Annotated in this window: 104 protein-coding genes; 54 read left to right on the forward strand and 50 right to left on the reverse strand. The window is 67.7% G+C overall.

Annotated features, from left to right (window positions below; translation table 11 throughout):
• Positions 1-211 precede the first annotated feature (211 nt).
• A complete protein-coding gene (locus tag Q0C57_RS03960) occupies positions 212-904 on the reverse strand; it encodes a hypothetical protein (protein ID WP_296572375.1) in 693 nt (230 codons plus the stop codon).
• Between the two features lie 122 nt (positions 905-1,026).
• Here Q0C57_RS03960 and Q0C57_RS03965 point away from each other — a divergent pair, with 122 nt between their 5' ends.
• The 8 genes from Q0C57_RS03965 to Q0C57_RS04000 all read left to right on the forward strand — a co-directional run bounded on the left by Q0C57_RS03965 (position 1,027) and on the right by Q0C57_RS04000 (position 9,617).
• Positions 1,027-2,121, forward strand: a complete 1,095-nt coding sequence (locus Q0C57_RS03965) for a microcin C ABC transporter permease YejB (RefSeq protein WP_296572377.1) — start codon at positions 1,027-1,029, stop codon at positions 2,119-2,121.
• A gap of 3 nt (positions 2,122-2,124) precedes the next feature.
• A complete protein-coding gene (locus tag Q0C57_RS03970) occupies positions 2,125-3,291 on the forward strand; it encodes an ABC transporter permease (protein WP_296572380.1) in 1,167 nt (388 codons plus the stop codon).
• 20 nt (positions 3,292-3,311) lie between these two features.
• Entirely contained in the window at positions 3,312-3,572 is a 261-nt protein-coding gene (locus Q0C57_RS03975; RefSeq protein ID WP_296572383.1) for a hypothetical protein, read from the forward strand.
• A complete protein-coding gene (locus tag Q0C57_RS03980) occupies positions 3,572-4,033 on the forward strand; it encodes a PIN domain-containing protein (RefSeq protein ID WP_296572384.1) in 462 nt (153 codons plus the stop codon). Before Q0C57_RS03975 ends, Q0C57_RS03980 begins: the two co-directional genes overlap by 1 nt.
• Positions 4,030-5,664 carry an ABC transporter ATP-binding protein gene (locus Q0C57_RS03985; RefSeq protein WP_296572388.1) on the forward strand — a complete coding sequence of 545 codons (1,635 nt, stop codon included), beginning with the start codon at positions 4,030-4,032 and terminating at the stop codon, positions 5,662-5,664. Before Q0C57_RS03980 ends, Q0C57_RS03985 begins: the two co-directional genes overlap by 4 nt.
• Positions 5,661-6,611, forward strand: coding sequence for a glyoxylate/hydroxypyruvate reductase A (locus tag Q0C57_RS03990; RefSeq protein ID WP_296572391.1), 951 nt, complete (start codon positions 5,661-5,663; stop codon positions 6,609-6,611). Before Q0C57_RS03985 ends, Q0C57_RS03990 begins: the two co-directional genes overlap by 4 nt.
• A 137-nt stretch (positions 6,612-6,748) precedes the next feature.
• The gene (locus Q0C57_RS03995; RefSeq protein WP_296572394.1) at positions 6,749-8,842 is read left to right on the forward strand and encodes a methyl-accepting chemotaxis protein; all 2,094 of its coding nucleotides are present in this window, start codon (positions 6,749-6,751) and stop codon (positions 8,840-8,842) included.
• Between the two features lie 82 nt (positions 8,843-8,924).
• Positions 8,925-9,617: a thioredoxin domain-containing protein gene (locus Q0C57_RS04000; RefSeq protein WP_296572397.1), complete on the forward strand. Its 693-nt coding sequence runs from the start codon at positions 8,925-8,927 to the stop codon at positions 9,615-9,617.
• On the opposite strand, the gene Q0C57_RS04005 is transcribed toward Q0C57_RS04000, so the two are convergent.
• Both Q0C57_RS04005 and Q0C57_RS04010 read right to left on the reverse strand, forming a co-directional pair.
• On the reverse strand, positions 9,614-10,486 hold the full coding sequence (locus tag Q0C57_RS04005; protein ID WP_296572400.1) for an NlpC/P60 family protein: 873 nt from the start codon (positions 10,484-10,486) through the stop codon (positions 9,614-9,616). The genes Q0C57_RS04000 and Q0C57_RS04005 overlap by 4 nt on opposite strands.
• Positions 10,487-10,519: 33 nt before the next feature.
• Positions 10,520-10,870 carry a MarR family transcriptional regulator gene (locus Q0C57_RS04010; RefSeq protein WP_296572403.1) on the reverse strand — a complete coding sequence of 117 codons (351 nt, stop codon included), beginning with the start codon at positions 10,868-10,870 and terminating at the stop codon, positions 10,520-10,522.
• Positions 10,871-10,992: 122 nt separating this feature from the next.
• Between Q0C57_RS04010 and Q0C57_RS04015 the strand changes: the two genes are divergently transcribed.
• Both Q0C57_RS04015 and Q0C57_RS04020 read left to right on the forward strand, forming a co-directional pair.
• Positions 10,993-11,466: a VTT domain-containing protein gene (locus tag Q0C57_RS04015; protein WP_296572405.1), complete on the forward strand. Its 474-nt coding sequence runs from the start codon at positions 10,993-10,995 to the stop codon at positions 11,464-11,466.
• A gap of 94 nt (positions 11,467-11,560) precedes the next feature.
• Complete coding sequence (locus tag Q0C57_RS04020; RefSeq protein ID WP_296572408.1) at positions 11,561-12,523, forward strand: complex I NDUFA9 subunit family protein; 963 nt, start codon at positions 11,561-11,563, stop codon at positions 12,521-12,523.
• A 6-nt stretch (positions 12,524-12,529) separates the two neighbouring features.
• Here Q0C57_RS04020 and Q0C57_RS04025 read toward each other — a convergent pair whose 3' ends face one another.
• Positions 12,530-13,333 carry an undecaprenyl-diphosphate phosphatase gene (locus Q0C57_RS04025; protein ID WP_296572411.1) on the reverse strand — a complete coding sequence of 268 codons (804 nt, stop codon included), beginning with the start codon at positions 13,331-13,333 and terminating at the stop codon, positions 12,530-12,532.
• Positions 13,334-13,614: 281 nt separating this feature from the next.
• Here Q0C57_RS04025 and Q0C57_RS04030 point away from each other — a divergent pair, with 281 nt between their 5' ends.
• From Q0C57_RS04030 to Q0C57_RS04045, 4 genes are all read left to right on the forward strand, one after another.
• The gene (locus Q0C57_RS04030; protein WP_296572414.1) at positions 13,615-14,307 is read left to right on the forward strand and encodes a glutathione S-transferase family protein; all 693 of its coding nucleotides are present in this window, start codon (positions 13,615-13,617) and stop codon (positions 14,305-14,307) included.
• A gap of 14 nt (positions 14,308-14,321) precedes the next feature.
• Entirely contained in the window at positions 14,322-15,416 is a 1,095-nt protein-coding gene (gene queG / locus Q0C57_RS04035; RefSeq protein ID WP_296572678.1) for a tRNA epoxyqueuosine(34) reductase QueG, read from the forward strand.
• Positions 15,417-15,450: 34 nt separating this feature from the next.
• Positions 15,451-16,338, forward strand: coding sequence for an NAD-dependent epimerase/dehydratase family protein (locus tag Q0C57_RS04040; RefSeq protein ID WP_296572417.1), 888 nt, complete (start codon positions 15,451-15,453; stop codon positions 16,336-16,338).
• A gap of 162 nt (positions 16,339-16,500) precedes the next feature.
• Positions 16,501-16,623 carry a hypothetical protein gene (locus Q0C57_RS04045; RefSeq protein ID WP_296572420.1) on the forward strand — a complete coding sequence of 41 codons (123 nt, stop codon included), beginning with the start codon at positions 16,501-16,503 and terminating at the stop codon, positions 16,621-16,623.
• Positions 16,624-16,632: 9 nt separating this feature from the next.
• Here Q0C57_RS04045 and rlmJ read toward each other — a convergent pair whose 3' ends face one another.
• From rlmJ to Q0C57_RS04065, 4 genes are all read right to left on the reverse strand, one after another.
• The gene (rlmJ, locus tag Q0C57_RS04050; protein ID WP_296572423.1) at positions 16,633-17,472 is read right to left on the reverse strand and encodes a 23S rRNA (adenine(2030)-N(6))-methyltransferase RlmJ; all 840 of its coding nucleotides are present in this window, start codon (positions 17,470-17,472) and stop codon (positions 16,633-16,635) included.
• 41 nt (positions 17,473-17,513) lie between these two features.
• Positions 17,514-18,443, reverse strand: coding sequence for a methyltransferase domain-containing protein (locus Q0C57_RS04055; protein WP_296572426.1), 930 nt, complete (start codon positions 18,441-18,443; stop codon positions 17,514-17,516).
• Positions 18,443-19,828 carry an MFS transporter gene (locus Q0C57_RS04060; protein WP_296572428.1) on the reverse strand — a complete coding sequence of 462 codons (1,386 nt, stop codon included), beginning with the start codon at positions 19,826-19,828 and terminating at the stop codon, positions 18,443-18,445. Before Q0C57_RS04060 ends, Q0C57_RS04055 begins: the two co-directional genes overlap by 1 nt.
• Before the next feature lie 75 nt (positions 19,829-19,903).
• Entirely contained in the window at positions 19,904-20,977 is a 1,074-nt protein-coding gene (locus Q0C57_RS04065; protein ID WP_296572430.1) for an acyltransferase family protein, read from the reverse strand.
• A gap of 385 nt (positions 20,978-21,362) precedes the next feature.
• Between Q0C57_RS04065 and urtA the strand changes: the two genes are divergently transcribed.
• From urtA to Q0C57_RS04110, 9 genes are all read left to right on the forward strand, one after another.
• The gene (urtA, locus tag Q0C57_RS04070) at positions 21,363-22,607 is read left to right on the forward strand and encodes an urea ABC transporter substrate-binding protein (protein ID WP_296572681.1); all 1,245 of its coding nucleotides are present in this window, start codon (positions 21,363-21,365) and stop codon (positions 22,605-22,607) included.
• 225 nt (positions 22,608-22,832) lie between these two features.
• On the forward strand, positions 22,833-24,383 hold the full coding sequence (gene urtB / locus Q0C57_RS04075) for an urea ABC transporter permease subunit UrtB (protein ID WP_296572684.1): 1,551 nt from the start codon (positions 22,833-22,835) through the stop codon (positions 24,381-24,383).
• Positions 24,383-25,525, forward strand: a complete 1,143-nt coding sequence (gene urtC, locus Q0C57_RS04080; RefSeq protein ID WP_296572686.1) for an urea ABC transporter permease subunit UrtC — start codon at positions 24,383-24,385, stop codon at positions 25,523-25,525. Before urtB ends, urtC begins: the two co-directional genes overlap by 1 nt.
• A gap of 10 nt (positions 25,526-25,535) precedes the next feature.
• On the forward strand, positions 25,536-26,345 hold the full coding sequence (gene urtD, locus Q0C57_RS04085; protein WP_296572433.1) for an urea ABC transporter ATP-binding protein UrtD: 810 nt from the start codon (positions 25,536-25,538) through the stop codon (positions 26,343-26,345).
• 2 nt (positions 26,346-26,347) lie between these two features.
• Positions 26,348-27,043 (forward strand): urea ABC transporter ATP-binding subunit UrtE, encoded by a 696-nt coding sequence (gene urtE / locus Q0C57_RS04090; RefSeq protein ID WP_296572435.1) that lies wholly within the window; start codon positions 26,348-26,350, stop codon positions 27,041-27,043.
• An 88-nt stretch (positions 27,044-27,131) separates the two neighbouring features.
• Complete coding sequence (locus Q0C57_RS04095; protein ID WP_296572437.1) at positions 27,132-28,733, forward strand: gamma-glutamyltransferase; 1,602 nt, start codon at positions 27,132-27,134, stop codon at positions 28,731-28,733.
• 94 nt (positions 28,734-28,827) lie between these two features.
• Positions 28,828-31,641 carry a [protein-PII] uridylyltransferase gene (locus Q0C57_RS04100; RefSeq protein ID WP_296572438.1) on the forward strand — a complete coding sequence of 938 codons (2,814 nt, stop codon included), beginning with the start codon at positions 28,828-28,830 and terminating at the stop codon, positions 31,639-31,641.
• A 186-nt stretch (positions 31,642-31,827) separates the two neighbouring features.
• The gene (locus Q0C57_RS04105; RefSeq protein WP_296572440.1) at positions 31,828-34,026 is read left to right on the forward strand and encodes a transglycosylase domain-containing protein; all 2,199 of its coding nucleotides are present in this window, start codon (positions 31,828-31,830) and stop codon (positions 34,024-34,026) included.
• Positions 34,027-34,109: 83 nt separating this feature from the next.
• Entirely contained in the window at positions 34,110-34,481 is a 372-nt protein-coding gene (locus Q0C57_RS04110) for a hypothetical protein (protein WP_296572442.1), read from the forward strand.
• A 9-nt stretch (positions 34,482-34,490) separates the two neighbouring features.
• On the opposite strand, the gene Q0C57_RS04115 is transcribed toward Q0C57_RS04110, so the two are convergent.
• Positions 34,491-35,183, reverse strand: coding sequence for a GntR family transcriptional regulator (locus Q0C57_RS04115; protein ID WP_296572443.1), 693 nt, complete (start codon positions 35,181-35,183; stop codon positions 34,491-34,493).
• 148 nt (positions 35,184-35,331) lie between these two features.
• Between Q0C57_RS04115 and Q0C57_RS04120 the strand changes: the two genes are divergently transcribed.
• The 6 genes from Q0C57_RS04120 (at position 35,332) to Q0C57_RS04145 (ending at position 40,410) form a co-directional block, all read left to right on the forward strand.
• A complete protein-coding gene (locus Q0C57_RS04120; protein ID WP_296572446.1) occupies positions 35,332-36,324 on the forward strand; it encodes a TRAP transporter substrate-binding protein in 993 nt (330 codons plus the stop codon).
• 79 nt (positions 36,325-36,403) lie between these two features.
• Positions 36,404-36,931 carry a TRAP transporter small permease gene (locus Q0C57_RS04125; protein ID WP_296572449.1) on the forward strand — a complete coding sequence of 176 codons (528 nt, stop codon included), beginning with the start codon at positions 36,404-36,406 and terminating at the stop codon, positions 36,929-36,931.
• 10 nt (positions 36,932-36,941) lie between these two features.
• The gene (locus Q0C57_RS04130; protein ID WP_296572451.1) at positions 36,942-38,222 is read left to right on the forward strand and encodes a TRAP transporter large permease; all 1,281 of its coding nucleotides are present in this window, start codon (positions 36,942-36,944) and stop codon (positions 38,220-38,222) included.
• A 21-nt stretch (positions 38,223-38,243) separates the two neighbouring features.
• Complete coding sequence (kduI, locus tag Q0C57_RS04135) at positions 38,244-39,080, forward strand: 5-dehydro-4-deoxy-D-glucuronate isomerase (protein WP_296572453.1); 837 nt, start codon at positions 38,244-38,246, stop codon at positions 39,078-39,080.
• The gene (locus Q0C57_RS04140) at positions 39,077-39,415 is read left to right on the forward strand and encodes a cupin domain-containing protein (RefSeq protein ID WP_296572456.1); all 339 of its coding nucleotides are present in this window, start codon (positions 39,077-39,079) and stop codon (positions 39,413-39,415) included. The genes kduI and Q0C57_RS04140 overlap by 4 nt, the downstream gene beginning before the upstream one ends.
• A 101-nt stretch (positions 39,416-39,516) precedes the next feature.
• Positions 39,517-40,410 carry a sugar kinase gene (locus tag Q0C57_RS04145; protein WP_296572459.1) on the forward strand — a complete coding sequence of 298 codons (894 nt, stop codon included), beginning with the start codon at positions 39,517-39,519 and terminating at the stop codon, positions 40,408-40,410.
• 6 nt (positions 40,411-40,416) lie between these two features.
• Here the strand turns inward: Q0C57_RS04145 and Q0C57_RS04150 are convergent, their stop codons facing one another.
• The 8 genes from Q0C57_RS04150 to Q0C57_RS04185 form a co-directional block, all read right to left on the reverse strand.
• Positions 40,417-43,608: an efflux RND transporter permease subunit gene (locus tag Q0C57_RS04150; RefSeq protein WP_296572689.1), complete on the reverse strand. Its 3,192-nt coding sequence runs from the start codon at positions 43,606-43,608 to the stop codon at positions 40,417-40,419.
• Between the two features lie 87 nt (positions 43,609-43,695).
• The gene (locus Q0C57_RS04155; RefSeq protein ID WP_296572462.1) at positions 43,696-44,805 is read right to left on the reverse strand and encodes an efflux RND transporter periplasmic adaptor subunit; all 1,110 of its coding nucleotides are present in this window, start codon (positions 44,803-44,805) and stop codon (positions 43,696-43,698) included.
• 11 nt (positions 44,806-44,816) lie between these two features.
• Positions 44,817-45,419, reverse strand: coding sequence for a TetR/AcrR family transcriptional regulator (locus Q0C57_RS04160; protein ID WP_296572464.1), 603 nt, complete (start codon positions 45,417-45,419; stop codon positions 44,817-44,819).
• Between the two features lie 222 nt (positions 45,420-45,641).
• The gene (locus tag Q0C57_RS04165; protein ID WP_296572467.1) at positions 45,642-46,703 is read right to left on the reverse strand and encodes a branched-chain amino acid ABC transporter permease; all 1,062 of its coding nucleotides are present in this window, start codon (positions 46,701-46,703) and stop codon (positions 45,642-45,644) included.
• 4 nt (positions 46,704-46,707) lie between these two features.
• Positions 46,708-47,730, reverse strand: a complete 1,023-nt coding sequence (locus tag Q0C57_RS04170) for a branched-chain amino acid ABC transporter permease (RefSeq protein ID WP_296572471.1) — start codon at positions 47,728-47,730, stop codon at positions 46,708-46,710.
• Positions 47,731-47,739: 9 nt separating this feature from the next.
• Positions 47,740-48,462: an ABC transporter ATP-binding protein gene (locus Q0C57_RS04175; protein ID WP_296572474.1), complete on the reverse strand. Its 723-nt coding sequence runs from the start codon at positions 48,460-48,462 to the stop codon at positions 47,740-47,742.
• Entirely contained in the window at positions 48,455-49,231 is a 777-nt protein-coding gene (locus Q0C57_RS04180) for an ABC transporter ATP-binding protein (protein WP_296572477.1), read from the reverse strand. Before Q0C57_RS04180 ends, Q0C57_RS04175 begins: the two co-directional genes overlap by 8 nt.
• A 129-nt stretch (positions 49,232-49,360) precedes the next feature.
• Entirely contained in the window at positions 49,361-50,563 is a 1,203-nt protein-coding gene (locus Q0C57_RS04185) for a substrate-binding domain-containing protein (RefSeq protein WP_296572691.1), read from the reverse strand.
• Between the two features lie 148 nt (positions 50,564-50,711).
• Between Q0C57_RS04185 and Q0C57_RS04190 the strand changes: the two genes are divergently transcribed.
• From Q0C57_RS04190 to Q0C57_RS04200, 3 genes are read left to right on the forward strand one after another with little or no spacing between them, the layout of a single operon-like run.
• Entirely contained in the window at positions 50,712-51,347 is a 636-nt protein-coding gene (locus Q0C57_RS04190; RefSeq protein WP_296572480.1) for a TetR/AcrR family transcriptional regulator, read from the forward strand.
• Between the two features lie 38 nt (positions 51,348-51,385).
• Positions 51,386-52,882 (forward strand): long-chain fatty acid--CoA ligase, encoded by a 1,497-nt coding sequence (locus Q0C57_RS04195; protein ID WP_296572483.1) that lies wholly within the window; start codon positions 51,386-51,388, stop codon positions 52,880-52,882.
• Positions 52,883-52,887: 5 nt separating this feature from the next.
• The gene (locus Q0C57_RS04200) at positions 52,888-53,688 is read left to right on the forward strand and encodes an alpha/beta hydrolase (RefSeq protein WP_296572486.1); all 801 of its coding nucleotides are present in this window, start codon (positions 52,888-52,890) and stop codon (positions 53,686-53,688) included.
• A gap of 12 nt (positions 53,689-53,700) precedes the next feature.
• Here the strand turns inward: Q0C57_RS04200 and Q0C57_RS04205 are convergent, their stop codons facing one another.
• Entirely contained in the window at positions 53,701-54,180 is a 480-nt protein-coding gene (locus Q0C57_RS04205) for a MarR family transcriptional regulator (protein ID WP_296572490.1), read from the reverse strand.
• A 265-nt stretch (positions 54,181-54,445) separates the two neighbouring features.
• Here Q0C57_RS04205 and Q0C57_RS04210 point away from each other — a divergent pair, with 265 nt between their 5' ends.
• Together Q0C57_RS04210 and Q0C57_RS04215 are read left to right on the forward strand one after the other, a co-directional pair.
• Complete coding sequence (locus Q0C57_RS04210; protein WP_296572493.1) at positions 54,446-55,459, forward strand: fumarylacetoacetate hydrolase family protein; 1,014 nt, start codon at positions 54,446-54,448, stop codon at positions 55,457-55,459.
• 41 nt (positions 55,460-55,500) lie between these two features.
• Positions 55,501-56,454 (forward strand): MBL fold metallo-hydrolase, encoded by a 954-nt coding sequence (locus Q0C57_RS04215; protein ID WP_296572495.1) that lies wholly within the window; start codon positions 55,501-55,503, stop codon positions 56,452-56,454.
• On the opposite strand, the gene Q0C57_RS04220 is transcribed toward Q0C57_RS04215, so the two are convergent.
• Positions 56,451-57,944, reverse strand: coding sequence for a hypothetical protein (locus Q0C57_RS04220; RefSeq protein ID WP_296572496.1), 1,494 nt, complete (start codon positions 57,942-57,944; stop codon positions 56,451-56,453). The genes Q0C57_RS04215 and Q0C57_RS04220 overlap by 4 nt on opposite strands.
• Positions 57,945-58,193: 249 nt before the next feature.
• On the opposite strand from Q0C57_RS04220, the gene Q0C57_RS04225 reads away from it, so the two are divergent.
• On the forward strand, positions 58,194-59,579 hold the full coding sequence (locus tag Q0C57_RS04225) for a class II 3-deoxy-7-phosphoheptulonate synthase (RefSeq protein WP_296572499.1): 1,386 nt from the start codon (positions 58,194-58,196) through the stop codon (positions 59,577-59,579).
• Between the two features lie 82 nt (positions 59,580-59,661).
• Here Q0C57_RS04225 and Q0C57_RS04230 read toward each other — a convergent pair whose 3' ends face one another.
• Positions 59,662-60,525, reverse strand: a complete 864-nt coding sequence (locus Q0C57_RS04230) for an outer membrane beta-barrel protein (RefSeq protein ID WP_296572502.1) — start codon at positions 60,523-60,525, stop codon at positions 59,662-59,664.
• A gap of 148 nt (positions 60,526-60,673) precedes the next feature.
• Here Q0C57_RS04230 and Q0C57_RS04235 point away from each other — a divergent pair, with 148 nt between their 5' ends.
• On the forward strand, positions 60,674-62,413 hold the full coding sequence (locus Q0C57_RS04235; protein WP_296572505.1) for an NAD+ synthase: 1,740 nt from the start codon (positions 60,674-60,676) through the stop codon (positions 62,411-62,413).
• A 33-nt stretch (positions 62,414-62,446) separates the two neighbouring features.
• Here the strand turns inward: Q0C57_RS04235 and Q0C57_RS04240 are convergent, their stop codons facing one another.
• Positions 62,447-63,244: a MipA/OmpV family protein gene (locus tag Q0C57_RS04240; RefSeq protein WP_296572508.1), complete on the reverse strand. Its 798-nt coding sequence runs from the start codon at positions 63,242-63,244 to the stop codon at positions 62,447-62,449.
• 175 nt (positions 63,245-63,419) lie between these two features.
• Between Q0C57_RS04240 and rpiA the strand changes: the two genes are divergently transcribed.
• The 4 genes from rpiA (at position 63,420) to gor (ending at position 67,029) form a co-directional block, all read left to right on the forward strand.
• Positions 63,420-64,121: a ribose-5-phosphate isomerase RpiA gene (gene rpiA / locus Q0C57_RS04245; RefSeq protein WP_296572510.1), complete on the forward strand. Its 702-nt coding sequence runs from the start codon at positions 63,420-63,422 to the stop codon at positions 64,119-64,121.
• Between the two features lie 55 nt (positions 64,122-64,176).
• Positions 64,177-64,728, forward strand: coding sequence for a DUF2059 domain-containing protein (locus Q0C57_RS04250; protein ID WP_296572513.1), 552 nt, complete (start codon positions 64,177-64,179; stop codon positions 64,726-64,728).
• A 221-nt stretch (positions 64,729-64,949) separates the two neighbouring features.
• Positions 64,950-65,408 (forward strand): hypothetical protein, encoded by a 459-nt coding sequence (locus Q0C57_RS04255; protein ID WP_296572515.1) that lies wholly within the window; start codon positions 64,950-64,952, stop codon positions 65,406-65,408.
• A gap of 247 nt (positions 65,409-65,655) precedes the next feature.
• On the forward strand, positions 65,656-67,029 hold the full coding sequence (gor, locus tag Q0C57_RS04260; RefSeq protein WP_296572517.1) for a glutathione-disulfide reductase: 1,374 nt from the start codon (positions 65,656-65,658) through the stop codon (positions 67,027-67,029).
• A 14-nt stretch (positions 67,030-67,043) separates the two neighbouring features.
• Here gor and Q0C57_RS04265 read toward each other — a convergent pair whose 3' ends face one another.
• Together Q0C57_RS04265 and Q0C57_RS04270 are read right to left on the reverse strand one after the other, a co-directional pair.
• Positions 67,044-67,388, reverse strand: coding sequence for an SH3 domain-containing protein (locus tag Q0C57_RS04265; protein WP_296572520.1), 345 nt, complete (start codon positions 67,386-67,388; stop codon positions 67,044-67,046).
• A gap of 111 nt (positions 67,389-67,499) precedes the next feature.
• Entirely contained in the window at positions 67,500-69,956 is a 2,457-nt protein-coding gene (locus Q0C57_RS04270; RefSeq protein ID WP_296572524.1) for a penicillin acylase family protein, read from the reverse strand.
• A gap of 110 nt (positions 69,957-70,066) precedes the next feature.
• Here Q0C57_RS04270 and Q0C57_RS04275 point away from each other — a divergent pair, with 110 nt between their 5' ends.
• On the forward strand, positions 70,067-70,231 hold the full coding sequence (locus Q0C57_RS04275; protein ID WP_296572527.1) for a hypothetical protein: 165 nt from the start codon (positions 70,067-70,069) through the stop codon (positions 70,229-70,231).
• Between the two features lie 5 nt (positions 70,232-70,236).
• Here the strand turns inward: Q0C57_RS04275 and Q0C57_RS04280 are convergent, their stop codons facing one another.
• Positions 70,237-71,139, reverse strand: coding sequence for a 50S ribosomal protein L11 methyltransferase (locus Q0C57_RS04280; protein WP_296572529.1), 903 nt, complete (start codon positions 71,137-71,139; stop codon positions 70,237-70,239).
• Between the two features lie 227 nt (positions 71,140-71,366).
• Between Q0C57_RS04280 and Q0C57_RS04285 the strand changes: the two genes are divergently transcribed.
• Entirely contained in the window at positions 71,367-72,422 is a 1,056-nt protein-coding gene (locus Q0C57_RS04285; RefSeq protein ID WP_296572532.1) for a methyl-accepting chemotaxis protein, read from the forward strand.
• Between the two features lie 6 nt (positions 72,423-72,428).
• Here the strand turns inward: Q0C57_RS04285 and Q0C57_RS04290 are convergent, their stop codons facing one another.
• The 4 genes from Q0C57_RS04290 to Q0C57_RS04305 all read right to left on the reverse strand — a co-directional run bounded on the left by Q0C57_RS04290 (position 72,429) and on the right by Q0C57_RS04305 (position 76,289).
• Positions 72,429-72,725: a type II toxin-antitoxin system HicB family antitoxin gene (locus tag Q0C57_RS04290; protein WP_296572535.1), complete on the reverse strand. Its 297-nt coding sequence runs from the start codon at positions 72,723-72,725 to the stop codon at positions 72,429-72,431.
• 20 nt (positions 72,726-72,745) lie between these two features.
• Positions 72,746-72,943 (reverse strand): type II toxin-antitoxin system HicA family toxin, encoded by a 198-nt coding sequence (locus Q0C57_RS04295; protein WP_296572538.1) that lies wholly within the window; start codon positions 72,941-72,943, stop codon positions 72,746-72,748.
• A 120-nt stretch (positions 72,944-73,063) separates the two neighbouring features.
• Positions 73,064-75,499: an ATP-dependent helicase gene (locus tag Q0C57_RS04300; RefSeq protein WP_296572541.1), complete on the reverse strand. Its 2,436-nt coding sequence runs from the start codon at positions 75,497-75,499 to the stop codon at positions 73,064-73,066.
• Between the two features lie 172 nt (positions 75,500-75,671).
• A complete protein-coding gene (locus tag Q0C57_RS04305) occupies positions 75,672-76,289 on the reverse strand; it encodes a L,D-transpeptidase (protein ID WP_296572543.1) in 618 nt (205 codons plus the stop codon).
• Positions 76,290-76,613: 324 nt separating this feature from the next.
• Here Q0C57_RS04305 and Q0C57_RS04310 point away from each other — a divergent pair, with 324 nt between their 5' ends.
• Complete coding sequence (locus tag Q0C57_RS04310; protein WP_296572546.1) at positions 76,614-77,582, forward strand: Hsp33 family molecular chaperone; 969 nt, start codon at positions 76,614-76,616, stop codon at positions 77,580-77,582.
• Between the two features lie 3 nt (positions 77,583-77,585).
• Here the strand turns inward: Q0C57_RS04310 and Q0C57_RS04315 are convergent, their stop codons facing one another.
• Positions 77,586-78,020, reverse strand: coding sequence for a PaaI family thioesterase (locus Q0C57_RS04315; RefSeq protein WP_296572548.1), 435 nt, complete (start codon positions 78,018-78,020; stop codon positions 77,586-77,588).
• Between the two features lie 106 nt (positions 78,021-78,126).
• Positions 78,127-80,109 carry a glycosyltransferase gene (locus Q0C57_RS04320; RefSeq protein WP_296572553.1) on the reverse strand — a complete coding sequence of 661 codons (1,983 nt, stop codon included), beginning with the start codon at positions 80,107-80,109 and terminating at the stop codon, positions 78,127-78,129.
• A gap of 251 nt (positions 80,110-80,360) precedes the next feature.
• Between Q0C57_RS04320 and Q0C57_RS04325 the strand changes: the two genes are divergently transcribed.
• Positions 80,361-81,197 carry a transporter substrate-binding domain-containing protein gene (locus Q0C57_RS04325; protein ID WP_296572555.1) on the forward strand — a complete coding sequence of 279 codons (837 nt, stop codon included), beginning with the start codon at positions 80,361-80,363 and terminating at the stop codon, positions 81,195-81,197.
• A 6-nt stretch (positions 81,198-81,203) separates the two neighbouring features.
• Here the strand turns inward: Q0C57_RS04325 and Q0C57_RS04330 are convergent, their stop codons facing one another.
• Positions 81,204-81,863, reverse strand: a complete 660-nt coding sequence (locus Q0C57_RS04330; protein ID WP_296572558.1) for an MSMEG_1061 family FMN-dependent PPOX-type flavoprotein — start codon at positions 81,861-81,863, stop codon at positions 81,204-81,206.
• A gap of 31 nt (positions 81,864-81,894) precedes the next feature.
• Positions 81,895-82,983, reverse strand: coding sequence for a TRAP transporter substrate-binding protein (locus Q0C57_RS04335; RefSeq protein ID WP_296572560.1), 1,089 nt, complete (start codon positions 82,981-82,983; stop codon positions 81,895-81,897).
• A 150-nt stretch (positions 82,984-83,133) separates the two neighbouring features.
• On the opposite strand from Q0C57_RS04335, the gene Q0C57_RS04340 reads away from it, so the two are divergent.
• The gene (locus Q0C57_RS04340) at positions 83,134-83,781 is read left to right on the forward strand and encodes a DJ-1/PfpI family protein (protein WP_296572562.1); all 648 of its coding nucleotides are present in this window, start codon (positions 83,134-83,136) and stop codon (positions 83,779-83,781) included.
• A gap of 2 nt (positions 83,782-83,783) precedes the next feature.
• On the opposite strand, the gene Q0C57_RS04345 is transcribed toward Q0C57_RS04340, so the two are convergent.
• Complete coding sequence (locus tag Q0C57_RS04345) at positions 83,784-84,362, reverse strand: methylated-DNA--[protein]-cysteine S-methyltransferase (RefSeq protein WP_296572565.1); 579 nt, start codon at positions 84,360-84,362, stop codon at positions 83,784-83,786.
• 118 nt (positions 84,363-84,480) lie between these two features.
• Here Q0C57_RS04345 and Q0C57_RS04350 point away from each other — a divergent pair, with 118 nt between their 5' ends.
• Positions 84,481-86,133 carry a lysine--tRNA ligase gene (locus Q0C57_RS04350; protein WP_296572566.1) on the forward strand — a complete coding sequence of 551 codons (1,653 nt, stop codon included), beginning with the start codon at positions 84,481-84,483 and terminating at the stop codon, positions 86,131-86,133.
• A gap of 358 nt (positions 86,134-86,491) precedes the next feature.
• Here the strand turns inward: Q0C57_RS04350 and Q0C57_RS04355 are convergent, their stop codons facing one another.
• Positions 86,492-87,118: a helix-turn-helix transcriptional regulator gene (locus Q0C57_RS04355; RefSeq protein ID WP_296572569.1), complete on the reverse strand. Its 627-nt coding sequence runs from the start codon at positions 87,116-87,118 to the stop codon at positions 86,492-86,494.
• Between the two features lie 141 nt (positions 87,119-87,259).
• Here Q0C57_RS04355 and Q0C57_RS04360 point away from each other — a divergent pair, with 141 nt between their 5' ends.
• The gene (locus Q0C57_RS04360) at positions 87,260-87,607 is read left to right on the forward strand and encodes a DUF952 domain-containing protein (protein ID WP_296572571.1); all 348 of its coding nucleotides are present in this window, start codon (positions 87,260-87,262) and stop codon (positions 87,605-87,607) included.
• Between the two features lie 62 nt (positions 87,608-87,669).
• Positions 87,670-88,062, forward strand: coding sequence for a Co2+/Mg2+ efflux protein ApaG (apaG, locus tag Q0C57_RS04365; protein ID WP_296572573.1), 393 nt, complete (start codon positions 87,670-87,672; stop codon positions 88,060-88,062).
• 6 nt (positions 88,063-88,068) lie between these two features.
• Here the strand turns inward: apaG and Q0C57_RS04370 are convergent, their stop codons facing one another.
• The 8 genes from Q0C57_RS04370 to Q0C57_RS04405 form a co-directional block, all read right to left on the reverse strand.
• Positions 88,069-88,815, reverse strand: a complete 747-nt coding sequence (locus Q0C57_RS04370; RefSeq protein ID WP_296572574.1) for a sulfite exporter TauE/SafE family protein — start codon at positions 88,813-88,815, stop codon at positions 88,069-88,071.
• 72 nt (positions 88,816-88,887) lie between these two features.
• Positions 88,888-89,667 carry an SDR family NAD(P)-dependent oxidoreductase gene (locus tag Q0C57_RS04375; RefSeq protein ID WP_296572576.1) on the reverse strand — a complete coding sequence of 260 codons (780 nt, stop codon included), beginning with the start codon at positions 89,665-89,667 and terminating at the stop codon, positions 88,888-88,890.
• A complete protein-coding gene (locus Q0C57_RS04380) occupies positions 89,667-90,686 on the reverse strand; it encodes a phosphotransferase (RefSeq protein WP_296572695.1) in 1,020 nt (339 codons plus the stop codon). The genes Q0C57_RS04375 and Q0C57_RS04380 overlap by 1 nt, the downstream gene beginning before the upstream one ends.
• Before the next feature lie 162 nt (positions 90,687-90,848).
• Positions 90,849-92,039 carry an acetyl-CoA C-acyltransferase gene (locus tag Q0C57_RS04385; protein WP_296572578.1) on the reverse strand — a complete coding sequence of 397 codons (1,191 nt, stop codon included), beginning with the start codon at positions 92,037-92,039 and terminating at the stop codon, positions 90,849-90,851.
• A gap of 36 nt (positions 92,040-92,075) precedes the next feature.
• Complete coding sequence (locus Q0C57_RS04390; protein WP_296572581.1) at positions 92,076-93,005, reverse strand: SDR family NAD(P)-dependent oxidoreductase; 930 nt, start codon at positions 93,003-93,005, stop codon at positions 92,076-92,078.
• Between the two features lie 10 nt (positions 93,006-93,015).
• The gene (locus Q0C57_RS04395; protein WP_296572584.1) at positions 93,016-93,477 is read right to left on the reverse strand and encodes a MaoC family dehydratase; all 462 of its coding nucleotides are present in this window, start codon (positions 93,475-93,477) and stop codon (positions 93,016-93,018) included.
• Between the two features lie 23 nt (positions 93,478-93,500).
• Complete coding sequence (locus Q0C57_RS04400; protein ID WP_296572586.1) at positions 93,501-94,637, reverse strand: acyl-CoA dehydrogenase family protein; 1,137 nt, start codon at positions 94,635-94,637, stop codon at positions 93,501-93,503.
• Between the two features lie 7 nt (positions 94,638-94,644).
• Entirely contained in the window at positions 94,645-95,835 is a 1,191-nt protein-coding gene (locus Q0C57_RS04405; RefSeq protein WP_296572590.1) for an acyl-CoA dehydrogenase family protein, read from the reverse strand.
• 242 nt (positions 95,836-96,077) lie between these two features.
• On the opposite strand from Q0C57_RS04405, the gene Q0C57_RS04410 reads away from it, so the two are divergent.
• Positions 96,078-96,707, forward strand: a complete 630-nt coding sequence (locus Q0C57_RS04410) for a TetR/AcrR family transcriptional regulator (RefSeq protein WP_296572592.1) — start codon at positions 96,078-96,080, stop codon at positions 96,705-96,707.
• 231 nt (positions 96,708-96,938) lie between these two features.
• Here Q0C57_RS04410 and Q0C57_RS04415 read toward each other — a convergent pair whose 3' ends face one another.
• On the reverse strand, positions 96,939-97,730 hold the full coding sequence (locus tag Q0C57_RS04415; protein ID WP_296572595.1) for a DUF2470 domain-containing protein: 792 nt from the start codon (positions 97,728-97,730) through the stop codon (positions 96,939-96,941).
• 155 nt (positions 97,731-97,885) lie between these two features.
• On the opposite strand from Q0C57_RS04415, the gene hisD reads away from it, so the two are divergent.
• From hisD to Q0C57_RS04430, 3 genes are read left to right on the forward strand one after another with little or no spacing between them, the layout of a single operon-like run.
• Positions 97,886-99,190, forward strand: coding sequence for a histidinol dehydrogenase (gene hisD, locus Q0C57_RS04420; protein ID WP_296572598.1), 1,305 nt, complete (start codon positions 97,886-97,888; stop codon positions 99,188-99,190).
• A gap of 24 nt (positions 99,191-99,214) precedes the next feature.
• Positions 99,215-99,724 carry a UPF0262 family protein gene (locus Q0C57_RS04425; protein WP_296572601.1) on the forward strand — a complete coding sequence of 170 codons (510 nt, stop codon included), beginning with the start codon at positions 99,215-99,217 and terminating at the stop codon, positions 99,722-99,724.
• A 1-nt stretch (position 99,725) separates the two neighbouring features.
• Positions 99,726-100,190: an arsenate reductase ArsC gene (locus Q0C57_RS04430; RefSeq protein ID WP_296572604.1), complete on the forward strand. Its 465-nt coding sequence runs from the start codon at positions 99,726-99,728 to the stop codon at positions 100,188-100,190.
• A gap of 4 nt (positions 100,191-100,194) precedes the next feature.
• Here Q0C57_RS04430 and Q0C57_RS04435 read toward each other — a convergent pair whose 3' ends face one another.
• From Q0C57_RS04435 to Q0C57_RS04465, 7 genes are all read right to left on the reverse strand, one after another.
• Complete coding sequence (locus Q0C57_RS04435) at positions 100,195-101,265, reverse strand: nitronate monooxygenase family protein (protein ID WP_296572607.1); 1,071 nt, start codon at positions 101,263-101,265, stop codon at positions 100,195-100,197.
• A 149-nt stretch (positions 101,266-101,414) separates the two neighbouring features.
• Complete coding sequence (obgE, locus tag Q0C57_RS04440; protein ID WP_296572610.1) at positions 101,415-102,470, reverse strand: GTPase ObgE; 1,056 nt, start codon at positions 102,468-102,470, stop codon at positions 101,415-101,417.
• Between the two features lie 222 nt (positions 102,471-102,692).
• Positions 102,693-103,853: an acetylornithine deacetylase gene (gene argE, locus Q0C57_RS04445; RefSeq protein ID WP_296572614.1), complete on the reverse strand. Its 1,161-nt coding sequence runs from the start codon at positions 103,851-103,853 to the stop codon at positions 102,693-102,695.
• 3 nt (positions 103,854-103,856) lie between these two features.
• Positions 103,857-105,539 (reverse strand): thiamine pyrophosphate-binding protein, encoded by a 1,683-nt coding sequence (locus tag Q0C57_RS04450; RefSeq protein WP_296572617.1) that lies wholly within the window; start codon positions 105,537-105,539, stop codon positions 103,857-103,859.
• Positions 105,540-105,682: 143 nt separating this feature from the next.
• A complete protein-coding gene (locus Q0C57_RS04455) occupies positions 105,683-107,605 on the reverse strand; it encodes a P-loop NTPase fold protein (protein WP_296572621.1) in 1,923 nt (640 codons plus the stop codon).
• A 72-nt stretch (positions 107,606-107,677) separates the two neighbouring features.
• Positions 107,678-108,295, reverse strand: a complete 618-nt coding sequence (locus Q0C57_RS04460; protein ID WP_296572624.1) for a glutathione S-transferase family protein — start codon at positions 108,293-108,295, stop codon at positions 107,678-107,680.
• 8 nt (positions 108,296-108,303) lie between these two features.
• Positions 108,304-109,455 carry an acyl-CoA dehydrogenase family protein gene (locus tag Q0C57_RS04465; RefSeq protein WP_296572627.1) on the reverse strand — a complete coding sequence of 384 codons (1,152 nt, stop codon included), beginning with the start codon at positions 109,453-109,455 and terminating at the stop codon, positions 108,304-108,306.
• Between the two features lie 337 nt (positions 109,456-109,792).
• On the opposite strand from Q0C57_RS04465, the gene Q0C57_RS04470 reads away from it, so the two are divergent.
• On the forward strand, positions 109,793-111,085 hold the full coding sequence (locus Q0C57_RS04470) for a glycerate kinase (RefSeq protein ID WP_296572630.1): 1,293 nt from the start codon (positions 109,793-109,795) through the stop codon (positions 111,083-111,085).
• Positions 111,086-111,116: 31 nt separating this feature from the next.
• Positions 111,117-112,166 carry a putative 2-aminoethylphosphonate ABC transporter substrate-binding protein gene (locus tag Q0C57_RS04475; RefSeq protein ID WP_296572633.1) on the forward strand — a complete coding sequence of 350 codons (1,050 nt, stop codon included), beginning with the start codon at positions 111,117-111,119 and terminating at the stop codon, positions 112,164-112,166.
• Positions 112,167-112,173 lie beyond the last annotated feature (7 nt).

Below are 112,173 nucleotides of genomic sequence, written 5' to 3' on the forward strand. Positions count from 1 at the left end.
CGGGATCAGCCCCCTCACCCGGCCTGCGGCCGACCTCTCCCCGCCGGGGAGAGGTGAAGGGGACGCCTCACCCGGATCGTTTCCGCCTTGATGCCAGTCGCCACCCCGGCTCACTCTGAGGTGCGGGTGAGCCTATCGGCGAACGAGCCTCAGAATACGGACTTGCGTCATGCAGCGGGGTTCGCGGCATGGGGATGCCTTCCCCGCCCCCTCAGACGAGGAAATCGGTCTTCTGGTCGGCCAGCCAGGCTGCGAGTTCCTTGCCTTCCGCGGGCGGATCGGACAGCGACTGCGCATAGACGACGGCCGCCGATATCAACCGGCCGTCCGTCAGCGTCATCGAGCCGGATGCGGTGTGGATCGCCACCGCGCGGCCTGAATAGCGATCGTCGGCGGCGCGCTTCTCTCCCGGATTGCGCGCCGCCTTCAGCTCTTCGGCATGGAGGCGGAGGGCTTCGGCGACCGCCCGCGCGGCATTGAGGGACGCGACCGTGCGGAACTCCCGTGCGAGTTCCGGGTCTTCCCGCATCAGCTTCTCGATCTTCTTCTTCTGGGGGCCGTCCGCCTCTATGGTCCCGTATCGGTCGACCCGCAGGGCCAGCGGCTCGTCGGTCCGGATCTGGGACGCCTCGAAGGCCGAGGTCAGGCGCTTGGCGAGCGCCTCGGTGCGGCTTTGGACCAACTCGTCGATATCCTGCGAAAGGCCGATGCCGCCTCCACCGCCTACAAAGGCCGCGGCGGCTTCCGACAGGACGGTGATGGTGGCAGCGGAGGTGGAGGTCCGCTGCGTGCTGGACGTTCCATTCGATGCGTACGTCGACGTGCGTCCATCCTGCGGACCGGCGTCGCGGGCCGGTGGTGTCGACGAGGCGGGCGAACCCGCCGAGGTTGGCGCGGCGACCATGCTGTCTGCCTTGCTGTTACGTTCCCCGGCCGACAGAACCCGATCATGGTTGACGATTGCTTAACGTTGCGACGGCGCCGCCACCTATTGACGGCGGACTCCGCACACACGAGTCTGCCGCCATGCTGACCTACATCATCCGGCGCACCCTGCTCATGATCCCGACCATCCTCGGGATCATGCTGATCTCCTTCCTGGTGGTGCAGTTCGCGCCGGGGGGGCCGGTGGAGCGCGTCATTGCCCAGCTCACCGGCAACGACGTCTCGGCGACGCAGCGCGTCTCCGGCGGCGGGGCGGACGCCGCCCAGGCGACCGCAGCGGAGGCCACCAACAGCACCTATCGCGGCGCGCAGGGGCTCGACCCGCAGTTCATCGCTCAGCTCGAGAAGCAGTTCGGGTTCGACAAGCCGGCCCACGAGCGCTTCCTCCTGATGATCTGGAACTATGCCCGCTTCGATTTCGGCAAGAGCTATTTCCGCGACGTCTCGGTGCTGCAGCTCATCGGCGAGAAGCTCCCCGTCTCCATCTCGCTCGGGCTCTGGCTGACGCTGCTGACCTATCTCGTCTCCATCCCGCTCGGCATCCGCAAGGCGATGAAGGACGGCTCGCGCTTCGACGTCTGGACCTCGGCGGTGATCATCATCGGCTATGCGATCCCCGGCTTCCTCTTCGCCATCCTCTTGATCGTGCTCTTCGCCGGCGGGTCCTTCCTCGACTGGTTCCCGCTGCGCGGCCTGTGGTCGGACAACTGGGCGGAGCTGAGCCTCGGCCAGAAGATCCTCGACTATCTCTGGCACCTCGCCCTGCCGCTCACCGCCATGGCGCTCGGCGCCTTCGCCACCATGACGCTGCTGACCAAGAACTCGTTCCTCGACGAGATCCGCAAGCAATATGTCATGACCGCCCGCGCCAAGGGCCTCGACGAGCACCAGGTGCTCTACGGCCACGTCTTCCGCAACGCCATGCTCATCGTCATCGCCGGCTTTCCCGGCGCCTTCGTCCACGCCTTCTTCACCGGGTCGCTGCTGATCGAGACCATCTTCTCCCTCGACGGGCTCGGCCTCCTCGGCTTCGAGAGCGTGCTGAACCGCGACTATCCCGTGGTCTTCGCCACGCTCTTCATCTTCTCCCTCGTCGGCCTCGTGGTGAACCTCATCTCGGACCTCATGTACACCTGGGTCGATCCGCGCATCGACTTCGAGGCGCGGGAGGTCTGAGCCATGAGCACCGCCGTCCTGCGCGAGGCCGACGCCGCCCCGCCGCGCCCCTTCCTGTCACCGCTCAACCAGCGCCGCCTCGCCAATTTCCGCGCCAATGGCCGCGGCCTGTGGAGCCTCAGGATCTTCATGGTCCTCTTCGTCGTGACGCTCTTCGCCGAGCTCATCGCCAATGACCGGCCGCTCTTCATCCGCCTCGAAGGGCAGAATTTCTTCCCCGCCCTGGTGAACTATTCGGAGAAGCAGCTCGGCGGCGAGTTCGAGACGCCGGCCGATTACAAGGACCCTTTCCTGCTCGACCATTTCGACGCGAAAGGGGCTTTCCTCGTCTGGCCGCTGATCCGGCACAACTACGCCTCCACCGTGAAGGACCCCGTGACGCCCTTCCCCTCGGCCCCGACATGGGCGCAGCGCGAGCGGCTGCCGGACTGCACCACCGCGCAGGCGAAACCCCGCGGCGAGCGGCCCCAGGGTGCGAGCTATTGCGAGATCGGCAACTGGAACTGGCTCGGCACCGACGACCAGGGCCGCGACGTGCTCGCCCGCGTCATCTACGGCTTCCGCATCTCCGTGCTCTTCGGCCTCGCCCTGACCATCATCTCCTCGCTCGTCGGCATCGCGGCGGGGGCGGTCCAGGGCTATTTCGGCGGCTGGACGGACCTCCTGTTCCAGCGCTTCATCGAGATCTGGACCGCCATCCCCTCGCTCTATCTGCTGCTCATCATCTCCTCGGTGCTGGCGCCGAGCTTCTTCGTGCTCCTCGGCATCCTCCTGCTCTTCTCCTGGGTGACGCTGGTCGCCGTCGTGCGCGCCGAATTCCTGCGCGCCCGCAACTTCGAATATGTCAACGCGGCCCGGGCGCTCGGCATCGCCTCCTCCACCATCATGGTCCGCCACCTCCTGCCCAATGCCATGGTGGCGACCATCACCTTCATGCCCTTCGTCCTGTCGGGCAGCGTGATGACGCTGACCGCCCTTGATTTCCTCGGCTTCGGCCTGCCGGTGGGATCGCCCTCGCTCGGCGAACTCCTGCAGCAGGGCAAATCCAACCTGCAGGCGCCCTGGCTGGCCCTGACGGGCTTCTGCACCCTGGCGCTGATGCTCTCGCTGCTCATCTTCGTCGGCGAGGCGGTGCGCGATGCTTTCGACCCCCGCAAGACCTTCGCGTGAGGCTGTGATAGGCTCTGCCCATGAACGAGATCGTCAAGCCGCACTATCCGGTGGAGCGGTTGCCGGAGGACCTCCGCCGGGAGATCGGCGACGCCAGTCACGTCACCCTGCGCATCGAGACGGAACCGTCGGCACGGCGCGAACGCCTTGCCGACCTGCGCGCCCGCATCCTGGCACAGCCCGGCTTCCACCCCTACGAGAGCACGCAGGAGGTGGTCGACATGGTGCGCTGGATCCGCGACGCCGACGGCGACCCGCCCGAACGGTGGTCGCGCCGCTGATGGCCGGTCGCTTCTATTGCGACGCCAACGTCTTCATCATGGCCGTCGAGGGTCGCGCTGACAGCATCGGAGCGGCGGGCGCCCTACTCGATGCCGCGATGGACGAGCGCTGCACCGCCGTCACGAGCCTTCTGACGCTTAGCGAAACGCTGGTCGTGCCCCTGCGCTTCGGCCAGGAGGAAACGATCCGCAGCTACCGCCATCTGCTGGGCGGCGGCTTTCCCGGCATCGTGGTCAAGGGCATCGATGCTGAAACGCTGGAAGCGGCAGCCCGCCTGCGCGCCCGGCATCCGCGCCTCAAATTGCCCGACGCCATCCATCTGGCTACCGCACAGCTGGCGAATGTGGGCTGGCTGGTCACCAACGACACCCGCCTGCCGCCGGTAACCGGGCTTCGGATCGTGACGCCCTTCGACGACCAGCTCACCGATCTCGTCGATCGCCTGTCCGAGGCTCCATGACCGCCGACACCCCTCTCCTCTCCGTCCAGGACCTCTCGGTCGCCTTCACCCAGGGCGGCAAGGTGTCGCTCGCCGTCGACCGCATCTCCTTCGATGTCCGGCGCGGCGAGACCGTCGCGATCGTCGGGGAATCCGGGTCCGGCAAGTCGGTCTCGGCCCTGTCGGTGATGAAGCTGCTGCCCTATCCGGCGGCCTCCCACCCCTCGGGTCGCATCCTGTTCAAGGGCGAGGACCTGCTGGCCGCCGACGAGGCCGCCATGCGGCGGGTGCGCGGCAATGCCGTCACCATCATCTTCCAGGAGCCGATGACCTCGCTCAATCCGCTGCACACGATCGGACAGCAGGTCGCCGAGACGCTGATCCTCCACCGGGGCATGGCGACGGAGGCCGCCCGCACCCGCACCATCGAACTGCTCGGCAAGGTCGGCATTCCCGATCCGGCCGGCCGGCTCGACGCCTATCCGCACCAATTGTCCGGCGGCCAGCGCCAGCGCGTCATGATCGCCATGGCGCTCGCCAACGAGCCGGACCTCCTCATCGCCGACGAGCCGACCACCGCCCTTGACGTTACCGTCCAGGCGCAGATCCTCGCTCTGCTGAAGGATCTGCAGCGCGAGCTCGGCATGGCGATCCTCTTCATCACCCATGACCTCGGCATCGTGAAGCGGCTCGCCGACCGGGTCTGCGTCATGAAGAACGGCCGCATCGTCGAGCAGGGTCCGGTGACCGAGATCTTCGAGAGACCCCGGGACCCCTACACCATCGACCTCATGGCGGCCGAGCCGCAGCGGCGGGTGCGCACGACCCGCGCCGATGCCGGCACCATCATGAAGGCCGACGACCTCAGGGTCTGGTTCCCGGTCAAGCGCGGCCTGCTTCGTCGCACCGTCGGCCACATCAAGGCGGTGGACGGCATTTCCGTCACCGTGCGCGAGGGCCACACGCTCGGCATCGTCGGGGAATCGGGGTCCGGTAAGACGACGCTCGGCCTCGCCCTTCTGCGCCTCATCGCCTCCGAGGGGCCCATCGTCTTCATGGGCAGGCCGATCCAGGGCCTCGGCTTCAAGGCCATGCGGCCCAACCGGCGCTTCATGCAGGTGGTCTTCCAGGACCCCTATGGCTCCCTGTCGCCGCGCATGTCGGTGGCCGAGATCGTCGCCGAGGGCCTGGCCATCCATCATCCCGGCCTGGATGCGGGACAGCGCGACGCGCGGGTCGTCGCCGCCCTCCGCGACGTCGGAATCGATCCCGAGACGCGGCACCGCTACCCGCACGAATTCTCCGGCGGCCAGCGCCAGCGCATCGCCATCGCCCGCGCCATGGTGCTGGAGCCGACCTTCGTCCTGCTCGACGAGCCGACCTCGGCCCTCGACCGGATCGTCCAGGCCCAGATCGTCGACCTCCTGCGCGACCTCCAGGCGAAACGGAACCTGACCTATCTCTTCATCTCGCACGACCTGAAGGTGGTGTCCGCCCTGGCCGACGACATCATCGTCATGAAGGGCGGCAAGGTGGTGGAGAGCGGTGCAGCCGAGCGGGTGTTCAAGGCGCCGGAGAACGATTACACCAAGGCACTTTTCGCGGCCGCCTTCGATCTCGCGGCCTCAACGCATGAGAGACCGTCGACGTGAACATCCTGCTTCTCGGTATCGGCGCCTGGGACCCGGAACCCTGGCGCACCCGTTTCCAGACGGCCCTGCCCGGCTGGCGGGTGGTCCTTCCCGGCGAGATCTTCGACCGCCGGGCGGTGCGCTATGCGGCGGCCTGGAAACAGCCCGAGGGCACTTTCGCCGACCTGCCGATGCTCGAGGCGATCTTCTCGCTCGGTGCCGGCGTCGACCACCTGTTCAAGGACAGGCGTCTGCCAGCCGGCGTGCCGGTGGTCCGCGTCGTCGACCCGGACCTGACCACCCGCATGTCGGAATATGTCGTCATGCACTGCCTTTTGGCGCTGCGCCGGGTGCGCGTCTATGACGGCTTCCAGCGCGAGCGCCAATGGATCGACCTGCGCGACCAGCCGCAGGCGAGCGACATCCGGGTCGGCATTCTCGGCATGGGTGTCCTCGGCCAGGATTCCGCCGCCAAGCTGAAGGCCATGGGCTTCCAGGTGGCCGGCTGGAGCCGTCGGCCCAAGGTGGTCGAGGGCGTCGCCATGCATCACGGGGCCGAGGGCCTCGACACCCTCGTCGGCGCCTCTGACATTCTGGTGGCGATGATGCCGCTCACCGCGGAGACGACCGGCATTCTGAATGCAACCCTCTTCGCCAAGCTGCCGAGTGCCGAGGCCATTGGCGGCCCGGTGCTGATCAATGTCGGCCGCGGTGGATTGCAGAACGAGGCGGACATCCTCGCCGCGCTCGCGTCGGGCAAGCTCGGCACTGCCATCCTCGACGTGTTCCAGACCGAACCGCTCCCCGAGGACAGTCCGCTCTGGTCGCATCCGCGTGTGACGGTGACACCGCACAATTCGGCGATCTCCTCGCCGCCGGCCATCGCCGCCTATGTCGCCGGTCAGATCAGGGCCCACATGGATGGCGCGCCCCTGCAGAACGTCGTCGATCCCGCGCACGGCTACTGAACAAACCTTCCGCTGCGGAAGTATAGGACAGTCCTCGGTCACACTTTTTTCGTGACGGAGGGCGTTTGACTTAGCGGTTCGTTTACGCGAGGCGGCGATGGTGTTTCGCACCTGCGAAGACGTTCCGGAGATCACCCGTGTTGAACCGCCTCACCGTCAGCGGCCTCGTCAAGACCGTTGTGTCCATTCTCGCCTTGGTGACGGTCGCCCAGTTGGCGATGGGGGCATGGACCTCCTGGACCCAGTATCAGAAGTCCAACCGGATCGCCGCAGTCGTCGATTCGACGACGCATATGTTCACGGCCCTGCACAATCTGCGCGTCGACCGAGCGTCCTCGCGCCGGGCCCTGATCCTCGACGAGGTCCATGCGACACTGCCCCGCTCGATCGCCCCGCATCGCGAGGCCGCCATGCCGGCCTTGCGGGCAGCGCTGGTCAACCTGCGCACGGTCGACTACCCGGGCGCCGCCGCGGCCGCAAGCCAACTGGAATCAGCGATCACCCGCCTGGACGCGATGATGGCGGAAACGGCACGCGCCATAGCGGTTCCGCGGGCCCAGCGCCGGGCCGGCATCGCGGAAGACTATTTCAACCTGACGGACCAGACGATCACGATGCTGGACCGTCTGTCCAGCGACCTGACGAGACTGATTGTCCTGGACGATCCCTTCGTCGACCAGCTGATGGCCATCAAGCAGCACGCCTGGAACGCCCGGCAGGCGGCCGGCGATGTGTCGGTCTTCATCTCCAACCCGCTTGCCGGCATGCCGCTGCCGGAAAATCCCCTGGTCGCCTACACGATCCTCATGACCCGGACGGAGACGTCCTGGGCTGCGGTCGAGCAGCTCGCCGCAAGCCTGTCCCTGCCTGCGAGCTTCGCGGAAGCCATGCAGAAGGCGCGCAGCGGCTTCTTCGACCCGGAGTTCGCGAAGGTCCGCATGGCGACCCTGAACGCGCTGATCGCCAATCAGCCGCCGGGCTTCACCCCCAGCCAGTGGACGCAGGTCGCCGTGCCCAGGCTCGGGATGATCCTGTCTGCGGCTGATGCGGCACTCAATGTGGCCGGCGATCATTCGGAAGCCGCCCGGGCGGCCGCCTTCCGGAGCCTTGTGGTTCAGCTCTCCGCCCTCACCCTGGCCCTCGCCTTCGCCATCGCTGCGCTCGTCCTGATGGCGCGGCGGGTGATCGGTCCGCTGACCGAGATCAAGGACTCCATGCTGCGCCTCGCCAATGGCGACACCTCGGTGGAAAGCCGGTTCACCGCCCGCAAGGACGAGATCGGCGCCCTCGCCAGTGCCATGCAGACCTTCAAGGACAACATGCTGGAAGCCGAGCGCCTTCGTTCCGAACAGGGCGCCGTCGCCGCCCGCAACGCCGCGGAACGGCGGGAGGCCATGCTGCAACTCGCCGACGCCTTCCAGGGCACGGTGGGCGGCATCGTCCAGACGGTCTCGCGCGCTTCCGCCGAACTGGAGGCCGCTGCCACCAGCCTGTCGAAGACGGCGGAGAATACCCAGGGCCTCGCCACCGTCGTCGCCTCGGCCTCGGACGAGGCTTCCGCCAATGTCCAGTCCGTCGCCGGCGCCGCCGAGGAAATGGCGAGTTCGGTCAGCGAGATCGGCCGCCAGGTCGAGGAATCGAGCCGCATGTCAGGCGAGGCTGTCAAGCAGGCTGAGAAGGCCGACCAGCGCATCGCCGCGCTGTCGCAGGCGGCCGGGCGCATCGGCGACGTGGTGAAGCTGATCACCGCCATCGCCGAGCAGACCAACCTCCTCGCCCTCAACGCCACCATCGAGGCAGCCCGCGCCGGTGAGGCCGGCAAGGGCTTCGCGGTGGTCGCCTCGGAGGTCAAGCAGCTTGCCACGCAGACGGCCAAGGCCACCGAGGAGATCGGTGCCCAGATCGCCATGATGCAGGCGGCCACGCAGGATTCCGTCGCCGCGATCAAGGAGATCGGCGCGACCATCGACCATCTCGCCGGCATCGCCACGGCCATCGCCGCCGCGGTGGAGGAACAGGGCGCAGCGACCCAGGAGATCTCGCGCAACGTCCAGGAGGCCGCACAGGGCACCGCCGAGGTCGCCAGCAACATCGCCAGCGTCAACAGCGGCGCCGCCGAGACCGGCTCGGCCTCGACCCAGGTGCTGAGCTCGGCCCAGTCCCTGTCCCGCGAGAGCGAGGTCCTGCAGCGGGAGGTGGCGCGCTTCATCGAGACGGTGAAGGCCGCCTGACCCCTGCCCTCACGCAGGCTTGATTGTCCATGCGACGGCCGCTCCGTGATGGTGCGGCCGTTCGCCTTCGAGAGTCCCCGCCATGCGCCTGACCCGCCGGCTCGCAGCCCTGTCCAGCCTCGCCGCCGTTGCCGGGCTCGCCGCCCCCCAGGCGCTCCGGGCGCAGGAGGGCTGGTATCCGCTGAAGGACGCGACCGGCCGTCCCATCCAGAATTTCCGCCTGCCGATCGAGCTCCAGACGGAGATCATGGCCCTCGAGAATGCCGTCACCTTTGGCGCGCGCCTGGCCGACGTCACGATCATCGAGGTCTTCGATTCGAACTGTCCCTATTGCCGGGTCGCCGCCCGCGACGTGACCCAGATGCTGGCGCGCGACCGCGAACTCGCCGTCACCATCATCAATGCACCGAGCCTCGGGCTGCCGTCCGTTCTGGCGGCGCGGGTGGAATATGCCGTCAAGGTCCTCGGCGGTGTCGACAAGGCCCGCGCCTTCCATGAGGCCTCGATGCGCGCGCGCGGCCTCTTCGACGGGCTGCGGGCCCTTGATCTCGCCACCGATCTCGGGCTCGACCGCAAGGCTGTCGAGGACCTCGCGGACCGGCCCGAATCCGGCCGGGTCGTCGCCCAGGCGGTGCGCCTCGCCAATGCCAGCAACCTCGCCGCGACCCCGTCCTGGTTGATTGCCGGGACCGCGGTGATCGGCTGGCCGGGCCGCCCGGCGATGGAGGCCATCGTGGGATCGATCCGCGATTGCGACAAGCCGGTCTGCACCTAGGCGGGCAGCCGCCTGACGCTGGTGACCTCGCCATAGGATTTGTCGCGGATGCGGGCAATGGCGCCGCTGAGCGGCTCCCCCACCACCATCATGTGATGGCCGTTGGCATGGAGCAGCGTGTCGGGGCCGGCGACGATGCCCACATGGCCCTTCCAGAAGACCAGATCGCCGCGCCTGAGGGCCGTCACGTCGCCATCGAAGGCGATGGCTGCGCCGACGGCCTTTTCCTGCATGTCGGTATCCCGCGGCACGGCGATTCCACAGGCCTCCAGCGCCGTCTGCACCAGGCCGGAGCAATCGATGCCGAGGCTGGTGCGGCCGGCCCACAGGTAGGGCGTTCCGAGATAGCTCTCCGCCACAGTGACGAAGTCGCTGGCGACCCGGTCGAGCGGTTCAAGATGGGCCGCGATGACATGTGCCCCGGTATCCGTCACCGCGAATTCGCTGGTCTCCCGTTCGACGGTCAGGCGGCTGTTGCGGTGGATCAGCCAGTTGGGCGGCAGCTTGATGCTGGGCCCGGGATAGAGATGGGTGCGGGAGACGGCGACCCGGTGCGTGGCCGGCGCCCGGCGCGGCCTGAAGGCCGGCGAGACGGCATAGCCGACATAGCCGTCGCGGACCGACTGCACATAGGCGAAGCCCGCCTCGTCCTCGTAGAGCACCGCCTCCTCGCCGTAGAGCAGCTCGCTGTCGCGGGCGGCATTGACGACGCGCGAGGGCGCGAGCGGCACCACGGGCAGTTCGACGCGGACGGCACGGCCCTCGACGAAGCGGGCGCTCGCCACCTGGCCTTCGAGATGGGCGGCGGCGAGATCGGCACGAGCGGGGGTGAGACGGCGGTCGAAGCCGGGCGGCAGGGCGTAGGTCATGGCGATCAGGCTAGCACGGGTGCGGTTAACGGGTCAGGGCGGCAGCAGGCCGGCATGTTCGGCGACCAGATCGCCGAGCCTTTCGACCGCGAGCGCGCCCTTCACCGTCCGCTGGATGACCACGTCCCGCCGGTCGTTCTCGTCGCGGCGGCGCGAGACGAGCTCGAGCTTGCCCATGCTGTCGAGGGCACGGGTGATGACCGGCTTGGTGACGCCGAGCTTGCGGGCGAGATCGCGGACATGATGGGGCGGCGGCTCGAGATAGATGGTGAGCAGGATGGCAAGCTGGCGCGACGAGAGATCCGGTTCGCCGTCGCGCACCAGGGCCAGCGACACGTCGTGCATCAGCTTCATCGCCTGGGACGGGCGCAACACGACGGCCATGGGACACGCTACCGGAAGACGCTCGGGACAACTCGTTTCGGACCCGTATTAAAAGGCCCGGCTGCCCCCTGTGCAAGGGTCATGCGCCATGGCATGAGGCAAGGGTTAACCCGGAGCGCCCAGTGGTCGCCGACCTCGCCTCGCTGACCACCATGGCCCTCGCGGCCTTCACCGCCGCCACCCTCCTGCCCGGAGGATCGGAGGCGGTCTTCGTCGCGCTCCTCGCCGCCGGCACGGCCAGCCCCTGGGCGCTGTTCCTCGCCGCGGCCATCGCCAATACGGCCGGGGGCATGACGAGCTGGTGGATCGGCACACAGATCGCCCGTGGCGCCGACAGCGAGCGCGGCCATGCCTGGATGCGGCGGTTCCGTCTGCCACCCGAGAGCTTCGCCCGCGCCACGCGGCTGTTCGCCCGCTGGGGCTGGGCGACCCTGCTGCTATGCTGGCTGCCGGTCATCGGCGACCCCATCACCCTCGTCGCCGGCATGGCGCGCTATCCCGCCCTGCCGACGGCGCTGATCACCGGCTTCGCCCGCACCCTGCGCTATGCCGCGGTCTGGGCGGCAGCCGCCGGGGTCATCGCCTGGTGGACGTGACAGGGCCCGCCCTGTCGGCGCCGCCGCCCCTGTACCTCCCCGGTGAAATGCACTAATCACGGCCCGTTCCCCGTGACTGCGAGAGGCTATCGCGATGCAGACCTACGACAGGCTCGTCACCGTCTTTGGCGGTTCGGGATTCGTCGGGCGACATGTCGTGCGGGCCCTCGCCAAACGCGGCTTCCGGGTCCGCGTCGCCGTCCGCCGTCCCGATCTCGCCGGCCATCTGCAACCGCTCGGCGCCGTGGGGCAGATCCATGCCGTCCAGGCCAATCTGCGCTACCCCGATTCGGTCCGCCAGGCCGTGGCCGGCGCGGAAATCGTCATCAACTGCGTCGGCATCCTGTTCGAGAGCGGCCGCCAGAAATTCGATTCCGTCCAGGCCCGCGGCGCCGCGACCGTCGCCAGGGCTGCGGCCGAGGCCGGCGCCCGCCTCATCCACGTCTCGGCCATCGGCGCCGACGCCGACAGCGCCGCGCTCTATGCGCGCACCAAGGCGGCGGGCGAGGCGGCCGTGCTGCAGGAAGTCCCCGACGCGGTGATCCTGCGGCCCTCCATCGTGTTCGGCCCGGAGGACGGCTTCTTCAACCGTTTCGCCGGCATGGCGCAGATGGCCCCGGCCCTGCCGCTGGTCGGCGGCGGCGGGACGAAGTTCCAGCCGGTCTTCGTCGGCGACGTGGCGCAGGCCGTCATGGCCGCCGTGGACGGGCAGACGAAGCCCGGCACCGTCTATGAGCTCGGCGGCCCCGCCGTGAAGAGTTTCCGCGAGCTCCTGGAATTCGTGCTGGCGACGATCCAGCGCAAGCGCCTGCTGGTATCCCTGCCCTTCGGCCTTGCCCGCCTGCAGGCCAAGGTCCTGCAGCTGCTGCCCAAGCCGTTGCTGACCGAGGACCAGGTGGAACTGCTGCGCAGCGACAATGTCGTGAGCGCCGCCGCCAAAGCCGAGGGACGGACCCTCGAGGGCCTTGGCATCCAGCCCCAGTCGGTGGAGGCGGTCGTCCCCACCTATCTCTGGCGGTTCCGCCGGCAGGGGCAGTTCACTGAATCGACGCGCTGACCGGCCTCAGCCCATCAGATAGAGCCCCAGGAGCCCGGCCGAGCCGACCACGATCCGCCACACGGCAAAGAGCTTGAACCCATAGCGGCTGACATAGTCGAGCAGGAAGCGGACTACGAAGAGGCCGGAAATGAAGGCGGCGACGAAGCCGACGCCGATGGTCGTGACGTCGGAGAAGTCGAGCAGCTTGTGATTCTTGTAGAGGTCATAGGCGAAGGCCCCGGCCATGGTCGGCATGGCGAGGAAGAACGAGAACTCCGCGGCGGCCCGCTTCGACGTGCCCATCAGCAGGGCCCCGACGATGGTGGCTCCCGACCGCGAGACCCCGGGAAACAGCGCGGCGCACTGGCACAGTCCGATCTTCAGCGCCAGCAAGGGCGAGAAACGGAACGCATTGTCCTCGCGGACCTCGAGCTTCATCCGGTCGACGACCAGCAGGACGATGCCACCGAGGATCAGCGCCACGCAGACCAGATCGGGCCGCTCGAACAGGGCCTTGATCTGGCCATGCAGCAGCGCGCCGAGGGCCGCTGCCGGCAGGAAGGCGACGACGACAGACACGACGAAGCGCCGGGCCCAGGCATCGGTCGGAAGGCACAGGACGACGCCGAGCAGGCGGGAGAAATAGACCAGCAGGAGGGCGAGAATCGCGCCGAGCTGGATCAGGACCTCGAAGGTCCTGCCCGTCGATTTGAAGCCGAGGAAATGGCCGATCAGGATCAGATGGCCCGTCGACGAGACCGGGATGAACTCGGTCGCCCCCTCCACCACGCCAAGGAACAGCGCCTTGGCCAAGTTCACGATGTCCATACCGACCCCGGTCCTATAGCAACCGCCGGAACGCCGGCGCCGGGCCTGTCTTAGGCTCCACTGTCTTCATGTCCGGTTAAGCATGCGGCGGCGTGACAATGCGGATGCGCGCATCGACGCGCCGTTCACCACTGGTCAACCATGACGGATCGTGAAGGCCGATCGGCAAATCCTGCGGTTGTTTCCCTGCCGTCATGGCGCTATGCACCCGCCTCCACCCGCATTGTCATCGAAAAACCATATCGAGACCCTCGATTGCGGGTCGTTCAGGTCTGGGGCGCATGGGACTCACTCTCCACCATCGTTTTTTCTGCCCGCATTCCCGCTTTGTGCGCCTCGTGCTTGCCGAACGTGGTCTCGATGCGGATCTGGTCGAGGAGAAGCCCTGGGAGCGCCGGACCGAGTTCCTGCGGATCAATCCCGAGGGGACGACGCCGGTTCTGGAACTGTCGGAAGGCGTCGCCGTCCCGGGTCCCGAGGGCGTCGCCGGGTGGCTCGACGACACCGACACCCTGCCCTTCGATCGCCGCCTGATGCCCGAGGCGATCCTGCACCGCATCGAGGTGCGCCGCCTGATGCGCTGGTTCCACGGCAAGTTCTTCGAGGAAGTGTCGGGTCCTCTGGTGGAAGAGAAGATCGACAAGCGGTTCATCCCGGCCGAATATGGCGGCGGCGCGCCGAACACGACGGCGCTGCGCGCCGCACGCGCCAATATCCGCTATCATCTGGCCTATGTGGGCTGGCTGGCCGCGCGCAGCGACTGGCTCGCCGGCCCCCAGATGAGCTACGCCGATCTGGCGGCTGCCGCGCATCTGTCGGTGGTGGACTATCTGGGTGAGGTTCCGTGGAACGACGACGCGACAGCGAGGGACTGGTATGCGCGGGTGAAATCGCGCCCGTCCTTCCGCACCCTGCTGAACGACCGCGTGGTCGGCATGCAGCCGAGCGCGAGCTACGCCGATCTCGACTTCTGAGCGACCCGGTCGCGCTGCGCGCCGCCATCGCGGCGCAGGCCCGCGCCGAAGGGTTCGACGCCATCGGCTTCACCCGGCCCGACGCCATCCCCAAGGCCGGCGAGCGCCTGGCCGCGGCCGTCGCGGCCGGCCATCACGGGTCGATGCACTGGATGGCGGAGACGCTTGCGCGGCGTTCCCACCCCAATGCCATGTGGCCCGAGGGCCGTTCCCTCGTCATGCTCGGCGTCAATTACGGGCCGGACGAGGACCCTCTCGACGGCCTGAACGACCATGACAGGGGCCTGATCTCCGTCTATGCCCGCGGCGACGACTATCACGAGGTCGTCAAGGCGCGGCTCAAGGCGCTGGCCCGCTGGCTGGTGGAGGAGACGGGCTGCGAGCTCAAGGTCTTCGTCGATACCGCCCCTTTGATGGAAAAGCCCCTGGCGGCCGCCGCCGGTCTCGGCTGGCAGGGCAAGCACACCAACCTCGTCTCCCGCGACTTCGGCTCCTGGCTCTTCCTCGGCGCCGTCATGACGACCCTGGACATCCCGCCCGACGCGCCGGAGCGCGATCATTGCGGCTCGTGCCGCGCCTGCCTCGCCATCTGCCCGACCGACGCCTTTCCGCGTCCCTATGCCCTCGATGCCCGGCGCTGCATCAGCTACCTCACCATCGAGCACAAGGGCCCGATCCCGCACGAATTCCGCAAGCCCATGGGCAACCGGGTCTATGGCTGCGACGATTGCCTTGCCGCCTGCCCCTGGAACAAGTTCGCCGAGACCGGGCGCAACCTGAAACTGGCGGCGCGCGACCATCTCAGGCGGCCGGCCCTCGCCGATCTGGCGCGGCTCGACGACGCCGCGTTCCGGGCGCTCTTCGCCAAGAGCCCGGTCAAGCGGATCGGCCGCGACCGCTTCGTCCGCAACGTCCTCGTCGCCCTCGGCAACAGCGGCGAGACCGCGCTGGCCGAAGTCGCCCTCGACCTCCTCGCAGATCCCGCCCCGGTCGTGCGCGGCGCGGCCGTCTGGGCCCTGCGGCAGCTCGCACCGGAACGCCTGCCGGCGCGGCCGCCAGCCAGTGAGGACCATCCCGACGTGCTCGCCGAGTGGACGCTCATCCCCTAAGCTCCCCCCCGATCGCCAACCGTAAGCTCATCACATGACGCATCTCCTCGTCTTCGGCCTCGGCTATTCATCCCGCGCCGTCCTGCGCGCCGCACCGGCCACCACCAGCCGGATCACCGCGACCGTTCGCTCGGCCGAACGGGCCGTCGCCCTGTCAGCGGCGCCCGTCGAGGGGCGCGCCGTCACCGTGCTGCCTTTCGACGGCACGGCCCTGTCGCCGGACCTCGCCGCGGCCATCGGCACGGCCGATCACATCCTGGTCTCCGCCCCGCCGGACGAAGCCGGCGATCCCGTCCTCAGGGCCTGCGCCGCAGCTCTTGCGGCCCATCCGGCCAAGGCCATCGCCTATCTCTCGACCGTCGGCGTCTATGGCGACCACGGCGGCGGCTGGGTGGACGAGACGACGGAACCGAAGCCTGCCAGCGCGCGCAGCTTCGAAAGGCTCGAGGCCGAGCGCGCCTGGCAGGCCCTTGGACAGGCCCATGACATCCCCGTCGCCATCCTGCGTCTCTCGGGTATCTACGGGCCGGGGCAGAACGCGCTGGTGAACATGGCCCGCGGCACGGCCCGGCGCATCATCAAGCCCGGGCAGGTCTTCAACCGCATCCATGTCGACGACATCGCTCAGGCGGTCCTGGCCTGCTTCGCCAAGGGCTATGCGGGCATCGTCAATGTCACCGACGACGAGCCCTCACCCCCGCAGGACGTCATCGCCTATGCGGCGGAGCTTCTGGAGATGCCACCACCGCCGGAGATCCCCTTCGAAGAGAGCGGCCTCTCTCCCATGGGGCGGAGCTTCTATGCCGAGTGCAAAAGGGTCAGCAACATGAAGCTGAAGGGTGAACTCTTCGTTAAGCTGTTGCATCCAAACTTCAAGGCGGCGCTCCGGGCATTGGCCGCCGGGGGCGACGGCAGGCGCTAGGGAGTTCCGCAGAGTCATCTTGTTATTGCATTGCAGCATAGCCGTGACAGCATTGCTGCGACGCACAAATCACGGAACCATACCCCTCGTTCGTCAGCCGCAGGCCTCCCCGACGGCCGGTGCAGCGGATGACGACCGTCACCCGAGCCTTAGGGGTATGTCATGATGATCGACATCGGCATTGCAGACCTGGCCATCATTCTCATCGGCATCGGCGTCGGCGCGGCTCTCGCGCTCTTCGTCGTCGACACCGCCAGGCAGATGAATCTGCGCACCGACCCGTAAGTTCCGGGCTCAGGACGCGTCGCCGGACACGAGAAGCCGGCCCGCGGGAACGTTCAGGGCGTTCCACAGTGACTGACCGGCCGCGCGGATGGCAGGCGCGAGCGTGTAGGGGGCATTGACGGTCACCAGACCGGCCCCCGACAGGCGCTGACCGTCCACGACACGCCAGGTCGCCTCGATGGTGAGGCATTTCGGAATCGCCAGCTCGGCGATCATCCGGTGGAAGCGCTTCACCTCGACCGGGTCCTTCACCGGATACCAGAGCACGAAGACGCCGGTGGCGAAGCGGCGCACCCCATGGGCCAGCGCCTCGGCGAGGCGGTCATAGTCACCGCGCCGCTCGAAGGGCGGATCGATCAGGACGAGGCCGCGGGTCTCCTTCGGCGGCAGGAAGGCCTTGGGCGCCAGCCAGCCATCCAGGGCGATGACCTTGGCGCGCTTCTCCCGCGCATAGAGGGCAGCGAGGGTGCGCGAATCCTCCGGGTGGAGTTCGCAGAAGGTGAGCCCGTCGACGGGGCGGGTCATCAGCCGCGCGATCTCGGGACTGCCGGGATAATGGGTCAGACGCCCGTCCGGATTGAGCCGCGCGACGACGTCGAGATAGGGATCGAGGAAAGCCGCCAGCGGTTCGGGCAAATCCTTGCCCCACAGGCGGCCGATGCCCTCCACCCATTCCCCCGTCCGCTCGGCGGGGTCGGAGGTCAGGTCATAGCGGCCGATGCCGGCATGGGTATCCACCACGCGGATCGGCTGCTCCTTCTGCATCATATGCGCGAGGATGTAGGCGAGTACGGCGTGCTTGACGACGTCGGCCGGGTTTCCGGCGTGGAAGGCGTAGCGGTAGTTCATGGATGAAGGCTGTGACGGGCATTGCCGCCGCGGTCAATGTCTCAGCCCCGGATGGCGACGACCAGCCAGCCGGGAACGGGCTGTCCAGCCTCGCGGCGCGTGGTCGCCGGCTCGAAGACGAGGGGACGCAGGCCGCCGGCCGCCAGCGCCGCCCGCAGCACCGGTGCGGCATGGGCATAGCGGAGCCCGGCACCGAGGATGACACCGTCGCCGTCATGGGTCTCGACGGTGAAGGCACAGAGACCGTCTGGCGACAGGACCCGGCCGGCCTCGGCGAGGATCGGTGCGAGATCGGCGCAGTAGATGAACACGTCGGCCGCCACCACAAGATCGGCAGAGGCATCGGGCAGGGCCGCCAGATGCAGCGCGAGATCGCCGACGGCGAGGCGCCCATAGATCCCCTTGCGCCGGGCGATCTCGACCATCCGTTCCGAGAGGTCGACACCTTCGATGGTGCCGGCGACCGGTGCGAAGACCTCGCCGGCCAGTCCGGTGCCGCAACCCAGATCAAGCATGCTGTCGAAGCGCAGGGGAGCGCCGGAAGCCGCGCAGGCGCGCGTCACCGCCTCGAGGAGGATTTCCGGACCGCGATAGGCCAGCCCCTCGCGCAGCGCCTGCTCGAAGCGCGGCGCATAATCCTCGTAGAGAGCCGTCACATAGGCGGGTGTCATCGCCCCGGCGGCGCCGACCTCGCCGAGGCGGGCGAGCATCAGCTGCGCCCCCAGTGTGTCGGTCGGATCGCGGTCGAGCGCCTGGCGGAACGCCGCCGCAGCGGCATTGCGCTCCCCGCGCGCCACCTCGACCTCGCCGAGCGCAAACCATCCGGCGGCCCAGTGCGGCGCAATCTCCAGCGCCTGGACCAGGAGATCCGCGGCCGCCGTCAGGTCGCCGTCAGCCTTGGCCGCCATGGCGTAGTCGTAGCGGCGATCCGCGAGGAGATCGCCGGAGGAGCGCAGGGCTGGAGGCCGCATCAGTCGTCGGCCGAAAGCTTGCCCGTCGGCCGGGTCAGGAAGGCGAAATGTCCGCGCCTCTGCAGCCACCAGAGGAGGATGAGGCTGGGGATCGCCGTCAGGCAGGACAGGACGAAGAACCAGAACCAGCCCGTCTGGGCCGCGACAAAGCCGGCGGGTGCGGAGATATAGGTTCGCCCGACGGCCGAAAGCGCCGACAGCAGCGCATATTGCGTCGCCGTGTGCAGCGGCGACTGGCAGAGCGAGGAGAGATAGGCGACGAAGATCACCGTGCCGATGGCGCCGGTGAAATTCTCCGCCACGATGACAAAGGCGAGCATGGCATAGCTGGCGGGCATCACCGCCTGCAGGGCAAAGACGAGGTTGGAGCCCATCTGCAGGAAGGCAGCGAGCCACAGGCAGGTCCGCAGGTCGAGACCACGCGCGATGAAGCCGCCGGCAAAGCCCCCGGCCAGCGTCGCCGCCAGGCCGAGCCCCTTGACGATGGCCGCATATTCCTCGCGCGAATAGCCCATGCCGCGGATGACGAAGGGCCCGGTCATCGCCCCGACGAAGGCGTCGCAGAGCTTGAACAGGATGACGAATGCGAGGACGGCGAGGGCCGCATCGCGGGTCAGGAATTCGGAGAAGGCGCCGATCGCTGCCTTCCAGACCCGCGCCAGCTGGTTCTCGCCGGCAAGGCCCCGGGCCGCTTCCGCCGAACGGCCAGGCTCGCGCGCCAGCAGCGTCGTCACCATGCCGACGGCGACGAAACCCGCCATCACCACATAGCCGAAGGTCCAGGCCGTCGCCTTGTCGAACCCCTGCACCTTCTCGAAATAGGAGACGATGAAGAGGGCGCCGGCGGTGGAGACGAGCATCCCGATCCGGTAGGCCGCGACATAGGCACCGACGCCAGCGGCCTGTTCCGACACATCGAGCTTCTCGACCCTGTAGGTATCGATGACGATATCCTGCGTCGCCGAGGCGAGCGCCACCAGCACCGCCCCCAGCGCGATCATGAAGGGCGACACGTCGGGATTCTGGAAACCGAGGAAAACGATCGCCGCCATCAGCATGATCTGGCTGAAGATCAGCCAGCCGCGGCGGCGTCCGAACAGGCGGCACAGGACGGGAATGTCGAGCGCATCGACGATGGGCGCCCACAGGAACTTGATCGTATAGGGGGTGCCGACCAGGGCGAAGAGGCCGATCGTGGAAAGATTGACCGAGCTTTCGGCCATCCAGACCAGCAGGGTCGACCCGGACAGGGCCAGCGGCAGGCCGGCGGAAAAGCCGAGGAACAGGACGACCAGCACGTCGCGCCGGAAATAGACCGCCGCCGCCTCGCTCCAGCTGCGCCGCGCCGCCGCCTCCGGCTCCACGGCGGCCTGACCCGTGCTCATATCGTCCTCCGCATCCGTGCCGTCGGATGAGGTGACGCGATCATGGTTAATGAAAGCTCAACGCCGCCGCGCACCTCACGTGATATAGCGCGCCAGCGGCGGTGTCAGGCGCTCGACCACCAGGCGGATCAGCACCGGCAGGAACAGGCCCGCGAGGGTCAGCACGACGACATAGACGTAGAAGGCGTTGCCGTCCCATTTGACCACGAGGAAGCCGAAGCCCTTCACCAGGCCGATGCAGATCGTGTTGAACAGATAGATGGCCATGGTGTAGCGGCCGAAGAACAGAAAGACCGGATCGTTCGCGGCCGCCAGCCGTGCCGCGGCGAAATGCAGCGCCGGGATCGCAGCGAGCGCCACGGCGAGGCCTATCAGCGGGTTCGCCAGCCACTGGGCGGCGGTGAGCAGGACGGCGAAGAGCGCGACGGCGAGCCATCCCCGCCGTTCCAGAAGCTCTGCCATGAGGCCGCGACGCTGCCCCAGCCAGATGCCGATGAAGAAGAAGGCGGCATGGCGCAGCACGCGGTCGGCATAAAGGAGGCTCTCGACCTCGATCTGCGTCAGGACCAGGCCGAGCACGATGAGGGCGGGCAAGATGCGCGGGAACGGTACCACGACGAAGCGGAAGACCAGCGCATAGACGAAGGCCGCGTAGAGATACCAGACGGAGGTCGCGGGGCTGCGGCTCGTATGGACGAAGAGACCGTCGAGATAGGCGAGGAGGCTGTCCTGCGTGTTGTCGACGTGGATGATCTGGGAGAAGACCATCTTGCCGGCGATGATGATCAGCCCGAAGGCGAAGAAGGGCAGCAGCAGCCGGTCCGCCCGCCGGGCGATGAAACGCACCGCGCCCTCGCTGCGGTCGCTGCGGTCGCTGCGGTCGCTGCGGTCGCTGCCGGCATAGCCCAGCACATAGCCGCTGAGATACATGAAGAACGGCATGTGGAAGAGATAGATCGCCGTCTTGAGATACTGGTACCAGTCATGGCCGGCAGGAACCTGCTGGGACACGACGTGCCCGACCACCACCAGGACGATGCCGATGCCCTTCGCGGTGTCGATGTCGAGCAGGCGCGCGCGGGCCCCGGCCGCAGGGACGGCAGCTGCGGCGGGACGGCGCTCCTCGGCGGCGATGGCTGGCGGACTCATGGCGAAACCCCCGCGCGGCCACCGCCGCGCTCTGGAGAACCAGACTAGCTCGGCAACCCTTCACAAAGCCTAAGCCGACCATCGACGCGCGCACCGCGCTGCTGCTGCAATCACAGGCAATAGCATATGCCTAAAAAAAAGGCGTATTGCATAGCGGGCCATGCAGCCGCAGCGCGCACCCCCAGCCGCAGGGACAGGACAAGAGATAATTCAAAAACAGAGTCAAAGGATTGGCCGACAAATCCGGTGCTGGCACGCCCGTTGCGAAGCGACATCGGCCATCGGGCAAGGGTCTGGCTGCCGAAGCCCGGGGCGGAACCACTAACGGGAACTCTCCATGTTGAACCTCAAATCAAAAGTGCTCGGCCTCGTCGCCGGCGCCGCCATGGCAGCCGGCGTTCTCGCCGCGCCGGCCAAGGCGCAGGAGACGATCAAGATCGGTATCCTGCACTCGCTGTCGGGGACGATGGCCATCAGCGAGACCACGCTGAAGGACGTCATGCTCATGCTCATCGAGGAGCAGAACAAGCGTGGCGGCGTGCTCGGCAAGAAGCTTGAACCCGTCGTCGTCGATCCCGCTTCGAACTGGCCGCTCTTCGCCGAGAAGGCCCGCGAATTGATCGCCCAGCACAAGGTCGCCGTGACCTTCGGCTGCTGGACCTCGGTGTCCCGCAAGTCGGTCCTGCCGGTCTTCGAGGAACTGAACTCGATCCTGTTCTATCCCGTGCAGTACGAGGGCGAGGAATCCTCGCCGAACATCTTCTACACCGGCGCCGCCCCGAACCAGCAGGCGATCCCGGCCATCGACTATCTCCTTTCCGAGGGCGTGAAGCGTTTCGTCCTCGAAGGCACGGACTACGTCTATCCGCGCACCACCAACCGCATTCTCGAGGCCTACCTTCTTTCCAAGGGCATCAAGGCCGAGGACATCTCCACCAATTATACACCCTTCGGCCATTCCGACTGGCAGACGCGCGTCGCGACCATCAAGCGCTTCGGCTCGACCGGCGTGAAGACCGCGGTCGTCTCCACGATCAACGGCGACGCCAACGTCCCCTTCTACAAGGAGCTCGGCAACCAGGGCGTCAAGGCGACCGACATTCCCGTCATCGCCTTCTCGGTCGGTGAAGAGGAACTGGCCGGCATCGACACCAAGCCGCTGGTCGGCCACCTCGCCGCCTGGAATTACTTCCAGTCGGTCGATACCCCCGCCAACCGCGACTTCATCGCCCGCTGGCGGGCCTTCAAGAAGAACGAGCGGGCCGTCACCAACGATCCGATGGAGGCCCATGTCATCGGCTTCGCCATGTGGGTGAAGGCGGTCGAAGCCGCCGGCACCACCGACGCGACCGCGGTGCGTCGCGCCATGATCGGCATCGCCGTGCCGAACCTGACCGGCGGCATCTCGACCATGATGCCGAACCATCACATCACCAAGCCGGTGCTGATCGGCGAGATCCAGGAGAACGGCCAGATCCAGACGGTCTGGCAGACTCCCGGCACCGTCGTGGCGCAGGAATGGTCACCGCATCTGGAAGGCTCGCGCGACCTGATCGCCGACCACCGTCCGCCGATGAACTGCGGCAATTTCAACGTCCGCACCGGACGCTGCGGCGGCGCCCAGCGCTGAACTCGATCCGACGACAGGGGGCGCGCCGGCAGCGGCGCGCCCCCCTTCTTCCCCTGCACTGCTGCGCAACGAGGGCCGAGCTTGAACGCGTCAACACGATCCGGTCTCGACTCCGGTTCCGGGACCTTGCGCCCCTGCTCCCCTCCGCCTGCTGCGCGGGACAAGGACATCGGCCCGATCCGCGCCCTGTCGGCATTCCTTGTGGCCGCCCTCGCCGCCTTCGTCCTGATCCTCGCCGGTCCCGCCCGGGCACAGGACCATGCCGCCCTCGTCCAGCGCTTCGCCACCGAGAGCTTCAACGACATCGCCGGCGCCGTGAACGGCCTCGCCACGTCCGGCTCGCCGCGCGCCGCCCCCGTCATCGAGGCGCTGCGCGACGGCCGCCTCGTCTACCGCGCCGGCGACCGCCAGGTCTTCATCCGCCGCCCCGACAATTCCTTCGTCAACGCCCTCACCGGCGAGCCGGCGGCCGATGTCGGCACGACACGCCCGGTGCGCCTCAACAACAATGTCCGCCGCGCCATCGATGCCGCCGTCGGTGCGCTGTCGCTGCTCCACCCCGACCCCGCCCGCCGCACCAGCGCCGCGGAAGCCGTTTTCAAGTCGCGCGACAGCGCGGCGCTGGCCGCCCTGGACGCGGCCATCGGCCAGGAGCGTGACCCCCGCATCAGGAAGCTGATGGAGGAGGCGCGCGCCGCCGTGGTCGTCGCCAACCCGCAGGCCGCCGAGGCCGACCGCATCGCCGCCATCGGCATCATCCAGCGCCGCGGTGATCAGGACGCCCTCGCCATGCTCGGCTCGCTGCCAGCGACGACACCGCCGCTGGTGCGCGAGGCGGCCGAGAGCGCCGCGGTCGGCATCCGCCGCACCCTGGCCGTCTGGGAGGCCGGCCAGAACGTCTGGCACGGCATTTCCCTCGGCTCGGTCCTGCTGCTCGCCGCCATCGGCCTCGCCATCACCTTCGGGGTCATGGGCGTGATCAACATGGCCCATGGCGAGATGGTGATGATCGGCGCCTACACGACCTTCGTGGTGCAGCAGACCATCCGCACCGTCGCCCCCGGCCTCATGGACGTCTCGCTCTTCATCGCCCTGCCCATGGCCTTCCTCGTCGCCGGTGCCATCGGCGTCGCCATCGAGCGGCTCATCATCCGCCATCTCTATGGCCGGGCGCTGGAGACGCTGCTCGCCACCTGGGGCGTCAGCCTCGTGCTGCAGCAGGCGGTGCGCACCTGGTTCGGCCCCACCAACCGGGAGGTGACGACGCCGTCCTGGATGTCCGGCTCCATCGAGATCGGCCATCTCGCCATCACCGCCAACCGGCTCGCCATCATCGTTTTCGCTATCATCGTCTTCGCCGCCCTGCTGCTGTTCCTCAAGCGCACGCCCTTCGGACTGCAGACGCGGGCGGTGACCCAGAACCGGCGGATGGCAGGGGCCATGGGCATCCGCACCAACTGGGTCGACGCCTTCACCTTCGGGCTCGGCTCGGGGATCGCGGGGCTCGCCGGCGTGGCGCTGAGCCAGATCGACAATGTCTCGCCCAATCTCGGCCAGGCCTACATCATCGACAGTTTCATGGTCGTGGTCTTCGGCGGCGTCGGCAATCTCTGGGGCACGCTGGTCGCCGCCATGACGCTCGGCATCGCCAACAAGTTCCTCGAACCCTATGCCGGCGCGGTGCTGGGCAAGATCCTGCTCCTCGTTTTCATCATCCTGTTCATCCAGAAGCGTCCCCGGGGCCTGTTCGCCCTCAAGGGCCGGGCGGTGGAATGATGCTTACCCGGTTTCTCTTCGAAAGGATCGACCGCGGCGGCTGGGTTTTTCTGGTGCTCCTCGGCCTCGCCGCCGTCCTCGTGCCGGTGCTGAACCTTGCCGTGCCGCCGGGATCGATGTTCCACGTGTCGAACACGGCCGTAGGGCTCTGGGGCAAGTACATGACCTATGCCCTGCTCGCCATCGCGGTCGATCTGGTCTGGGGCTATTGCGGCATCCTCTCCCTCGGCCACGGCGCCTTCTTCGCCCTCGGCGGCTATGCCATGGGCATGTATCTGATGCTGCAGATCGGTCCGCGCGGCGTCTATGCTCATCCGACCCTGCCGGATTTCATGGTCTTCCTGAACTGGACGGAATTGCCTGTCGCCTGGTGGGGCTTCTCCTCCTTCCCCTATGCCATGCTGATGGTGGCCCTGGTTCCGGGCCTCCTCGCCTTCGTCTTCGGCTGGTTCGCCTTCCGCTCCCGCGTCACCGGCGTCTATCTGTCGATCATCACCCAGGCGCTCACCTATGCGCTGATGCTCGCCTTCTTCCGCAACGACATGGGCTTCGGCGGCAATAACGGCCTCACCGACTTCAAGGACATTCTCGGCTTCAACATCCAGAGCCAGACGACCCGGGCGGTGCTTTTCTCGCTATCGGTCCTGGCATTGATGGCCGGCTATCTCGTCGCCCGCGCCATCGTCACCTCGAAGGCCGGCAAGATCATCATCGCCATCCGCGACGCCGAGCCGCGCACCCGCTTCCTCGGCTACCGGGTGGAGAACTTCAAGCTCTTCGTCTGGACGGTCTCGGCGGTCATGGCCGGCATTGCCGGCGCGCTCTACGTGCCCCAGGTCGGCATCATCAATCCGAGCGAATTCTCCCCCGCCAATTCCATCGAGGCCATCGTCTGGGTGGCGGTCGGTGGCCGCGGCACGCTGGTCGGCGCGGCCCTCGGCGCCGGCCTCGTCAACTTCGCCAAGAGCTGGTTCACCGGCGCCTTCCCGCAGGGCTGGCTCTTCGCCCTCGGCGGTCTGTTCATCTTCGTCACACTGTTCCTGCCGAAGGGCATCCTCGGCACCTTCACCGATTGGTGGAAGCGCCGCGGCGAGAGCCGCAAGCCGCCAACCGCCTCGCCGGCGAGCCAGCCGGCGGAATGAGGACGGAGCCATGCTGATCGACCCGATGGAAACCCAGCTGCCCGCCGATCCCGTCAAAGCGATCGAGCGCCCGCAGGTGGTCACCCAGTCGCTGCTCTATCTCGACGGCGTCTCGGTGAGCTTCGACGGCTTCCGCGCCATCAATAATCTCTCGCTGATCATCGCCCCCGGCGAGATGCGCGCCATCATCGGCCCCAACGGCGCCGGCAAGACGACGATGATGGACATCATCACCGGCAAGACCAAGCCGGATGCCGGCGACGTCATCTTCGACGGCCAGGTCGACCTCACCCAGCTCGACGAGACGGCCATCGCCAATCTCGGCATCGGTCGCAAGTTCCAGAAGCCCACCGTCTTCGAGATGCACACGGTGGAGGACAATATCGAGATGGCGGTGAAGGCCGACCGCACCGTCTTCGGCACGCTGTTCTCGCGCCACTCGGCCGAGATCTGGCGGCGCGTCGACGAGCTCCTCGGCATCGTCCGGCTCGGCGATCACCGCAAGCGCCTCGCCGGAGACCTCTCCCACGGCCAGAAGCAGTGGCTGGAGATCGGCATGCTGCTGGCGCAGGACCCCAAGCTCCTGCTCGTCGATGAGCCGGCCGCCGGCATGACCGACGTGGAGACCGGCGCGACGGCCGAGCTCCTGAAGGACATCGCACGGACCCATTCCGTCGTCGTGGTCGAGCACGACATGGGCTTCATTCGCGAACTCGGGGTCAAGGTCACCTGCCTGCACGAGGGTTCGGTCCTTGCCGAGGGCAGCCTCGACCAGGTCAGCGCCGACGAGCGGGTGATCGAGGTCTATCTGGGGCGGTGACCATGCTGGAAGTGAAGAACGTCGACCTCCATTACGGCGCGGCCCAGGCCCTGCGCGACGTCTCCGTCGTGGTCGAGCCGGGCAAGGTCACCTGCGTCCTCGGCCGCAACGGCGTCGGCAAGACATCGCTGATGCGGGCCATTATCGGCCACCAGCCGATCTCCGGTGGCGAGATCCTCTGGGAGGGCCGCGACATCACCCGCATGCCGCCCTTCGAGCGGGCGCGCCGCGGCATCGCCTATGTGCCGCAGGGCCGCGAGATCTTTCCGCTCCTCACCGTGAAGGAAAATCTCGAAACCGGCTTCGCGCCGCTCAAGCGCGCCGACCGCACCATCCCCGACGACATCTTCTCCCTCTTCCCCGTGCTCAAGGACATGCTGGGCCGCCGCGGCGGCGACCTGTCGGGCGGCCAGCAGCAGCAGCTCGCCATCGGCCGGGCCCTGGTCACCCGGCCGCGGCTCATCGTGCTCGACGAACCGACGGAAGGAATCCAGCCCTCGATCATCAAGGATATCGGCCGCTCCATCGATTATCTGCGCAGCAAGGGCGATATCGGCATCCTCCTTGTGGAACAATATCTCGACTTCGCGGAGGAACTGGGCGACCGGTTCTATGTGATGGAGCGCGGCCGCGTGGTGGTCCAGGGCCTCAAGGGCGAGGTCGACCGTGGCGCCCTGCACCGGAGCATGGCCATCTGAGGGCCGACGCGCCGACAGCTGACCAGCCCCTTTGCCGATTCAATGTCCGGCGCGCTTCGTCTATCGTGCCGCACCGGAGAGCACATGCATGTCTGAAGGCCCCTTCTCGCGCGGCGTCGTCGCCGCCCCCCACGCGGCGGCGGCGGAAGCCGGTCGGCAGATCCTCGCCGAGGGCGGCAACGCCATCGAGGCCATGATCGCCGCGGCGGCCACCATCGCCGCCGTCTACCCGCACATGACCCATCTCGGCGGCGATGGCTTCTGGCTCATCCACCAGCCGAGCCGACGGATTCACGGCATCGAGGCCTGCGGCTTTGCCGGCGAGAGGGCGACCCTCAAGTCCTATCTCGACAAGGGCCATGACGAGATTCCGACGCGCGGGCCCCTGGCGGCCCTGACCGTTCCCGGCGCCGTCGGCGGCTGGCGTCTGGCCAATGCCATGGCCAAGGCTTCAGGCGGCACCCTGCCGCGCACGGTCATGATGGAGCCGGCGATCCGCGCCGCACGCGAGGGCTACAAGGTCAGCCGGTCGCAGGCGAGCCTCACCGTCGACAAGCTTTTTGAGCTGAAGGACTGTCCCGGCTTCGCCGAGACCTTCCTCCTCGGCGGCAAGCCGCCGGCCGAAGGGGCGGTGATGAAGCAGCCCGCCCTCGCCGACTCGCTCGAACATCTGGCCCGCGCGGGCTTCCAGGACGCCTATCGCGGCGACGTCTCGCGCGAGCTCGCGCGCGACCTTGAGGAGATGGGCTCGCCCGTCACCCGCGCCGACCTGCAGGCCTATTACGCCGTCGAGCGCACGCCACTGACCCTGGCCCACAGCTTCGGCGACATCCACAACATGCCGCCGCCGACGCAGGGGCTCGCCTCGCTGATGATCCTCGGCATCGTCGACCAACTGGAGGCGATGCACGGGGGGGTGCGGCCCGACACGGTCGCCTTCGTCCACCGCATCGTCGAGGCGACGAAGCGCGCCTTTCTCGTGCGCGACCGCTTCGTCACCGATTTCGACCGGCTTGACGGCGTGCCCCTCGACCACCTGCGCAACGAGGCGCTGCGGGCCGAGGCCGGCGCCATCGCCCTCGACCGCGCCCTGCCCTGGCCGCACAGGGCCGCTCCCGGCGACACGATCTGGATGGGCGCCGCGGATTCGGAAGGGTGCGTCGTCTCCTATATCCAGTCGATCTACTGGGAGTTCGGCTCGGGCTGCGTGTCGAAATCGACCGGCTTCCTGATGCAGAACCGCGGCGCGAGCTTCGTCCTCGACCCCAAGGCGCTCAATCCGCTGGAGCCGGGCCGTCGCCCCTTCCACACGCTGAACCCGGCCATGGCGCAACTGAAGGACGGACGCGTCCTCGCCTATGGCACGATGGGAGGCGAAGGCCAGCCGCAGACACAGGCGCAGCTCTTCGAGCGCCATATCCGCCACGGCCAGCCGCTGGAGGAAGCCCTCGACGCCCCCCGCTGGCTGCTCGGCCGCACCTGGGGCTCCTCCGTCACCAGCCTGCGCTTCGAGAGCCGCTTCGACGAGAGCCTCGTGCGCCAGCTCGGCGCCATGGGCCACCAGACCGCGATCCTCGACGAAGCCTATTCCGACACGATGGGCCATGCCGGCGGCGTCACGTTGCACAGGGACATGTCTCTGTCGGGGGCCCACGATCCGCGCGCCGACGGCGGCGCGGCTGGCCTCTAGCCGGGACGTCCGGGTGGGCTGCCCGGCCGCGACCTCGCATCGGCGAAGCAGAGCGCGTATGGTCTGCGCTCCCGAGCGTCAGTGAAGTCCCGACATGGATTCGTCTCTCACCGAAAGCCGCGGCAAGCGGCAGGCCGTCAGCCGAGGCCCTCTGGTCGAGGCCTCGATCCTCGCCGCCGACCTCGCGGCGATCACGGTCACGGCCGGCCAGACCCAGGATGCGCGGGCGGAGGTGGTCCAGGCGCTGAAGCGCCGGTTGGCAGAGGCCCGTCGCACCGCGGAGGAGCGCCTGATCGAAACCCCCGACGGTCGCGGCTGCGCCGAGGCCCTGTCGCATTTCCAGGACGATGTGATCCGCGCTCTCTACCGCTGGATCATGGACCAGCTCTACCCCTCCGAGAATCCCTCCTCGGGAGAGCGCATGGCCATCGTCGCCACCGGTGGCTACGGCCGCGGCATGCTGGCTCCCGGCTCGGACATCGACCTGTTGTTCCTCCTCCCCTACAAGCAGACGGCCTGGGGCGAGAGTGTCGCCGAGGCCATGCTCTATTGTCTCTGGGACATGGGTCTGAAAGTCGGCCACGCCACCCGTTCGGTCGATGAGTGCATCCGCCAGGCGCGGACCGACTTCACCATTCGTACCGCGCTGCTGGAGGCGCGCTACATCCTCGGCGATGCGCAGCTCTTCGGCGAGCTGGAGCGGCGCTTCGACGCCGAGGTCGTCCGTGACACCGTCCCCGAATTCGTCGCTGCCAAGCTTGCCGAGCGCGATGAGCGCCATCGCAAGACCGGCCAGTCGCGCTATCTGGTCGAACCCAATGTCAAGGACGGCAAGGGCGGCCTGCGCGACCTTCATACGCTGTTCTGGATCGCCCGCTACGCCTACCGTGTGAAGACCGACGAGGAACTCGCCAAGAAGGGTGTCTTCACCCGCCGCGAGGCGCAGATGTTCCGCCGCTGCGAGACCTTCCTGTGGACCGTGCGATGCCACCTGCACTTCCTCACCGGCCGGTCCGAGGAGCGCCTGTCCTTCGACCTGCAGCGGGAATTGGCGCCCCGCCTCGGCTATCGCGGCCATAACGGCCTCGTCGATGTCGAGCGCTTCATGAAGCACTACTTCCTCATCGCCAAGGATGTCGGCGATCTCACCGCCATCCTCTGCGCCGAACTGGAGGAACGGCACGAGAAGCCCGCCCCGGTCCTCGACCGCTTCATCGCCCGCCTCCGGCCGAAATCGCGCCGCGGCTTCAAGGAGAGCCCGGATTTCCAGATCGACCATGACCGCATCACGGTGGCCGACGATCAGGCCTTCGCCCGCGATCCCGTCAACCTCATCCGCATGTTCTGGCTGGCCGACCGCTACAACCTCGCCTTCCACCCCGACGCCATCCGGTTGCTCACCAAGTCGCTGAAGCTGGTCGACGACAGGCTGCGCAACGACCCGGCGGCAAACCAGCTGTTCCTGTCCATCCTGACCTCCGCCAACACGCCGGAGATCGTGCTGCGGCGCATGAACGAGGCGGGCCTGCTGGGCCGTTTCGTACCGGATTTCGGCCGGGTGGTCGCGATGATGCAGTTCAACATGTACCACCACTACACGGTGGACGAGCATCTGCTGCGCTGCATCGGCATCCTCCAGCAGATCGAACGCGGCGGCGATGCGAGCCTCGGCCTGGCCGCCGATCTCGTCAAGACGATCCAGCCGCGCAACCGCGACCTGCTCTTTGTCGCGCTCTTCCTGCACGACATCGCCAAGGGGCGCCCCGAGGACCATTCGACGGCCGGCGCGAAGATCGCCCGCAAGCTCTGCCCGCGCTTCGGCCTCAATGCGCTGGAGACGGAGACGGTCGCCTGGCTGGTCGAGCAGCATCTGGTCATGTCGACCATCGCCCAGTCGCGCGACCTCGCCGAGCGCAAGACCATCGAGACCTTCGCCAATGTCGTCCAGTCGCTGGAGCGGATGAAGCTGATGCTGATCCTCACCACCGCCGACATCATGGCGGTGGGGCCTGGCGTCTGGAACGGCTGGAAGAGCCAGCTCCTGCGCACGCTCTATTACGAGACCGAGCCGGTCGTGACCGGCGGCTTCTCCGAAGTCAACCGCTCCCGCCGCGTCGAGATCGCCCAGGAGGAGTTCCGGCGTGCCGTGCCGGCCCGGCTGCCCGTGCTCTCCGGCGACGCGCTGGAGACCTATATCGGCCGGCACTATGCCGCCTACTGGCTCAAGGTCGACCTCGCCACCAAGATCGAACATGCCCGCTTCCTCAAGCAGGCCGAGGACGAGGGACGTTCCCTCGCCACCCGCATCGAACTCGTCGCCGGCCAGGGCGTCATCCACCTCACCGTCCTCGCGCCGGACCATCCGCGGCTGCTGTCGATCATCGCCGGGGCCTGCGCCGCAACGGGCGCCAACATCGTCGGCGCGCAGATCTACACCACCACGGACGGCCTCGCCCTCGACACCATCTCGATCACCCGCGCCTTCGACCGTGACGAGGATGAGGAACGCCGGGCCGGACGCATCGCCGACGCCATCGAGAAGGCCCTGCGCGGCGAGATGAAGGTCGGCGAGGCGGTGGCCGCCGCCGCCAAGAAATCGGCCGCGCGCCATCGCTCGCGGACGTTCCGGATCGCCCCGGACGTCGCCATCAACAACACCTGGTCGACCCGCTACACGGTGATCGAGGTCTCCGGCCTCGACCGTCCGGGCCTGCTCCACGACCTCACCTCGGCCCTGTCGCGCCACAGCCTGAACATCGCGTCCGCCTATGTCGCGACCTTCGGCGAACGCGCCGTCGACGTCTTCTACGTCACCGACCTGATGGGTGCGAAGATCCAGTCGGCGCAGCGCCAGACGGCGATCCGCAAGGTGCTGACCAACGTGCTGGAGGATGAGGGCGCGCGCTGACTGTCCCAGGAGCCGCGAAGGACGCGTTTCGGTCGTTCAGGCGCGGAGTGCATCGCTTCATGCCGCTCCGTTAACCCTGCCGAACGATGAAGGCCCTCCGCAAAATCGCCTTAACCGCCCCTTCATGGCGCCGGCTTTACCCGTGAAGAGCGGCATCAGGATGGAAAAGGGGCGGACCAGGCGGGCATGGCGCGGCGCGGTGGCAAGGGCGAGCGGATCGAACCGAGCTTCGGCACGGGGCGCGGCGGGGCGGACCTGAGGGCCACCCGCGACGACCGGCCGTGGGTGCGCGTCAGCGAGCCGGCGAAACCGCCGAAACCCCCGCGGCCTCGCCGCCACGAAGCCGAGGAGGATGATGCGCCTGCGCCCTCCCGCGGCCGCCGGAACGACCGGGCCGAGAAGCCGCGCCGCCGCAAGCGCCGGGGCATCCTCGGCACGCTGGTGATCTGGGGTGCGACCCTCTCCATCTGGGGGTTGATCGTTGTCGCCGGCATTGTCGCCTGGTATGCCGCCCATCTGCCGCCGACCCATACGCTGGAAGTGCCGCCGCGGCCGCCGAACATCGCCATCCTGGCCGCCGACGGCGCCGAACTGGCCAATCGCGGCGATACCGGCGGCGCCGCGGTCCAGCTCAGGAGCCTGCCCAAACACGTCCCCCAGGCATTGATCGCCATCGAGGACCGGCGCTTCTACTCGCACTTCGGCCTCGACCTCATCGGCCTCGCCCGCGCCGTCGTCACCAATGTCACCAATCGCGGCGTCCATCAGGGTGGATCGACGCTGAGCCAGCAATTGGCCAAGAACCTCTTCCTGACTCCGGACCGCACCCTCGGCCGCAAGGTCCAGGAGGCGCTGCTGGCCCTCTGGCTGGAGCACAACTACTCCAAGGACCAGATTCTCGAACTGTACCTGAACCGCGTCTATTTCGGCGCCGGCGCCTATGGCATCGAAGCCGCCGCCCGCCGCTACTATGACAAGCCGGCGACGGCGCTGACCCTGCAGGAGGCCGCGGTTATCGCCGGCCTCGTCAAGGCACCCTCGCGGCTGGCTCCGACCCGCAATCCCGGTGGTGCCCAGGCCCGCGCCCAGCTCGTTCTCGCCGCGATGGCCGACCAGGGCTATATCACGGAGGCCCAGGCTCAGACCGCCCGCAGCAACCCCGCCCAGGCCAGCCGCGCCATTCCCGGCGGCTCCATCAACTATGTCGCCGACTGGATCATGGACCTCATCGACGACTATGTCGGCAAGGTCGAGACCGATCTGACGGTCGAGACGACCATTGTCGGCCCGGTGCAGCAGGCGGCCGAGGCGGCCCTCGTCGAGACACTCGCCCGCGGCGGCCAGCGCTATAATGTCGGCCAGGGCGCCGTGGTCGTGCTCGACCGCGACGGCGCCATTCGCGCCCTCGTCGGCGGCCGCGACTATGCCCAGAGCCAGTTCAACCGGGCAGTCGCGGCGCGCCGCCAGCCGGGCTCTGCCTTCAAGGCCTTCGTCTATCTCGCCGCCCTTGAGCGCGGCCTGACCCCGGACACGATGCGCAACGACGCCCCGGTCGCCATCGCCGGCTGGCGCCCCGAGAACTACACCCGCGACTATCGCGGCGAGGTCAGCCTGACCACCGCGCTCGCCGCCTCGCTCAACACGATCGCGGTGCGCCTCGGCCAGGAGGTCGGCCCGCGCGCCGTCGTGCGCACGGCCCAGAAGCTCGGCATCGGCTCGGCCCTCGCCGCCAACCCCTCCATCGCGCTCGGGACATCCGAGGTGAATGTGCTGGAACTCGTCGGCGCCTATGCTCCCTTCGCCAATGGCGGCACCGGCGTCGTCCCCCATGTGATCACGCGCATCCGCACCGCCAATGGCCGCGTGCTCTTCCAGCGCCAGCCGATGACCACCGGTCAGGTCGTCGAGCCGCGCCATGTCGCCATGATGAACGCCATGATGAACCAGACCACCGTGTCAGGCACGGCGCGCACCGTCCGCCTGCCCGGCTGGATCGTCGCCGGCAAGACCGGCACCAGCCAGGAATTCCGTGACGCCTGGTTCGTCGGCTATACGGGACGCTTCGTCGCAGGCGTCTGGCTCGGCAACGACGACGGCACGCCGACGCGGCGCCTGACCGGCGGCGGGCTGCCGGTCGACATCTGGAACAGGGTCATGGCCGAGGCCCACCGCGGCCAGACCATCGTCGATCTCCCTGGAAACTGGCGCTCTTTTGACGTTCCGGGCCGGATCCTGCCGGGTGAAGCCCTCGACCAACCCATGACGATGTCCCGTGTCGAACCCGGCGGCCAGCGCCGTCCCCCGCGTCCCGCCGAACCCGAAGATCGCAGCGCCGTGGTGCGCCCGCAGCAGGAGGGGGGCTTCCTCGATCGCCTGTTCCGCTAGCCCCGTGGTCTTGCAGGTCCCGGTCCGAACCCCACATGCAGGGTGTCCGGAGGAACCCGGGCGCGCGAGGGAGGAACGGTGCGATGATGAAGATCGTCTGGTGGGGAGCCTTCGTCGGCGCCGCCTTCTGGTCGGTCTTCGCCTGGATCGCCTATGCCGTGGTCGACACGGTGGGCACCGGGGCCGCAAGCGTCGGCACCGTTCCGGGCTTCCCCGCCGAACCCTTCACCTTCGCCTGGATCGCCGCCCTCGTGCATGGCCTCGGCGTATCGGCGGTCACCGTCACCTGGCTCTTCGGGCTCGCCTTCATCTTCGGCGTGCCCCTCGTCCTGCAGCGCTTCTTCGGTCGCCGGCGCGCGAAGCCGGCGCTGCCGGCCCGCCATTCCTGGGGCTCCTCGATCCCCAGCGGCCAACCGGTCCCTTCCCCCCAGCGCGACCGCACCGCGGGACGCTGACGCCAAGCGTCATTCGAACAGTTCGGCAAATGTCAGGTCCAGACCGGCGACACCCCTGAGGATCTCTGACAGGTGGTGCCTCATCGCCGCCACGGCCCGTTCGGCGTCGCCGTCCTCGATGGCATTCAGGATCGCCTGGTGCTGCGCGACCAGCGGGTCCATCGACCCCGGTGAATGCAGCGTCAGGGCGCAGACGCGGTCCATATGCGCCTTCTGCATCTCCACGGCCGTCCAGGCCTCCATGCAGTCGGCCCCCTCCGCCAGGGCGATATGGAACAGACTGTCGAGCCGCTGGAAACCGGCATGATCGCCCGCCCGCGCCGCCGCCTCCTGAGCGGCGATCAGCGAGGCCGCGCGGTCGCGATAATGCGCGTCGAACCGCTCGCAGGCGCGCCTGACGATGGCGACCTCGATCGCCTCGCGGATGAAGCGGGCATCGAGCATGCGGCGGACGGAGAGTTTCACCACGACGGTCCCGCGCTGCGGCTGGACGTCGAGGAGACCCTGCCGCATCAGCGCGATGAAAGCTTCGCGCACGGGCTGCCGCGACACCTGGAACCGCTCGGCGATCTCCGATTCCGACAGGCGCTCGCCCGGCCGGATCGTCAGGTCGATGATGCCGGCGCGCAATTCGCGCTCGACCCGCGCCGCGGCGCTTTCCTGCAGGCGCGGCAGGGACTGGATCGGGAGTACGATCGTCATCGGTCCATCATCCCCATTTTAGGCTCTTGAACTTCCATACAAGTGCATACTAGACTTGCCGCGGATCAGGAAGTCCGCATTTCGCAAGGCTCCGATCGCCACGTTCCCCGCCCCAAGAAGGGAACATCGTTTCCACCGGGAGGATCCCATGCTGACACGCCGCATCTTCGTGTCCACCGCCGGCGCCATCGTCGCCAGCCCCGCCATCATCGGACGGCCTGCCGCCGCCCAGACCACCGTCACCCTGCGCTCCACTGACATTCATCCCGATGGTTATCCGACCATCGATGCGGTCAAGTTCATGGGCCAGCTCCTTGAGCAACGCACCAGCGGTCGCATCAAGATCAATGTCTTCCACTCGGCCCAGCTCGGCCAGGAGCGTGACACGATCGACCAGACCCGTTTCGGGGTCATCGACATGAACCGCATCAACATGGCGCCGTTCAACAACCTGATCGCCTCGACCAACATTCCCTCACTGCCGTTCATCTTCCGATCGGTCGCGCATATGCGCAAGGTGATGGACGGGGCGATCGGCGACTCGATCCTCAACGACTTTACCGCCCATGGCCTTGTCGGCCTCGCCTTCTACGATTCGGGCTCGCGGTCCTTCTACAATTCCAAGCGCCCCATCACGACCCCTGCCGACATGCGGGGCATGAAGATCCGCGTCCAGCAATCGGACATGTTCGTCGCCCTGGTGCAGGCTCTCGGTGCCAATGCGACCCCGATGCCCTTCGGCGAGGTCTTCACCAGCCTGCAGACCGGCGTCATCGACGGGGCCGAGAACAACTGGCCGAGCTACGAATCGACGCGCCACTTCGAGGTCGCCAAGTTCTATTCGCTCTCCGAACACTCGCTCAGCCCCGAGGTTCTGGTCATGTCGAAGCGCTCCTTCGACAGGTTCAACGCCGCCGACCAGGCCCTCGTCCGCGCCGCCGCGAAGGAATCGGTGGCCAAGATGCGCGAGCTCTGGGATGCCCGCGAGAAAGCCTCCGAAGCCAAGGTCCGCGCCGGCGGTGCGGTCATCAACACGGTGGAGAAACAGCCCTTCATCGACGCCATGAAGCCGGTCTACGACCGCTTCGTCACCGACGCGAAGATGAAGGAACTCGTGGCGCGCATCCAGGCCCTGACCTGACGCCGACCCCAGGCAACGAGGCCCGCCGTCCCGGCACGGCGGGCCTTTCGCATGACCTCTCAGGCGAAAGCCGATCTCCATGCACGTCCTCCTGACACGACTAGACCGCCTGACGGCCGCCCTCAGCCGGGTCTCGCTCCTCATCGCGGGAACGGGCCTTGTCGTCATGACCGTGCTCGTCTTCTGGAGTATTTTCGGTCGCTACGTTCTCAACAACACACCGACCTGGACCGAGCCGGCGGTCCTCCTGCTGATGAGCTGGTTCATCCTCCTCGGCGCCGCGTCCGGTGTGCGCGAGCGCGGCCATATCGGCTTCCAGATCGGCCTCGCGGCATCCCCGCCGCCCCTGCGCTTCGTCCTCAAGCTTATCACCGAGATCCTTCTCGTCGGCTTCGGACTGGCCATGCTCGTCTATGGCAGCCAACTCGCCATCGGCACCTGGAGCGCCATCACGCCGATGATCGGTATCAGCCAGGGATGGGACTATGTCCCTGTTGCGGTGAGCGGCGCGATGATTGCGCTCTTCTCCTTCGAACGCCTGCTGATGGTGCTGTCCCGCACCGACGAGCCGGTCGCAACGCCCCTATCCTCCATCGAGCCCATCTGAGGGCGCCGCAATGGAACTGGCGATCCTCTTCGGCACCTTCACCGTTCTGATCCTGATCGGCATGCCGATCGCCTTCTGCCTCGGCGTCGCGTCGCTGGCGACCGTCTTCTACATGGACGTGCCACCGGTGGTGATCTTCCAGCAGATGAATTCGGGGATGAACGCCTTCGCCATGATGGCGATCCCCTTCTTCATCTATTCCGGCGACCTGATGATCCGCGGCGGCATCGCCGAGCGGCTGATCGCCTTCGCCGCCTCCCTCGTGGGTCACCTGCGCGGCGGGCTCGGCCAGGTCAATGTCCTCACATCCACCATGTTCGGCGGCATTTCTGGCTCGGCCGTTGCCGATGCGTCCGCCGTCGGCGGCCTGATGATTCCGCAGATGGTCAAGCGCGGTTATGATGCCGATTACGCCGTCAACGTCACGGCCAACGCGGCGATCATCGCCCTGCTGATTCCGCCCTCGCACAACATGATCATCTACTCGCTGGCGGCGGGAGGTAACCTGTCGATCGCCGACCTGTTCACCGCCGGAATCGTTCCCGGCCTGATGCTGGCGGGCGGCCTGATGGTCGCGGCCTATGTCGTGGCCCGCCAGCGCGGCTATCCCACCGGCGTTTTTCCCGGCTGGATGTTGGTCGGCCGCACGCTTGTGATCGCCGCCCCCGGCCTGATCCTCATCGCCATCATCTTCGGCGGTGTCCGCTCGGGCGTCTTCACGGCGACGGAAAGCTCCTGCGTCGCGGTCGTCTATGCCTTGACCATCACCGTCCTCGTCTATCGCCAGCTAAGCTGGACCGACTTCGTCGAGGCGACGCTCGGCGCCGTGCGCACCACGGCAATGGTGCTGCTCGTCATCGGCACGGCGGCGGCCTTCGGCTGGCTGATGGCCTTCCTGCAGGTCCCGGCCCAGACGGTCGCCTTCATGAAGAGCATCACCAATGACCCCGTGATGATGCTCCTGTTGATCAACGTCATCCTGCTCTTTCTCGGCACCTTCATGGACATGGCGCCGATGATCATCATCCTGACGCCGATCCTGCTGCCTGTGGTGAAGGCCTTCGGCGTCGATCCCATCCATTTCGGCGTCATCCTGATCCTCAATGCCGGCATCGGCCTCAACACCCCACCGGTCGGATCCGTCCAGTTCGTCGCCTGCGCCATCGGCAAGGTATCGATCGGCGACAGCATGAGGACGATCTGGCCCTTCTATGGTGCGTCCGTCGTCGTGTTGCTGCTGGTGACCTATGTGCCGGCCTTCTCGCTCTGGCTCCCCTCCCTGTTCCGCTGATCGCCTGCCGAAAGGTTCGCCATGCCCATCGACGTTCGCCAAGCCTCGCATCCGCAAGCTGCGAGACATTTCGACACCGCCGCCCTGCGCGCCCATTTCCTCATCGAGAGCCTGTTCCTGGCGGATCAGGTCAACCTCACCTACAGCCATGTCGACCGCATCGTCGTCGGCGGCGCGATGCCGGTGGCACGCCCCCTCACGCTGGAAACGCACAAGGCATTGGGACAACCCACCTTCCTCGCCAGGCGCGAGCTCGGCGTCTGCAATATCGGCGGCCCCGGACGGGTCATCTGCGACGGCGAAACCTTCCCGCTGAACCTGCGCGACATGCTCTACATCGCGATGGGTACGACCGACGTCGTGTTCCATTCGGACGACCCGCAGAACCCCGCTCGGTTCTACCTTTTCTCGACGCCGGCCCATGCACGGCACCAAACGGTCCTTGTCCGCGAGGTGGACGCCAATGCCCTCGAACTCGGCAGCCAGGACCAGGCGAACACCCGCACCCTGCGCCAGTACATCATCCCGGGCCGGGTCGATTCCTGCCAGCTTGTCATGGGCCTGACGACGCTGAAGCCCGGCAATATCTGGAACACCATGCCGAGCCACGTTCATGACCGGCGCTGCGAGGCCTACCTCTATTTCGACCTGAAGGACGATGCCCGTGTCTTCCACCTGATGGGCGAGCCGGCGGAGACGCGGCACCTGGTCGTCGCCAACGAGCAGGCGATCATCTCCCCGCCCTGGTCGATCCATTCCGGTTGCGGCACCGCCGCCTATTCCTTCATCTGGGCCATGGGGGGCGACAACCAGGACTTCACCGACATGGACATGGTGCCCATGGGAGCCCTGCGGTGACGACGGGCACGGACATCATCCTGCACGATGGCGACGTCGCCTGGACCGACCTCGGCGGCGGCGTGAAGCGCAAGATCCTGACCCATGACGCGAATGTCATGCTGGTCCGGGTGGTCTTCGACAAGGGGGCCGTCGGTCCGCCCCACCATCATCCCCACATCCAGTGCACGCTGGTCGCCCGTGGCCGCTTCGAGGTGACGATCGGTGACCGCAGAACGGTTCTGGATCAGGGCGACAGCTTCATCGTGCCGACCAATGTCATTCACGCGGTCGTCGCACTCGAGGCCGGTGAACTCGTCGACAGCTTCACGCCGCGGCGCGACGATTTCCTCTAGCGCAGAGCCTGGGCCAACCGTCGTGGCAGGGGAGCCTTGTCCGGGCGGCGATTTCTGATCCCCCGCCGCATTTTAGGCGGAAAGAGACGGGACGGTCAGGGATGGAAGCACTCTTCATCGGACAGACCTATATCGACGTCACCGTGCTGGCGGACGCCATTCCGACCGGCGACGACAAGGCCGTGGCAAAGGACTATGCCGTCTCCTTCGGTGGAAATGCCGTCACCGCCGCCTTTGCCTGCGCCAAGCTCGGCGTGAAGCCAGACCTTCTGGCCTCGCTCGCCAATGACTGGCTTGGTCACATGTTCTCCGACATGGCCGCCCGCTATGACATTGCTTTGCACCCACGACCGGTGAAGCGATCGTCGCTGTCCTTCGTGATCCCGAACAAGGGCAAACGCGCCATCCTGCGTGCCCGCGACGACAGGTACCTGCATCCCTTCCCCAGCCTGAACCTGGATGGCTGCCGCCTGCTGCACCTCGACGGACACCAGCCTGATGCGGCCATGGCCTATGCCAAGGCCTGCCGCGAGAAAGGCATCCTGACCTCGCTCGATGGCGGCAGCGTGCGGTCGAACACGGCGGATCTGCTCGGCTTCATCGACGTCGCGGTGGTGGCGGAGAATTTCTGCGAGCAGATGGAGCTGACGCCAGGCGAGATGCTGACCCTGCTCCACGCGAGAGGCTGCAGGATTGGCGCGGTGACCCTGGGCGAGCGCGGCATGGTCTGGATCGACGCGGCGGCCGAGAAGCGGGAGATGCCGGCCTTGCCGGTCCCCTCGTCGCGCATTGTCGATACCAGCGGCGCCGGCGATGTCTTCCACGGTGCCTATTGCTACGCCTATCTCGCCAATCCCGAAGGGGCCTGGGAGGATCGCTTCCGCTTTGCCCGCGGCGCCTCCGCCCACGCCATCCAATATCTCGGCAACGAGGCCAAGCTGCCGACACTGGCCGACATCGCCGCCGCACGTGCCGCTTTCGAGCCGGCGGCGTGAACGCTCCTATTCCGCGGCGACCGGCAGCGCGGACGCCGGCACGATGGCCTGCTCGCCCGCTTCACCGGCCTTCGGCACCGGCTTGCGGACCCGGAACCATACGGCATAGAGCGCCGGCAGGAACACCAGGGTCAGGATCGTCGCGCCGAGCAGGCCGCCGCCGATGGTGATGGCCATCGGTCCCCAGAACAGGGAGTTCGCCAGCGGGATCATGGCCAGGATCGCGGCAAGCGCGGTCAGCACCACCGGCCGTGACCGGCGGACGGTCGCCTCGATGATCGCGTCATAGAGCGTATAGCCCGCCGACACCTCCTCATCGATCTGCTGCACCAGGATCACCGTGTTGCGCATGATCATGCCGGCAAGCGCGATCAGGCCGAGCAGCGCGACGAAGCCGAAGGGCGCGTTGAGCAGGTTGAGGGCGAGCGAGGCCCCGACGATCCCCAGCGGCGCGGTCAGGAACACCAGGGCGAGCCGCGAGAACGATTGCAGCTGGATCATCAGGACCGTGAGCATGCACAGCAGCATGACCGGGAAGAGCACGAAGATCGAGGCATTGGCCTTGGCCGATTCCTCCACCGCGCCGCCCTGCTCGATCCGCATGCCGGCGGGAAGGGTGGCGATGAGATCCGTCAGGGCCGCCTGCACCTGGGCGCTGACCACCGGCGGCTGGACACCATCGGCGACGTCGGTCCTGACCGTCATGGTCAGGTCGCGGTTGCGTCGCCACAGGATCGGGTCCTCCGGCTCGTATTGGATGCGCGCCACCTGGGCGAGCGGCACCGGAACGCCGCCGCGGCTGGAGATCGTCAGGTCGCCGATGCGGCCGAGATCGACGCGTTCGGAGGGGACGGCACGGGCGACGATGTCCACCTTCTCGGTCCGGTCGCGGACCGTGGTGATGGTGACCCCGGTCAGCAGGGTCTGCAGGGTCTGCGCCACGTCCTGGACATTGAGCCCGAGCGCCCGGGCCCGGTCCTGATCAACGATCAGGCGCACCGACGGCGACTGCTCGTTCCAGTCCAGATGCGGGTCGCGGGTGTTGGGATTGGCGCGCATGATGTCTCGCACCTTGCGCGCCGTCTCCCGCACCAGTTCCGGCTCCGAACCCATGACGCGGAACTGGACGGGGAAGCCGACCGGTGGGCCGAAGTTGAAGCGGTCGACGCGCACCCGCGCTTCCGACAGGGCGCCGGCGGCGATCTCCCGCTCGAGCCGCGACTTCAGCCTTTCCCGGGCTGCGAGGTCCTTCGCCTGGATGACGATCTCGGAGAAGGATTCGTCGGGAAGCTGGGGGTTGAGGCCGAGCCAGAAGCGCGGCGATCCCTGCCCCACATAGGTCGTGTAGGTCTTCACATCAGCATCGCCCTTGAGCAGGGCCTCGCCGCGCTTGGCCGTCTCCAGCGAGGCGGTGATGGCACTGCCCTGCGGCAGGCGCATCTGCAGGAAAAGCTCGGTACGCTCGGAAACAGGGAAGAACTGCTGCTGCACGCGGCCGAAAGCGACGATCGAGACGGCGAAGATGACCACTGTCGCCGCAACGACGAAGAACTTGTGGTTGACCGACCAGCGAATGACGGCGCGCAGTCGGTTATAGACCGGCGTCTCGTAGATGGCATGCGGGTTGGAGTGATCCGGCTTGGGCGGCGCCGGCTTGCCGCGCTTGAGGGCGCGGGCGAGCTTCCTCTGGTACTTGCGCTCCTCCAGCGCATGGAAGTCGGGCAGGAACTGCGCCCCGAGATAGGGCGTGAAGATGACCGCGACGAACCAGGAGGCGATCAGCGAAATGCCGACGATCCAGAAGATCGAACCCGTGTATTCGCCGGTGGAGGAATTGGCGAGGCCGACCGGCATGAAGCCGATCGCCGTGACCAGGGTGCCGGTCAGCATCGGAAAGGCGGTCGAGGTCCAGGCATAGGCCGCCGCGGACAGACGGTCCCAGCCCTGCTCCATCTTCACCACCATCATCTCGACGGCGATGATGGCGTCATCGACCAGCAGGCCGAGCGCGATGATGAGGGCACCGAGCGAGATGCGGTGCAGGTCAATGCCCATCGCGTACATGGCGACGAAGACCATGGCCAGCACCAGCGGCACCGACAGGGCGACGATGATGCCGGTCCGCCAGCCCAGCGACACGAACGACACCAGCAGCACGATGCCGAGGGCCTCCAGGAACACCTTGATGAACTCGGCGATCGCCTTCTGCACGACATAGGGCTGGTCGGCGATCTGGCCGAGCTCGATGCCGGCCGGCAGGTCCCGGCGGAATTCCGCGCTTGCGGCGGCGAGATCGGCACCCCACTGGGAAATGTTGCCGCCCTTTTGCATGACGACGCCGACAAGCACGGCCTGCTGGCCTTCCTGGCGGATGAGATAGGTCGGCGGATCGACGAAGCCGCGGGTCACAGTGGCGATGTCACCGAGGCGGAAGATGCGGCCGTTCACGTCGATCGGCGTGGCGGCGACCGCCTCCACACCGTTCAGGGCGCCGGTGACACGCAGCGGCACGCGGGCCGAGCCCGTGTCGATCGTGCCGGCAGGCACCATGGCATTCTGCCTTTGCAGGCTGTCGAAGATCGCCGTGGCGGGGACGCCCAGGGTCGCCAGCTTGGCATGGCTGAACTCGACGAAGATGCGCTCGTCCTGGGTGCCGTAGAGGTTCACCTTGGTCACGTTGGGAACACGCAGCAGGCGGCTCTTCAGCGTTTCGGCATAGCGCTTGAGATCGGCATAGGACGCGCCGTCCCCGGTCAGTGTGAAGAGCACGGCATCGACGTCGCCATATTCGTCATTGACGTTCGGGCCGATCAGTCCCGCGGGCAGGTCGGCACGGATGTCGTCGAGCTTCTTGCGCAGCTGATAGAACAGCTGCGGCACGTCGCGCGCCGGCGTCTGGTCGCGAAACTGCACCTGCATCGCGGTGAAGCCCGGCTTGGTATAGGTCTGCACCCGCTCGAACCACGGCAGTTCCTGCAGCTTCTTCTCGATCCGCTCGGCCACCTGATCCTGCATCTCGCGGGCCGTGGCCCCGGGCCAGATCGCCGTGATGACGGCGACCTTGATGGTGAAGGAGGGATCCTCCGCCTGGCCGAGCCGCATGTAGGAGATGATGCCGGCGCCGGCCACGGCGAGCAGCATGAACAGGACGAGCGCCTTGTGGGTGACCGCCCAGTGCGACCAGTTGTTGCGGGTCAGGCTGGGGTCATGGCTGTCATGGGCAGCAGACATCGGAGCACTCCGCGGGGAGACCAGAGGGCAGACTGTGGATGGCCGACGTCTGCGTCAGCGGGCGGCGACGATGCGCACACGCTGGGCGATATCGAGCTTGTGCACGCCCAGCGTGACGACCTTGTCGCCTTCCGCGATGCCTTCGGCGATGAGCACGTCGCGACCGTCATAGCCGGCGACCGTGACAGGCTTCAGCGACAGCTGGCCCGTGGCGACATCGACGACGAAGACGGACGGGCCGCGCCCTTCGGAATAGAGCGCGGAGATGGGGAGGCGAGCCACGCGGGCGGACGCGGGCTCGCCAGCCGTGACGGTCGCGGTCATACCGATGACCACGCCGTCATCGGCGTCTTGAATGGTGAAACGGGCCTGGAAGGTCCGGGTGGCGACATCGGCCGATGCGGCGAGCTCACGCAGGACCGCCGGATAGGTCTTGTCGGCATTCGACCACAGGGAGACCCGGGCAGCGCCCGACCGGCGCAGATCGTCGATCAGCGCTTCGGGAATGGCGACGACGGCTTCCCGCTCGCCGGAACGGGCCAGCCGCACGACCGGCGTGCCGGCCGCAACCACCTGGCCGGGCTCGGCCAGCGTCGCCGTGACGACGCCGTCGCTGTCGGCGACCAGGGTCGCATAGGCCAACTGGTTGGCGGCGAGGTCGAGGGAGCGCTTGGCGCGATCGAGCCTGCCGCGGGCATCGGCGGTCCTGGCGAGCTGCGTGTCCAGGGTCGCCTGTGTCGCCCAGCCGGCGGCGCGCAGGTCCTGGGTGCGCTTGTCCTGGGCGAGGGAGGCGGAGAGGTTCACTTCCGCAGCGGTGAGTTCGGCAGCGGCCTGCTGCATCTGCAGCGCGAGATCGGCCGAGTCGAGGCGGGCGAGCGGCTGGCCGCGCGCGACCCGTTCGCCCTGCTGGACGAGCCGCTCGGAAACCTTGCCGGCAACGCGGAAGCCGAGATCGCTCTCGATACGCGGCCTGACGGTGCCGACGAAGGACCGCTCGCGCACCAGCGGCTTGAAGGTGACAGGCTCGGCACGGACGGCGCGCGGCGGCGCGTCCTCCGGCTTGGCGTCGGACCGGGCATTGCTGTCGGTGCAGGCGGCAAGCCCCATGGCCAGCAGGCCGAGGGTGGCGAGGGGCAGGATGCGAAGGCCGTCAGAGCGGGACATGGCGTGGGTCCTCAGGCTTTCAGGGCGCGGATGGCGAACTGCGTCAGGCGGCTTGTCTGCTCGTCGAGATCGTTGTCGAGCGCGCAATGGGCAATCAGGGTCGGGTGGAAGACAGTGGCGTGGCACTGCTTGAAGGAGAGGGCTGCCTCCACCGGGTCGCGGATCACGAAGGTGCCGGCGGCCATGCCCTCACGGATCACCGTGGCGAAGAGGGCGACGAGCGTCTCAAGATGGGCCTGTATGACATGCCAGTTCTCGGTCATGGCCGCCTCGACCATGTCATAGAGCCGCTTCTCGTCCATGAACTGGGCCTTGTTGAACCGGTGCAGCGCCAGGGCCATGCGCGCCAGACGCTCCTCCGCCGGAACGGCCTGGTCGGCGGCGATCTCGCGCAGGACGTCGTGGCACTGATCCAGCAGCCGTCGGGCGATCTCCTCGCAGATCGCCGATTTCGACGGGAAGAAGCGATAGACATTGGCCGAGCTCATTCCGAGCTCGTTGGCGATGTCGGCGATCGCCGTCTTGCCATAGCCGACCCTGCGGAAATGCTCCTCGGCGACGATGAGGATACGCTCGCGTGTCTCGTCTGCGGTGAACCGGGCCCGAATGGACATGATGTCTATGTAGTTATGAATGATGATTTTGAAAATTTATCACTTGTCAGAGTTGCGTCAAGAGCCATTCTGTCGCAGCGCACCAACGGCGTTAACAGCCTCCTTCGCGCATGCAAAAAATCAGCCCGCCAGGCGCACCTGACGGGCATGTCGCCTACCGCTTCGAGAGATGGACTCCACGGCCCGGCCTGAATCCGGCCATGGCTGGCTGAGTAAAGCCGGCTACCGCGACTTGCCGCGCAGGCGTCCGACGATGCCGGTCGGGAAGAAATAGACGCTCAGCACGAAGAGGATGCCGAGAACCAGCAGCCAGCGGTCCGGATGCAGCAGCTTCGGCAGGAGCGGCAGGCCCTCGGTCGCTGCCGCGGCCGTGCCCATCAGCTTCTGCAGGTAGTTCTGCGCCACGATGAACAGCGTCGCGCCCACCACCGCGCCATAGAGCGTGCCCATGCCGCCGATGACCACCATGAGCAGGATGTCGAGCATGATGGCGAAGGAGAGCGTGGTGTCCGGCCCGGTATAGCGCAGCCAGATCGCGCTCATGGCGCCCGCCAGCACCGCCATGCCGGCAGCGAGGCAATTGGCGACGGTCCGGTAATAGACGACGCGGTAGCCGAGCGCCTCGGCGCGCATATCGTTCTCCCGGATCGCCTGCAGGACACGGCCGAAGGGCGAATTGACCACCCGCAGCGCCAGCAGGAACAGCGTCACCGCCGCGGCGAAGACGAGGTAATAGGCAAGGATGCGACCGTTAATCACCGTGCCGAAGACCGGCGCCTCGAACAGCCGGAAGCCCGGGCGCAGCGCCGGCGGGACCGAGAAGGAACGGCCGTCCTCGCCACCGGTATATTCGGAGAACTGGGTGGCCAGGATCAGGAAGGCCGAGGCCACGGCCAGGGTGATCATGGCGTAGAAGATGGCGCGGACGCGCAGCGACAGGAGCCCGATCAGGAAGGCGAGGACGACGCCGACCAGCAGGGCGAGCAGGATCCCGAGTGCGATGACGCCCCAGCTCGCGCCAAAGGCATAGAGTCCGAGGCCGACACCATAGCCGCCGATGCCGAAGAACATCGTGTGGGCGAAGGAGACGATGCCGGTATAGCCCAGCAGGAGGTCGTAGCTCGCCACCAGCACGATGAAGATGCAGACCTTGGCCGCCGTGTTGATCGCCGCCGCCCCCGGGAACAGGAAAGGTGCGAAGGCGAGACCGACGAGAATGGCGAGGAGGATGCCGGTCAGCACGCGGCTGCGCGGATAATCGCCCGACAGGAGCGTGTTCAGCATGGCCCTACCTCTTCGCCACGGGATAGAGGCCCTGCGGCCGCCACATGAGGATCGCCACCATGAGAAGGATGTTGGAGGCGAGCGCCACCTTGGGCAGCAGGAAGGCAGTGTAGTTCGCCATCATCGCCACCAGGATGGCACCGATGAAGCAGCCGCCGACAGAACCGAGACCGCCGATGATGATGACGATGAAGACCAGGACCATGACGTCGCCGCCGATCGCCGCGGTCAGGGTCTCGCGATAGAGCGCCCACATGACGCCGCCGAGACCGGCCAAGGCCGAGCCGACGGCGAAGACGCCGACGAAGAGCCGGCGGATGCGGTAGCCGAGCGCTTCGACCATTTCGGCATTCTCGACGCCGGCCCTGATCAGCAGCCCGATCCGCGTCCGGTTGAGCACGACGAGCATCGCGACGAAGACGACGACACCGACGGCCACGGCGAGGATGCGGAACTTCTCGATGGCCACATCACCGATCAACACCGCGCCGCGCAGGGCCGTGGGCAGGGCCATGGCCTTCTGGTCGCCGCCCCAGATGACGTGGATGAGCTGCTCGGCGACGATGAGACCGCCCATGGTGATGAGGATCTGCTTGAGGTGCTGGCCATAGACCGGCTTGACGATGACGCGCTCGAAGGCCCAGCCGAGCAGACCCGTGCCGATCATCGCGACGCTGACGGCGAGGCCGAGGGCCATGAGGTTCCAGCCGAGCGCATCCACCTGCACCCAGCCCGACAGGAGGCCCAGTACCGAGAGGGCGAGATAGGCCCCCACCGCGATGAAGGCGCCATGGCCGAAATTGAGCACGTCCATCAGGCCGAAGACGAGGGTCAGGCCAGAGGCGATGACGAAGATCATCATGCCCATCGCCAGCGCCGCCACGGTCAGCGTCACCCAGGTGGTGGGATTGCCGACGAAGGGCAGCGCCAGGGCGGAGAGCGCCACCGGCAGCAGGATCGGCAGATAGTCGTGCTTGATGGCGGGAAGCGCGTCGGGGGTGGTGGCCGGGGCCGGGGCGACGGTCATGGCGAGGCCTCACTGATGGGTATCGAGCGATAGCCCGAGCAGCCGTTGCTGCAGGGCCTCGTTGCGGGCGAGATCGGCCATGGCGCCGCGGTGGACGATGCGCCCGTCATCCATCACCGCGACATGGTCGCCAAGGCTCGCGGCGAAACGGAAGTTCTGTTCCACCAGCAGGATCGTCGTCTCGCGCTTCAGCTCGGCAAAGGCCATGATCATCGCCTCGATGATGGCCGGGGCGATGCCCTTGGTCGGCTCGTCGATGAGAAGGAGGGTGCGCGGCTCGGCAATGGCGCGGGCGATGGCGAGCATCTGCTTCTGCCCGCCGGACAGGACGCCGGCCGGGAACTGCCAGAATTTCTTCAGTGCCGGAAACAGGGAAAAGATCCAGTCGAGCCGCGCCGTGTCGATCGGGCCGGACCGCGCCGCCAGGATCATGTTCTCGGCCACCGTCAGGTCGGCGAAGACCGCCATCGTCTCCGGCACATAGGCGATGCCGGCCTGGGCGATATCGGGGGTCGGCCATCCGCCGATCGGCCGGCCGTCGAAGGTCACGGTGCCGCGCGAGGGCTTCCACAGCCCCATGACCGTGCGCAGCGTCGTCGTCTTGCCGGCGCCGTTGCGGCCGAGCAGCACGGTCATGCCGCCGCGGGGGAGGACGAGATCGACGCCCTGGAGGATGTGATACTGGCCGATATGGGTGTGGACCCCTGCAAGGGTCAGCAGGGGGTCAGCCATGGGCGGCCTCCGCCGGCTTGGGCGCCTGGCCAAGATAGGCCTCCTGGACGACCGGCGAGGCGATCACCGCGGCGGGTTCGCCGTCGGCGACGAGCCGGCCGTTGTGCAGCACCACGATGCGGTCGGCGAGCGAGCGCACCACGTCCATCTTGTGCTCCACCAGGAGGATGGTCTTGGTCCCGTGCGCCTTCAGCTTCTGGATGAGGTCGAGAATGACCGGAACCTCCTCCACAGACATGCCCGCCGTCGGCTCGTCGAACATGAAGACCCGCGGCTCCAGCGCCATCATGATCGCCACTTCCAGCTTACGCTTGTCGCCGTGCGGCAGGGCGGCCGCCAGCGTGTCCCGCACACCGGCGAGGTTCACCTCCGCGAGATAGTGATCGGCCTTGTCGATCCAGTCGCGGTGGCTCGACCACAGGGAGAACAGGCTCGCCTTCGCGCGCCCGCGCGCCTGCGCGGCAAGGCGCACATTCTCCCCCACTGTGAGGTTGGGGAAGAGATTGGTGATCTGGAAGGCCCGGCCGATGCCGCGCTGCGCCCGGCCTGCCGCCCCAAGCGTCGAGATGTCCTCGCCGTCCAGCAGGGTCGTGCCGGAAGTTGCCGCCAGCTGGCCGGACATGAGGTTGAAATAGGTGGTCTTGCCGGCACCGTTCGGCCCGACGATCGCCGTGAGCGTGCCCGCCTGGAAGGCGCAGGACACGCCGTCGACGGCGACATGACCGCCGAAGCGGATGGTCAGGTCGCGGGTTTCGAGGACGGGTGGCATGGCGCGATGGGGCTTGTTGGCGGACGGGGGAGATCAGCACGATGGTCCGGATGCGCGGCATGACCGAACGGCCAGGCCGGACAGGCTGGCGCGCGGCCGGGTCGTCGCCGGCCGCGCCCGGATGCCAGGTCAGCGCCGATTGGTGATCGGCAGCGGCATCTCCGCGGCAGGAATGGTCCGCACCAGTTCCAGCATGTCGTTGTCACGGCCATTCGGACGGATGCGGAAGTGGTACATGTCCTGCAGCGCCTGATGGTCCTCCCTGCGGAAGGTCATCGGTCCCTTCGGCGTCTGGAACATCATGCCCTGCATCGCGGTGATCAGCTTCTCGGTATCGGTCGAGCCAGCCTTTTCCAGCGCCGCCACCACAGCGGCCGCGGCGGCGAAACCGCCGGCGACGAAGAAGTCCGGCGGCGCATTGTGGCGCTTCTGGTACTCGGCCTTCAGCCAGTCGTTCAGCGGGTTCTGCGGGAAGTCGTAGTAATAGTAGATGCCCCCCTCGGTGCCGGCAAAGGCCTTCCAGGCGTTCATCGCCGGCAGGATATTGCCGCCGGGGGCGAGCGCGATGTTGAAGCGCTCCGGCTTCATGTCGACGAACTTGGCCATCGGATGGGCACCGGCCCAGATGAAGCCGATGATGCGCTTGCCCGGGCGGTCCCGCAGGGAGGCGAACAGGCGCTCGGCGAAGGGCGTGAAATCGGCGGTATTGCCAGCGGCAAACTCCTCCGCGACGATGCGGGCGCGCGGACGGATGGCGGCGAGCGCAGCCTTGTAGGCGGCGACGCCGTCACGGCCGAAGGCGGTGTCGAGGCCCATCATGCCGATGAACACGTCTTCGTTCTCGGGGATCGAGGCGGCCGCCGCCAGCGCATCCTGATAGGAGGAGCGTCCGGTCCGGAAGATGTAGCGGTTCCAGCGCGGCCCGGTGATCGAATCCGCCACCGCGGGCTCGACGATGAGGATCTTCTTGGCCTCCTCGGCCACCGGAAGCATGGCGAGCGCGACCGGCGAGCCGGTGGTGCCGACCGCGAGCGCTGCTCCGTCGTCGTTGTAGCACTCCTCAAGCAGCGCCTTGCCGCGGTCGGGGCGGAGCTGATCGTCCTTGACCAGCACCTGGATCCGCATGCCGGCGACCGTATTGGTCCCGCGGGTGAGATATTCGAGGCCCATCATGAAACCGACCTCGGTCTGTTTCGCATAGGCCTCGAGCGGCCCGGTACGGCCGGCGATGAGGCAAATCTTGACGTCGCGTGTCTGCGCCGCAGCGCTGCCGGCAAAGGACGTCACGGCCCAAGCGAGCGAGGCGGCAGCCACCGCCAGCGTCTTCCTCAACATCGAATCCTCCCTGATCCGTCTTATTAAACTGACACTTGAGTCATGTTTCATGTGACGCTAGCTTCGTCCCACAAACGCGTCAAGCGGGAAGCGGTCTGGAGCCAGCCGGCGACAGGCCGATGACGGGAAACGCCACGGACAGGCCATGAGCAACCTCCATCCGGCAGGACCGCTGCCGGCACCGAAGACCCAGAGGGGCGAGCGCACCCGCCAGAAGATTCTCGACGCCGCCGAACGCGAGATCGGCGCCAGGGGCTTCTCGGAGGCTTCGATTGCCACCATCACCGCCGAGGCGGCCGTCGCCCAGGGCACGTTCTATCTCTATTTCCGCTCCAAGGAGGAGGTCCTGCGCGAACTGGTGCTGCGCATGGGGCGGCGGCTCAGACACCATCTGACGCTGGCGACGAGCGGGGCTGGCGACCGCATGCAGGTCGAACGGCGCGGCATCCGCGCCTTTCTCGAATTCGTCCGCGACAATCCGAACCTCTACCGGGTCGTCGCCGAATCGCAGTTCGTCGACCCGGCCATCCACCGCGCCTATTACGAGGAATTCGCCGCCGGCTACCGGCTCGGGCTCGAGGAGGCGGAGGCGCGCGGCGAGATCGCACCGGGGCATTCCGAGGTCCGCGCCTGGGCCCTGATGGGCGTCACCGACATGGTCGGGCGGCGCTATGCGATCTATGATCAGAGTGGCCCCTTGGATGCCATTGCCGAAGCCGCCTACGATTTCGTCGCCCATGGCATCGGCCCGCGCGCGGCCGGGCCTGGCCCGAAGGGCTGACAGGCCGGTGCCATGGTCCGGCACTGCGCGAGGTGTGCATGAAGACGCTGCCTGACCTCTGCCGCCGCCGCGCCGAACTGAGCCCGGAGGCCATCGCCTTCGAGGAGGTTGGCGGCCGCACGGTGTCCTTCGCAGCGATGGACAGGGGTGCGGGGCGAGGCGCCGCCTATCTCGCCGGTCTTGGGCTCGTCGCCGGCGACCGGGTCGCCGTGCTCTGCCACAACAATGCAACCTTCTTCGAACTGCTCTTCGCCTGCGCCCGGGCACGGCTCATTCTGGTGCCGTTGAACTGGCGGCTGACACCGGCGGAACTCGGCCCGATCCTGGCCGATTGCGGCGCAGGCCTTCTGATCGCGGACGCGGCAACCGAGCCGCTGGCGCACGCGCTCTCCGGACAGGTGCGCCTGCTGTCCCTCGCCGCCTATGTGGCGGGCAGCGCGGCCTGCGAGCCGGTCGCCGCGGTGCCGCTTTGGGAGACCGACTGCATCTGGTACCTGCTCTACACCTCGGGCACCACCGGCCGGCCGAAAGCCGTCATCCAGACGCCCGGCATGGCGCTCGCCAATGCCGTCAACATCCAGCAGGCGACCGGCATGGGCGCCGGCGACGACACGCTGAACTACCTGCCGCTTTTCCACACCGCCGGCATCAACCTCCACGCCCTGCCGCTCTTCATCGCCGGCGGCACGTCCCGCATCATTCCGAAATTCGACCCCGACGCGGTCATGGCGCTGATCGGCCGACGCAGGATCTCGCTGTTCTTCGGGGTCCCCGCCGTCTACCAGGCGCTGAGCCTGCATCCGGACTTCGACACCACGGATTTTTCCTGCGTCCGCCACTGGGGATGCGGCGGCGCGCCGATCTCCGAGCCCCTGCTGCACGCCTTCGGCCGCCGCGGCGTCACCGTCTGCAACGGCATGGGCATGACGGAAACGGGTCCGACCCTTTTCCTGATGGACCGGGCCCACGCAGCGACCAAGATCGGCTCGGTCGGAAAACCGCAGATCCTGGCGGAGGTCCGGCTCGTCGATGACAAGGACGAGGACGTCGCGCCCGGTGAGGCCGGCGAAATGCTGTTCCGCGGCCCCGGAATCACCCCCGGCTATTTCAACCAGCCGGAGGCGACCGCCCGCGCCTTCGCGCCCGGTGGCTGGCTGCGCTCGGGGGACGTTGGACGCCAGGATCGCGATGGCTACTACTATGTCGTCGACCGCATCAAGGACATGTTCATCTCGGGCGGCGAGAACGTCTTCCCCGCCGAGGTCGAAAACGTCCTGCACGGCCATGCCGCCGTCCTGGAGGCCGCGGTTCTCGGCGTCGCCGATCCGGTCTGGGGCGAGGTCGGCCATGCGGTCATCGTCCTGCGCCCAGGCGCCACCACGACCCCTGACGAGATCCGCACCCATGCACGCGGGCATCTGGCCAGCTACAAGGTTCCGCGGCACATCACCATCGTTGCGGATTTCCCGCGCACGGCCGCCGGCAAGATTCAGAAACATGTGCTGCGCACCCTCGTCGCCGGTGACGGGGGGTGACGGCCTTGCAGCTGCCGCCCGCCGCGCTCACCGACATCGGCACGGGGCGCCCGCTCGTCTTCCTGCACGGCTGGTCGGTCGACCGGACGTTCTTTTCGGCCCAGGCGGCGCTCGCCGACGAGGGCTTCCGGGTCGTGGTGCCCGACCAACCCGGCCACGGTGACCGGCCCATCGGCCAAGTGCCGCCGACCATGGCAGGGCTCGCCGACGCCCTCGACGGCCTGCTCGCCGAGGCTGGCCTCGCCCCGGCAGTCCTCGTCGGCTGGTCGATGGGGGCAATGGTCGCCCTCGAACACATTTCCCGTCGTGGAACGGCCGGCATTGCCGGGCTGGTCATCGTCGACATGACGCCGAAAGTCGCCAACGGGGCGGATTGGACCTACGGCCTCACGGGGGGACAGGAGATCGCTGATGCCCTCGCGACCGCCGACCGGATGGAAAGCAACTGGCCGCTCTATGCCCCCCGCATCGCCCGGGCGATGTTCGCCGCGGACCGTGAGGACAGCGCTGCCCTGATCCGCCGCGCCGCGGACAGCATCGCGACCTGCGACCCCGTCGTGATGGCGGCTCTCTGGCGCTCCCTCGTCCTCGCCGACCACCGCGCCACGATCGAGAGCCTTCCTGTGCCAGTCCTGGCGATCGCCAGCACCCGCAGCCAGCTCTACGGCCCCGCTGTCGCCGGCTGGATCGCCGGCGCGGCGCCGCGCGGCGAGGCGGTGCTGATCGAGGGCACAGGCCATGCCCCCCATATCGAGGACCCCGGGGCCTTCAACGCGGCCGTCGCGCGGTTTGCCCGCGGTTTGTAAAGACCGTGACCGTCAGTCCGCGACGGGCTGCGACAGATCCGCACCCGCCAGCAGCCCCCGGCTGCGCTCGGTGAGGCGGGTGAGCAGCAGATCCAGCTGATCACGCTCCTGCGGCGAAAAGCCATCGCTGAGATCGGCCGCGAAACGCCGGGCGATCGGCACCAGGTCGGAATAGACGATGTGCCCTTCGCGGGTAAGGGACAGGAAGGCCTCCCTGAGGTCCTGCCGGTTGATCCGCCGCTGCACCAGCCGCCGGCGCATCAGGCTGGCGACGGCGCGCGAGACCTTGGTCTTGTGCATGTGGCTGTGGGCGCCGATGTCCTTGGCCGTCACCGATCCGAACTGCCCCAGGGTGGCGATGACCCGCCATTCGGGAATACCGAGCCCGTAACGTTCGGCATAGATCCCCGAGAGCGCCTGGCTCACAACATTGGCAAGAACGTTCAGCCGATAGGGCAGAAACGAATCCAGCTCGAGCTTGACATCGGACATCGACGACTTATCCGCAACCCGGACGTCCATGTGTGCTCCCTCTGGAAGAGCGTCAAATCAAAAATGGTTCGGTCAAGGAATCGCTTGCATCCTATGTCGTGACCGTATCGCCTGGCGATCCTTTTCGCAACGCGACAAATGTAAGACAACCCGCTGGGGTGGCGACTTCACCCAAGTGACTGGTCAAGCCGGCCCCGACAGGCTTTGATGCCGGACCGGCCACGCAAGACCGGATGAAGAACCCTTGTTTCCGGGATGAAGTGCCATGAAGCTCGCCTCACTCAAGCACGGTCGCGACGGCCGTCTCGTCGTGGTCTCCCGCGACCTGACCCGGGCCACCGATGCGTTTCCGGTTGTATCGACCATGCAGGCGGCCCTTGACGGCTGGAGCCGGCTGGCGCCTCGACTGGAGGATTTGGCCACACAGCTGGAACTGGGTTCGGTCCCCTCGTTCCGCTTCCATGAGCACGATTGTGCAAGCCCGCTGCCCCGTGCCTTTCAATGGGCCGACGGCTCGGCCTATGTGAATCACGTAGCGCTGGTGCGCCAGGCGCGCGGGGCCGAGATGATGCCCGCCTTCTGGACTGACCCGCTGATGTATCAGGGCGGCTCCGACACCTTCATCGGCCCGCGCGACCCTATCACGCTGCCCGACGAGGCTCATGGCATCGACTTCGAGGGCGAGGTGGCGGTGGTCACCGACGACGTGCCCATGGGCGTGACGCCGGAGGCGGCGCGCGGCCTCATCCGCCTCGTCATGATCGCCAATGACGTCAGTCTCAGGAACCTGATCGCGCCTGAACTCGCCAAGGGGTTCGGCTTCTTCCAGTCGAAGCCCTCCACCGCCTTCTCGCCGGTGGCCGTCACGCCCGAGGAACTCGGCAGCGCCTGGGTCGAGGGCAAGCTGCACCTGCCGCTCCTCGCCTATTTCAACGGCGAGCCCTTCGGCCGGCCCCAGGCCGGCATCGACATGACCTTCGACTTCGGCACGCTCATCGCCCATGCGGCGAAGACGCGCGCCCTCTCGGCCGGCACCATCGTCGGCTCGGGCACGATCTCCAACCGCGACGCCGATGGCGGCCCGGGCAAGCCCATTGCCGAGGGCGGCCTCGGCTATGTCTGCATCGCCGAGATGCGGACGGTCGAGACCATCCGCGACGGCGCCGCGAAGACGCCGTTCATGCGCTTCGGTGATTCGGTGCGCATCGAGATGAAGGATGCGGGCGGCCATTCGATCTTCGGCGCGATCGACCAGATCGTCCGCAAGCACCACGACTGAACGGCGCAGCGTGATCCCGCGCAGCCGCAAAGAGGCCTTCCATGTCCAAGTCTTTCGCGTCCACCGCCGACCTCGGCCCCAAGACCATCTCCTTCGACGAGTTGGGACGCGGGCTGTTCGCCTATACCGCCGAGGGTGATCCCAATTCGGGCATCATCATCGGCGACGATTCCTGCATGGTGATCGATGCGCAGGCGACCCCCGCCATGGCGGCGGACGTCATCGCACGGGTGCGCCAGGTCACCGACAAGCCGATCCGCTACGTGCTGCTGTCGCACTATCATGCGGTCCGCGTCCTCGGCGCCTCGGCCTATGAGGGAGCCACCATCATCGCCTCGGACGCCACCCGCGGGCTCATCGTCGAGCGCGGCGAGCAGGACAAGGCAAGCGAGATCGGCCGTTTCCCGCGACTCTTTCCCGGCGCCGAATCGATCCCTCCGGGGCTGACCTGGCCGCATGTCACCTTCGGGACGGAGATGACCGTCTGGCTCGGCAGCCGGGAGGTGAAGCTCATGCATCTCGGTCGCGGCCACACGGCCGGCGACACCGTCGCCTGGGTGCCGGATGCTGGCGTCGCCTTCACCGGCGATCTCGTCGAATACCACTCCGCCTGCTATTGCGGCGACGCTCATTTCCAGGACTGGCCGAAGACACTCAATGCCATCGAGGCGCTGGCGCCACGAGCGGTCGTGCCGGGGCGAGGGGCGGCGCTGACGACACCCGCCATGGTCGCGGACGGCATCCGCCTGACGCGCGACTTCCTGTCGACGCTCTATGGCTCGGTCGCCGACAGCGTGGCACAGGGACGGTCCCTGAAACAGGCCTTCGATGCCTGCCGCAAGGCGATGGATCCGAAATTCGCATCCTTCGCCATCTACGAGCATTGCCTGCCGTTCAACGTCTCGCGCGCCTATGACGAGGCGAGCGGCATCGCATGGCCGGTCATCTGGACCGACCAGCGCGACCGGGAGATGTGGGCCAACCTGCAGGGCTAGCGCGCTGCCCGCTCCCAGATGTTCTTCGTCACCTGCACGAAGGCGGTGGAGCGCAGTCCCGGATCCTTCATCGCCGCGGCGATCCGCGTCATCAGGCCGGCATCGCCCGACGCGACGGCGATGTCGAGCATGATCGCCCATTCGTCGTCGGCGGGCTCCTCGCCCTTGTTGCCGGCGGCGATCGCACGCATGCGGGTCTCCAGCTCCGCAACGCGGGCGATATAGGCCTTGGCGCCCTCGGAGGTGATGCGGGCCGCAACGGCGTCGGTCGCCTCCTTCGGGCCGCGCCCGACGAGGGCACGCCAGAGCGTCTCGAAGACGACGCCGATGCGCTCCTGCTCGAAGGTCACCCGGTTCAATTCGTCGATCCGGCCGAGCCTGACGAACAGTTCGCGCGCCTCCGGGACGGCCCCGCGCGCCACCAGCATCTCGACCGCCGTGTCGACGATGGTCCCGCGCACCTTGCCGGTCGCCTCCGCCGATTCGGCCACGGCGACGAGCTTGTCGGCGGCGAGGCTGCGCATCGGGCCGATATCCTCGTCCACCGACACGGTCTCGTCCTCCGGCAGCTTCAGGGCAGGACCGAAGGCGCGGATCCAGTCGGCGCGGCCCTCGCGCATGAGGATGCGGAGCATGCGGCTTGCCGATTCCGCATCGGCCGGCGTGTTGAAGGGCGGTCGCGCGGCGAGCGCCTTGCGGAAGCCGTCGAGATTGTTGGAAGCGATCGCGCCGCGCAGGACCATGTCCCAACTGTCGCGACGGGCGGTTTCGGGATCGTCGAAGGGCGCTGTCTGGTTGGCGCGGGCGCCACGGGCCCATTCGTCGATGGTCCGGGCAATGGCCATGTCGCCGCGACCGCCGGACTGCAGGGCCTGCGCCATCCGGCGGGTGTAGCGGTCCTTGATCTGGCCGGCGACGGTATCGGCCAGCGCCGGTTCCCGGGCGATGGCGATCTCCAGGATCTCGAGCCGCAGCTCGTCGCGGCTGTCATTCTCCACCAGCCGGTCAATGCGCGGCAGGGTATCGGCGATGCGGCCGGCGCGCGCCTCGTCGAGGATCAGGATCGAGGGCTCCGACAGAGCGGACGGCTGCGGCTGGTCGAGCCCGAGTTCGCGATAGGCGCCGGCGAAGTCCCCCTTGCGGGCCAGATGCTCGGCGCGCACCGGCACGATGCGTTCCTTGATCCCGTCGACGCTTGCCACCCGCGCCCAGGCCTCGTAGCGAGCCATCCAGCGATCGCGTGCCGCAGGGTCGGGATCGCTCTGCAGAAAGGCCTCGAAGGCAGCCGTCGCAGCCCATCCTTCCGGTTCCGCCGACGCCGCCTTCAGCGCCAGTTCTGCCGTGCAGGCCGGCACCGGAGCGGCGAGGCAGGCCGCCTCATCGACTGACACCTCGATGGCGTGGGGCGACTGGGCACCAACCGGGAGCGCAAGGAAGAGTGCCGATGCGGCAACCGCCGAAAGGAGGGCGTTTCGCAGGAAGCGGGTCATGTCGAGCCTCGTGTCAGGGCCGAAGAGCGGGGTACATGAGGGCAAGCTGCAAAGCAACGCGCCACGCCGACGCGCTGCACCCCATGGCAGCGGCCTGCAGCGCTGGCGCCCGTTTGAACGGCTCGCCCCTTGGCATCCTGTCGTGTATAAACACCGCTCCCTGAACTTGGTCGGTCCAGACTACAGGGGCGGGATCACTTTTCCGCGCGAAGCGATTGTCGCGTGTGGGCGTCGAGAGGATGGAAGATCATGGGCGAGCGTTGGAGCCCGTCGAGTTGGCGGTCGAAACCGATCCTGCAGGTGCCGGTCTATCAGGACCAGGCGGCCTTGGCGGAGGTTGAGAAGCGCCTGTCGGGTTTTCCGCCGCTCGTTTTTGCGGGTGAGGCGCGCAACCTCAAGAAGGCCCTCGCGAAAGTCGCAAAGGGCGAGGCCTTCCTGCTGCAGGGCGGCGACTGCGCCGAGAGCTTTGCCGAGCACGGGGCGGACAATATCCGCGACTTCTTCCGCGCCTTCCTGCAGATGGCAGTGGTGATGACCTATGCCGGCGGCATGCCGGTGGTGAAGGTTGGCCGCGTCGCCGGCCAGTTCGCCAAGCCGCGCTCGGCCGACACCGAGACCATTGACGGCGTGACGCTGCCCTCCTACCGCGGCGACATCATCAACGACATCGCCTTCACCCCCGAGGCGCGCGAGCCGGATCCGATGCGTCAGGCCATGGCCTACCGGCAGTCGGCGGCGACGCTGAACCTGCTGCGCGCCTTCGCCTATGGCGGCTATGCCAATCTCGACAACGCGATGAAGTGGATGCTCGGCTTCGTCAAGGACACGCCGGCCAACGACAAGTACCGGCACCTGGCGGAGCGGATCGAGGAGGCCCTCGATTTCATGCGCGCCTGCGGCATCGACCCCGAGGCCCATCCGGAGATGCGCACCACCGAACTCTACACGAGCCACGAGGCGCTGCTGCTCGGCTACGAGGAGGCGCTGACCCGCGTCGATTCCACGTCCGGCGACTGGTATGCGACCTCCGGGCACATGCTGTGGATCGGCGACCGCACGCGCCAGCCGGACCACGGCCATGTCGAGTATTTTCGCGGCATCAAGAACCCCGTCGCCTTCAAGTGCGGCCCGAGCCTCGATGCCGACGGCCTGCTGAAGCTGCTCGACGTGCTCAATCCCGAGGACAAGGCCGGCCGCATCACGCTGATCTGCCGCTTTGGCGCCGACAAGGTCGAGAAGCACCTGCCCGCCCTCATCCGCGCCGTCGAGCGCGAGGGACGCACGGTGGTCTGGTCCTGCGATCCCATGCACGGCAACACGATCAAGGCGGCCAATGGCTACAAGACGCGCCCCTTCGATCTGGTCATGGGCGAGATCGAGCGCTTCTTCGCCATTCACGAGGCGGAGGGCACCTATGCCGGCGGCATCCATCTGGAGATGACCGGCAAGAACGTCACCGAATGCACCGGCGGCCGCGCGGCCATCACCGATCTCGATCTCTCAGACCGCTATCACACCTATTGTGATCCGCGGCTCAACGCCGAACAGGCGCTGGAGGTCTCCTTCAAGGTGGCGGAGATGCTCAAGCGCCAGCGGCTCAACCGTGCGCCCGCCGTGCGCGAGGCCGCCGAATAGGCCGCCCCTGCGTCCCGCCAAACGGCGAAAAGGCCCGCTCCGGGACACCGGAGCGGGCCTTTTTGATGCAGGTGGTGCCAATTCAGTATTTGATGCCGACGCCGGCGCGCACCGCATGCAGCGTGACAGGCACGCCGCCCATCGAGGGGATTCGCAGGAACTGGTATTCGGCACGGACGAAGATGTTGTTGGTGATCAGCGCCTCGACACCGGTGCCGAGGGCGAAGCCGAAGCCGATGACGCCGTTCGAGGACCGGGTGGAGTTCACGAGATCGCTATAGGGCATCGTCCAGTCGACGGCGTCGGCCGTGTCCGTGTCGATCCGCTGATAACCGGCACGATAGGAGACCGACGTATTGCCGCGGGCGATGGCGAGGCCGGCAGTGAAATAGGGCATCACCCGGCCATAGGCCCAGCCGGCCCTCATACGGGCGGTGAAATAGTCGGTCAGCGATGCCCTGACCGTCGTGCTCTGCGAAAAGGCGTCGGTGAAGCCGGTCTGCGCATAGAGGACGGCGAAGGGCTGGGTCCAGGTGCGTGCACCGCCTCCGCCGCTGGCGATGCGGTTGTAATCGAATTCGAAGCCGATCACCGCATCCTCGAACTGCGCCTGATAGCCAGCGAAGACGCCGAACATCACGGGGGTCCCCCGGACAGGGTCCACGTTGATGAAGGTCGGCGCGGCGGCCCCCGACGGCGGATTCAGAAAGTAGAGGCCGTTGAGCAGGCGCTCGGCTTCGCGCCGCGCCATGGCCTGCGTGTCCGCCGTCATGCTTCCGATGCCGCCCTGAACACCGCCGTAGAAACCCGTCCAGTTCGGAGCCAAATCGTCATGGACCGGCAACGACCCCCTGAGCGCCATGTCTGCCGCCTGGCCGGTCACCGTCATGGCCAGCGTCATCGCCAGCGCTGCCAAACCCGTCGTCACTGTCGAACGCGCCGTCATGCCGGCCTCCTCGTGAGTCTCGGCTGTCTGCAACCGATCTCGATGGCCACCATTCATGAATCATCAAGGTTACCGCCCGGTTAAGCGCGGTGGGCCGCTCTGCCGCTGACGCATTGAGAACCGCCGGCCTGCGCGTTACATCTCGCTGATGACAAAGATGCCCTCCTCGCTTCTCATCGCCGTGGCCCAGCTCAATCCCGTGATGGGCGACGTCGCGGGCAATCTCGCCCGGGCCCGCGCCGCCCGTGCCGACGCGGCAGCGGCCAATGCCGACCTGCTCGTCTTCTCCGAACTCTTCATCTCGGGCTATCCGCCGGAGGATCTGGTGCTGAAGCCGGCCTTCCAGGCGGCCTGTCGGCAGGCGACCGAGGCCCTCGCCCGCGACACGGCCGACGGCGGGCCAGCGCTGCTCGTCACCACCCCCTGGGCCGAGGGCGGACGGGTCTTCAATGCCGTCGTCCATGCCGATGCCGGCCTGATCCAGGCCGTCCGTTTCAAGGTCGACCTGCCGAACTATTCGGTCTTCGACGAGAAGCGCGTCTTCGCGCCGGGGCCGCTGCCGGGTCCTGTCAATGTGCGCGGCGTGCGCATCGGCGTCCCCATCTGCGAGGACATCTGGGGCGAGGAGGTCGTCGAGACCCTGTCCGAGACCGGAGCCGAACTGCTGATCGTCCCCAACGGCTCGCCCTACCGCGAAAGCGTCTATGACGAGCGCATGAGCACCATCGTCGCGCGGACCACCGAGAGCGGCCTGCCGCTGCTCTATGTCAACCAGATCGGCGGCCAGGATGAGCTGGTCTTCGACGGCGCCTCGCTGGCGGTGAACGCCGACCATCGGCTCGCCATGCAACTGCCCGCCTTCACCGAGGCCATGGCCCTCGTCCAGGCGACCAAGACGGACGGCACCTGGCGCCTCTCCGGACCCATCCATGGGCATGACAGCGGCGACGAGGCCAATTATGCGGCCTGCGTCCTGGGCCTGCGCGACTATGTCGAGAAGAACCGCTTTCCCGGCGTGGTGCTGGGCCTTTCCGGCGGCATCGATTCGGCCATCTGTGCCGCGATGGCGGTCGATGCTCTGGGGCCTGATCGCGTCCATTGCGTGATGCTGCCCTACCTCTATACGTCGGAGGATTCCCTGAAGGACGCCTTCGACTGCGCCAAGGCCCTCGGCGTGCGCTACGACATCGTGCCCATCGCCGCGGCAGTGGACGGGCTGGAGGCGACTCTCGCGCCCCTCTTCAAGGGTACGACCCGCGACATCACCGAGGAAAACCTGCAGAGCCGCGCCCGCGGCACCATCCTCATGTCCATCTCCAACAAGTTCGGCGCCATGGTGGTGACGACGGGCAACAAGAGCGAGATGTCGGTCGGCTATGCCACGATCTATGGCGATATGAACGGCGGCTACAATCCGGTGAAGGATCTCTACAAGTCCGAGGTCTTCCGCCTCTCGGCCTTGCGCAACCGCTGGAAGCCGGCTGGCGCCCTCGGCCCGGATGGCGAGGTCATCCCGGTCAACATCATCGTCAAGCCGCCGACCGCCGAACTGCGCGAGAACCAGAAGGATCAGGATTCGCTGCCGCCCTATGACGTCCTCGACGCCATCCTGGAGCGCCTGGTGGAACGCGAGGCCTCGGTCGCCGCCATCGTCGCGGAAGGCTATGACCTCGACACGGTGAAGAAGGTGGAGCGCCTCCTCGGCATTGCCGAATATAAGCGCCGCCAGGCCGCCCCCGGCGTCAAGGTCACCGCGCGCAATTTCGGCCGCGACCGCCGCTATCCGATCGTCAACCGCTTCCGCGATTCCGGCGAGGCGCTGCCGGTGCCGGACATGACCGTGGTCAACCCCACCGCCATGCCGAAGCTCGACGTCGTGGACTTCTGACCACCCGCCCGGCGCGTCTGCTCCGCAGCGGCCCTATTGCCCCAGAGTGAAGGAATAGGTGACGCTGGTGCCGACCGTGAACTGGTTGGCACTGCCGCGCTGGGTGACGAGCGGAGCGCCGGCCGCACTCCCGGCGAGCCAGTCATAGGCCGCAAAGCCGGTGACGGTCCAGCCGGCATCGAAGCGATAGGCCACCTGTGCCACCGCGCCATATTTCATCAGGCCGCCGCGCGCCTGGAAGGCAGCGAGCCCCGAGGCGATGCTCTCAGGCGCCGAGACCGAGAAATAGGTGGAGGCGTAGCGGTCGCTCCCGAAGAAGGAGCGCGGGCCGACCGAAACGGTCCAGCGCGGCGCCGGCCGCCAGATGACATCGGCGCCGGCATTGCCGACCAGCGCGGCATGACCGCCGATACCGTGGCGCACCGCCGCGCGCAGCCGCAGCCACTCGACCGGGAAAAGCTCCGCAAAGGCGCCGGCCTCGATGGTGAAGCCGACATCGGCGAGGCCGGCGAGCCTGGCATCGTCGCGCGCCCGGCGTGCGCCCGTCAGGGTGAGGTTCGGCCCGACGCGCAGCCATCCGAGATCGACGATGGCCGGTGCGATGCCGTCGTCGAAGGAAGAGAAGCGCTCCGGCGAGCCAGGGGCGCGGAGCGACAGGCGCGGCAGGATCATCGGCCCGAGCCGGCTCGACCCCATCCACAGGGGCACGGCGGTGACGGTGCCGCCCAGCGTGACCGTCCAGCCGCGGGCAGCCTCGGGCAGGGGCTGGGACGACGCGGGAAGAGCGGCAAGGCCGAGGACCGCCGAGGCGATGAGAATACGGGACAGCATGAACACGGGCTACGCTTGAAGAGGGTGATCCGACGGTAGTCGAGCGGAGTTAACGGGATACTCTTACGGCTGACCGCCTTCACCGGATCCTGCACCCGCACACCGCGGAGGCTGGACCTCGCCGCGCCGCCGGGCTACTGCGACCACTGGAAAGACCAGATCGAGGCCACTCGCCATGACCGATCCCGAAATCCTCAAGCGTGACGCCGCGGCCAAGGCGCTCACCTTTGTCGAGGACGGCATGCGCCTCGGCCTCGGCACGGGCTCGACGGCGAAGCACTTCGTCGATCTCCTGGCCGAACGGGTGAGGTCCGGCCTCAAGGTGGTCGGCGTGCCGACCTCCGAGGTGACGCGGGCCCAGGCCGAGCGGCTCGGCGTGCCGCTGACGACCCTCGACGAGACGCCGGCACTCGACATCACCATCGACGGCGCCGACGAGATCGACCCGGCGCTCAACCTCATCAAGGGGGGCGGCGGTGCGCTGCTGCGCGAGAAGATCGTCGCTGCCGCCTCGGACCGCATGATCGTCATCGCCGATGCCTCCAAGCGGGTCGCCACCCTCGGTCGCTTTCCGCTGCCGATCGAGGTGAACGCCTTCGGGCTCGGCGCCACCGAACGCGCCGTCTCCCGGGTCCTCGAGGCCTGCGGCTGCCCCGGCCCCCTGACGCTGCGCCGCAAGGCCGACGGCCATGTTTTCGTCACGGACGGCGGGCACATGATCCTCGATGCGGCCTGCGCGCGAATCCCAGATCCCCCCACGCTCGGCTCCCGTCTTCACTCCGTGCCCGGTGTGGTCGAGCACGGCCTGTTCATTGGTCTGGCGTCCATCGCGATCATCGCTTCCCCTGGCGGCGCAGAGGTCGTAGGACGTGTTTGACAATCGAGCCGCCTCGGTCAGGCGCGGCCTCAAGACTTCCCGAGGAGTGATCCCGATGTTCGTCCGTTCGTTTGCAGCAGCCCTGGCGGCCTGCGCCCTCATCACGACCGCCGCCACGGCGCAGACCCAGAGGCCGGCGGCGCCCCTCGCCCAGGCGGCGCCCCAGGCGGCCGCCGCCGCGCCGGCGCCTGCCGCCGACCATGTCGCCCTCGCCCGTCAGGTTGTCGAGCTCTCCGGGGCCTCGGCCTCCTTCGAGAACGTCATCCCCGCTTTCGTCGAGCAGGCGAAGTCGCTGTTCCTGCCGACCAATCCCGATCTTGGCCGCCAGTTCAACGAGGTCGGCGACCAGCTCAAGGCCGAGTTCCAGCCGCGCGTCAACGAACTGATCCAGGGCATCGCCGTGGCCTATGCCCAGCGCTTCACGGTAGAGGAACTACGCCGCATCCAGGCCTTCTACCAGTCGGCGGATGGCCAGAAGCTGGTGCGCACTATTCCCTCGATCATGGAAGAGACCTTCGGCCGGTCGCAGCAGTGGAGCCAGGTGGTGACGCGGGACATCGTCGCCCGCTTCCGCGAGGAATTCGCCAAGCGCGGCATCCGGCTCTGAGGTCGGACGGCTCTCATCCATTCCCGCAGTCTCAAGCGCCGGCCTCGTGCCGGCGTTGTCGTGTCCGGCTCTCCACGGCGCCACGATCGGCTGGCTGCCGCGCATTCGCCGTTCAACTCTTAAATTCCCTACGTATTCATCTCTGATGACTGATGTATATCAAGGACAGACCGGTATCTCCGCCTTAGCCTTTTCCGAACTTGATGGAAAAGGAGGTCCGCATGAACATTGTCAGAACATCAATCGCGGCAGGAATTCTTGGCGCCTGCTTCATCGTCCTGCCCGCATCGGCGCAAACCATTCCCCAGCGTGATCCGGCCGTGGCCGGCGCCTTGGCGGCGATCACCCCCGACGGCCAGGTCGAGATGCAGGGCCGTCGTGGCGGCGGCTTCCGCACTGGTGGCGGGGGCGTCCGAGCCGGTGGTGGTGGTGGCGGCCGGGGAGGCTTCCGCGGTGGCGGCGGCCGGGGAGGCTTCCGCGGTGGCGGCGGCCGGGGCGGGTTCGGCGGCGGCGGTGGTGCGGGAGCAGCCGCGGTGGCGATCGGCATACTCGGGGCCGCGATCATCGCTTCCGAGGCGGCACGGGCCCGTGCACCTCGCGATTGCTGGATCGAGCGCCAGCGGGTCCGTGACGAGTGGGGCCGCACGATCGGCTTCCGCCGCGTGCGCATCTGCAACTGAACTCGGGTTCAGACTGGACAACAGGCCTGCGCGCCGGGAAACCGGCGCGCAGGCCGCTCCGGTTTCGTGAGAGGTCGGGCCTCGGCACTGAGGATGGGGACCGGACGACGTCGATCCATGAGCGCGGGCGCCGTCTCACGCTCCTCGCGCGCTTGTGTCCTCGTCTGCCTGTGATAATCGCTTGATCGACCCATCTGTCGGGTGCGGCCAATCCGCGACGGACGCCGGTTGTTTCAAGGATGCCCTTATGACCTTCGACGTCGACCTCTTCGTGATCGGTGGCGGCTCGGGCGGCGTGCGGGCGGCCCGCATCGCCGCGACCCACGGGGCCAAGGTCATGCTGGCCGAAGAATACCGGATGGGGGGCACCTGCGTCATCCGCGGCTGCGTGCCGAAGAAACTGATGGTCTATGCCTCGCAGTACCACGAGCATTTCGCCGATGCCGCGGGCTTCGGCTGGACGGTCGGTCCGGCGACATTTGACTGGCCGACCTTCATCGCTGCGAAGGATAAGGAAATCGGCCGCCTCGAAGGCCTCTATGGCGCCAACCTCGTCAAGGCCGGCGTCGAGATTGTCGCGCAGCGCGCCACCATCGCCGGCCCGCAGGCCGTCCGCCTCGCCGATGGCCGTGTCGTCACTGCCCGGCACATCCTGGTCGCCACCGGCGGCCGTCCCTCGACCGACGACGCCCTGCCGGGGCGTGACCTGGCCATTTCCTCCAACGAGGTCTTCCACCTCGCCGAACAGCCAAAGCGCATCGTCATCGCTGGCGGTGGCTATATCGCCGTGGAGTTCGCCGGCGTCTTTGCCGGCCTCGGATCGGAGGTGACGCTCGTCTATCGCGGATCGAAGATCCTGCGCGGCTTCGACGAGGATGTCCGCGGCCACCTCATGGCGGAGTACCGGAAGAAGGGCATCCGCCTGGTCATGGGCGAGGTTTTCACCAGCCTCAGCCGCACGCCGGGCGGCATTGCGGTCGCCTTCAAGAACGGCCAGGCGCCGATCGAGGCGGACCAGGTGCTGATGGCGATAGGCCGAAAGGCCAACACCGCCGGTCTCGGCCTCGCCGAAGCCGGCGTCACCCTCGGCGCAGGCGGCGAGATCATCGTCGACGAGGAGAGCCGCACCTCCGTGCCCTCCATCTATGCGGTCGGCGACGTCACCGACCAGGTCAACCTGACACCGGTCGCTATCCGTGAGGGCCATGCCTTCGCCGACACCGTCTTCGGCGGCAAGCGCTGGACGGCCGATCACGCCATCATTCCGACGGCCGTCTTCTCCGAGCCGGAGATCGGCACGGTGGGCCTGTCGGAGGAGCAGGCGCGGCTGTCGGGCTGCGCCCTCGACATCTACAAGGCGACCTTCCGGCCGATGAAGCATACGCTGTCGGGCCGCGACACCCGGATGTTGATGAAACTCGTCGTCGACGGCGAGACCGACAAGGTCCTCGGCGTCCATATCTGCGGACCTGACGCTGGGGAAATGATCCAGCTCGCCGGCATTGCCGTGAAGATGGGCGCCACCAAGGCCGACTTCGATGCGACCATGGCGGTTCACCCGACCGCCGCGGAAGAACTCGTGACCATGCGCACGCCGAGTGCGCGTTACCCGAAGGGCTAGCCGGTGCCGCCGGCCTAGCCGCAATCGCCGATGAGGCGCTGGGCCACCCAGCCGATGCGGCCGGTGCGGAATTCCGGCTGGCTCGGGGTATTGAGCTCGCCGTTCCAGGAGATGACCTGCGTCCACCGCCCGGAGCGGATGACCTCGCCCTGGTTGCGGGCCCGCAGGTGGACGCTGTGGCCGGTCTTCATGCGGGCGATCAGCCGTGAGTCGGCGGACGGCCCTGCCCGGAGCGCGGCGAAGCCGTCGGGCGTCGGCAGGACCTCGCAGACGGCGTTGATCGCCTTGGCGGGTGAGGCGGCCCCCATCAGCCCAAAGAAGGCGGCGGCGAGGGTGGCCTTCGAGGCGAGGCGGGTCATGGGCGCAGTCTCCGGCGGGCGGTGCCACCGCAATAGGGCCGCGGTCGTTCCGGGGCGTGACGGCGAAGGCTGTCCCGACATTTCAAATGCAGCGGCGGCGCTGCGCCTCGCTCAGCGCGGCGTGATGGTCAGCGTGCCGATGGCGCCGCGTTCAATATCACTGCGCCGGGTGCGCATGGGGAGATACTGGACCGCGGCCCAGCGCCCGGCGAGGTTGCGGTAGAGGCGCGAGGTCGGCAGGCCCGACTGCCCGGTGGAATGCATGAACAGCGAGCGCTCCGGATCGGCCATGTCGTAGATCGCTCTCAGCGAAGCCGCATGGCGCGACACGAAAGGCTCGGCCTCGTTGCGGATCGTATGCCGGTTGACATTGACCGTGTAGGTGTCGCCGGGAACCGGCACCCGCACGTCGAACAGCGCTGCCAGCCCCGGCACCCGCGCGAAGGGCCGATGTTCGGAGCGCGCGTCATGAGCAACGCCCCAGCGCCAGGCACGCCAGTCCGCACCATAGCGACGCTCGAGATCGGCAAGCGCGAGGTCGAGGGCGCGCGACACCAGCACCGGACAGGTGGAGGCCTCGCCGGCGCCGGCGACGCCCAAGCACCAGGCCCCCTGCCCGCCCGCATCGGAGAGCACGGCCTTCATGAACACCTGCCGCTGGTCCCAGAGCGCGGGGAAGAGGTCCGGCCCGAGTTCGTCAGCATAGACGAGGCGGGCGAACTCGCGCATCCAGGCGGTGACGAGCAGGGGCTCGGCCCGATCCAACGCCATGGTGCCGTCGAACCCCGCGAGGGCAGCGACCACCTCCCGCACCCGTTCCGGCATCGCGCGCGCCCGCGCGGCCTCCCCTGTCCGATGGGCCGCCAGCAGCAGCGGCAGGATCTCCCGCACCGCGCCCGAGCGGTGGTCAGCCTGGATCCGCCGGAACGAGCCGACCGAGTGGGCCTCCCGACCGGCCAGAAGCTCCGCGATCCGTTCGGCGCGGTGCGGCGTCGCCCATTCATAGGTGATGTGGTGCGGATAGCCGGGCGGGGTGATCCGCTCGTTCGCGGTAATCTTGAAGCCGCGCGCCGGGTTGAACTCCTGCGGCAGATCCTCGAAAGGGATGAACCCCGCCCAGTCGTAGCGGGAATCCCAGCCAGGCGCCGGGAAGAGCCCTTTCAGGTCGTTCTCCGGCTTGCGCACCGGCACCCGGCCCGCCGCCACTAAACCGATATTCCCGTCCACGTCGGCATAGACCATGTTCTGCTGCGGGGCGTGGTAGTGCCGCGCCGCCGCCATGAACTCCGGCCAGTCGCGGGCGCGGTTGAGCCGCGCGAAGGCCTGGACGGTGAGATTGTCCGGGCTCAGCGCCGTCCACTGCAGCGTGAGCGCATGACCCTCCGGCACCGCCCGGGTCGCGCTGGCCGAGGCACCATCGGAAATGACCGGTCCATGACGGGAGAGGCGCACGGTGAGAACCACGTTGGGCGCGCCGCGCACGCCGATGACCTCGCGCACGGTCTCGAAACGGGCCCAGCCATCTGGTGTCTGATAGCGCCCGGAATCACTGGGATCGATCCGCTGGATATAGACGTCCTGCACGTCCGGCCCAGTATTGGTGAAGCCCCAGGCGATGCGGTCATTGCGGCCGAGGACGACGCTCGGAACGGCGGGCATGGTGGCGCCGATGACCGTCCCGGAGGGCGACGTCAGCCGCGCGAAATACCACAGTGCTGGCGCCGACAACCCCAGATGCGGATCGTTGGCGAGGAGCGGCCGTCCCGTTTCGGAGCGGGCGCCCGACACCACCCAACTGTTGGAGCCAACGCCCTTGAGGCCGAGCCCCAAGGGCTCGATGAGGGTGGCTGCGCGCCGGGCCTGAGGCGCCAGTGACCGATAGAGCCCCGCATAGTCCGGGAGATCGGGAAAGCTCTCGCCAGGGGCCGCGGGAAGGAACTCGGCGATCTGCCGCATCGTCAGGCCGCGCTGCACCAGGCGCAGACGGGTCAGTTCGGCATTGAGATTGCCGCCGAGGTCGAGGGCCATCATCAGCGACCATCCGATCGAATCGATGGGCGACCAGGGCTCGGGCGCAGGTGCCTGCAGCAGCTGAAATTCGGGCGGCAGCGGCCCGGCTCGTGTCGCCAGATAGGCGTTCACCCCCCGCGCATAGGCGGCGAGCAACACCCGGGTTTCCCCGTCGAGATTGGCGAAGATCGCCTCGGCGGTCCGCCTGATGCCGAGGGTACGGAGGAATCGGTCAGTCTCCAGCCCGGAAGCGCCGACGATCTCCGCCAGGCGGCCGTTGGCGATGCGTCGATTCATCTCCAACTGCCAGAGCCGATCCTGGGCATGGACGAAACCCAGTGCCGCCGTCGCATCCTGCTCGCTGGTTGCGAAAATATGCGGGATCCCCTCCCCGTCCCGGACGATCTCGACCGGGCGCTCGAAACCCGGCAAGGCGATGGTGCCGGCGACCTGCGGCTCGATTGCACGCACATACCAGGCGACGAGGGCCGCGACGCCCAGCAGGGCGACCAGGAGAACCCGGAGGCTCCACGTCATCAGGCGGCGGAGAAGACGCATGGCACGACACCCGTTGCAAGCGGCGGGAGTTGATCATCCGACCGGGAACCGGGCAAGCTACCCGCCTTTCGACACCAGCAACCCGCACCACCGCCGACGAGGAGATCACCATGGCCGACAATGATGATGCGGCAGCCGTCGAGCGGACGGCGAAGCGCATCTTCGCGCTGCAGAACCCCGGCAAGCCCTGGCCGGGCGACGCGGCGGCGAAGATGGGCGATAAATCGCGCGGCGGCACGCTGGCGAAGAAGGACCGCGGCGGCGGCGAAGGCTGACGCGCTCAGCGCCCGCGGCGCATGGTCAGCGTTACCCAGCCCTCGATCTCCTCGCGCATCACGAGACGCAGGCCGCGGTCACGATAGGCCGAAACCACGAGATTGGCGTGGGGCGGAATGATGCCCGACAGCACCACCGTGCCACCGGGGGCGACCAGCCGCACAAGGTCCGTGGCGAGCCCGACCAGCGGACGCGGCAGGATGTTGGCGAGGATCAGGTCATAGGGGGCACCGCGGCGGAAGCGCGCGTCCTTCAGGCCCGCGGCATGGATGACCCGCACATAGCCGCGGGCCCTGTTGAGAACAGCATTCTCGTGGGCGGCGTCCACCGACACGCGGTCGATGTCGGAGGCGAGCACCGGCACCCGGTGGCGCAAGCCTACGGCGATGGCGAGCACGCCGGTTCCCGTGCCTACGTCGAGCGGCCGGAAGGCGCGGGCCGCCTTGGCCAGCCGGTCGATGGCGCGCAGGCAGCCGAGCGTCGTGCCGTGATGGCCGGTGCCGAAGGCGAGGGCCGCTTCGATCTCGATGGGAATGGCGTTGGCCGACACCTTGTCGCGGTCATGCGATCCGAAAACCGTGAAGCGCCCGGCCACGACAGGCTTCAGGCCATCGAGCGAGGTGCGCACCCAGTCGCGTGACTCGATGGCATGAAAGGTCACGCAGGCGGCGACCGCCTCGCCTGCCGTCGCGCGCACCAGCGCACGCACATGGTCTTCATCGGGCGCATCGCGAAAGAACACCTCGACCAGCCAGATCCGGCCATCAGGCGCCTCGAAGGCGGCGACCGCCGTCTCGGCGGGGTCGAACATCTCGCCGATGAGGTCACCGACCTTCCGCGCCGCCCTCTCCGAGGTTTCGAGACGCATGAGATGGGTGGGTGACACGGGGTGCAGACCTTCGAGCATGCCGCGTGATAACGCCGCATCCGGACAATGTCATCAGCCCGGATGGGTAATACAAAATCTGCCTCATGAGTGCCGTAGCGTAATGAAAACAACAGGTTGCGCTGCACAAATTCTACGCAGAACGAAATACCCCATTTATTTCAGAGTGTTACCAATACCGCGCCAGGTTCGCGATTTACCAATTGCTAACCGCTTCATCCGACCTTCCGTGGGAGGAGACCCCGCCGATGAAAGCCTTTGCCAAGACCGAAGAGACTACCCCGTCGCTGGACACGATCCTGGCCGCGACCCGCAGCGTGAAAGGCACGACATCGGCGAGGATCGAGGAGATCCACAAGATCACCGACGGCCTGCGCATGCTGGCCCTCAATGCCCTCATCGAGGCGGCGCGGGCCGGCGAGAACGGCCGCGGCTTCTCCGTCGTCGCCGCCGAGGTGCGCGAGATCTCCACCCGCGTCGGGAGCATCGCCCATCAGTTCTCGACGGAACTCGCCGGACAGATCGCCGGCCTCGAGGCGATGACCATGGCGATGAGCAGCCAGGCGGCCGGCCAGAGGCTGACCGATCTCGCGCTCAATGCCATCGAGCTGATGGACCGCAATCTCTATGAGCGCACCTGCGATGTCCGCTGGTGGGCGACCGACTCCGCCATGGTCGAGGCGCTCGCCGCGCCGGCGCCCGACCGGTCGGCCCATGCCGCGCAGCGCCTCGGCGTCATTCTCGGCGCCTACACCGTCTATCTCGACATCTGGCTCTGCGACCGCGACGGCCGGGTCGTGGCGAACGGCCGGCCGGAACGCTTTGCCGTCACCGGCCAGTCGGTGCGGCACGAGCCCTGGTTCACCCGCGCCATGTCGCTTGCGACCGGCGACGACTATACCGTGGCCGATGTCGCCCGGTCCGGCCCGTTGCACGATGCCGAAGTCGCCACCTATGCCACGACGGTGCGCGCCGGCGGCCAGGCGCGCGGCGCGCCCCTTGGCGTCCTCGCCATCCATTTCGACTGGGAGCCCCAGGCCCGCGCCATCGTCCAGGGCGTCCGCCTGTCGGAGGAGGAGGCTGGCCGCAGCCGCGTTCTCCTCGTCGACGCGCGCAAGCGCGTCATCGCCAGTTCCGACGGGCGCGGCGTGCTGAGCGAGACCCTCGCCTTCGACACCGGCGGCCGCAAGGCCGGTTTCACCCGCGACGCCAGTGGCACCACCACGGCCTTCCACCTGACGCCCGGCTACGAGACCTATGCCGGCCTCGGCTGGTACGGCGTGATCCAGCAGAAGGCGGGCTAGGCGCGGTTACTCGGCCGCCGCACGCCGGGTGGTCGGGTCAAAAGGCACGATCAGCAGCAGGCCGTCCGTCGCCGCCTCGGCGAATGCGGGGTCAGAGCGGAGTTGATCGATGCTGCGCGGTGCTGGAAAGGAGCTTTCCCGCAGCGCCTCCCAATCCTCGGCGGCGAAGGCGATCGCTTCCGCGGCATTGGCCACAGCCTCGTCGATCGTGTCGCCGGCCGAGAAAACCCCTGGCACGTCCGGAAACTGCACACCGTAGCAGCTGTCGGAATCCTTGTGGACGATGGCGATATAGCTCGGCATGGCGCGATACGAGGCTCGGATTACCGCTCGCGGGGCCAGCCCGCCTGTCGATCGATGGAATACACTGTTCCGAGCGGCAAGTCCCGCTTCGGGTGCGGGATGGTGACCATCCGGCGCAGGCCATCGTGGAAGAACTTGTGGTGCGAACCCTTCACGGCGCGCAGCCCATAGCCCTCGCGTTCGAGGCGGCGAATGATGTCGCGGCTGTCGCGGAGCATGACCGTGCCTCCGAATCGAGGTCTTTCCGGTCGTCGATAATTTCCATGTGTCGAGGAGAAGCAAGCAATCTCAATTAACAAATGGTTAAGGGAATGCCTCTTGACTTTCTGAAGGCGATATCACGCCGCCTGGACGAAACTGTCCACCACCTTCTTCTCGCCGGCCTTGTCGAACTGCACCGTGAGCTTGTTGCCCTCGGTCGACACCACGTCGCCATAGCCGAACTTCAGGTGGAACACCCGGTCGCCGGGCTGGTAGCGCGAGGGCTCGCCCGTCGACTTGGCAACGAGCTCGCCGTCGATGGTCCGCCCGCCCCCCGAGCGGTCGGTGAGCCGGCCCTGGAAGCCGCCGCGTCCTTCGGCGAAAGTCGCGCCAAAGGCTTGGCTGCCGGTCCGGCCGGTGAAGCGCGCCTGCGCCTCGTTCAGCGACTTCTGCGCCTGCGCCCGCTGCCAGCCGGGCGTCGCATAGGTCGAGGAGAAACTCTCCACCTTGTCGAAGCGGCTCTGGCCGAAGCCGCCGCGCCCCATGCCGCCATAGCCCGAGGTCCCGAGGCCTTCGGAGACCTCGACATGGTCGGGCGGCAGGTCGTTGACGAAACGGCTCGGCACGGTCGACTGCCAGAGACCATGGATGCGCCTGTTGCCGGCAAAATAGATCTTCGCCCGCCGACGCGCCCGGGTGATGCCGACATAGGCGAGACGGCGCTCCTCCTCCAGACCGGCACGGCCGTTCTCGTCAAGCGACCGCTGGTGGGGAAAAAGCCCCTCCTCCCATCCCGGCAGGAACACGGTCTCGAATTCGAGGCCCTTGGCCGAATGCAGCGTCATGATCGACACGGCATCCTCGGTCTCGCCCTCGCCGCGCGCTTCCGTGACCAGGGCGATATGTTCGAGGAAACCCGGGAGGTTCTCGAACTCCTCCATCGAGCGCACGAGTTCCTTGAGGTTTTCGAGCCGGCCTGCCCCCTCGGCGGTCTTGTCCTTCTGCCACATCTCCGTATAGCCGCTCTCGTCCAGCACGAGCTGGGCCAGTTCGGCATGGGGCATGGCCTCGATCTGCCCGGCCCAGCGTTCGAACTGGTCGATGAGGTCCTTCAGCGCCCGCCGCGCCTTCGGCTTCATCTCCTCGGTCTCCGTGAGCACCCGCGCCGCCTGCATCAGCGGCACGCCCTGGGCGCGCGCATGGTCGTGCAATTGCTGCAGGGTGGCGTCGCCAAGGCCGCGCTTCGGCGTGTTGACGATGCGCTCGAAGGCGAGATCGTCGGAGGCCTGAGCGACGCAGCGCAGATAAGCCAGCGCGTCGCGGATCTCCAGCCTTTCGTAGAAGCGCGGACCACCGATGACCCGGTAGGGCAGCCCGATGGTGATGAAACGGTCCTCGAACTCGCGCATCTGGAACGAGGCGCGCACCAGGATGGCCGCCTCGTTGAGCGCATGGCCCTGGCGCTGCAGCTGTTCCAGTTCCTCGCCGACCGACCGCGCCTCCTCCTCCGAATCCCAGACCGAGGTCAGCGTCGGCTTGGCGCCGTCCTCGCCGTCGGTGAAGAGCGTCTTGCCGAGCCGGCCCTCGTTATGGGCGATGAGATGGGCGGCGGCGGCCAGGATATGGCCGGTCGAGCGGTAATTGCGCTCCAGCCGGATCACCGTCGCGCCGGGAAAGTCCTTGTCGAAGCGCAGGATATTGTCGACCTCGGCGCCGCGCCAGCCATAGATGGACTGGTCGTCGTCACCGACGCAGCAGATGTTCTGCGGCCGCCCTTCCTGGCGCTGGGCCAGCAGCCGCAGCCACAGATATTGCGCGACATTGGTGTCCTGGTACTCATCCACCAGGATGAACTTGAACTTGCGCTGGTACTCCGCGAGCACGCCGGGATTTTCACGGAACAGCCGGATGACCTCCAGGAGCAGGTCGCCGAAATCCACGGCGTTCAGCACTTTCAGCCGCGCCTGGTAATCGGCATAGAGCTTGAGCCCGAGCCCGTTGGCATAGGCGGCTGCCTCGCCCGACGGCACCTTGTCGGGGGTCAGCGCCCGGTTCTTCCAGCCGTCGATGGCGGAGGCCAGCACGCGCGCCGGCCAGCGCTTCTCGTCGATGTCCTCGGCCTGGATCAGCTGTTTGAGCAGGCGGATCTGGTCGTCGGTGTCGAGGATGGTGAAGCCGGACTTGAGGCCGGCGAGTTCGGCATGGCGGCGCAGGATCTTCACGCCCGTCGCGTGGAACGTACCGAGCCAGGGCATGCCCTCCACCGCCTCGCCGACCAGATGGGCGATGCGCTCCTTCATCTCGCGCGCCGCCTTGTTGGTGAAGGTCACGGCGAGGATCTCGGAGGGAAAGGCCCGGCGCTGGTTGAGGATATGGGCGATGCGGGTGGTCAGCACCCGGGTCTTGCCGGTCCCGGCACCCGCCAGCACGAGCACCGGACCGTCCAGCGTTTCCACGGCCGCCTGCTGTTCGGGGTTAAGACCCGCAAGATAGCCGGCCGCCGCCTGCTGGCCGCGCGCGGCCATGGCCCTTTCGGCGAGACTGGGCTGGCGCGGGGCGGAAGGGTCGGTCATGGGCCTCAGATGTTCCGATTCGGTTCTCGTCCAAAATGGGGGTTCGCGCCGACAAAGCCAACCCGACGAGGGACGACATGCGTCACGCCGGGGGATTCGCCTCCCGGCGCCATCACAAGCAAAAGGGCCGGCGTTTCCGCCGGCCCTTGCAGAATCCCGGAAGGCGACGCGCTCAGCGCAGGACGACGACCCGCGTGCCGACCCGCACCCGGCTGTAGAGGTCGATGACATCGTCGTTGGTCAGGCGGAAGCAGCCCGAGGACACGGCGGTGCCGATCGTGTGCGGCTCGTTGGAACCGTGGATGCGGTAGAGCGTGGAGCCGAGATAGAGGGCGCGGGCGCCGAGCGGATTGTCCGGGCCGCCCGCCATGAAGCGCGGCAGGTCCGGACGGCGGCGCAGCATCTGGGCCGGCGGGCGCCAGTCCGGCCACTCCGCCTTGCGGGTGACCGTCTGGTTGCCGCCCCACGAGAAGCCCGGCCGACCGACGCCGACACCGTAGCGGATCGCCGTGCCACCGGCCTGGACCAGATAGAGGCGGCGTTCCTGGGTGTTGATGACGATGGTGCCGGGCGCATAGCGGCCGGTGAAGGCCACGGTCTCGCGCGGGATGGCCGAGACGCCGGCGCGCGGACCGCCATCGGTGCGCGGCGCGATGCGCATGGGCGCATTGGTGGCCGGGTCGAAGATGACCTGGTCACCGAAGCCGAAATTGACCGTCTGGGCCTGGGCGGCAGCGCCCGAGAAGGCCAGCGCGATCGCTGTGGCGAGGATGGGCAGGAAGCGCCGCATGAATGCACCTTGCGAGATGGATATGACGTTACGGAAGACCGCGATCCCGCAGCGACCGGGCCCGTCGGTAAATTGGCAGTTCGATAGAGCGTAATCGGTCGCTCCTGCGCAATGGCAGCCGCCGGCACCACGCCACAGAAAGTCGCGTTTCGGACGCATGTGTGACCGCCGGGCAACGGTATTCCGATCCCAAGCATCTGACAGCACACATCTTTCGCCCTGGCCTGCCATCACGGCAAAGTGAACGGTGGCCATGCCGGGCCAGATCCTTCACCGCTGCCTCTCGCAATCCGGCGCACGAGCCTTCATATAGGCGCGATGTCCATGATCCCTGATATTACCGGCGGCGCAGACGATATCGTTGTGCCTTTCCAGGTCGACGAGATCGATCTCCGCGGCCGCGTCATCCGCCTGGGCCGCTCGGTCTCGGCCATGATCGACCGTCACGGCTACCCCGCGCCCGTCGCCCGCGTCCTGGCCGAGGCGACCGCGCTGACCCTTCTGCTCGGCTCCGGCCTGAAGTTCGACGGGCGCCTGATCCTTCAGACCCAGTCCGACGGTCCGGTCCGCATGGTCGTCGTCGATGTCGCGACGCCGGACCGCGTTCGCGCCCTCGCCCGTTTCGATGCCGAGGCCGTCGACGCGGCGATCGCGGCCGGCCAGGCCGAGCCGGCGGCGCTGCTCGGTTCAGGCCAGCTGGTGATGACGATCGACCAGGGCGGCGACATGCAGCGCTACCAGGGCATCGTCTCTCTCGACGGGCAGGGCCTCGAACGCGCCGCCGATCAGTATTTCCGCCAGTCGGAACAGATCGAGACCCGGGTGCGTCTCGCCGCGGCGGAAGAATATGTTCCCGGCGAGGACGGCATGAGGCACACCTGGCGGGCGGGCGGCCTCATGGTCCAGCACCTGCCGCCGGCCGGCGGCGAGGGCCACCGCGACCTCGCCCCGGGCGACGCGCCGGATGGCACCATGCTGCCCGAGCCGCACGAGGCCTGGGCCGAGGCGCGGGCGCTGACCGACACGATCGGGGACGACGAACTGGTCGACCGCACCCTCTCGCCTGAGCGGCTGCTGTTCCGCCTGTTCCACGAACGGGGCGTCCGGGTCTTCGAGGCGCAGGATGTGAAGGAACATTGCACCTGCTCCCGCGAGCGCATCTCCGGCATCGTCGGCAGCTTCACGCCCGAGGAGCGGCGTGACATGGTCGAGGACGGCGCCATCAGCGTCACCTGCGAATACTGCTCGACCAGCTACCGCTATGCGCCGGCGGAGTTCGATCCGGTCGAATAGCGCTCAGCGTTCGCCCGAGAACCGCCGGAAAGTGCCGACCCCATCGGCAATGATGGTCCCCTTGTCGTCTTCGACCCGGATGGCGACGAAGGCGACGCTCCGCCCGCCGCCGGTGCGGGTGGCGGTCACGGTGAGGACGCCGTCGCGCGCGGTTCCCAGATAGTTGACCGTCAGCGACAGGGTGACCCCCCGGCCATCCACCGCATCCGGATCTTTCGGCGGGCCGCCGAGGGCGGCGTAACCGCCGGCCGAATCCATCAGCGTCGCCACCAGCCCGCCATGCAGGCCGCCGCCGCGATTCATGAACTCCTCCCGCACGGGACAGGTCATCACGGCGCGCCCGTCGGTCCATTCCACCACCTCCCAGCCGATGAGGCGATGGAAGGCGCTGTGACGATCGGACGGCCGGACCGTGACCGGCGGGTCTCCTGCGCTCATCCATCATCTCCCGGTTGAAGGTCCACGCGACGGGGCCCTTGTCGCGCCAAGGCCTTGCCGTGACAAGCCTTGGCCGGGCGCCAAGGTGTCCCTCGATCGGCCGATCTCAACCGGGCGGGTCGCGGTTCTGGACCTCCCGACCATAGGCCTCCACCACTGCGAGCAGGACAGGCGCCGTGCCCTCGCTCTGCCAGCGCTGGCATTGGCGGCGCAGGGCGGCTGCGACATCACGCGGGCTGTGCCGGCCGCTCGCCATCGCGGCCTCGGACAGGGCAACGATGCGCTCCAGCGCCTCGGGCGGGGTGGCCGGGGCAGACGCGTCCGCTGGACCGGTCGGCCAGCATCCCGCACCATGCGGGGTCTTCTCCCAGTGAAAGGGCCGGTGCCACAGGTCGGCGACAGCCTTCAGCGCAGCGAGGCCCATGGCGACCCAGACGACCGGAAGCAGCACGAGCCAGGGCTGGAGACGGGGCCGCCCGGCGCGCACCAGCCCGACGGACTTGTAGGTGATGCTGCCAACATAACCCAGGAGGAACACCGCGGCGCCGGCGCCGGCCCAGGGCGGCGGGCCGTGGAGCAGCCATGCCACCAGGAAGGCTGCCAGACAGGTCAGATGGACCAACGCCGAGCCGACCGCACCGGCGAGCGTCGCGGCGAGGACGAGGAGGCCGACAGGACCGATCTCGCGGATCAGGCGTCGGGGATCACGGGCGAGGATCGCGAGGGTCTGCATCCAGCCCTTGAACCAGCGGCTGCGCTGGCGAAGCCAGGCGCCGAAGGTGACCGGCGCCTCCTCAAGGGTCGGTGTCGCGAGCGTACCGATCCGCCAGCCGTTGCGCGCGAGCCGGAAGCCGAGATCGGCATCCTCGGTGACGTTGTAGGGGTCCCATCCCAGGCTCTGGTCGAGCGCCGCCCGGCGGAAATGGTTTGACGTGCCGCCCAGCGGTATCGGCAGGTTGAAGCGCACCAGCGCCGGCAGCAGGACATGGAACAGCGCGTCATATTCCGCCGCGAAGAACCGCGCCAGAAGGCTGTCGCGGGGATTGACGATGGCGAGGGGGGCCTGCAGGCAGCCGAGCCGGCAATCGGCGGCGGCAAAGGTTTCCGCGGCTTCGCGCAATTGCCCCCTGCCCGGCCTGTCCTCGGCGTCATAGACCACGACGAGGTCGCCCGTAGCAAAGGGCAGCGCCATCATCAGCGCCTTTGGCTTGGTGCGTGGACCGAGCGCCGGAACGACGACCACCTCCACCGCCGCATCGGGCGCGGCACGGCGGATGGCGGCGAGGGTCTTCGGATCGTCGGCCTCAAGCACCAGCTTGATGTCCAGCTTGGCGCGCGGGTAGTCGATCCGGGCGAGGGAGGCGAGAAGGCCTCCGACGACCGCTTCCTCGCGATAGAGCGCACAGAGGATCGTGTAGCGCGGCAGGGCGGCATCGCCGAGGGGCGCACGCGGCAGGGCCCGCGGCGGGATGATCGCCGCCCAGACCCGCAGCAGAACCCAGGCCGCGACGAGCAACCCGACCAGGCCGCCGGCGGACAACGCCAGCCAGGCAGGTCCGAGCGCGAGCGTCACGAACAGCCCTGCGAGCATCGCCGCGACCGCCATCGCCGTGCGGCGCATCAGTACCCGGTCCGAGGCCGACAGGTCCGGTTCTTCCGCGGCGAGAGTCGAGACGACCTCGCCAGCCCACGTGGCTTCAGCCCAGGCACGCACGAGACGGGCAAAGGCCTGTGGCGTGGCGACGAGAAGAGGCAGTCCGTTGACGGCGGCATGGCCGCGGCCCGCGGCGAGCCTCTCGGCCTCGGCCGGGCCGGGAGCGATCAGCAGGGCCCGACCTCCGACAGGGCGCGACACCCCCACCGCCCGCCGGGCAAGCACCTGGCGCCAGGATTGCGGATCGGCGGCGACGGTGGGAAGCGCGCCATCCAGCGCCGCGACCGTGCCACCCAGCATGGCGGCGAGGGCGGCAGCGATAGCCTCCGGCGTGGTGAGGCCCAGCGCAACGGCCACCTCCAGGGGCGAGACGTTCCAAAGGCCCGCGAAATAGGCGACCCGCACCCGGTGCAGCGGATCGACCAGTTCGTCCATGAGGCGCGGTCGGGGGCCTGCGATGGGGAGGCGACGCGCGCCGGCCAGAGGCGGCGCCACCGGGCGCGCGGCCGACCTTTCGGCGAACCGCTTTCGAAATTGGTCAAGCCGCATGGCCGGCCGCCCGATCCCTGCGCCCGACCCCTCCCGGACGCCCCGACGTCAAGGTATAAGAAACGCTGGAGCCGGCATCAGTCGGACGAACCCGGATGGCGTGCGTGCCGGCGAAACTTTTAGTCATGGTTGCAATGATGGCTCTCCTGGCCGCGCCACGCGCCATGGCAGACGGGATCCGCGGCGCCCCCGGCGAAGCGGCGACGGCCCAGGTCACGATCCCCAGCTACTGGGACCCGCGCCGGCGCAGCGAACGCGTCGACCTCACCCGCGTGCCGCAGATCCGCTTCCTGACCGAGGACGACTTCCCGCCCTACAATTTCGCCGGTCCCGACGGCCGACCGGCCGGGTTCAACATCGACATCGCACGTGCCATCTGCGAGGAGCTCGGCGTTCCCTGCACGATCCAGGTGCGCCGCTTCGACCTGCTCACCGAGAGCCTCGACCGCAATGCCGGTGACGCGATCATCGCCTCCCTGGCCATCACGCCGGATATCCGTCGCCGCTTCGAAGTGTCGGACCGCTACCTCGAAACCCCCGCCCGTTTCCTGCTGCGTCACGACACGCGGCTGACCGAGGCGACCCCGGAGGCGCTCACCGGACGCTCCATCGCCACGGTCCAGGGCACGGCGCACGAGGCCTACATCACCCAGTACTTTCCCCTCTCCGCGCGGCGCGTCTATCCCGATATCGAGACGGCACGGCGCGCACTGCTCGAACGGGATGTCGACCTCCTCTTCGCGGATGGGGTCGCCAGCGGCTTCTGGCTCAGCGGCGAGGCCTCAGCTGGCTGTTGCCGATTCCTCGGCGGCGCCTTCACCGAGAGCCGCTATTTCGGCGAGGGCCTTGCCATCGTCATGCGCCGCGGCAACGAGCCGCTGCGGCGCGCCGTCAATCACGCGCTGCAGCGACTCTGGGAAAAGGGCACCTATGCCGAGCTCTATCTCAAGGCTTTTCCCGCCGGCATCTACTGAGACGGCTCAGTACATGCCGCGCCGGGCCATTTCGGCACCCTGGCGATCACTCTCCTCCTGGGTCAGCCCCTCGCAATGGTCGACCAGCATGGCGCCATAGCTGGGCAGATCGTTGCGATCAATATAGCGGGCGGGATCCCACAGCGCAGCGCGGTTCACCGCCTTGGCGCAGTGCAGATAGGCCTCGACCACCGTCACGAGCACGCCGATCTTGGGCGGCCGGCCCTGGACGGACGACTCAGCCAAGAGCGCCGCGTCGTCGGTGATCCGGCCGCGACCGTTGACGCGCAGCACCTCGGCCATGCCCGGCACGACGAAGAGCATGCCGACGAGCCCCGTCTCGAAGATATTCTCCAGCGAGTCGAAGCGGTTGTTGCCGATCCGGTCGGGCAGCAGCAGATGCCGGTCGTCGAGGACACGCACGAAGCCGGCGGGATCGCCGCGCGGCGACACGTCGGCGCCCCTCGATCCGTGAGTGCCGACGATGACGAAGGTCGACCTGGCGATGATCGCCCGGCAGTGCCGGTCGAGCCGGGTGATGACCTTGTCAGTGGCCCGCGATAGCGGTTCGGGATGTCGCGCCCGCACCTCCGCGATGGAGTCGACATAGCTCACCGCGGCAGGATCGAAGGCGGCATCCGCCTCCGGCAGGGTGTGGATCGTCATGGGCCTATCTCCATCGGTGGACGGGGATGCATCAGCCGCGCCGCAACCTGAGCATCATCAGATCGTACTGGAAATCAGCGACCTGGTGATAGATGTTGCCCTTCCGCTGAAATTCCCGCTGATGATTGAAGATCTTGGCGAATTCCGGATTGGCCGCGGTGACCTCCTTGTAATAGGCCTCGGCCTCGGCATAGAGCCGCTCCAGCACCTCCTGCGGAAACAGGGAGACCTGAACACCCTGGCTGACGAGGCGGATCAGCGCCTCCGGGTTCTTCTGGTCGTAATGGGCGAGCATGTCGGTGGTCGCCGCCTGGGCCGCCACCTCCACCGCCTTCTTGTAGAGCGGCGGCAACGCGTTCCACTTGGCAAGATTGAACACGCCGTGGAACACCGTGCCGCCCTCCTGCCAGCCGGGGGCATAATAGCGCTGCGCCACCTTGTTGAAGCCGAGCTTCTCGTCGTCATAGGGGCCGATATATTCCACCGCATCGATCGTGCCGCGCTCCAGCGCGGGATAGATGTCGCCGGGAGCGATCTGCTGCGGCACCACACCGACGCGGGCGGCGATTGTACCGGCGAGGCCGGCAATGCGCATCTTGAGGCCCGACAGATCGGCGACCGTCTTGATCTCCTTGCGGAACCAGCCGCCCCATTGCATGCCCGTATTGCCGCAGGGCAGCGCATGGACATTGTGCTTCATGAAGAACGCGTTGGTCATGGCGAGCCCGCCGCCGTGATAATACCAGGCGTGCTGCTGGCGCGGGTTCATCAGGAACGGCACCGAGGCGGTGAGCGCAAAGGTCGGGTCCTTGCCGACATAGAACAGCATACCGGTATAGGCCGCCTCGACCGTGCCGTTGGAGACGGCATCGAGTGCCTGCAGACCGGGCACGATCTCGCCCGCCGCAAACTGCTGGATGGTAAATCTGCCGTCGGTGAGGTCGCTCACGTTGCGGCAGAACTGCTCCGCCGCGCCATAGGTGATGTCGAGACTCTTGGGAAAACTCGACGTTGCGCGCCAGCGGATCGTCGGCATCGGCTGGGCAATGGCCGGCGCCGCAACGGCGTAACCGGCCAGAAGGGCGGCGCCCGTGGACTTCAACATGTCTCGGCGTTTCATGCGGCAATCTCCCGGGTGCGGGTCCACCGCGGCCCTCGCGTTTGTCCCCAGGGTCAGGCTCGCAACCCCCATGCCATGGAGCCCTGCGTCAGACGGCCAAGGCGGCCCGGCCGTTGCATGGCTCGCAACCCCGGTGGGAAAGGACAGGACATGACCCGTGACAGGCAGGCAGCAGCGACGATCGGCGTCGTGGTCTATGGCGGGGTTGAGCCCATCGACATCGGCGGCACGATCGGAGTCGTGTCGATGGCGAGCCGCATCCTGCCGGCCATCACCGCGGTGACCATCGCGGAAAGCGCCGGCCCGGTCGTCCTTGCCGGCGGTCTCACCATCATCGCCAACGAGAGCTTCGCCACCGCCCCGCCCTGCGATGTCTTTGTTGTCACCGGCGGTCCGGGATGGCGCGAGCAGATCAAGGACGAGGCCATGCTCGCCTTCCTGCGCACCCTCGCCCCCGAGCGCCTGGCTTCGGTCTGCACCGGTGCGCTGATCCTTGCCGCCGCAGGTGTCCTCGATGGCCGGACGATCACCACCCGGCGCCATGCCGTGGGGACGGAGGCGCAGGCGCCGCTCGCCCTGATCGGCACCATGGCCTCCGGCGCCCGCCCCGTCGACGCCGCCATCGTCGAGGACCGCGGCGTGGTCACTGGCGGCGGCGTGTCGCTCGCCATTGACGCGACGCTCTTTCTCATCGGTCGCCTCTACGGCGAGGCCGCGCGGGATGAGGTCGCGGCGGTGATCGAATACGATCGCGCCTTCGCGGCCAACCGCGCGGCGCTTGGCCACCATATCGGCTGAGGTCAGATGCGGCGCGGCCGGGCGGCGAGGCCGAAGGCCGGATCCCCGTCGAACAGGGTCGGCGCCGCGCCGGTGCGCGCCCGCTCGATGGAGAGCAGCGTCAGCTTGGTGTCAACCCCGCCGGGCGCCGAGAACCCGCCGGTCTTGCCGCTCGCCGCCAGCACCCGGTGGCAGGGCACGACGATCGGCCAGGGATTGGCGCCGAGCGCCCGTCCCACCGCCTGCGCCGCGCCCGGTTCGCCGATGCGGCGGGCGACCTCGCCATAGGTCAAGGTCTCGCCCGCGGGAATGGCGAGCGTCACGTCGGTGACGCGGGCCTGGAAATCGGCGAGACCGGCGCGATCGAGCGGCGCGCCGGACAGGTCGACCCGCTCGCCGCGAGCGAGCGCGACGATCCGGTCGACGACATCCCGGATAGCGGGCGGCGGCGCAGCCTCACATGCGTCGGGATGCCGGGCGAGAAGGCTCGCCCGCGTCGCCGCGACCGTCGCCGCCGGCAGGCGCACGCCGACGATGCCCCGCTCGCCCCAGGCGAGGCCAACGCTGCCGATCGCGGTGTCGAAGACAGTGAGGCCGATCATGGCGCGAACCTAGCAGAGCGGCTGGCCACCGTCGCGGCAGCAGGCCATTCATTGACCTTGCCGCCCCCCCGCCCTATTGCAACCCACCGCTTTCGTTCGTTTCCGCCCGGATCCCGCCATGCTTCCCGCCCTGTCGATCACGCCCGCCCTCCTGGAGGCCGCCCGCGTCTCCACCGCCTGGCCGTTCGAGGAAGCGAAGAAACTCGTGGCGCGGCTGGAGAAGACGCCGAAGGCCGGCCCGGTCATCTTCGAGACCGGCTACGGTCCCTCGGGTCTGCCGCATATCGGCACCTTCGGCGAGGTCGCCCGCACCACCATGGTCCGCAACGCCTTCCGTCTGCTCACCGAGGACAGGATCCCGACGCGGCTGATCGCCTTTTCCGACGATCTCGACGGGTTGCGCAAGGTGCCGGACAATGTGCCGAACAAGGAGTTGCTCACCCAGCATCTCGGCCGGGCGCTGACCTCGGTGCCCGATCCCTTCGGCACGCACGACAGTTTCGGCGCCCACAACAACGCCCGGCTGCGCGGCTTCCTCGACCAGTTCGGCTTCGACTACGAATTCGTCTCCTCGACCGCCATGTACCGGTCCGGCGCCTTCGACGCGACGCTGATGACGGCCCTCGAGCGCTTCGACGCCATCCAGGCGATCATGCTGCCGACGCTGGGCGAGGAGCGCCGCGCCACCTATTCGCCCTTCCTGCCGATCCACCCGGAATCGGGCGTGGTCATGCAGGTGCCGGTCGAGGCGCGCAACGTGGCGAAGGGCACCATCGTCTGGCGCGACCCGGCCTCGGGCCAGCGCTACGAGACGCCGGTCACCGGCGGCCATGCCAAGATGCAGTGGAAGCCCGACTGGGCCATGCGCTGGACGGCGCTCGGCGTCGACTATGAGATGGCCGGCAAGGACCTGATCGATTCCGTGACCCAGTCGGGGAAGATCTGCCGGGCGCTCGGCGGCACGCCGCCCGAGGGCTTCAACTATGAGCTGTTCCTCGACGAGACCGGCAGCAAGATCTCCAAGTCCAAGGGCAATGGCCTGACCATCGAGGACTGGCTGGCCTATGCCTCGCCGGAGAGCCTGTCGCTGTTCATGTACCAGAGCCCGAAGAGCGCCAAGCGGCTCTATTTCGACGTCATCCCTCGCAACGTCGACGACTACCTGACCTTCGTCGAGAAGTTTCCCGCCCAGGACGAGAAGAACAGGCTGATGAACGCGGCCTGGCACATCCATTCCGGCACGCCGCCGCGTGTCGACGTGCCGATCTCCTTCTCCATGCTGATGAACCTCGTCTCGGTCTCGAATGCCCCGGCCAAGGACGTGCTCTGGGGCTTCATCCGCCGCTATGCGCCGGGCGCCTCGCCGGAGAGGAACCCGAAGCTGGACGAACTCGCCGGCTATGCGGTCAGCTATTTCCACGACTTCGTAAAGCCGACCAAGGTCTACAAGCCGGCCGACGACGTGGAGCGCGAGGCGCTGGAGGCGCTCTCTGCTGCCATTATGGCCCTGCCGAGGGACGCCAGCGCCGAGGATGTGCAGGGCGCCGTCTACGATGTCGGCCGCGCCATCCCGCGCTACCAGGACCTCAAGGCCAAGGGCGCGACGCCGGAAAAGCCGGGCGTCTCGGCGGAATGGTTCTCGGCCATCTACAAGGTGCTGCTGGGACAGGAGAAGGGCCCGCGCTTCGGCTCCTTCGCCGTGCTCTACGGCCTCGAAGAGACTCGCGCGCTGATCAGGAAGGCGTTGGCGGGCGAGTTCGTGAAGGGGTGAGGCCAAGAGGGCCCACCGCCCTGCCGGTCGGACTCGACACCGCCCTCTCCGTCATGCCCGGGCTTGTCCCGGGCATCCACGACTTGAACACCGTCCCGCCCTTCGAGAATTCGTGGATGCCCGGCTCAAGGCCGGGCATGACGGCTGGGGCATGGGCCAAAGTATGCCCCACCCGCACCCTCCCCGCTGGCGAGGGATGGCAGACCACGACGACACGTTCCCGCTGGAACGGCTGGGCCAGGCCCAGCCGAGGCGGTCAAGAGCGCGACCTTGAAGTCCCGCCTCCCCTCGCCAGAAGGGAGGGTGAGGGTGGGGCCATGAACCTGTTGGCGTGGCGGAACGCTGCGCCGGCCGCCACCTACTGGCTCACCCACATGATCCGCGCCATCCAGGCGATCTCCGAAACGGTGAAACTGCGGTCGCTGTGATCCTGGTTGAGCGAGGTCAGTTCGACCGTCCGGTTGGTCTGGCGCTTCAACTCCTTGGCCATGATCTCACCCTCGGCGGTCTGCACCACCACCCGGTCGCCCCTGCGGATGGGCGCGGTCGGCGAGACGACGATGCGGTCGCCGTCGCGATAGACGGGCAGCATGGAATCACCCTGGATCTCCAGCGCATAGATCGCCTCGTCCGGGATGTCGGGGAAGGAGACCTCGTCCCAGCCATTGCCGGCGGGAAGGCCGCCCGCGTCGAAATAGCCGCCCGCGCCGGCCTGGGCGAAGCCGAGTATGGGCAGCGGCCTGGTGCTCATCCTGGTCCCTCCGACGAGCGAGACGAATTCGCCGAAGCTGGTCCCGGTGGCGTTGAGCGCCTTGGCGACGGATTCGGTGGAGGGCCAGCGCTCACGGCCGTCCAGCATCACGCGCTTCGACTTGTTGAACGTGGTGGCGTCGAGGCCGGCGCGCTTGGCGAGGCCCGAGGCGGAGAGGCCGTTGGTCTCGGCGAGACGATCGATGGCGGCCCAGATATCGGCATGGGAGAACATGGCAAATCCCCGCGGACCCCGGCGATCAGCCGGCTCCGCGCCTGTGATTGGAAGGAACGTCGTCCGTTCGTAGGATTATTGGCCTTTTGCGATCCTGTCAATCGCGGCTAGGCTGCCGGTATCGTCACGACAGGAACGGCCATGACCCCGACCATCTACAAGATCTCGCCCCGCGCCGCGTGGCAGCAGGCCGAAAGCGCCGGAATCTTTACCGGCGCCCCCGTCGACCACGCCGACGGCTTCATCCATTTCTCCACCGCCGACCAGGCGCGCGAGACCGCCGCCAAACATTTCGTCGGCGCCGCCGACCTGGTGCTCGTGGCCGTCGATGCCGCCGCCCTCGGCGCGGCGCTGGCCTGGGAGCCCTCGCGCGGCGGTGCCCTCTTTCCCCATCTCTATGCCGACCTGCCGATGAGCGCGGTGCGCTGGGTGAAACCCCTCCCGCTGGGCGCGGACGGCACCCATCTGTTCCCCGCACTGGAGGATTGACCGCCGGTTGACAGGCCGGGCCGGGTTGGCGAGCCTGTCCGGCGAGCCGAGGGAGAGAAGCGATGTATCGCGCGCTGACGCGGGGCATCCAGGTCACGGTGACGCCGGAATTCAGGCCGGAGCGCTCGGAGCCGGATGAGGGCCAGTTCTTCTGGACCTATCACGTCGAGGTGCTCAACCTGACCGGCGAACGCGTGCAGCTGCGCGCTCGCTACTGGCGAATCACCGACGAGAACGGCCGCACCCAGGAGGTGCGCGGCGCCGGCGTCGTCGGCGAGCAGCCGGTGATCGAGCCGGGCGCCGCCTTCGAATATATGTCCGGCTGCCCGCTGACGACGCCGACCGGCATCATGGTCGGCCATTACCTGATGATCTCCGAGCGCAACGAAAGCTTCCAGGCCGAGATCCCCGCCTTCTCGCTCGACAGCCCCTTCGCCAACCGCACGGTCAACTGACGCGGTTCAGGCCAGAGCGCGGATGAGCTGGATAAGGGCGAGGCTGGACACCAGAAGCCCGACGATTCCCATCAGGACATGCGGGCGCAGATGGCGCACGACATAGCCGCCGAAGGGCGCCGCCAGCACCCCGCCGATGATCAGGGCGGCGATATGGGACAGGTGGCTCGCCCCCAGTTCGATGAAGAAGGTGGTCGATACGGCGACGGTGACAAAGAACTCGGCCGCATTGACCGAGCCTATCACCCGGCGCGGCGCATGGCCGGAGCCGATCAGCGTCGAGGTCACCATCGGCCCCCACCCGCCGCCGCCAGCAGCGTCGAGAAAGCCGCCAACGAGGCCGAGCGGCGCGGCATGGGTGGTCCTGGCATCTTCCGTTGTCGGACTGCGGCGAAACGCCTTCCCCAGGATGAAAAGGCCGAGAACGAGAAGATAGGCCGCGATGAAGGGCCGGATCGCTTCGCCATCGATATTCGACAGGAAATAGGCGCCGAGCACGCCGCCGACGACCCCCGCCAGGCTCAGGGTGACGAACAGCCGCGGGTCGATATTGCGGAAATAGAGGTGCGACAGACCGGATATACCGGTGGTGAAGACCTCGGCCGTATGGGTCGCGGCGCTCGCCTGGGCAGGTGGAAGGCCGAGCGACAGCATGGCCGTCGTGGCGATCAGGCCGAAGGCCATGCCGAGGGCACCGTCGACCAGCTGGGCGAAGAAGCCCACAGCGACCAGAAGGGCGAATTCCAGCGTCATCCGGAGGCAACCTCCAACGGCGCGACGATCGCGATGCAGCATGCATGACAGACAGGCCCCGGGGGGAGCAACTCACAGGGCCGTCAGACCGCCGTCGACCACCAGCGCATGGCCGGTCATGAAGGAGTTCTCCGCCGAGCAGATCCATAGCATGGCCTGGACGATCTCGTCGGCCGTGCCCGCACGCCGCATGGGCATGGTCTGGACCAGGCGGGAGACCATCTCCTCCTGGCTTCGCCCGGGCTGGGCGAGCGATTCCGTCAGCATCGGCGTGTCGGCGAAGGCCGGGCATATCGCGTTGACGCGGATGGCCTTGCGGGCGGTCTCCGCGGCGGCCGTCTTGGTCAGGCCGATCACCGCATGTTTGGCCGCGGCATAGGCGGCCAGCAGCGGCGCCCCGGTGACGCCGGCGACCGAGGCGGTGTTGAGGATGACGCCGCCGCCCTGCCGCTCCATCACCGGAATCTGCGCCTTCATCCCGTGGAAGACGCCCATGACATTGACGTCGAACATGCGGCGCATCACCGCCTCGTCGGTATCGACGAGCTTCATCGTGGCATGGGCGACACCGGCATTGTTGAGCGCCACGTCGAGCCGGCCAAAGGCGTCGGTCCCCGCCGCCACGAGAGCGGCGACGGCCTCCCCGTTGCCGACATCGGTCGACCGCCTCACAACCCTGCCGCCCGCCGCCTCCACGAGCCGCGCCGTCTCGGCGAGGCCCGCCTCCTGGATGTCGCCGAGGACGAGATGGGCGCCCTCCGCAGCGAAGCGTTCGGCGGCGCACCGACCGAAGCCGCTCGCTGCCCCCGTGATGAGGACGACCTTGCCCTCGTAGCGGCGCATCGCGGTCATCACGGCCCCTTCTCGATCACGTCGACGGCCATGCGCGCCAGGATCGGGATATTGTCCTTCACCTGCATCGCCCGTTCGGGGTTCGAGGCGTTGCCGGAGAGCGCCCGCTTCAGCACGCCCTGCAGGATCGCCGCCATGCGGAACAGCGAGAAGGCGAGGTAGAAGTCCCAGCGCGGAATGCCGTCGATGCCGGTGCGCGCGCAGTAGCGCGCCACATAGTCGGCCTCGGTGGGGATGCCGACGGCAGCGCGATCGATACCGGCGAGGCCCCGGAACGAGCCGGCATGCGGCAGGCGCCAGTGCATGCACTGATAGGCGATGTCGGCGAAGGGATGGCCGATGGTGGAGAGCTCCCAGTCGAGAATGGCGAGGAGCGCGGGGCCATCCTTGGCGAAGATCATGTTGTCGATGCGGTAGTCGCCATGGACGAGCGCGGCGCGCCCGTCATCGGCCGGCAGGTTCTGCTCGAGCCAGGTGATGACCTGGTCGATGGCCGGCAGGTGCTCGGTCTCCGAGGCGCGGTACTGCTCGGTCCAGCGCGACAGCTGCCGGGCGAAATAATTGCCCGGACGGCCGAAATCGGCGAGGCCGACGGCAGCCGGATCGACGCTGTGCAGCGCCGCCAGCGCCGCGTTCATGGCATCGTAGATGGCGCTGCGCTCGTCCCGCGACACCTCGGGAATGGCCGGGTCCCAGATGATCCGCCCGTCGACGAATTCCATGACGTAGAAGGCGGTGCCGATGACGCTCTCGTCCTCGCACAGCACATGCATCCGCGGCACCGGCACCGGCGTGCCGCCCAGCGCCTTCATCACGCGATATTCGCGGTCCACCGCATGGGCGGATTTCAGCAGCTGGCCCGGCGGCTTCTTGCGCAGCACGGCACGCCCGCCGCCATGGGTCAGCATGAAGGTCGGGTTGGACTGGCCGCCGGCGAATTTCTCGGCCGTGACAGGCCCGGAGAATCCCGGCCAGTGCGCGGCAAGATAGGCGCCGAGCGCCGCCTCGTCGATGATCATGGCAGACGTCGCCGCTGGCGTGGCCAAGGCCGAACTCCTTGCAATGCTGATCGGCGCCGGGACGCGGTCGCCGCCGTGCCGCATCCGCTGCGGCACGGGAAGTCTGCCACGCCGCCGGACCGCCCGTCCTCTCCGACGGACGGACGACGGCGGGCCGACCGGTCAGACGACCTCGAACAGGCCGGCGGCGCCCATGCCGCCGCCGATGCACATGGTGACGACCACATGCTTGGCGCCGCGGCGCTTGCCCTCGATCAGCGCATGGCCGGTCAGGCGGGCGCCCGACACGCCATAGGGATGGCCCACCGCGATGGCGCCGCCATTGACGTTGAGCCGGTCATGCGGGATGCCGAGCGTGTCGCGGCAATAGAGCACCTGCACGGCGAAGGCCTCGTTGAGTTCCCACAGGTCGATGTCGTCGACAGTCATGCCGGCGCGCTTGAGCAGCTTCGGCACGGCGAAGACCGGGCCGATGCCCATCTCGTCCGGCTCGCAGCCCGCGACCGCGAAGCCCTTGAAGATGCCGAGCGGGGTGAGGCCGCGCTTCTCGGCGAGCTTCGCCTCCATCACCACCGCCATGGAGGCGCCGTCGGAGAACTGGCTGGCATTGCCGGCGGAGATGACGCCACCCTCGAGCGCCGGGCGGATCTTGGCGACGCCCTCATAGGTCGTGTCGGCGCGGATGCCCTCGTCCTCGGTGAGGGTCACCTCCTCCTCCCAGGTGCGCACGACCTCCTTCTTGTCGTTCATCTCGGCCTTCAGCATCTTCGTCGTGAAGGGAACGATCTCCTGGTCGAACTTGCGGCCCTGGCGGGCGGCGGCGGCGCGCAACTGGCTCTCGACGCCGTACTGGTCCTGCCGCTCGCGCGAGATGCCGTAGCGCTTGGCCACCGTCTCGGCCGTCTGCAGCATGGACCAGTAGATCTCCGGCTTCTTCGCCTTCAGCCCCGGGTCCTGGAAGCTCGACTTGTTGGCCTGATTCTGCACCAGCGAGATCGATTCGACACCGCCGGCGACATAAATGTCGGCCTCGCCGGCGATGATGTTCTGCGCCGCCGTGGCGATGGTCTGCAGGCCCGAGGAGCAGAAGCGGTTGATCGTCATGCCCGAGGTGGTGATCGGGCAGCCGGCCGAAAGCGCGATCTGGCGGGCGATATTGCCGCCGGTCGCGCCTTCCGGCGTGGCGCAGCCGACGATCACGTCCTCCACTTCGCCCGGATCGATGCCGGCCCGCTCGATGGCATGTTTCACCGCATGGCCGCCCATGGCGGCGCCGTGGGTGTTGTTGAGCGCGCCCTTCCAGGACTTCGCCAGGCCCGTCCGGGCAGTGGATACGATAACGGCTTCACGCATGGGGTCTCTCCTGAAAAGGTCCTGAACGGCAATGGCTCAGCCGCGCGGCGGCAGGGCGATGCCCTTGCCCGCGGCGGCCTTCATGGCGAATTTGGCGGTCTGCTCGAACGCGCCCTGCAGCGCCTTCTGTCCCGCCGCATTGGAGATGTCCTCGAAACGGGCGGCGACCGTCTCCGGCGTGCGCTCGGCCTCGTCCAGCCAGATGCCGTCGGTCTCGTAGATGATGGTGCGGGCGAAGGCGCCGGCTCCGGCACAGAGGATCGTCCGCGACGGCCCCTTCTCGCTGACGAGGAAGAGCACGCCCGGCGTGATCGATTCCGGCGTCAGCAGGGCCAACGTCTCCGGCGTCATCAGCTCCTCCGTCATGCGGGTGGCCGCTGTCGGGGCGAGGGTGTTGACGCGGATGTCGTTCTTCGCACCCTCCTGGTGCAGGACATTCATCAAGCCGACCATCGCCGCTTTCGCCGCGCCGTAATTCGCCTGGCCGAAATTGCCGTAGAGCCCCGAGGAGGAGGAGGTGAAGACGATGCGGCCATAGTTCTGCGCCCGCATGATGTCCCACACCGCCTTGGTGCAGTTGACCGTGCCCATGAGATGCACGTCCACCACCGCCTCGAAATCGGCGAGATCGATCTTAGTGAAGGTCTTGTCGCGCAGGATGCCGGCATTGTTGACGAGGATGTCGACGCGGCCCCAGGCCGCCATGGTCTTCTGAACCATGTCCTGCACCTGGGCGAAATCGGCGACATTGGCGCCATGGGCCATGGCTTCGCCGCCCGCTGCCTTGATCTCGGCGACGACCTTCTCGGCCGCCTCCGAGGAGCCGCCGGTGCCGTCGCGGGCGCCGCCGAAATCGACGATCACCACCTTGGCGCCGCGGGCGGCGAGCCCCAGGGCATGGGAGCGTCCGAGGCCGTTGCCGGCGCCGGTGACGATGGCGACGCGTCCGTCGAAGCGAATGGTCATGCGGAAGTCCTCAGTTCGTGAAGGCGAGCGTGACCCAGTCGGCGGCGAGGGCCGGCTTCTCGGCGCCCTCGATCTCGACGGTCACGGCATGGGTGAGCTGGTGCTGCTGCGGCGACTTGGATTCGAGGGCCTTGAGCACGAAGCGGCCGCGAATGCGCGCGCCGGCCTTGACCGGGCTCATCATGCGCAGCCGGTCGAAGCCGTAGTTCACGCCCATGGTGCGGCCGGCGATCTCCGGCAGGGCATCATAGGCCATGGCCGAGAGCAGCGAGACGGTGAGGAAGCCGTGGGCGATGGTGCCGCCGAAGGGCGTCGCCTTCGCCTTCTCCACGTCGATATGGATGAACTGGTGGTCGTGGGTGAGATCGGCGAAGGCGTCGATCGCCGCCTGCGGCACGTCGAACCATTGCGACAGGCCGACCTCCTGGCCGATGCGGCCCTTCAGTCCCTCGATCGTCACCTGCTCTGCCATGCTGTCCTCGTCGGATCGTCTGTTCAGAAGCCGCGCGCCAGGGCGACGCGGTCGGCGTGGAAATCGGCATCGCCATAAAGGGTGGAGGCCACCTGCATCCGCTTCATGAAGAGGCCGATGTCGATGGCATCCGTCATGCCGATGCCGCCATGCATCTGCACCGCCTCCTGGGCCGCGAGCCGCGCCACCGATGACGCCTTGGCCTTGGCGACGGAGACGGCAAGGCTGGCTGCTTGCGGATCGGCGTCGAGCGTCTGCAGGGCGGCAAGGACCGCCGACCTGGCGATCTCGACCTCGCAGAACAGATGCGCCGCGCGGTGCTGCAGCGCCTGAAAGGCGCCGATGGTGCGGCCGAACTGCTTGCGCTCCTTGAGATAGGCCATGGTGCGCGTGAAGCTCTCCTGGGCATTGCCGGCGAGCTCTGCGGCCAGGCCCGCGCGCCCGGCGCCGAGCACCACCTCGAGCAGGCCGTGGCCGTCATCGACCGCGCCGACCACGTCGTCGGCCGTCACCGCGACGCCGTCGAAGGTGAGTTCGGCCGCGCCGCGGGAATCGAGGGTCGCGAGCCGCTCGGCCGTGAGCCCCCTCGCCCTGGCATCGACCAGGAACAGGCTGATGCCGCCATGCTCGCCGGCCGAACCGGCCGTGCGCGCTGCCACCAGCACGGCATCGGCCACCTGGCCGTCCACCACATAGGTCTTGGTGCCGGTAAGGCGGAAGCCGTTGCCGTGGCGCTCCGCGCGCATGGCCGTGCCGGCGGGATCGTGCCGGCGGCCCTCGTCGACCGCCGTGGCGATCACCGCCTCACCGGCGACGATGGCGGGGAGCCAGCGCTCCTTCTGCGCCGGGGATCCCGCCCGCGACAGGGCGGTGGCAGCCATCATGGCCGTGGACAGGAAGGGCGAGGCGGTGAGCGTGCGGCCCATCTCCTCGCAGAGGATTCCCGCCCCGACGAAGCCGAAGCCGAGGCCCCCCTGGTCCTCGGGCACGAGGATGCCGGTCCAGCCCATGGCGGCCATGGCGCTCCAGAGATCACGGTCGAAGCCCTCCGCGATCGCCTCGTCGCGGATCCGGCGCAGAGCCGCCACCGGGGCCTTGTCGGTGACGAAGCCGCGCGCGGCGTCCTGCAGCATCACCTGATCGTCGTTCAGCACCAGCATGGCGGCCTCAGGCGGACGGCAGTTGCAGGAGGCGCTTGGCAACGATGTCGAGCATCACCTCCGACGTGCCGCCCTCGATCGAATTGGCCTTGGTGCGCAGCCAGCCGCGCGGCCGCGCCCCGCCATCGCTGCGGGCGCCCTCCCATTCGAGCCCCTCATGGCCGGCGGCCCGCATCAGGAGTTCGTAGCGGCGCTTGTTGAGCTCGGTGCCGTAATATTTCAACACCGAGGACTTGTCGCCGACGCCCTGGCCGACCGCGGCGGCCTCGTCCTTGTAGCGGGTCATGGTGGCGGCGAAGGCGAGGGCATCGACCTCGGCCCGCGCCACGTCGGCGCGCAGGAACGGGTCGGCGAGGCGGCCCTGCCCGTCGGTGCCGATCTCCGCGGCCGCGACCTGTCCCGGCGAGCGCCCGCCGAGCAGGCCGCCGCCCCCGCTGCCGATCATCTCCCGCTCGTGGGTGAGCAGGTATTTGGCGATGTCCCAGCCGCGGTTCAGCGTGCCCACGAGGTTCGCCTTCGGCACCTTCACGCCGTCGAAGAAGGTCTCGCAGAAGGGTGACTTGCCGGAGATCAGCAGGATCGGCTTGGTCGACACGCCCGGCGCCGTCATGTCGAAGAGGATGAAGGAAATGCCGAGATGCTTGGGCGCGGCGAAATCCGTGCGTACCAGACAGAAGATCATGTCCGCCTTGTCGGCATAGCTCGTCCAGATCTTCGACCCCGAGACGACGAAATGGTCGCCGGCATCGTCGGCGCGCGTCTGCAGCGAGGCGAGGTCGGAGCCGGCATTGGGCTCGGAATAGCCCTGGCACCAGCGGATCTCGCCGCGGGCGATCCTCGGCAGGTGTTCTTTCTTCTGCGCCTCGGAGCCGAATGCGAGCAGCGCCGGGCCGAGCATCCAGATGCCGAAGCTCTCCAGCGGCGAGCGCGCGCCGATGGCCCGCATCTCCTCCTTGAGGATCGTCACCTCCTCGTGGGAGAGACCGCCGCCGCCATAGTCCCTGGGCCAGCCCGGCACGGTCCAGCCGCGCGCCGCCATGCGCTCGAGCCAGACCTTCTGGGCCTCCGAGGTGAAGACCCAGCGGCGGCCACCCCAGCAGATGTCATCGTCGCCGGTGACGGGCGTCCGCATCTCGACGGGGCAGTTGGCGTCGAGCCAGGCGCGTGTCTCGCGCCGGAAAGCGTCGAGGCTGTCCATCAGCATCCTCCCGCGGCGACCTCGCCCGTGAGCCGGCCGCCCTTCGTTCCTTCATTGACGGCCCCGCTCGCGCGAGGACATACTGCCGAGTATGTTCGCCTGCCGCCGCCTTGTCGAGCCCTTGGGCCGCCCGGTCGTCATGCCGGATGTCCCCCTTCCGGCAGAGGGCGAGAGGCGCTAACACGCCAGGGGACAGAAGCAGGACGCTGGAAAGGCGCCTGACGGGGAGGATGCCGGCAGACATGCAGGCCACGGCTGCCAATGATCTGGTCTCACCGGACCGGCGCGAGGAGGTGCTCGCCGCCGCCGCCGAATGTTTCATGCGGCGCGGCTATGAGGCGACCTCCATGGACGACGTTGCCGACGCGCTCGGGGCCACCAAGGGGCGCGTCTACCATCACTTCCGTTCCAAGCCTGAGCTCTTCTTCGAGGTCTTCCGACGGGCGATCTTCATCCTGATCCGCGAGGCGGGGGTGCACGAGACCGGCCCCGGCCATGCCGCCGACCGGCTGCGCCGCATGGCCAGGGCCCACATCCTCTGCATGATGGAGACCCAGGCCTTCCAGCGGAACCTGACGCTGGGCGTCGACCTCTACCGCTTCGGCGAACCCACCGCCGAGCACAAGGCGACGCTGGAGGAGCTGATGGACCTGCGGCGCGGCTATGAGGACGCCTTTCGCCGCATCTTCGCCGCCGGCGCCGCCGACGGCTCGATGAAGGCGCTCGACCCCTCTCTCGCCATGCGTACCCTGCTCGGCGCCATCAACTGGGTGGCGGTCTGGTATTCGCCCCGTCCCGGCGAGACCCGCACCCACCGCGAGAAACTGGCGGAGGAGATCGTCGCCCAGGTGCTCGGCGGCTATCTCGCGTAAAGCGGCGGCTGCGGTGTTCCAGGCCCCACCCTCACCCTCCCCTCGCTGACGCGAGGAGAGGGGGACTATGGCGTCCCATCTGTCCTGAACCCGTGGCGCCGGGCACGAAGCTCTCCGATTGGACGGCGGGGCCAGGTGCGACCTGACTGTTGAGGTGCGAGGTCGAAGTCCCCCTCTCCTCGCGTCGGCGAGGGGAGGGTGCGGGTGGGGCCTTGCCCGGTTCGCGCCGCCTCAAGCCGCTTTCGACCGCGCTTCCCGCACCATCTGCACCAGCACCTTGTGCAGGTCCTCGCCCGTCGTCACCCGCCGCGGAAAGAGCACCCGCGCCGTGCGGTCGCCGGCGATGAGATCGAAGCCCTCGGGATCGGCGCCGGACATTTTCCACGGGCCGGGATCCTGGCCCGCCAGAACCGTCGCATAGACCGAGACAGCGTCGGCATGGTCCACGTTCATGTGTTCGATGGCCCCAGCCTCGGCGGCCATCAGCCCTTCCGCATCACCCGCCTCGATCAGCAGATCCGTGCCGGCGATGTCCGCCGCTCGCGCGAAGCCGCCATTGAGATGGCCGGCCGCCACATCCAGCCGCCAGAGGCTGAAATCAGGAAAGTCGATATAGATCTGGGCCTTCGGATTACGGGCGAGGAAACGGGCCTTGAGCCGCTTGACCTCTGCCTCGTCCTCGACCCTGGCGAAGGCGCCGAGCACGGTCAGCCGCGGATGGGCCAGCGGATCGCCCTTGCCCGTGCGGGCGAGGAGCAGCGAAGCGCGCCCGTCGGCCTTGAGGTTGGCGGTATGGCTGGAGAGGTTGGAGATCAGGATCAGCGGCGCGCCGTCGGTATCGGTCGCCACCGTCGTCAGGGTCGTCACGGGATGGCCGGTATTGCGGTCGAGCGTGCCCAGCGCGCCGGCGCGGATGGTCCTGAGCAGGTCCCGCGCCCATTCCAGCGGCTTGAAATCCGCCGGCTGCGGGGCGTTCTCCGGAATGTTGCCCGGCATGGCGCCGGGCTGGGGCTTGGTATCCATCGCTGTCTCCTCGGCGCCGCAGCATGACGATACCCCGGCGCGCGATCAAGGCCCGTCCGCGGCAGGACAGGCCCCGTCCGCGGCCGCTGCCCGCTGCGGGACTTGACGGGACGCGGAGCCTCGCCCATGCCTCGCAGCATCCGGAAAGGCCCATCATGCCCCTGCGCCTCTCGACCAGCGCCCTCGATTTCGAAAACCGCTTCGCCGGCCTCCTCGCCATGAAACGCGAGGTGTCCGAGGAGGTGAACGACGTCGTCCGCTCCATCGGCCAGGACGTCGCCCAGCGCGGCGACACCGCCCTGATCGAATATACCGCCAAGTTCGACAAGCTGATGCTGACACCGGCGACCCTGCGCGTCACCGAGGCGCAGATCGAGGCGGCCCTGGCCGCCTCCGACCCGGTGACCCTGGACGCCCTGCGCCTCGCCGCCGACCGCATCCGCGCCTATCACGCCCGCCAGAAGCCGCAGGACGACCGCTTCGTCGATGCGCTGGGGGTCGAGCTCGGCTATCGCTGGACCGCCATCGAGGCGGTCGGGCTCTATGTCCCCGGCGGCACCGCGGCCTATCCCTCCTCGGTCCTGATGAACGCCATTCCCGCCAAGGTCGCGGGCTGCCCGCGCGTCGTCATGGTCGTGCCGTCTCCCGGCGGCACGCTCAACCCGCTGGTTCTCGCCGCCGCCCGCCTCGCCGGCGTCGACGAGATCTACCGTGTCGGCGGCGCCCAGGCGGTTTTCGCCCTCGCCCACGGCACCGAGACCATCCGCCCTGTGGCCAAGATCATGGGCCCAGGCAACGCCTATGTCGCGGCCGCCAAGCGGCAGGTCTTCGGCAAGGTCGGCATCGACATGATCGCCGGCCCCTCCGAGGTGCTGGTCATTGCCGACGCCACGGCCAATCCCGACTGGATCGCCGCCGACCTTCTCGCCCAGGCCGAGCACGACACCGCCGCCCAGTCGCTGCTGATCACCGACGATTCCGGCCTCGCCGACGCCGTCGAGGCGGCGGTCGAGCGGCAGCTCGCCACACTGCCCCGCGCCGAGATCGCCGGCGCCAGCTGGCGCGACTACGGCGCCATCATCGAGGTCGCGCACATCGCCGAGGCCGTGCCGCTGGCCGACCGGCTGGCCGCCGAGCATCTCGAGATCATCACCGCCGATGCCGAGGGCCTCGCCGCGCAGATCCGTAATGCCGGCGCCATCTTCCTCGGCGGCCATACGCCCGAGGCGATCGGCGACTATGTCGGCGGGTCGAACCATGTCCTGCCGACGGCACGCTCGGCGCGTTTTTCCTCCGGCCTCGGCGTGCTCGACTTCATGAAGCGCACCTCCTTGCTGAAATGCGGCCCGGAGCAACTGCGTGCCCTTGGGCCCGCAGCCATCGCCCTCGGCGAGGCCGAGGGGCTTGCCGCCCATGCCCGGTCCGTCTCCATCCGCCTCAATCTCGGCGGCACGGACTGACCGCCCCGCCACGAAAGGACCGCCATGACCGATCGCGAGCCCAGGGACCGCAACGACCCGGTGATCATGGGCCGGCGCCTGGTGGCGGTCTCCATCGACGAGGCCTCGATCGGCCGTTCCTCCGCCGACATCGAGCACGAGCGTGCGGTCGCCATCTACGATCTCATCGAGGAGAACAGCTTCTGTCCGGTCGGTGTCGAGACCGGGCCCTTCACGCTCCACATCTCGCTCGCCGAGGGCAAACTCGTCCTCGACGTCAAGCACCAGGACGGCCGGCAGGTGGTGACCCATATCCTGTCGCTGACGCCGTTCCGGCGGATCGTGAAGGACTATTTCATGATCTGCGACAGCTATTACGATGCCATCCGCACCGCCACGCCCGCCCAGATCGAGACCATCGACATGGCCCGCCGCGGCCTCCACAACGAGGGCTCGGAGATCCTGCGCGAGCGGCTGAAGGAGAAGCTCGACTTCGATTTCGACACGGCGCGGCGGCTGTTCACGCTCGTCTCGGTCCTGCACTGGAAGGGCTGAGGTGGTTTCCGATCGGCGCAAGAACCCTCAGGCCGTGCTCTTCGCCTGCGGCATGAATCAGGTGCGCTCACCCATGGCCGCAGCGATCATGCAGTATTTCCACGGCAACCGGGTCTTCGTCGAGAGCGCCGGCGTCCACAAGGGCGAGCACGATCCCTTCGTCGATGCCGTCATGGAGGAGATCGGGATCGACACCCGCAAGACCAAGCCCAAGACGATCGAGGAACTCGAGGAGTGGGAGGGCCTGAACTTCGACCTCGTCGTCACCCTCGCCCCCGACGCGCACCATACGGCCCTCGACCTCACGCGCACCAACGACATGGAGGTCGAGTACTGGCCGACCCCCGACCCGACCCTGGCGCAGGGGTCCCGCGAGCAGAAGCTCGATGCCTATCGCCAGGTGCGCGACATGCTGATGCAGCGAATCCGCCAGCGCTTCACCCGCTCCGCCATGGGCAACGAATAGGGTCTCAGCTGGCCCGCAGCCGCTCCAGCGCCTCGCTCCACAGCGTCCGCGTCAGGTCGCCGGCGCCCATCTCGCGGCCGAGGGAGGCTGCCTGCCCGGCCCAGAGCGAGGAGAAATCGGCGCTGCCCGCGGCCTCGGCTTTCGCCTTCAGCGGCAGGAGCGCGCCGCCCGCCGTCGGAAAGGCCGGCGCATCGGTGGAGAGCGGCCCCACCTCCCGCATCAGCCGGTTGACGAGCCCGCGCGCCGGCCGCCCGGTGAACAGGTTGGTCAGGGCCGTGCCATCGTCCTTGGCCTCGCGCAGCGCCGCCCGGTGCATGGGCGTGATGGTGGCCTCCGGGGTGAAGAGATAGGCGGTGCCGATCTGCACCGCGGAGGCGCCGAGGGCGAAGGCGGCGACGATGCCGCGCGCATCGGCGATGCCGCCGGCGGCGATCACCGGCACCTCGACCGCGTCCACCACCTGCGGCAGCAGCGCGAAGAGCCCGGGCTGATTGGCCAGGTCCTCGGAGAGGAAGAGGCCGCGATGGCCCCCCGCCTCATGGCCCTGGGCGATGACGGCATCGGCCCCGTGGTCCTCCAGCCAGCGGGCCTCGTCGACCGTAGTGGCGGAGGAGATGACCCTGGCCCCGGTCGCCTTGACGCGGTCCATGAGGTCGGCAGCCGGCAGGCCGAAATGGAAGCTCACGACCTCCGGACGGAACGCCTCGACCACCGCACAGAAGGCCGCGTCGAAGGGCGTGCGGTTGGAGGCCGGGACCGGCGCGGCGGGGTCGATCCCGAGTTCGGCGTAGTAGGGCGCGAGCCGCGCCCGCCAGGCCGCTTCGCGGGCCGCATCGGCGGCCGGCGGGCGGTGGCAGAAGAAATTGAGGTTGACCGGCTTGGCCGTACGCTGGCGGATCAGCGCCAGTTCGGCGCGCATCGCGTCGATGCCGAGGAGCGCGCCCGGCAGCGAGCCGAGGCCGCCGGCTTCCGAGACCGCGACCGCCATGGCCGCGCCCTGGGCGCCGGCCATGGGCGCCTGGATGATCGGCAGGTCGATGCCGAAAAGCGTCTGGATGCGGCGGTCGAGCGGCATGGCGGCCCTCCATTCGGTCGGGCGCAGACAATAGCCCCCTCGCGCCGGGACGGAAGGGGGTCTGGCGTTGGAGGGCTATCCGCCGCCTGACTTCCAGGGATCTGCACGACCCGCGTGCAGGCCGCCCTGCGCCCACGGTCAGCCGCCACTCACGGCCGCCAGCCGGTCTCCATCGGCACGTCGTCCTCGGGCGGCGGCGGCTTGGGCTCGGCGGCACGGGCTTCGTCGATCACCGCGAGAAGGGCGACGAGGGCCGCTTCCACGCCCTCGCCCGAGGTCGCCGACAGGGCGAGCGGTGTCCTCTTCGCCGCCCGCTTCAGCCGCGCCATCTGCTCCTTGCGCGTCTCCGGATCGAGCGCGTCGACCTTGGCCAGCGCCACGATCTCCGGTTTCTCGGCGAGGCCGTGGCCATAGGCCTCGATCTCCTTGCGCACCATCTTGTAGGCCTTGCCGGCATGGTCGCAGGTGCCGTCGACGAGGTGCAGGAGCACCCGGCAGCGCTCGACATGGCCGAGGAAACGGTCGCCGAGCCCGACACCGTCATGGGCGCCCTCGATGAGGCCGGGAATATCGGCGAGCACGAATTCGCGGGCCCGCGCGCGCACGACGCCGAGGCCGGGATGCAGCGTGGTGAAGGGATAGTCGGCGATCTTCGGCTTGGCCGAGGTGGTGGCGGCCAGAAACGTCGACTTGCCGGCATTGGGCATGCCGATCAGGCCGGCATCGGCGATCAGCTTCAGCCGCAGGATGACCCAGGCCTCCTTGGCCGGCTGGCCCGGATTGGCATAGCGCGGCGACTGGTTGGTGGCGCTCTTGAAATGGGCATTGCCGAAGCCGCCATTGCCGCCAGTGAGCAGCACGAAACGCTGGCCGACCGTGGTGATGTCGGCGATCAACGTCTCGCCATCCTCCTCGAAGATCTGCGTGCCGGCCGGCACTTTCAGCACCACGTCGGCGCCGCGCGCGCCCGCGCGGTTGCGGCCCATGCCGTGCATGCCGATCTTCGCCTTGAAATGCTGCTGGTAGCGGTAGTCGATCAGGGTGTTCAGACCGTCGACACATTCGACCACGACATCGCCGCCGCGGCCGCCGTCGCCGCCGTCCGGGCCACCGAACTCGATGAACTTGGCGCGATGGAACGACACGGAACCGGCACCGCCGGCACCCGCCTTCACATAGACCTTGGCCTGATCGAGGAACTTCATGGACTTCCGCTCGCCGCCGGAAGGGCGGAGCGGGTCTCTACCCCATCGGGGCGGCCCCGTCCAAGAAAAACGCCCCAAATGGCCCCTGAAAAGCGCCGAGCGGCCGCATTGCTGCGACCGCCCGGTTTCTCAGGCACCACCGTTCCCCCGAATGGATGGAGCCCGATAAGGTATGGCTCCATCATGTCGGCGGGCGCCTGCCGGCGCCTTGATGCGGATCAATCAACCCCCGCTGGCATGGGCGATGAGCCGCCCCATGAAGGCGTCGGCCTTGGCGAGTTCGCCCGCCTCGACATATTCGTCGGGCTTGTGAGCCTGTTCGATGGAACCCGGCCCGACGATGGCGCTGGGGATGCCGATCTGCTGGAACAGGCCCGCTTCGGTGCCATAGGCGACCTTGGCGTGGTCGTTGCGACCGGCGAGGCGCTTGGCGAGCACGGTCACGGGCGCATCCGCCGCGGTGTCGAGGCCCGGCACCAGCGCCAGTTCCTGGAAGGTGAAGCCGGCGCCGGCATGGATGGCCTTCATCGGCGGCTCCAGGACCTCATAGGCATAGGCCTCGATCTCCGCGACGATGGCATGCGGGTCGTCGCCGGCGACGCAGCGCAGGTCGAAATCGACGACGCATTCGCCGGCGACGATGTTGCGCACCGTGCCGCCGCGGATGACGCCGACCGAGGTGGTCGAGCAGGGCACGGCATAGAGCGGGTCGAGATCGGTGCGCGCGGCGAGACGCTGGCCGATTTCGTTGATCTTGACGATCAGCTTGGCCGCCTCCTCGATGGCGTTGACCCCGTGCGGCCGCAGCGAGGAATGCGCCTCGAAACCCTTCACCGTGACGCGCATCGGCCGCCCGGTCTTGTGGGCGATGACGACCTGCATGTTGGTCGGCTCGCCGACGAAACAGGCCTCGGGCTTCAGCGGCCTCTCCTTCAGCACGGCGAGCAGGGTGCGCACGCCGCGGCAGCCCACCTCTTCGTCATAGGAGATGGCGAGATGGATCGGCTTCTTCAGCGGCGCCGCCGCCATGGCCGGCACGGCGGCCAGCGCCGCGGCGACGAAACCCTTCATGTCGCAGGTGCCGCGGCCGAAATAGCGCCCGTCCTTCTCCACCAGCGAGAAGGGATCGGTCGACCAGTCCTGCCCGTCCACCGGCACCACGTCGACATGGCCGGAGAGCACGTAGCCGGCGACGTCCTGCGGGCCGATGGTGACCCAGAGATTCGCCTTCTCACCCGTCTCGTCATAGACCCGCTCGCCGCTGATGCCGTGACCGGCGAGATAGTCCTCCACCCAGTCGAGGAGCGGCAGGTTGGAATTGCGGCTGGTCGTGTCGAAGGCGACGAGCTTGCCGAGGATGTCGACGGTGGACAGATGCGCCATGGCTCAGGCCTTCCCCGCCTGCGCCTTGGCACGGATGGCGTCGATCGTGGTGGTCGGCGTGATGGCCTGCTGGTCGAGGAAGCAATGGATGATGGCCGGCTTGCCCGAGGCCATCGCCCGCTCGAAGGCCGGAGCGAATTCCGCCGTCTCGCGCACCGTCTCGCCATGGCCGCCGTAGGCGCGCGCGAGCGCGGCGAAATCCGGGTTCTTCAGCGTCGTCGCCGAGATGCGGGTGGGATAGTCGCGCTCCTGATGCATGCGGATCGTGCCGTACATGCCGTTATCCACGACGATGACGATGATGGGCAGGTCATACTGGCAGGCCGTGGCGAATTCCTGCCCGTTCATCATGAAGCAGCCGTCGCCGGCGAAGGCGATGACGGTCCTGTCCGGGTGCATGCGCTTGGCGCCGACCGCGGCCGGCGTGCCATAGCCCATGGAGCCCGAGGTCGGGGCGAGCTGCGATCCGTACTTCCGGAAGCGCAGGAAGCGGTGGACCCAGGTGGCATAGTTGCCGGCGCCGTTGCAGACGATGGCATTTTCGGGAAGCCTGTCGCGCAGCCAGGCCATGACCTCGCCATACTGGAAGGCGCCGGGCAGACGGGCCGGATTGCCGGTCCAGGCGAGATAGCTCTCATGCGCCGCCTTGGCAGCGCCCGCCCAGGCGATGACCTGCGGCGGCTGCACGCCCTCGAGCGAGGCCGCGAAGGCCGTCGGGCTCGCCTGGATCGGCAGATGCGCCTGGTAGACGCGGCCGATCTCCTCAGGCCCCGGATGCACATGGACGAAGGTCATCTGCGGCCGGGGAATGTCGATGAGCGTGTAGCTCTGCGAGGCGATCTCCGAGAGCCGGCCGCCCAGCGCGATGAGGAGATCGCTCTCCTTGATCAGCTTCAGCATGTCCGGATTGCCGCCGAGGCCGAGATCGCCGGCATAGTTGGGGTGGCTGTGGTCGAACAGCATCTGCCGGCGGAACTGGCAGATCACCGGCAGGTCGAAGCGCTCGGCGAAGCGCGTCACCGAGGAGACCGCCTTCTCCGACCAGCGCGAGCCGCCGAGCACCAGCACCGGCTTCTTCGCCGCCCACAAGAGCTTCTGGAATTTCGCCATGTCGGTGAGACCCGGCCAGGTCTCGGCGGCCTCCACATAGGGCGCGTCGACGACGGCGGCGCTTTCGGTCAGCATGTCCTCGGGCAGCACCAGCACAACCGGGCCGGGGCGGCCCTGCATGGCGGTGGCATAGGCGCGGGCCACCATCTCGGGGATACGGGCGCAATCGTCGATCTCGGCGACCCATTTGCACATGCCGCCGAAGAACTGCGTGTAGTCCATCTCCTGGAAGGCGTCGCGGCCGCGCATGGTGTGGTCGATCTGGCCGACGAAGAGGATCATCGGCGTCGAATCCTGCTGGGCGATGTGCAGGCCGGGCGAGGCATTGGTGGCGCCGGGGCCGCGGGTGACCATGCAGATACCGGGGCGTCCCGTGAGCTTGCCATAGGCCTCCGCCATCATGGCGGCCCCGCCCTCCTGCCGGCAGATGGTGACGGCGGATTTCGCGTCGTGCAGCGCGTCGAGCACGGCGAGGTAGCTCTCGCCCGGCACGCAGAAGACATGGTCGCAGCCCTGGGCGACGAGCTGGTCCACCAGAATCTGGCCGCCGGTGCGGGTGACGGTTTCAGCGCGCATGGATGAGGTCCTCGGATCGCGTCCGGCCGCTTTCGCCCGCAGCCTGGTTCGGCGCGGACCTTAGCGGCAGCGGCGCGGGGCGGGAAGCGCCGGAAATGCGGGAGGGGGTGGCGGGAATAGTCAGCAGCGACAATCTTCGAAGTTTATTTCCGTTCTCCACCCGCATCCTCATCCGCACCCGGGTCTGAGTGCTCCGTCTCGCCAACCAGCTCAAGCGTTCGCTCAATCCTGAGCTTCCTGACGCCCTTTTCCCGAGCAGCGATCCGTTTCATGCTTCGCACAACTGCTAGTACCCACAACGCCTCCGACTCAAGCGCAGGATACTGTGCTGCTGCCCGCTTCCGTTCCTTCAGGGTGTGAGCGATCCAATACCAACCGGCTCTATTGGAATTCAACCAAAATTCTACAAAAAGCTCGACCGGAATATGCGCCAGGACCGGCAAGTCATCAAATTCAAGACTGCCATCGCGCGTGTAACACAGTTTCTCGAAAAATTTCTCTCCGTCTACTTTCATGACCTCAAGCAGATCCGGAACTGAATCAATGAGATTCTTCTCTACCGCTACAGTACGCTGATGAACAAGGTGGTCAAACACACGCTGAAATTCGTCGCGGTATTCATCTTCGACCCAATATTGAACACCGTCATGCGAGCGCCCAAACGTTTCCGCCCAACGATGCCCCCGCTCGCGTGGCGGAAGCCGCCCCTGTCTCAATAAATCGTCAATGTAACAAAGAGCTTCGTTCGCAACATCGTTGATTGTACCATCAATGACCCCTCGGGTCACCAACATCATCTGCAGTGCAACGACGTGCAATATCTCTCCCGATTGGACAAACTGACGCTCAGTGAATTGCCGCCACATCTCCTCAATCGCGGCATTGACAGTTACATCATCAAGCGCATTAAAGTTCATTACCAGCCTCCAAGCTGGCAGTTTACCTTTCTCCGCAAAAAATTCCGAATTATCTAAAGACTCGTTTATTCGTCGCGGATCAAAATTCCCGAATGAGATCGTCTGAGTAATGACATCATCATTCAACACAGAGCTGGAAAACCGAACGAGCTTATGCCTCTCAGCAAGAGCAATGATTGGTGGGGCAACATCATCAGATTTATTTCTAGCTAGCGAAAAGTGGTAACTATTAATACGGTCGCCCCTCCTGACGAGATCGCCATCAGAAATTTCGCTGGCGCGGTATGCTATCGACAGCGCGCAAAAAAGTCGAACAGCCTCAATGATTGCTGGACCGTGTGGGATATGGCGGGCATCCAGGGCCGAGAGGAGGCGATCGACATCCTCGACAACCTGGCGAAGTATTCTCAATGATTTTACATTTGATTCCTTGAATACGCCGAGAACCTCGCTTTTAATATCAACCCCCTCAAACTTTCCAAATAGAATCTCAGAGAGCTGGCAAAATACTCCATATGCCCCGTCAATGTCCGGCTCCAATCGTAACGTATGCCCAAAGATCTTCTCTTTTGAATTTTGGAAACTATCAACGATTTTCTTTTCGTGTGCAATTACGATAACACGGCATCCATGATGCTCTACGTATCGGTTTATAACTCCAAGTATTTTGCTCAGCTTTACCGAGCATCGCTCTAGGTCGTCAAATATAATTGGCTTTGCAGCGTCAACCTGGGTTTTAACGAAATTACCAATTATCAATGACGCTAGGCCGTTTATACCGACAGATCCGTATCCCGGCACTCCAAGGTTGATCGCGCTGATCTTATCAGAAAGACCTTTAAGCGATGCCTTATTTGGAAACATCTGAGCAAAAACAGCCGCCTCAATCTCCTCAATCGAATTGAGACTAAACAGGCTTACATAGTTAGCCTTTTCTTCGGATAAAAGTCCTCGTATCTTATAGGTCTTACCAACACCCCAGTCACCGGTCACGAGAACAGCATAGCCGGGAGCCTGGCGCGATACATAATAAGATAGATAATTATCTATATATGAATTCGCACCTTCAATATTTTCGGCCCTCTTCTTCTGCAGCTCCTGCCCCTGACTAGCTTCGGGCTCGTTTCTCTTTCTTCGGGTGAACCACACGTAGTACCTCCCCAACCTGACAGTCATCCACCTTGGGAACCGCCAACCCGCTTTAGTTCCTGCTCCGCCCCCTCAATCCCCCCGCAGCGCAAAAGCCTTCTTCGCCGCCGGGCGCGCCATGGCCGCCTCGTACCAGCCCTTGATTGCCGGCTTGTCGGCGAGGAGCGACGAGAAGCGCAGGTAGAACACGCAGCACGCCACGTTCAGGTCGGCGATGGTGAAGCGGTTGCCGACGAGATGGCCGCCGTGGCTGGCGAGATGGCCCTCCAGCACGGCGAGCGGCGCCTTCAGCGTCTCCGTGCTCTTCGCCACCACGGCCGGGTCGCGCTCGGCGACAGGCTTCAGCGTCTCATGCTGCATGAGGGCGAGCGCCGCGGCCTCCACCTCGGTCACCGCCCACATCGACCACATGGTCATCAGCCCGTCCTCGTCCACCGTTTCCGGCGCCAGCGGCCCGCCGGCCTTTTTGGCGAGGTGCAGGTTGATGGCGAGCGATTCCCACAGGATGACGCCGTCGACATCGGCCGCCGGTACCCGGCCGTTGGGGTTGATGGCGAGGAAATCGGGCTGGCGCGAGCCTTCCGGCCCATAGACCACCGGCGCGTGGGTATAGGTGAGGCCGAGTTCCTCGCAGGCCCAGAGGTTGCGGATCGCCCGCGACTTGGCGATGCCGTAGATGGTGATGCTCATGCGAGGCCTCATTGGCGGAAGGAATCCCGCGCGATGATAAGCCGCTGCACCTCGCTCGTCCCCTCATAGATGCGGGTGATCCGCGCATCCCTCACATGCCGTTCGACGGGATAGTCGGCGCAGTAGCCGGCGCCGCCGTGGAGCTGCAGGGCGGTGTCGGTGGCCCGCCCCGCCGCCTCGGAGGCGAAGAGCTTGGCCATGGAGGCCTCGCGGCCGAAGGGCTCGCCGCGGTCCTTCTTCGCCGCCGCCGAGAGAATGAGGAGCCGCGCCGCCTCGAGCTCGGTCTCGCGGTCCGCCACCATCCACTGGATGCCCTGGAAATCGGCGATGGCCTGGCCGAACTGCCGGCGCTCCTTCACATAGGCCTTGGCCGCGTCCATGGCGGCGCGGGCGATGCCGAGCGAGAGCGCGGCGATGCCGATGCGCCCGCCGGCAAGTTCGCCCACCGCGATGCGGAAGCCGTCGTCGAGCTTGCCCATCAGCGCCGTCGCCGGCACCCGGCAGCCGTCGAAATGCACGGTGTTGGTGGCCGAGCCATGCTGGCCGAGCTTCCTCTCCGCCTTGCCGATGGACAGGCCCGGCGTGCCGGCCTCGACGAGGAAGCAGGAAATGCCCTTGCCCTTCCGCGCCTCCGGGTCGGTCACCGCCCAGACGATGAAGAGCCCGGCATATTCGGCCGAGGTGATGTAGATCTTCTCGCCGTCGAGCACGAAATGATCGCCGTCACGGCGGGCGCGGGTCTTCATGCCGGCGGGATCGGAGCCGGCGCCGGATTCGGTCAGGCAGAAGCCGGCGGCGGGATAGGTGCCGTCGGCGATCTTCGGGATATAGGCGCGCTTCTGCGCCTCCGAGCCCACCGCCTGGATCACCTCGGCCACCATGTTGGTGACGGAGGCGGTGACCCCCGTGGCGGCGCAGGCATAGCCGAGTTCCTCGATGGCCAGCGCAAAGGCCACCGTGCCGGCTTCCGTGCCACCGAAGGCGGCATCGACATTGACCGCCATGAACCCCGCCTCGGCGAAGACCTTGAGGTTTTTCAGGAACTGGTCGCGGCCCTCGCCGCGGTCGAGGACGGGCGCCAGCGGCGCGGCAATCTCCTGCGCCATGGTCCGCGCGGTGTCGCGGATGAGAAGCTCTTCCTCGGTGAGTGCGAACTGCATGGGCGGCCTCCGGTCGTCATGAGGTCTTAGGGGAGGCGGCGGGGGCCGGCAATCCGGCGGAACGGCGGTGGGGGAAGGGGGGCGCCCCTCCAGCCGTTCGGTTGGCAATGTCGAAAGGCCCCACCCGCACCCACCCCGCTCCGCGGAGAGGGGGACTTCGACGTGGCGTCACGTTTCATGCGCCGTGCCTGGCGCGACGGCCAAAGGCAGGTCGCGGAGGTCATAGTCCCCCTCCCCGCGCAGCGGGGAGGCTAGGGGCCGGGCCATCCTGACCGCCGTCTTGAACCCTGCCGTGGCAGGGCATGACGAAAGCCCTTCCACCCGCTAATCATTCCCCATGACCTTTGCCTCCGATCCCCGCGCCTTTCTTCTCTCGCTCGGCCATGCCGCCATCGCCGCCGCCCTGCCCGACCGCATGGCCGACCACCTGCCCGCCGCGCCCGCCGGCCGCACCCTCGTCGTCGGCGCCGGCAAGGCGGCGGCCAGCATGGCCCAGGCCTTCGAGCGCCTCTGGCCGGCGCCGCTGGAGGGCACGGTCGTCACCCGCTACGGCCATGCCGTGCCCTGCAGCCGCATCACCGTGCTTGAGGCCTCCCACCCGGTGCCCGACGCGGCGGGCCTTGCCGCCACCCGGGCCATCCTCGCGCGCCTCGACGGCCTCACCGCCGATGACCTCGTCGTCGCCCTGATCTCCGGCGGCGGCTCGGCCCTCCTCGCCCTGCCCGGCGGCGACCTCACCCTCAACGACCTCAAGGCGGTCAATGCCGCCCTGCTCGCCTCCGGTGCTGACATCACCGCCATGAACTGCGTCAGGAAACATGTCTCGGCCGTCGCCGGCGGACGGCTGGCGGCGGCGGCCCATCCCGCCCGCCTCGTCACCATCGCCATTTCCGACGTGCCGGGTGACGATCCCGCCGTCATCGCCTCGGGGCCGACCGTTCCCGACCCGACGACGCGGGAGGAGGCGCTCGCCATCGTCGCCCGCTACCGCATGGACCTGCCGGCGGCGGTGATGGCCCATCTCGCCAGCCCCGCCTGCGAGAGCATCAAGCCGGACCACCCGGCCTTCGCCGCCGGTCACGACGTCCGCCTCATCGCCCGTCCCGTCGAGAGCCTGCGCGCCGCCGCCCGCATCGCCGCGGCGGCGGGCCTGCCGACCCTCATCCTCGGCGACACGATCGAGGGTGAGGCGCGCGACGTGGCGCAGGTCCATGCCGCGCTCGCCCGATCGGTGCTGGAACACGCCCTGCCCGCGGCGCCGCCCCTGCTGATCCTGTCGGGCGGCGAGACCACCGTCACCCTGCCGAAGGACCGCCCGATCGGCCGCGGCGGCCGCAATTCGGAATTCGCCCTGGCCCTGGCCGCCGCCATCCTGCCGCTGCCGCGGCCCCTGCGCGACCGTATCCACGCCATCGCCCTCGACACCGACGGCATCGACGGCATCGAGGCCAATGCCGGCGCCCTGGTGACGCCGGACATCCTCGCTGCGGCCGAGGCCCGGGGGCTTTCGCCGCGGATCTTCCTCGACCGTCACGACGGCTTCGGCTTTTTCGCCGCCCTCGACGGCCTGGTTGTCACAGGACCGTCACACACCAACGTCAACGATTTCCGCGCCATCCTCGTGCAATGATGGCGTCGCGGTCCGGCTCGGGGGATGACACATGACGATGCGCTTCGTCCGCTCGGGCATCCGCCTCGGCCTCGCCCTGATGGCATTGACCGTGGCCGGGCCGGAGGCGCGGGCCCAGGCGCGCACCCAGGTGACGCTCTACACCTCCGTCGAGACCGACCAGCTCGCCGTGTTCAAGCAGGCGATCGAGTCGGACCTGCCCGACATCGAGGTCCGCTGGGTGCGCGATTCGACCGGCGTCATCACCGCCCGGGTGCTGGCCGAGCGGGAGAACCCGCGCGCCGACATGATCTTCGGCCTGGCGGCGACGAGCCTCCTGCTCTTCGCCTCCTCCAACCTGCTCGAACCCTACAGGCCGAAGAACATCGACGAGATCAAGCCGGCCTTCCGCGATTCCGCGCCGCTCCCCCGATGGACCGGCATGGACGCCTATGTGGCGGCGATCTGCTTCAACCGGGACGAGGCCCGCAAGGTCGGCGCCCCGGCCCCGATCCGCTGGCGCGAATTGCTCCACCCGGCCCTGCGCCAGCGCATCGTCATGCCGCATCCCGCCTCGTCGGGCACCGGCTTCCTGCTTGTCGCCGGCTGGATCCAGATGATGGGCGAGGAGGCCGCCTGGGCCTTCATGGAACAGCTGCACGACTATGTCGCGATCTACACCCATTCCGGCAGTGCGCCCTGCGTCCAGTCGGCGCGCGGCGAACGGGTGGTGGGCCTGTCCTTCGACATGCGCGGCGCGCGCGAGAAGTCGATGGGGGCCCCCATCGACGTCATCGTGCCGGAGGACGGCGCCGGGTGGGAAATGGAGGCCTTCGCGCTGGTCCGCGACCGCCCGGTGCGCCAGGCCGACGCCGCCCGCCGGATCGCCGACTGGGCGACCAGCCGGCGCGCCAACGAACTCTATGCGCAGTTCTATGCGGTCGTGGCCCACCGCGACGTGGTCAACCGCCCGCCCCATTATCCGCCCCATGCCGAGGAGCGCATGCTGCGCAATGACTTTTCCTGGATGGCGCAGAACCGCGACCGCATCCTCTCCGAATGGTCGCGTCGCTTCGACAACCGGATGCCGGCGCCGCGCTGAGCGGCGG

This window comes from Phreatobacter sp. (genome assembly GCF_022843985.1).
In the GTDB taxonomy this organism is placed as follows: domain Bacteria; phylum Pseudomonadota; class Alphaproteobacteria; order Rhizobiales; family Phreatobacteraceae; genus Phreatobacter.

Coding starts and splice junctions, on each gene's coding strand:
- Q0C57_RS04335 (WP_296572560.1), bottom strand. CDS start 82,983: ATGAAACGCCGAGACATGTTGAAGTCCACGGGCGCCGCCCTTCTGGCC.
- Q0C57_RS04400 (WP_296572586.1), bottom strand. CDS start 94,637: ATGCTGGTGCTGAACGACGATCAGGTGATGCTGCAGGACGCCGCGCGC.
- Q0C57_RS04275 (WP_296572527.1), top strand. CDS start 70,067: ATGGCCGACAATGATGATGCGGCAGCCGTCGAGCGGACGGCGAAGCGC.
- Q0C57_RS04390 (WP_296572581.1), bottom strand. CDS start 93,005: ATGACCATTCGCTTCGACGGACGCGTCGCCATCGTCACCGGCGCCGGC.
- apaG (WP_296572573.1), top strand. CDS start 87,670: ATGTATCGCGCGCTGACGCGGGGCATCCAGGTCACGGTGACGCCGGAA.
- Q0C57_RS04060 (WP_296572428.1), bottom strand. CDS start 19,828: ATGAGCACGGGTCAGGCCGCCGTGGAGCCGGAGGCGGCGGCGCGGCGC.
- Q0C57_RS04030 (WP_296572414.1), top strand. CDS start 13,615: ATGGGACTCACTCTCCACCATCGTTTTTTCTGCCCGCATTCCCGCTTT.
- Q0C57_RS04470 (WP_296572630.1), top strand. CDS start 109,793: ATGACCTTTGCCTCCGATCCCCGCGCCTTTCTTCTCTCGCTCGGCCAT.
- Q0C57_RS04375 (WP_296572576.1), bottom strand. CDS start 89,667: ATGACCGCGATGCGCCGCTACGAGGGCAAGGTCGTCCTCATCACGGGG.
- urtD (WP_296572433.1), top strand. CDS start 25,536: ATGCTGATCGACCCGATGGAAACCCAGCTGCCCGCCGATCCCGTCAAA.
- gor (WP_296572517.1), top strand. CDS start 65,656: ATGACCTTCGACGTCGACCTCTTCGTGATCGGTGGCGGCTCGGGCGGC.
- Q0C57_RS04325 (WP_296572555.1), top strand. CDS start 80,361: ATGGCTCTCCTGGCCGCGCCACGCGCCATGGCAGACGGGATCCGCGGC.
- Q0C57_RS04340 (WP_296572562.1), top strand. CDS start 83,134: ATGACCCGTGACAGGCAGGCAGCAGCGACGATCGGCGTCGTGGTCTAT.
- hisD (WP_296572598.1), top strand. CDS start 97,886: ATGCCCCTGCGCCTCTCGACCAGCGCCCTCGATTTCGAAAACCGCTTC.
- urtA (WP_296572681.1), top strand. CDS start 21,363: ATGGCAGCCGGCGTTCTCGCCGCGCCGGCCAAGGCGCAGGAGACGATC.
- kduI (WP_296572453.1), top strand. CDS start 38,244: ATGCCCATCGACGTTCGCCAAGCCTCGCATCCGCAAGCTGCGAGACAT.
- obgE (WP_296572610.1), bottom strand. CDS start 102,470: ATGAAGTTCCTCGATCAGGCCAAGGTCTATGTGAAGGCGGGTGCCGGC.
- Q0C57_RS04475 (WP_296572633.1), top strand. CDS start 111,117: ATGACGATGCGCTTCGTCCGCTCGGGCATCCGCCTCGGCCTCGCCCTG.
- Q0C57_RS04255 (WP_296572515.1), top strand. CDS start 64,950: ATGAACATTGTCAGAACATCAATCGCGGCAGGAATTCTTGGCGCCTGC.
- Q0C57_RS04240 (WP_296572508.1), bottom strand. CDS start 63,244: ATGCTGTCCCGTATTCTCATCGCCTCGGCGGTCCTCGGCCTTGCCGCT.
- urtE (WP_296572435.1), top strand. CDS start 26,348: ATGCTGGAAGTGAAGAACGTCGACCTCCATTACGGCGCGGCCCAGGCC.
- Q0C57_RS04380 (WP_296572695.1), bottom strand. CDS start 90,686: ATGATCATCGACGAGGCGGCGCTCGGCGCCTATCTTGCCGCGCACTGG.
- Q0C57_RS04010 (WP_296572403.1), bottom strand. CDS start 10,870: ATGGCCGTCGTGTTGCGCCCGTCCCAGGCGATGAAGCTGATGCACGAC.
- Q0C57_RS04220 (WP_296572496.1), bottom strand. CDS start 57,944: ATGACCCGCTTCCTGCGAAACGCCCTCCTTTCGGCGGTTGCCGCATCG.
- Q0C57_RS04230 (WP_296572502.1), bottom strand. CDS start 60,525: ATGACGGCGCGTTCGACAGTGACGACGGGTTTGGCAGCGCTGGCGATG.
- Q0C57_RS03980 (WP_296572384.1), top strand. CDS start 3,572: ATGGCCGGTCGCTTCTATTGCGACGCCAACGTCTTCATCATGGCCGTC.
- Q0C57_RS04125 (WP_296572449.1), top strand. CDS start 36,404: ATGCACGTCCTCCTGACACGACTAGACCGCCTGACGGCCGCCCTCAGC.
- Q0C57_RS04165 (WP_296572467.1), bottom strand. CDS start 46,703: ATGCTGAACACGCTCCTGTCGGGCGATTATCCGCGCAGCCGCGTGCTG.
- rpiA (WP_296572510.1), top strand. CDS start 63,420: ATGACCGATCCCGAAATCCTCAAGCGTGACGCCGCGGCCAAGGCGCTC.
- Q0C57_RS04225 (WP_296572499.1), top strand. CDS start 58,194: ATGGGCGAGCGTTGGAGCCCGTCGAGTTGGCGGTCGAAACCGATCCTG.
- Q0C57_RS04465 (WP_296572627.1), bottom strand. CDS start 109,455: ATGCAGTTCGCACTCACCGAGGAAGAGCTTCTCATCCGCGACACCGCG.
- Q0C57_RS04410 (WP_296572592.1), top strand. CDS start 96,078: ATGCAGGCCACGGCTGCCAATGATCTGGTCTCACCGGACCGGCGCGAG.
- Q0C57_RS04295 (WP_296572538.1), bottom strand. CDS start 72,943: ATGCTCCGCGACAGCCGCGACATCATTCGCCGCCTCGAACGCGAGGGC.
- Q0C57_RS04460 (WP_296572624.1), bottom strand. CDS start 108,295: ATGAGCATCACCATCTACGGCATCGCCAAGTCGCGGGCGATCCGCAAC.
- Q0C57_RS04360 (WP_296572571.1), top strand. CDS start 87,260: ATGACCCCGACCATCTACAAGATCTCGCCCCGCGCCGCGTGGCAGCAG.
- Q0C57_RS04145 (WP_296572459.1), top strand. CDS start 39,517: ATGGAAGCACTCTTCATCGGACAGACCTATATCGACGTCACCGTGCTG.
- Q0C57_RS04310 (WP_296572546.1), top strand. CDS start 76,614: ATGATCCCTGATATTACCGGCGGCGCAGACGATATCGTTGTGCCTTTC.
- Q0C57_RS04370 (WP_296572574.1), bottom strand. CDS start 88,815: ATGACGCTGGAATTCGCCCTTCTGGTCGCTGTGGGCTTCTTCGCCCAG.
- Q0C57_RS04020 (WP_296572408.1), top strand. CDS start 11,561: ATGCAGACCTACGACAGGCTCGTCACCGTCTTTGGCGGTTCGGGATTC.
- Q0C57_RS04330 (WP_296572558.1), bottom strand. CDS start 81,863: ATGACGATCCACACCCTGCCGGAGGCGGATGCCGCCTTCGATCCTGCC.
- Q0C57_RS04190 (WP_296572480.1), top strand. CDS start 50,712: ATGAGCAACCTCCATCCGGCAGGACCGCTGCCGGCACCGAAGACCCAG.
- Q0C57_RS04000 (WP_296572397.1), top strand. CDS start 8,925: ATGCGCCTGACCCGCCGGCTCGCAGCCCTGTCCAGCCTCGCCGCCGTT.
- Q0C57_RS04170 (WP_296572471.1), bottom strand. CDS start 47,730: ATGACCGTCGCCCCGGCCCCGGCCACCACCCCCGACGCGCTTCCCGCC.
- Q0C57_RS04355 (WP_296572569.1), bottom strand. CDS start 87,118: ATGTTCTCCCATGCCGATATCTGGGCCGCCATCGATCGTCTCGCCGAG.
- Q0C57_RS04095 (WP_296572437.1), top strand. CDS start 27,132: ATGTCTGAAGGCCCCTTCTCGCGCGGCGTCGTCGCCGCCCCCCACGCG.
- Q0C57_RS04065 (WP_296572430.1), bottom strand. CDS start 20,977: ATGAGTCCGCCAGCCATCGCCGCCGAGGAGCGCCGTCCCGCCGCAGCT.
- Q0C57_RS04235 (WP_296572505.1), top strand. CDS start 60,674: ATGACAAAGATGCCCTCCTCGCTTCTCATCGCCGTGGCCCAGCTCAAT.
- Q0C57_RS04155 (WP_296572462.1), bottom strand. CDS start 44,805: ATGTCCCGCTCTGACGGCCTTCGCATCCTGCCCCTCGCCACCCTCGGC.
- Q0C57_RS04045 (WP_296572420.1), top strand. CDS start 16,501: ATGATGATCGACATCGGCATTGCAGACCTGGCCATCATTCTCATCGGC.
- Q0C57_RS03985 (WP_296572388.1), top strand. CDS start 4,030: ATGACCGCCGACACCCCTCTCCTCTCCGTCCAGGACCTCTCGGTCGCC.
- Q0C57_RS03975 (WP_296572383.1), top strand. CDS start 3,312: ATGAACGAGATCGTCAAGCCGCACTATCCGGTGGAGCGGTTGCCGGAG.
- argE (WP_296572614.1), bottom strand. CDS start 103,853: ATGGCGCATCTGTCCACCGTCGACATCCTCGGCAAGCTCGTCGCCTTC.
- Q0C57_RS04345 (WP_296572565.1), bottom strand. CDS start 84,362: ATGATCGGCCTCACTGTCTTCGACACCGCGATCGGCAGCGTTGGCCTC.
- Q0C57_RS04215 (WP_296572495.1), top strand. CDS start 55,501: ATGTCCAAGTCTTTCGCGTCCACCGCCGACCTCGGCCCCAAGACCATC.
- Q0C57_RS04205 (WP_296572490.1), bottom strand. CDS start 54,180: ATGTCCGATGTCAAGCTCGAGCTGGATTCGTTTCTGCCCTATCGGCTG.
- Q0C57_RS04160 (WP_296572464.1), bottom strand. CDS start 45,419: ATGTCCATTCGGGCCCGGTTCACCGCAGACGAGACACGCGAGCGTATC.
- Q0C57_RS04270 (WP_296572524.1), bottom strand. CDS start 69,956: ATGCGTCTTCTCCGCCGCCTGATGACGTGGAGCCTCCGGGTTCTCCTG.
- Q0C57_RS04350 (WP_296572566.1), top strand. CDS start 84,481: ATGCTTCCCGCCCTGTCGATCACGCCCGCCCTCCTGGAGGCCGCCCGC.
- Q0C57_RS04265 (WP_296572520.1), bottom strand. CDS start 67,388: ATGACCCGCCTCGCCTCGAAGGCCACCCTCGCCGCCGCCTTCTTTGGG.
- Q0C57_RS03960 (WP_296572375.1), bottom strand. CDS start 904: ATGGTCGCCGCGCCAACCTCGGCGGGTTCGCCCGCCTCGTCGACACCA.
- Q0C57_RS04425 (WP_296572601.1), top strand. CDS start 99,215: ATGACCGATCGCGAGCCCAGGGACCGCAACGACCCGGTGATCATGGGC.
- Q0C57_RS04175 (WP_296572474.1), bottom strand. CDS start 48,462: ATGGCTGACCCCCTGCTGACCCTTGCAGGGGTCCACACCCATATCGGC.
- rlmJ (WP_296572423.1), bottom strand. CDS start 17,472: ATGAACTACCGCTACGCCTTCCACGCCGGAAACCCGGCCGACGTCGTC.
- Q0C57_RS04395 (WP_296572584.1), bottom strand. CDS start 93,477: ATGGCAGAGCAGGTGACGATCGAGGGACTGAAGGGCCGCATCGGCCAG.
- Q0C57_RS04415 (WP_296572595.1), bottom strand. CDS start 97,730: ATGGATACCAAGCCCCAGCCCGGCGCCATGCCGGGCAACATTCCGGAG.
- Q0C57_RS03970 (WP_296572380.1), top strand. CDS start 2,125: ATGAGCACCGCCGTCCTGCGCGAGGCCGACGCCGCCCCGCCGCGCCCC.
- Q0C57_RS04180 (WP_296572477.1), bottom strand. CDS start 49,231: ATGCCACCCGTCCTCGAAACCCGCGACCTGACCATCCGCTTCGGCGGT.
- Q0C57_RS03965 (WP_296572377.1), top strand. CDS start 1,027: ATGCTGACCTACATCATCCGGCGCACCCTGCTCATGATCCCGACCATC.
- Q0C57_RS04300 (WP_296572541.1), bottom strand. CDS start 75,499: ATGACCGACCCTTCCGCCCCGCGCCAGCCCAGTCTCGCCGAAAGGGCC.
- Q0C57_RS04105 (WP_296572440.1), top strand. CDS start 31,828: ATGGCGCGGCGCGGTGGCAAGGGCGAGCGGATCGAACCGAGCTTCGGC.
- Q0C57_RS04435 (WP_296572607.1), bottom strand. CDS start 101,265: ATGCCGCTCGACCGCCGCATCCAGACGCTTTTCGGCATCGACCTGCCG.
- Q0C57_RS04285 (WP_296572532.1), top strand. CDS start 71,367: ATGAAAGCCTTTGCCAAGACCGAAGAGACTACCCCGTCGCTGGACACG.
- Q0C57_RS04100 (WP_296572438.1), top strand. CDS start 28,828: ATGGATTCGTCTCTCACCGAAAGCCGCGGCAAGCGGCAGGCCGTCAGC.
- Q0C57_RS04290 (WP_296572535.1), bottom strand. CDS start 72,725: ATGCCGAGCTATATCGCCATCGTCCACAAGGATTCCGACAGCTGCTAC.
- Q0C57_RS04025 (WP_296572411.1), bottom strand. CDS start 13,333: ATGGACATCGTGAACTTGGCCAAGGCGCTGTTCCTTGGCGTGGTGGAG.
- Q0C57_RS04210 (WP_296572493.1), top strand. CDS start 54,446: ATGAAGCTCGCCTCACTCAAGCACGGTCGCGACGGCCGTCTCGTCGTG.
- Q0C57_RS04055 (WP_296572426.1), bottom strand. CDS start 18,443: ATGCGGCCTCCAGCCCTGCGCTCCTCCGGCGATCTCCTCGCGGATCGC.
- Q0C57_RS04385 (WP_296572578.1), bottom strand. CDS start 92,039: ATGCGTGAAGCCGTTATCGTATCCACTGCCCGGACGGGCCTGGCGAAG.
- Q0C57_RS04250 (WP_296572513.1), top strand. CDS start 64,177: ATGTTCGTCCGTTCGTTTGCAGCAGCCCTGGCGGCCTGCGCCCTCATC.
- urtC (WP_296572686.1), top strand. CDS start 24,383: ATGCTTACCCGGTTTCTCTTCGAAAGGATCGACCGCGGCGGCTGGGTT.
- Q0C57_RS04305 (WP_296572543.1), bottom strand. CDS start 76,289: ATGCGGCGCTTCCTGCCCATCCTCGCCACAGCGATCGCGCTGGCCTTC.
- Q0C57_RS04315 (WP_296572548.1), bottom strand. CDS start 78,020: ATGAGCGCAGGAGACCCGCCGGTCACGGTCCGGCCGTCCGATCGTCAC.
- Q0C57_RS04405 (WP_296572590.1), bottom strand. CDS start 95,835: ATGGACAGCCTCGACGCTTTCCGGCGCGAGACACGCGCCTGGCTCGAC.
- Q0C57_RS04040 (WP_296572417.1), top strand. CDS start 15,451: ATGACGCATCTCCTCGTCTTCGGCCTCGGCTATTCATCCCGCGCCGTC.
- Q0C57_RS04115 (WP_296572443.1), bottom strand. CDS start 35,183: ATGACGATCGTACTCCCGATCCAGTCCCTGCCGCGCCTGCAGGAAAGC.
- Q0C57_RS04005 (WP_296572400.1), bottom strand. CDS start 10,486: ATGACCTACGCCCTGCCGCCCGGCTTCGACCGCCGTCTCACCCCCGCT.
- Q0C57_RS04120 (WP_296572446.1), top strand. CDS start 35,332: ATGCTGACACGCCGCATCTTCGTGTCCACCGCCGGCGCCATCGTCGCC.
- Q0C57_RS04195 (WP_296572483.1), top strand. CDS start 51,386: ATGAAGACGCTGCCTGACCTCTGCCGCCGCCGCGCCGAACTGAGCCCG.
- Q0C57_RS04280 (WP_296572529.1), bottom strand. CDS start 71,139: ATGCTCGAAGGTCTGCACCCCGTGTCACCCACCCATCTCATGCGTCTC.
- Q0C57_RS04130 (WP_296572451.1), top strand. CDS start 36,942: ATGGAACTGGCGATCCTCTTCGGCACCTTCACCGTTCTGATCCTGATC.
- Q0C57_RS04450 (WP_296572617.1), bottom strand. CDS start 105,539: ATGCGCGCTGAAACCGTCACCCGCACCGGCGGCCAGATTCTGGTGGAC.
- Q0C57_RS04110 (WP_296572442.1), top strand. CDS start 34,110: ATGATGAAGATCGTCTGGTGGGGAGCCTTCGTCGGCGCCGCCTTCTGG.
- Q0C57_RS04320 (WP_296572553.1), bottom strand. CDS start 80,109: ATGGACGAACTGGTCGATCCGCTGCACCGGGTGCGGGTCGCCTATTTC.